Origin of the sequence: Varibaculum cambriense (assembly GCF_032557235.1) — a bacterium.
Classification (GTDB): domain Bacteria; phylum Actinomycetota; class Actinomycetes; order Actinomycetales; family Actinomycetaceae; genus Varibaculum; species Varibaculum cambriense_C.
In genome coordinates, this window is the sequence record NZ_JAWGMB010000004.1 from 1 (window position 1) to 115343 (window position 115343).

Below are 115343 nucleotides of genomic sequence, written 5' to 3' on the forward strand. Positions count from 1 at the left end.
AGGTTAACCCGCGCGCAAAGAGCAAAAAAGTTTAAAGAACCAACAAAACGCAAACGAGCACGCCATATAGCGCAATCACGCAAATAACCAAACGCACCCGAAAAACATCTTTAACCAGCGCAAAAAACCCGCCAAACGTCCCCTCAAAACATCTCCTAGGATCCGTCTCCGGGATTTGAAAACCGCCAGTGGCAAGGGCTTTTGGTTGCCCCTCCGTGCGGCCTGGGCAATTTTCCCATTTAAATTGTGATTTTCACAAATTTGCCTTCTATATTCGCTGATTCTCGTTTATGCTGGGGTATAGAACGGAGGTGTTAGAGATGGAAACCATTGGAGAGCGGATTGGAAGTGCTTGCAAGGATAGCGGTCTTAGTCAAAAGGCGTTGGCGGAGAAGCTGGATTGGGATCAGGCGAGACTTAGTCGGGTGATTAGCGGTAGCCGCAAAGTTAGTGCTGGCGAGATTGCCGAAATTGCGGCTATTTTGGATGTTTCTTTGGATTGGTTAATTACCGGCTCTGACCCTTATTGGGTATCCAAAAAAGATGTAGCTGCTCGTCATGATTGGGATGGGACAGCCAAAAAATACCACTTTAACCCGGTTGATTTGGATATTTTCCGTTCTGTTGCGCTGGTCTATAAGCAGGCATATAGATGAGTGATTTGCAAGGGAAAACTCCGGAAGAAGTCTTGGAGATGCTCGGGGAAAGAATTGAGATTGACTTTTCTTCCCAAATCGAAAATCATCTTCACATTGACGTGGTGCAGATTGGGCTAGAGGGGAACGGAACCTGTCTTATACTGGATTCTCGCCCGGTCATTGTGGTTCCCAGAACCGATAACTGGTTTAGGCAAGTATTTGCGATTGCCCACGAAATCGGGCATATAGCTAACGACACTACGATTAAGCGGGACGATGAAATATCAGAGCAGGAACGGGGCGCTAATCGTTTTGCTGCCGACTTATTGATGCCAAAAGTACAGGTTGAAAGGCTGGTAGAGGACAAAGCTGAACCGGCAAGGTTCGCCAAGTTTTTGTGGGATTGGGGGGTATCAGTTGCGGCCTTGGTGAATCGACTCAATAAGTTTGACTTACCTACCCCAGATTTTCTTTTCGAGGACGAGAAAACAATAGTTACCCAGAAATTCCTAGGTAAATATCTAAAAGAAATCGGGCTTACCTGGAGTGATGTGCAACGACGAGCCAGTTTATCGGGTGCGCAAAGATTTCCTGCGTATCTGCTTGCTAAGCTCTACGAACAAGTAAATAGTGGGAAAGCACCCGCGCAAACCTATGAGTGGGCTCTTGGGATGCAAAATAACCTGTAGCGACAATGTTTTGTTCGTAAGCTACGATGAGGATGCGGTTGTAATTGCGCAGGAACAGGAAGTGGTAAAAGGCGCTTTCGGGACGAGGATACTTCTGGAGCTGTTAGAAAAGAAAAGGCTAGTTTCTTCGCAGGAAAGAGCAGATATTCTTGCCCAGCTTAGGGAACAAGGTCGTCATGTTCTGTAATGTTCCGAGCTTTACTACTCGAATACATATACTCAATACTATTTTCTAGGGTGCAGGTGAGATGCGGTAAGGTCAAGACCGTGTCTAAGCGTAAGAACACTATTGATGATTTTTTGGTTTGGGCGGGGATTATTCTGGTCGCACTCTCGGCTATTTTGGATTTCTTTTTGATGTTTACTGCTAACTATCTGCGGAATATGCTGTTTACCCTTCCGATCTGGGTTTTAGGTTTTGCTTGTTTTGTGATAATCGGGAATCGGGAAAAGAATAAAAAGACCCGCGGCAAGAAAAATAAGCGATAATGTGTCGGTGACAGGGCTTGCCGGTCGGAGTTACATCCCGAAGATATCAGCGTGTGAGCCAGTTCGATTTAAGAACGATGTTTAGCTTCATGCAAAAACGTCTTTCATTGCTTCTTCGAAGCTGGTATAGCGTGGGTACTTTTCAGGGTGAGCCTTCATTTCTTCGTATTCCTGTAAGGCAGATAAGGTCTGGGCATTGGGAATATCACGCGATATTTGAAACGGGATTGCCTGATCTCGCACGGTTTGCCGCAAGAATATGGTGACCGCAGTGGTTAGATCCATACCCAGGTCTTTGAGTAAGAGCTGCGCGGAGCGTTTGAGATCAGCGTCCAGATTGATGTTGGTACTAACTTTAGCCATCGTTACCCCTCCTGTTCTTACATAAATACTAGAAATAATGGGGTCAAAAATCAATGGTTATATGCGTGTTATATGCGTAATGCGCACATAAATATTATTTTTCGCGGTTCACGCCCTGGATACGGAAGCTTTAGAACTGGATGAGGACGCCTCGGCTCTAAAAAACAGGGAAAGCTGCCGTCTAGGCACAGTTGCTAGTAAAATGGAAACCGTCTCGTGTGTTTTGTCCATTTTCTAAGTTGCGGGGGAGAAGTGTAATGTCTGCAAAAGTACGTATAGCGCCCCCTGTTTACGAGTGGGCTTTGGCACGTAGCGGGAAATCCGTCAATGATTTGGAGAAAAATTTTCCTAAACTACCTGAATGGATATCTGGCGTTAGTGCTCCTTCTTTCACGGATGCAAAAAAATTTGCTGTCAAAACTAATACGCCTTTCGCTTTTCTTTTTCTCGATACTCCTCCCGAGGAAGACCTGCCTATAGCTGATATGCGGACACTTAAAGATTCTGCGGTACGTCAGCCTTCCGGGGATCTGCTCGACACTATTTACAACGCGCAACGCACCCAAGATTGGTATCGAGACTACGCCCTAAGTAATGAGGCAGAAAAACTGTCTTTCGTAGGTTCCGTAGGCGTGAATAATAGCGTGATTGAAGTAGCAGCTAAAATCAGTGATCTCCTTGACTTTGGGTTCGAATCTCGAAAACGAATTGGCAATATGTCCAGTTTGTATCGCTACTTGCTCGACAAGACCGAAGAACTCGGAATCCTGGTGCTTACTAACGGAGTGGTAGGAAACAATACTCACAGAAAACTGAGAGTCGAAGAGTTCCGGGGTTTTTCTTTAAGCGATGAAATTGCGCCTCTTATTTTTGTCAACGGAGTCGACGGTCATTCTGCGAGAATCTTTACCCTATTACATGAACTAGGGCATATCTGGCTAGGTCATAGTGCATTGTCTGACGCCGATTTATCTCTCAACGATTCCAATAGCGCAAAATCTGAGGAACGCTGGTGCAACCAACTCGCGGGAGAGATCCTACTTCCCAAGGATGTTCTTGAGGGCATGCGCGGTACCAAGGTCACCGAAGAATCTGTTACTAAACTTGCGCAAGAAGCCGGCTGCAGCGTCTTGGTGGTGCTGCACAGCCTTTTTGATGCCAACTTTCTGAGCTGGAGTCAGTATCAGGAACTATATGGCCGGGAACTGAGCGCGATAGCCGAAAGAGAAAGCAAGGGGAAACAAACCGGGGGCGGAGATTTTTATAAAACTCTACCTCTGCGCAACTCTCCCACATTTACCCGCGCTGTGATTATCTCTACATTGGAGGGTAATACTCTTTATCGAGATGCCTTTCGGATGCTCGGCACCAAAAAGCCGCAAACTTTCCGTAACCTTGCCGAAAAGCTGGCGGTGGGTTAAATGTATGTGCTGGACAGTAATGTTTTTATCGAAGCTAAGAACCGGTATTACGGATTCGATATCGCTCCGGGATTTTGGGAATGGATAGAGCGTGTCTATATGACCGGGAAAATATGCAGTATTAAACCGGTTTATGATGAACTGACTACCGGAGATGACGAACTTGCAGATTGGGTAAAGCTGAAGTCGCATAAAGGGATGTTTACTGCTATCGATGGTGATCAGGCTATATATGGTTTTGTCAATCAAATTGCGACTTGGGCAGAAAGTAAGGATTATAAACCTGCAGCGACACAGAAGTTTGCGGACTGCGCAGATCCATTTTTAATAGCTTTCGCTGCAGCCCACGGATATACGGTAGTAACTAATGAGCGCCCAGAACCTGACTCTCGAAGATCAGTAAAAATTCCTGACGTCTGTAAAGCGTTTGGCGTAGAATACTGCGACACATTTACGTTGTTCCGTTCAACCGGCGCTCAGCTGGTACTTAGATAGTTTTCGCAAGGAAAACATCGCGACTTCGGAAAAGTTGCCGAACGCGTCCAGCAAATAAATCACAGCCCCCATGCATGCCCCCGTCTAGCCACCCGTTCTGGAAATGACTAATGACGCGCCTGAGTCATTTTTTTCTCTTTACTTGTAGCCCCGTTTCTACCCCAAAAGCGCTCCCGGAAAGGGGTGACAAATCGGGGGAGGCTCCCTATAATCGAACGTATGTTCGATAAGTCCGCTCAGTTGCAGCGCCTAGAAAAGGCGCGCCAGGTTTTGGCGAACCGTCCTCGCCCGGTAAAGCCACTGGCTAGCGCCTATCAACAGGTAGCGGGCGGGGCTGGGCTGCTAGAGATAGCCGCCGAAAAAATGGGGGAGAGCGGCTGGGCTGTATTCCTAGATTTTCCCGATCTAGGCTGGCAGCGCGCCTGGCAAATCGGCTTGGACTTAAAGCGGGTAATCACCATTCCCTATACCGGCGGAAGCGCCCTGGCATGCGCCCAACTTTTCGTACCTTGCGCGGCAGTCCTGGCTATCGGAATGGTAGATTACGGCCCGCAGCAACAACGGATTCTAACCGCGAAAGCACGCCGCTCTGGTTGTGTAATTCTGTCCGCACCCGCCTGGGCAGGCGCTATTTCCCTGGAAACCAGCGCCCGGCACTCGGAGAGTTCCCCTGGGGCAGCTTCAGTCATAAAGGTGAGTGCGTAATGAAATATTTGTGCTCTGTAACCCTGCTACCAGCGTTATTAGGTGCGTGCCAGTCCCTGGGACTCCTCCTAACTAGCCCTACAAAAGCCAGGAGGGCGAGGTGAACGATAGATTACTAGCCCTCTACATCCCCGCCTGGCCAGCCCAAGCCGCGAAGCTCTCCCTAGATGAAGCGGTGGCACTGTGCAGCGGCGGGCGGGTGCAGGCGGTGACTGCCCCGGCGAGAGCCGCCGGAATCAGGGAGCAGATGCGGTTAAAGCAAGCGCGCGTCCTCTGCCCCTCCCTGAAAGAAAAACCCTATTCACCGGCAGAGGCAGAACTGGCATTCCAACCGGTTTTAGAGGCCGCGGGAAAGCAACTCTATGCCCCCAAGTGCTGGTTTCCCGGGCTGATAACCGCCACTTTAAGTCGCAGTCAGCGCCGCGTAGAATCTGCCCTGGCCGCAGAACTAACCGAAGACTTAGCGCAGATAGGATACGCGGTGCAGATCGGGATTGCTAGCGGCACTTTAGCGGCGTGCCTAGCTGCCCGCGAACAGCTACTGATTGCCGACTCCCAAGTAATGCCTTTCCTTAGCGCGCAACCCCTAAGTAGCCTGGGATTTTTCTTACGTCCGGGGATAAAAATAAGCGGATTCGATTTCTCTGACCAGTACCTAACAAAAATGACGGACAGCCTAACCCATCTGGGAATCACCAGCTTGGGGCAACTTATCGCCTTGGGACGTCCGGCGCTGATTCGCCGTTTCGGCACCCTGGGGGCGCTTAGTTACGACTTAGCTAGCGGGGAAAATCTAGAGGACGCGGCCAGGGTGAAAACTGCGCCCGACTCTCCCGGTCTCTACCAATTCTTCACCCCGCCTGCCAGCTCCCTCACCCAGCTGTTACTGCCAGCCCGGGCGTTAGTAGTGGAAATGTTTGCCCGCCTGCGTGCAAGCGGACTGGTATGTAGCCAGGTGCAGTTTATTTGCCGCTGCGAAAATGGAAAAGTGCTTAGTCGCAGCTGGAACCTGGGGGTAGCTGTTAGCAGCAAAGACCTAGTAGAACGAATAAAGCATCAGTTAGAGACGGTTACGGTTGGGGGTAGAGGCAGCGAAGCTCTGGGGGCGGTCTCCCAGATTGAACTCCACCTCTTACAGGTGGTGGATGCCCGCCAGGCAATGACCCCGCTTTGGGGACGAAACGCGGATCCTCCCCAGGAAGTAGATCAGGCAGCCCGCAATGCCAGCTCTTTATTAGGTAAAAACGGGGTGCGGGTACCCCATTTAACCAGCGGATATGATCCGCGTTCAGTGATTGAACTAAAAACTTGGCAAGAGCGGGGCGATCAAAGGCGGCCGCGCCCTAGAATCGGGGCGCTCAGTGGGGTAGCGCCGGAAATAGTGTTCATGCACCCCAAACCGGCCGTAATTATCGATAGTCGTGGCCGGAAAATCCTGCCCGGACGTGACGGACAGCTAAAAGTCCCGGTCAAATGGGTGCAGGTGGCTGGACGGAAAATCGAGGTGCAAAAAACCGAGGGTACCTGGCCGATAAATGGACAGTGGTGGCGGCCGGATGCTCCCAGTCGGCTAGGGCCGCGAATCTTTCTTCGGGTTTACGGCGAGCAAGAAACCTTACTGCTGGTGTTCCGCAAATCCTCCTGGTGGTTAGATGCCTGGGAGGGGCAAAAATGAGTGGCTATATCGAGCTGCACGCTCATTCTGCCTATTCCTTCGCAGTCGGGGCGTGTTCGCCGCGCGAAATGGTGCGTGGGGCGAAAAAACTAGGGCTATCCGGCCTGGCGCTACTCGATTATGACGGAGTTTACGGGTTAATGGAGGCGCGCGCCGCCGCCCGCCAAGCCGGCCTCGCTTTCTTACCGGGGTGCGAATTTACTTTAGAGGACAAAACCCATCTGCCAATTATTTGCCGCTCTAGCCAGGGATATTCTGCTTTAACCGGGGCAATCAGTGCCCATCACCTAGCAGCCGGCAGGAGGGAAGCCGACCGGCAAAACCTAGCCGAACTAGCCCAGTGGGCAAAAGGGCAGTGGCTAGTATTAACCGGCACCCGCGCCGGACCGCTGCGTCGCGTGCTTTACCGCTTTGGAATCGCGGCGGCTACCCGCTTCCTCGAGCAACTAAAAGAGCTGTTCGGGGCAGAAAACATAGCGGTAGAGGCCGCCTTAGCCGGTTTCGATGGGGAAGAGCGCCTAGCGGCACAGCTAGATCACTTGGCGCGCAAAACCAAGTTGCCCCTGGTAGCCACCAGCGCTGCCCGCTGTGCTACCCCTGCCAGTCAACGCCTAGCAGATGTTATGACCGCTACCCGACTGGCGCGTCCTCTCGATAAAATCCAAGACGACTTGCCCGCTTGCCATGCCATGTTGCGTAGCGAAGCTGAGATGCTTCGGATTCATCGGCAATTTCCTGGAGCAGTCGATAACGCTGCCCAGATAGGTAAAGACCTGATTTTTGATTTTTCTACCCCCGCGCCGCATCTGCCTTTAGCCCGAGTGCCACCCGGTTATAGCGCCGACTCCTACCTGGAGCAGCTTTCCTGGCAGGGGGCGCGCGACCGCTACGGGGATCCGGTGCCGGAAAAAGCCGCCGACACAATTCGCCAAGAATTGAAAGTGATATTCCAAAAAGGATTCTCCGGGTATTTTCTGATCGTAAAAGAGATAGTGGATTATTGTTTTTCCTCCGGTATCTATGTGCAAGGACGCGGCTCCGCCGCCAACTCCGCAGTCTGTTACTGCCTGGGAATCACCGCGGTAGATGCGGTGCGCCACCAGATGCTATTCGACCGTTTCCTAACCCCAGACCGTAAAGATCTACCCGATATTGACCTGGATATTGAATCTAATCAACGCGAAAAAGTACTCCAACACGTCTATAGCAAATACGGACGAGAAAATGCCGCTCAAGTGGCTAATGTAATTAGTTACCGTCCGCGAGCTGCGCTAAAAGATGCCTCCCGCGCCCTCGGCTATGATACCAAGACCGCCGCGAAATGGGCACGGTTAGATCGAAAAGCTTTACCGGAAAATGTACGAAAAATAGCGGGGCAGCTACAAAAACTTCCCCGCCACCTGGGGATTCATTGCGGTGGAATGGTGCTTTCCGATAAACCGCTCACCGAAGTAGCCGCGATTAACTGGGCAAATATGCCGGGGCGAACCGTGGTGCAATGGGATAAAGATAGCTGCGCCGAAGCCGGGCTGGTGAAGATCGATTTACTGTCCCTGGGAATGATGGGGGCGCTACGTACCGCTTTTGAAACTCTGCAGGCGCGCGGCGAAAAATCGCCCTCCGGCAAGCCCTGGCGATTGCATAACCTACCCCCGGAAGACCCGCGCGTCTACCAGCTATTACAGGCTGCCGACACGGTTGGGGTTTTTCAAGTAGAGTCCCGTGCCCAAATGTCTACCTTGCCGCGGCTAAAACCAAAATGTTTCTATGACCTGGTAGTCGAAGTGGCTCTGATTCGTCCCGGCCCTATCCAAGGGCAAGCCGTAAACCCTTATCTGGCGCGCCGCTTAGGGCGCGAAAAGGTCACCTACCTGCATCCGCTGCTAAAACCTGCCTTGGAACGCACCTTGGGGGTGCCGCTTTTTCAAGAACAACTAATGCGGATAGCCAAAGATGTGGCCGGATTTAACGGTTCCCAATCCGATAACCTGCGTCGGGCGATGGGACGCAAAAACCCGGGGGAACACCTAGCTGACCTGCGCGCCGAGTTCTTCAAAGGCATGGAAAAGAACCAGATCCCGCCCCCGGTACAAGAAAAAATCTGGGCACAAATGTCTGGTTTTGCCGAATTTGGTTTCCCGGAATCTCACGCTTTTTCCTTCGCCTACCTGGTCTATGCCTCCGCCTGGCTAAAAGCCTATTATCCCGCGGTATTCTATGCCGCGATCCTAGCCAACCAGCCGATGGGGTTTTATTCCCCGCAATCATTAATCTCTGATGCCCGTCGCCACGGATTGAAAATCCTACGCCCAGACGTGAACACTTCTCAGAAAGATTCGGTTCCCGGGGAGGGACTGACCTCCCTAAACCTGGGGTTAGCGGAGATCCGCGGGATGTGCCCAGCTTGGATAGAAAAAATTCTTGCCGCTCGCAATGATAGCTGTGGGCATCGTTTTAAAACCCTAGAGGACTTCACTTCCCGTAGCCGGTTGCCCACTTCAGCCCTAGAACTTCTGGCTACCTCAGGGGCGCTGTCTTCCCTGGGAGTCACCCGCCGTGAAGGGCTCTGGCGCGCGCCCCTCTTATCCGCCCCGCAAAACCGTTTCTACCAGCCAGAACTGCCAGGACTTACCCTTACAGAAACCGCGCCACATTTCGCGCTCTTAACTACCTCAGAGCAAGTACAATGGGACAGTTTAGCCCTGGGAATCAGCCTGTGGGGATACCCCACGAAGCTGCTCCGGCCAGAACTTAAGCGGCGCGGAATCCTCCCAGCCGCTAGGCTGCGCCCGCAACTAGCCGGCAAACGCATCCGGTGCGCAGGGCTAGTTACGCACCGTCAACGCCCCCACACTGCCAAAGGCGTAGTCTTCCTATCTTTAGAGGACGAAACCGGGCTAGTAAACGTGATCTGCCAAGTTGGTTGCTGGCAGCGTTACCGCCGCCTCGCCCTCAGCCAAAATGCCCTAATCGTGCGCGGAGTGCTGCAAGCCAAAGACGGAGCCCTAGCCCTGCTAGCAGACAAACTAGAGCCGTTAAATCTGCCAGTCCCCACCAAATCCCGAGATTTTCGTTAACGGCGGCTGACCGGGTTTAGCTAAGTGCTCTAACCAGCCAGCCGCGCTAAACGAAAAACTCATTTACCAGTACGGGCATGGCGTGAACGCCGCGCCCCATCTAGTTCTTCTAGCACCAGGCGGCGCAGCGCTTTATCGGCATCCGGGTTCTCTGCCAACCAACGCTCCGTCCGCTCTACCAGGTCAAATCCTTCCCGACTTTGGAGAGCTAAGGGGTAAAGCCCGCCAACTAGAGATTCAGCCATATGCAAAGTGCGCTGATCCCAAATATCGTTAAGCGCCGCGAAATAAGGCTCGATCATATCGGCACCATCTGTTGGTTGCAGCCAGAGGGAACGCGCAATCCCGGCTGTCAAGGCATCAATCTGCCCATTGGTCAAAGAAGTGTCTTCCAGAACCCGCTGCGCCCACTGCGCCTTGTTCTCCCGACCCGGCAGGGCAGCGCGCGCCAAGAAAGCGTTTTCCCGGCCAGTAATAGTGTCGTCACTTTCTGCCATTTTGCGAATCATGTCTGCGCTGGCCTGCCCATTAGCCGCCAAAGCAAAAATCATATCCCAACGCAAATCCGTATCTACACTAACGCCTTCAAAAACTTTACCTTCCTCATACCAACGCGCAATTTCAGGTGCCTCTTTAGCTCCCGCAACCTGCAAGAATGCCCGCACCAATTGGCGTTGCCGATCCGAGGACGGCTCTGCTTCCTCTGCTAAAGCCAAAAGCGCCGGGGCTAACAGACGATGAGCACTGGCGGGGTCAGCAGCATAGTAGATTAAAGCGCCCTGGATATGCCGTAAAATTCCATTCAACACCGAAGAATTAGTTTCGTGCTTGAGCGCTCCCAAAGCCATCTCTAAGTATTTCGAAGCGCTCAGATCCCCGTCACGCACCATATCCCAGGCGGCACACATGATGACTGCTCGCGGCAAAGAATCCTCGAAATCGCCAACGCGAGTGCGCAACACTTCCCAGGAATCAGCGTCAAAACGGATCTTCGCGTACGCTAAATCCTCGTAGTTAAGTACATAGACGTCATGCCTGGTTCCCACCAAACCAGGAACCGCGGTAACCTCGCCTTTAACATCTACATCTACGCGGCGAACCAAAACCAGTTTCCCGCGAGAATCAAAATCGTAGGCGCCTATGCTAGTGGCGTGAGGACGCAAACTGGTGCCTTCTTGCGGCAAAGATTGAATAATATTAAAGCTGGTAACTTTACCGCTCGCGTCTCTTTCAATCTGCGACTCCAGCTGGGTAATCCCGGCCTCTAGCAGCCAAACCTGACTCCACTGCTTCAAGTTGCGTCCACTGGCCTTCTCTAGCTCTCCCAGGAAATCAGCCAAAGTCGCATTGGAATATTCGTGGCTAGCAAAATAGCTACGCAAAGCCTGCAAGAAATTACCTTCACCTACATAAGCCACCAATTGCCGCAGCACACAGGCGCCCTTGGAATAGGTAATACCATCGAAGTTAACTTCTACATCTGCAAGATCACTGATGGGCGCCACAATCGGGTGGGTAGTGGGCAGCTGATCACAGTTGACCCCCCATACTTTGCGCATCGTAAACCCGGTCCAAGCGTCATTGAAACGGGTCCCTTCTGCCATGCACCAATACGACATAAACTCGGCAAACGATTCGTTTAGCCACAGGTCATCCCACCATTTCATGGTGACTAAATCCCCGAACCACATATGAGCCAGCTCGTGCAAAATCGTGTTGGTGAGCTGCTCTAGCTGCGCCCCAGAAGGTTTAGTGCGGAAAATATATTCATCCCGGAAGGTAATACAACCGGCGTTTTCCATTGCCCCCGCGTTATATTCGGGAACAAAAATCTGGTCATACTTGGTGAAAGGATAGGGGCGAGCATAGTGAGACTCGTAAAAACGGAACCCCGCAATGGTTTGCTCGAAAACAAAATCCGCGTCCAGATATTCAGCTAGCGATTGTCGGCAGTAAACCCCCAAAGGAATAGTGCGCCCATCAATACTGGTAAGTACCGATTTCACGCTATGGTAGGGGCCGGCAACCAGGGCAGTAATATAGCTGGAAAGTAAAGGTGTGCGGTCGAAATGGAAAACATGTTGGTTAGTATCCCCGGCACGCTCTACCTTTAGAGATTGCGGACGCGGAGTTTCCATATTGGACAGTACCGTCCAGCTCTGCGGTACCGTCACCGAGAACTGGTAGGTAGCTTTCAGGTCGGGTTGTTCAAAACAGGCGAACACCCTGCGGGCATCGGGCACCTCGAACTGGGTATAAACATAGGTGAGGCCATCGGCCGGATCTGTGAAGCGGTGCGCTCCCTCGCCAGTATGCATATAAGCGCAGTCAGCCACCACTTCTAGGTGGTTTTCCGCCTTTAGATCGCTAAGCTCAATCCGGTTGTCGCGGTAACAAGCAGTGCCCAAATCTTGTCCATTTAGCTGGATGGAGCGCACATTAGGGGCAATTAAATCCACGAAAGTGCTTGCGCCCGCTTCAGCTTCAAAATCAATCACCGTGCGGGAGGGAAAGGTTTCCCCATTTTCCGATAGCTCCACCTGGACGGTGTAATCAACTTTTCCGATAACGTTCTTGCGTGCTTGTGCCTCAGTTTTCGTCAGATTTGTACCCGGCATTTCCTCTCCTGTTTTTAGACCTATCTTAATGATTGCTTTAGTGCGTGCTTATTCCCAAATTCTTACCCGCTCGCCTGGCTCCATCCAGAGCTTATCGGCGGGAGTGGTCTGGAAAGTATCGTGGAAAGCATCCAAGTTACGTACCACCCCGTTACAGCGGAATTCAGCGGGGGAGTGGGGATCTACCACGAGGCGCTGGCGGGCAGATTCCGGGCGGATCGCAGTGCGCCACACCCTGGCCCAAGAATAAAAGAAATCGGGAGCCAAGTCGGCCTCTTCCGGATGCGCCCTCTTCCAAGCTTTAAAAGCAATAGCTAATCCTCCCAGATCCCCAATATTTTCTCCGGTAGTGAGGGCGCCGTTGACGTGCACTTCCTCATCAGGTAGTTCACTGGGGCGGTAGCTATCGTATTGCGCAATTAAAGCCGCGGTGCGTTTGGTGAACTCTTCCCGGTCGGCCGGGGTCCACCATTCGGTGAGCCGGCCGTCGCCGTCGTAGTGGGAGCCTTGATCATCGAAACCATGCCCGATTTCGTGCCCAATCACCGCGCCGATGCCTCCAAAATTGGTAGCCCAGGAAGCCTCAAGATCAAAAAATGGGGGCTGCAGGATCGCGGCGGGGAAGACGATTTCATTTGCCAGCGGGGAATAGTAGGCGTTAACCGTTTGCGGGCTCATATGCCATTCTTCTTTATCCACTGGTTTTAAGATCCGTGCCAGCTGGAAGTCAGTTTCATAGGCACTGGAAGCGCGAATCATGTCTACCAGGGTGTCGCCCTCGCTAAAACGCAGCTCAGAGTCGTCCCTCCAAAGGCGCGGATACCCGATTTTGTAAGTAAATTTGGATAATTTTCCGAGGGCGCGCCTGCGGGTTTCTTCTCCCATCCAATCTAGCTTCTCAATCCCCTCCCGATATGCCTGTAAAAGTGCCTCCACCAGTTTCTCCATTGCGTCGCGACGCTCCGGCGGGAAATGATAGGCCACATAGGCGCGCCCGAGCGCCTGATCCAATACTGATTCCACGGTGCCTACTGCGCGTTTCCACAGCTCGGGGCGCTCAGGAGTCCCCGACAGGGTAGTGCCATAGAAGGAAAAACGTAGTTCTTGCAGCTGCGGAGCCAGGTAGGCAGCGAACGCTAAAACCACTTTTATCTGCAGGTATCGTTTTAGGGTGGGTAGATCGGTGCTCGCCCACAGCTGGGCAAATCCCTCCTGATAGGAAGGCATGTACACGTTAATCGGATCAGCTCCGGCCTTAAGTTTTAGCCCCAGTCCCTGCGCCCAAGCGGAATAGTTAAATCCCGGGTTTTTACCGATGAACTCCGCGAAAGTAGTGGGGTTATTAGTAGCTTGTGCGTCGCGGCTGCGCACTGCATCCCAGTGGTGACTGGCTAGCAGGGTTTCAAAATCAAACACTTGCTGGGCGAAATCATTCTCTGTCCCGGAGGCGGCAATCCCGCTTTCTAGGGCCATTTTTGCTAAAAATTCCCGATACTTTTCCCGGATTTCCCGGTGTTCATCCTCACGGTAATAGGATTCATCGGGCAGACCCAGCCCCGCCTGATAGAACTGTCCGATATAGCGTTCCGGATTTTCAGCATCGATACCGACCAGGAAAGCAACCGGGGAATCAATGCCTTCCCGCTCTAGCTCTCCCAGTACCTGGGCTAACTCATCCCGGCTTGGGCAGGCTCCCACTTTTTCAAGCAGGGGAACAATCGGGGCAGTTCCTTGTGCGGCCAGGGCATCTTGATCCAGGTAGGCCTGAAAGAGTTGCCCAATTCGGCTGGCATCAAAACTCCAACGCTCACTGCTGGTTTCCGCCTGCTGCGGGCGTTCCAGTTTCCCGGCCGCCGCGTTTTCACAAAGGGTGCGGCAGTGAGCCAGTGCGTCCTCTACCAGGTCGCGGAAAGCCCCATCAACCGCACGGTCAGCCGGGATTTTATAGCTAGCTAACCAGGCACCATTGATATGGCGGTAAAGGTCATCTTGAACACGCGGAGCCTGTCCGCAGGAATTTTCACTCATACTTTAAGCCTAAATATTCCCGGCGGTTTGGCAAACGTAGCGCCCTAGGCAAGAATTGCCCTATGCCAGAGGGACATTCTATTCACCGTTTAGCCATCGCTTTTACCGAACTATCGAAACTCGGTATTGCGCGGGCATCTTCTCCGCAGGGACGGTTTTCGGAGGGCGCAGCCGCCCTGGATAACGCAAAAATTACACGCCCCTGGGCGTGGGGTAAACACCTGTTCCTAGATTTTGAGGTTCCGCAACCAGCGACTTTGCACGTGCATCTGGGGCTATATGGTTCTTGGAAGTTTCAGGCAGGTGAAGGAATAACCCTCCCTGGCCATATCGGAGCCCCGCGGATGCCAGGCGAACACCCCGGCGATACCTATAAACATTTTTCGGGGCAGTTTCAGCCGAATCTTCCCGGAGAAAATGTGCGGCTGCGGTTAGAGTTTTCGCGAGCGGTAGCCGACTTGTCTGGCCCTAACCAGTGCGAACTGCTAGATAAAGAGGGGGTAGATAAAATTTTAGCCCGCCTCGGCCCCGATCCGCTGGTGGATTCTTGCACAGATGAGGATTTTATTGCCCGTGCCCGCAAAACTACTCGCCGGATAGGCGAAGTAGTAATGGATCAATCCTTTATCGCCGGGCCTGGCAATATTTACCGCGCCGAATGCCTCTTTCGTTGCGGGATCAACCCTAACCGGCAGGCGGCTAAAGTCTCGGTGAAACGCCTACACGCGCTGTGGGAAGACCTGCGTTCCCAAATGCGTCGCGGCCTTAAAGAAGGCTTGATCTGCACCACTGATGATCCCTCTCAAGGGCGTTTTTGGGTTTACCAGCGTTCGGGGGAGCCCTGTCGGCGTTGCGGAGCGATTGTTCGCGACCAGATTGTCGCCGGCAGGCGCAGCTACTGGTGTCCTAAGTGCCAAAAGTAAGCCGCTTTAGAGAGGGCGCGCTCGCAAAAACGGTCCGGGCGGATCTCCTCTAAACGCGTCCTATTCAAAAACCACAGTGCGGTTACCGTTTAGCAGGATTCGCCGCTGGGAATACCAGGTGACTGCCTGAGCCAGCACCCGGCGCTCTACATCCTGCCCCTTTTGCACCATGGAGGCAGTAGAGTCTCGGTGGGAAACCGGAATCACCTCTTGGGCAATAATCGGACCTTCGTCTAGATCGGGGGTTACGAAATGAGCAGTTGCCCCAATTAGTTTCACTCCCCGCTGATGCGCCTGGTGATAGGGACGTGCCCCCTTGAAAGAAGGCAAGAAAGAGTGGTGGATATTGATTACTTGGCCGTGTAAACGCTCGCAAACCTTATCGGAAAGGATCTGCATATAACGGGCAAGCACCACCAGTTCCACATTTTCCGAATCGATGAGGGCGAGCAGCTCTTCCTCTGCCTTTGCTTTAGTGTCTTTTGTCACCGGGATACACAGGAAGGGCGCATCATAGAACTGGGCGAGAGGCGCCAAATCCGGGTGGTTACCGATTACTGCCACCACTTCGAGCGGTAGATTCAGATTGCGGTGTCGATATAGCAGGTCAGAGAGGCAATGTCCCTCTTTGGAAACCATAATGATGGTGCGAACCTTCTTGCCGACCTCATTGACGGACCAACGCATCGAGTACTGCTGTGCCAAGGGGGTAAAAGCCTCCCTGACTTCCTGGACGCTGCAGCGGCTGTGGATCTCTACCCGCATAAAGAAACTTTTGGTTTCGGGATCATCGAACTGTTGAGAATCGACAATGTTGCCCTCTACCTTGACAATCACTTTCGTTACGTCATGGACTATTCCAGGACGGTCAGGACAGGACAAGGTTAAGACCAGATGCGATACGGGTTCGTTCATGGCGCAAACTATACCAGCCCTGACGCGACCAATAATTTTGGCACGGAAAATTTTGTTACCAATATGTGACAAACCGGTGAGTTGGAAAAAATTTTGCGCTAACATTGAAAGGCCTGTCGGGATAGGTGGGCAAGGAACTAGGAAGAGGAGGACTCCATGAGCGACAACGACTTGGCAGATCCCATAACTACCGCGGTTATCGGCGCAATTAGGGACGATGATCTGGTTGCCGGCAGTGCACTTTCTGAAGATGCTCGCAACACCATTGCGCAGCTTCCAGAGGGGTCAGCTTTGCTGGTTGTTGTACGCGGCCCGAACGTAGGAGCCCGCTTCTTACTAAACGCGGAAAAAGTCACAGTAGGGCGCAAACCCAAATGCGACATTTTCCTTGATGACGTTACCGTTTCTCGCAAGCACGCTATCTTTGTGCGCGAAGAGGACGGGTACGTGGTTCGCGATGCCGGCTCCCTTAATGGAACCTATGTAAACCGTGAGCGGGTAGATTCTATCCAGTTGAAAACGGGCGATAGTGTGCAGATCGGAAAATATCGGATGGTTTACTATTCCTCCCGGAGGGATTCTTAGACTTGACGACGGCATCAGCGAGGCGGAGCGCGCAACTTGAGACTAAAGCTATGTCCTGGCCGGCGGGAGTATCCACTAAACCGGTCTTCTCGATCGGCAAAGTAGTCGAACGTGTAAAAGGTGAATTCCCGACGATTTCGGTCTCCAAGCTGCGTTTCCTGGAAGACCAGGGGATAGTTTCTCCGGCTCGTACTGCCTCGGGATACCGCAAGTATTCGGCTGCCGATATCGAGAGGGTTCGTTTTTGTCTGTCTCGGCAACGTGATTCTTTTCTGCCCCTGCGGGTTATTCGCGAACAGCTAGCGCAACTAGACGCGGGGCAAACACTCAGTGAGGTACCCCCTCCGCAACAGGCGGCGCGGCTGATTGCCTCTGAAGGACAATTGGTTACCTCTGCGGCGCCGAATGGGACCCTTACGACCCGGGAGCTTTTGGATTTAAGCGGGGTTTCCACTGCGGAATTAAGCTCTTTTGTGCAGGCAGGGCTAGTTTCCCCGGATCTGGCAGGGCGGTTTCCTCCTCGCAGTCATCAAATAGTAAAGTTGGCCAGCCTTTTGGTGGAACAGGGGATTCCTCCGCGTCAGTTGCGGTTCTTGAAAACTGCTGCCCTGCGTTTACTAGACCTGGTGGAGCGGGCGGCTACTCCTGCGGGCTACCGTGCTAATAGCGTGGCAAAGGCGCGACATTTATCGGAGACGCAAGAACTGTCCGAAGCAGCTGCCCAAATGTTTTTGCAGATGGTGCGGGTTTCTGCGGAAAAGCTGAATTAAACCTCAAGTCAAGCTTGAGACTTTCCGTAAAAGGTTCTTGACCGACCAGGGCAAAGAAAATACCGTTAAGACAGTACTTAAAACCATCGTCAGGGAGTCAGCCCATGGATAGGCAGCCGCGCCCACAGCGTTCGCAAGGCATGTTATTTGGAGATACCTTAGCGGATCTGGATACCGAGACCGGCTACCGCGGCCCTATCGCTTGTAAAGCAGCCGGGATAACCTACCGGCAACTAGATTATTGGGCGCGAACTGGATTGGTAGAACCTACTATTCGCTCCGCGAAAGGTTCCGGTTCCCATCGCCTGTATTCTTTCCGCGATATTTTGGTACTAAAAATTGTAAAACGCCTCCTTGATACGGGAGTGTCCCTACAACAAATTCGAATAGCAGTCGACGCCCTATCTAAGCGAGGAGTGGACTCGCTATCCTCTATCACCCTAATGTCCGATGGTGCCTCCGTTTACGAATGCACCTCCACCGACGAAGTAATTGACCTGGTGCAGGGGGGACAAGGCGTATTTGGGATCGCAGTAGGACGCGTATGGCGAGAGATTGAAGGCACCCTAGCGGAACTGCCTGTAGAGTCGGCTAAGCAAGAACTGAAAGTTCCCGACGAGCTTGCTGCCGCCCGGGCACGGCGAAATGCCGGATAACGGTGGAAATCCTAGTTTTTTTAATTGGGCTGGCTGGCGGAGTTTTAGGCGGCTACGCTCTCCATAAATGGATATGGCATCTGCCTCGGCGCAGAGCGAAACTGCCCAATGATGCTACCAACACCGATATTCTGTCCCATGAAATCCGTACCCCTTTGGCGCTGATTTCTGGGGCGGCGGAACTTTTAGAATCTACTCCTTTGGATGAGCGACAAAGCCGCCTGTTGCACACGGTTACCACTAACTCTGCACACGCGATTCGCTTAGCGGAAACTTTTTTAACCGGAGCTAAGATTCGCGGCTCAGGATTGCGGCTAGACAAACAAGACGTGGATTTGCGCGAGCTAGTACGACAGGCAGCCTCGCAGGTACGCGAAATTTTAGCGGTCGATATTTTGCTAACCGATCCCGGGGCGCCGCTCTATGTATACGGGGATCGGCAATTACTCTCGCAAGTGATTTGGAACCTGATAAACAACGCGGCTCGGCACTGCCGGGAAGGTGTAAAAATCCTGGTGCGCTCGTTCCAGGACGGATCGCAAGTTATTTTAGAAGTCACCGATAATGGCGGTGGAATCTCTAAGAGCCAGCGGCGCGACTTGTTCACCTACTACGGGGGACAAACCAGCCAAGCTGCGACCGCGAACTCGGGGGCGGGACTAGGACTGGGGGTAGTTTCCCAAATCGTTCGCGGTCATGGAGGAGAGGTACTGGTTGATACTTTGGAGGGAAGAGGAACTACATTTGTAGTGAGTTTGCCCAAGGGAGGAACAAAGTGAAACCACTGGTGCTGGTAGTAGATGACGAAGCGCAAATGCGTGAAATTGTTCGCTATACCCTGGAGGAAACCGGTTGTGAAGTCCTGGAGGCCTCCGGTGCGGCCTCGGCTTGGAAATTGGTCAAGTCTTCCGATTTAGCGCTGGTGATATTGGATTTAATGCTACCTGATGGGTCGGGGGTAGAACTGGCAAAACGTATTAGGTCAACGCAAAAGCTTCCGATTCTAATGCTTACTGCCCTGGGGGATCCCCAGCAGCGCATCGAAGGGTTGCAGGCGGGTGCCGATGACTATTTGCCTAAACCCTTTTCCCCGCGGGAACTATCCTTGCGGGTAGAGGCGATTTTACGGCGTACCCATAAAATGCGGCAGGTAGAACCTCGACGGGAACTAGGTCCGCTGTCGCTGGATACTGCGCGCGGGCGTGCCTACTATCAAGCTAAAGATCTAAAACTTTCGGAAACCGAATTCAAGTTACTGCGAGTATTAGCTGAGGCCAACGGGGGAGTAGTAACTATTCGGGAACTACTAAATCAAGTTTGGGAAACCACTTCTACCTCTGGGGGGCGCGATATGGTAAAAACCACTATTTACCGCTTGCGCGCCAAACTGCGGGCTGCCGGCAGTGATGAAATGATTCATACCCTGCGCGGTGGCGGATATATTTTGGAGTATCTCGGGCGGGAAAACTAATTCTGGGTAACAGCATCGTTACCGCCTGTCACCGCTAACCCTGCTGGTTGTTACCAATCGGCAGGCAGACTAGAGTCTGTAAGTTTCCATAAGGCGGTCCCGGCCGCCACGAACACAGCGGAGTGAATTTATGGCATCCCCTAAAGGTCTTTCCTGGCTAAAGGCACCCCTGCCGGCGCCACGACTGCCCGAAAATAAAGTCAAACAGCTTTTCCCTCGTCTGCGATTGCAGGTTTTCCTGGGTATCTTCATTGGCTATGCCGGCTTTTATCTGATTAGAAACAATATCTCCTCCATCGCCCCTTTGCTGATGGATGACACTGGTATCGACAAAGTCGGAGTGGGGATTATCGCGAACGCGGTGCTTTTCGCCTACGGGCTCTCAAAGTTCTTCTCCGCGATGATCTCTGATCGTTCCAACGCCCGCTATTTCCTGGTGATCGGCCTGGCACTATCGGCATGTACCAACCTAGTAGTAGCCTTCGTGCCTTGGGTAACCGCCTCGGTAGGAATCTTTGCGACTGTCATGTTTTTGAATGGTTGGTTCCAAGGTATGGGCTGGCCTCCTTGCGGAAGGGTATTAGTACACTGGTTCTCCACTAATGAACGCGGTACCATCACCTCTATTTGGAATACTGCCCATAATGTTGGGGGCGCCCTGCTACCCACCTTGGTAGGTATTGGCCTGGCTTGGACTGCCGATGACTGGCGCTCAGCCTTTTGGTTGCCCGCGGTAATCGCCCTGATAGTAGCGTTTATTGGATTCCTATTGATCCGGGATACTCCCGAATCTCTCGGGCTTCCCCCGATCGAGGAATACCGCAATGACCCGGCCAAAGTGGAAGTAGACGAGGGCGAAAAGATGTCCGCTAAGGATTTGATTTTCAAACACGTCCTTACCAATCGCACGATCGTCATGCTGGCAGTGGCTAACGTATTCGTCTATGCCCTGCGTTACGGGGTACTGAACTGGATTACGGTCTACATGCACGAAAAGCATCACGCCGAGATTGGTTCCGGTCTGGCAGGTATCTTCGCCTATGAAATCGCAGGCATCGTCGGTACGCTGCTATGTGGCTGGATGTCAGACAAAGTCTTTAAAGGCTACCGCTCGGGGGCAGGAATCTTCTTTACTATCTGCACTGCCCTAGCCATCCTGGGGTACTGGTTGGCTCCGGTAGGAACCCCCATGTGGATACTGATTCTGCTGGTAGCCCTAATTGGGGGACTTATTTACGGCCCGGTGATGCTGATTGGTTTACAGGCTATTGACCTATCTCCGCGTAACGTGGCGGGTACTGCCGCTGGTTTTACTGGTTTGTTTGGATATCTGCTGGGAGCTACTTTGGCTTCCACTGGAGTCGGGCTGCTAGTTCATAACTTCGGCTGGAACCTCACCTTTATGGTATTTATCGTCTTTTCGGTATTGACGGTATTAATCTTTGCCATCGTAGGACGCGACGAACGGCGGATTATGAGCGCCCATAAACAAAAACTGGACGAGCGGGCATAGCGTTACGCTTCAGGGGCGCTAAAAGATCCTAATATAATCAAAATACCCAAAGCAGGCTGGCGGAAACCGAAATGTTTCCGCCAGCCTGCTATCGTTACTGACATGCGGTCCCGCCTGGTAGTTCTCTTGACTTTGCTTTTGAGCCTGGTTTTATGCGGATGCCACCCCGCAGGGAAAGAACAACTAGCTTTTATCTGTTCTAACGAAGAATCAATCTGTAAAAATTGGCGGGATGCCTATGCCGGTGCCACTGGAAAAGATGTTTCCTACCTGCGTTTGCCAACTGCCCAAGCTTTGACCCGGATTGCTTCTAGCCCCAAAACCCGCGAGTTTGATGTTTGGGTGGGAGGCCCGGCAGAAAACTATGTGCTAGCTAAGCGGCGCGGCTTGCTGTCTGCCTATCAGCCAGCGGGAATCAGCGATATTCCGGCAGCTATGCGTGATAGCGAGGGTTATTGGTTCGGGGTTTATGGCTCTTTACTGGGGTTTTGTTCTGATCAAGCAGCCTTAGCCGCCCGGGGCTTACCGGTACCTAGATCATGGTCCGAGCTGGCCAGCCCGCAATATCACGGCCTGGTGGCCGCTTCTTCCCCGCTTACTTCGGGAACCGCCTTTACCGTGGTGCGGGTACTGGATGAAATCTATGCTGACCAGGCGAGCCCTGCCATTAGGAACCTTTATGCCAATGTACCCCGCCTTACGAACTCTGGTACTGCTCCTGTGAAAATGGTATTGGCAGGAGAAGCAGCGATTGCGATCACCTTCACCCCTTATTGTGCCGGCAAAAGTGAAGCTAATAAGGCAGTTACTATTTCCTATCCTAAAGAGGGCACCTCCTATGAGATTGGTTCGGCCGCCCTGTTGAAGAATGCGCGCCACGTAGGCGAAGCAAAAATGTTTCTAGATTGGCTATCACAAAAATCCGGCCAAGAGGTAGCCGTTAAATCGCCCACCCCGCAACTGGCGATTACTCGGGCTATCCCTGGGTCATTAGCCTCGCGTTTGCAGCAAGCGGATCCTTATATTTTGCCGGCGCGTCCGCAAAAATCAGCCGCGGATCGTGATCGGTGGTTGACTTGGTTTGCCAGGCAGGAGTGGCAGAAGTGAAAAAGATATTACTGCGCTCCCTATGTTGGGCAATCATTATTGGCTTTTGTATTCTCGCAGCTATTTGGCCACTTGCCTTTGTAGTTCGCGCGGCGATCGTAAAATCCAGCCCCGGAGAAGAAGCCATTACTGCTGCCATTCGTCTGTCCCTACTAGAGGCTATCGGTTCGGCGGTTCTGGCCACTGCTTGGGGGAGTGGAGCCGCCTTAGGAACCCGTTTTCTGCCGGATCCTTTTCGTCAACTAGCAACCATGCTGTGCCTATGCCCCATCGCGATTCCCCCCTTTATTGTTGCCAGTTGTCTGCGTTCCTTCGCGGGCTCATCCGCAAGCATCCTGGTCGGGCCGCTACCGGTAATCGCGGTTTTTGCCTTCTCGCTTGCCCCCTTAGCCTATTTTTCTGCCCGCTCCACTTTGCAAACCATCCGTCCAGATCAACTAGACCAGGCGCGAATCCTGGGGCTTAATAACTGGCAGGTTTTTCGGCTAGTAATCGCCCGGCCACTATTGGTTTCGGTTCCTTTATCGCTCGGGGTTACTTTCTCTTTAGCGCTTTCCGACCCGCTGGTACCTGACCTGGTGGGAGGAAAAAATATGAACGTGGCTCACTCATTGTGGCTGCGATCCACCGGCAGTTTCGAAACCGCATTTTTAGGACGTGCCTCCCTGGCACTAATCGGTCTTTGCCTATGCGTAGCCGGGGTTTTAATCGGCCTATATTTCTCTAGCTACCGTCGGTTTTTCCCGGCTTCCTCCCTAGGAGAGCGTAGCTTTTCTTTGGGATCTGCCCGGCCGCTGCCACTTATAGCAGTCTGCCTCTATGCCGTGAGCTCAGCGTGCTTGCTCCTTTATCTGCTGTTACACGCAACCTTCTCCTTCGACAAGTTAGATTCAGTAATCAACACCTGGTTGCTATCGGCCTTAGCCGCCGGCCTGTGCCTAATGGTGCTAGCGGCAACTAGAGGCGCCGGTTCCAAGAGACGAAATCTGAGTGTAGAAGCCTTATTTATTGTGATTTTGTCCCTGCCCGGAGCCGCCATTGGTGCTGGCTGGATGCTTAGTCGCCAACAGGGTTTGCCCTGGCCTTTTTCAAGTGGAGGGTTTTTATCGCTGTGCTCCTTCCTCTTAATCGGCATGCCGGTTACCTATTTTTTGGCTGCCCGTTTTCGAGCCATCGGCCAAGCCGAATTTGAGTCGGTGAAAGTTTTAGGCGTCGGTAGGGTGGAAGCAGCCCTAAAAATACTGCTTCCCGCCGTCAGGCGCTACTTCAGTTTGACCCTCGCTACCGTAGTCGCTATTTCCACCACCTTATCGGCACCGCTGATGTGGGTAGCGGCTCCCGATACTCCGGTAGTAGTGCCGCAAATGTTTGCCATGGTTGATGAAGCGAACTATGCGCCAGCTTTCGGACTAACGCTTGCGGTATTAGTCGTCTCAATTTTGCTATTTGTCCTGGTACCTAAGGAGGAGGGAAAATGGAACCGTCCGCGCTAACCGTAAGGGATCTGCAGGTTTGGCGTTCTTCACACTGGGTGCTCGGCCCGGTGTCCTTTAGCGTTGATCCGGGAGAACTAGTGGTAATTATCGGGCCTTCCGGAGCGGGAAAAACCACATTATTGCGAGCCATTGCGGGACTGCAACCAAGTAGTGGCCAGATCTTTTGTGGGGGCGAGGACGTATCTGACTTTTCTCCCGGCGCCCGCGCCAGTGCCCTGGTAGCTGATCGGGACGGTCTGTTCCCGCATCTAACAGTTCAGGAAAATGTGGCCTTAGCCGGAGGTAACGCGGAAGACCTGCAGGTAACCCTAACTGATCTGGGTTTAAGTTCTCTCTCGCGGCAATATCCAGGCTCACTATCTACCGGGCAGCGGCAGATGGTAGCTTTAGCGCGAGCACTGCTGCGTCGACCTCGGTGGCTACTGTTTGATGAGCCGTTAGCCCATGTCGATCCCTATTCACGCTTGCGACTTCGCGGAGAAATCTTGCGGATCCATCGGCGAATTGGGGCGGCATCTTTGTATGTTACCCATGACCTGCCGGAAGCCTTCGCGATTGCCGACCGGATTATTTTGCTGCGCGAAGGAAAAATTATTCAGGATGACTACCCTCAGGATCTGGTATCCCACCCTGCGGATCTACAAACTGCCCTCTATCTGGGAGCTACTACCCAAGTTAGTACTAATGCTGTCATTAACACTGATCGATTCGGGCAAGTCAGTGCGCAATTCACTGCTTTTGGACAGCAGCTGGAGGTTCCCGCTGCCGATAGCTTAGCTGGTGCCAATGGACAGAGCCGTAAAATAGTGGCGCTCGGCTCGCCCTATTCCATAGTAATTAGTAACCTGCCTCCAGAACGTAAAAAAGATCCCATCCAGGCAGAAGTGGGGCAGATAGTGGGGTCTCTTTTCGAAGGCGATACCTATCTTTTGCAGGTGGAAACCGAGTTTGGCGTTCTGGCAAGTCGCCGACAAAGCGGTGATGAACCGTTTATTGTGGGGGATCGCGTAAAAGTGGAGGCGCTGCCTACCCATCTTTGGGCAGTGCCGGCTTAAGTTTAAAGCAGGGGCTTTATCTGCAAATTTAAGAAATATACCAATTTTTTAGCTAGCCCCTAGAGCGAGTATATTAATACCGGTTTCGGAAGTATCTTCCCCTCACTTAGTCGAAGCGAATTGCTAAGCCGCCCATCATGAAGGAGCATCCCATGCCGATTTCGGCCTCTAAAGAATCTCTCAGTGCGTTTGAACAGTGGAATGAGACTATTTCCAGCCTCCTCGATACTGCCTATAACAATTCGGTGGTGTGGCTGCTGATGATAACCCTGTTGGGGGTAGGCATCTGGCTAACAATACGTACCTCAGGTATGCAGGTGCGCATGTTTACCCACATGCTGAAAGTAATTACTCGTTCTCGTGGCGGATCCGAAGGGGGAGTTTCTTCCTTCCAAGCGTTTGCGATTGGGCTTGCTGATAGGGTAGGCACGGGCTCAATTACCGGGGTAGCGTTGGCGGTAGTTGCCGGCGGACCTGGCTCGGTTTTTTGGATGTGGGTAGTAGCGTTAGTCGGTATGGCTACCGCTTTTGTCGAAGCTACCTTGGCGCAACTATTTAAAGTCCGCAACGGAGACGGCACCTTCCGAGGCGGCCCGGCCTTTTATATTCAACGCGGCCTAGGCTCGCGTACCTGGGGGGTTGTCTTTGCGGTGCTGCTAATCTTCGCCTACGGATTTAGCTTCGAAATGATCCAGGCAAACTCGATTTCTCAGCTAGCCAACTCGGAATATTTGGGTTTCCCGGTTTGGGCAACCGCATTGATCCTCGTGCTATTAACTTTGCCGCTAGTAGTTGGCGGGGTACGTAAAATTGCTAGATTCTCGGAGTATCTGGCTCCGGCAATGGCGCTGCTGTACGTTGCCATGGGGATCTTGGTGATTATCCTCAACTACGATCGGATTCCCTTTGTATTCCGGGAAATCTTCATGGGAGCCTTCGGACAATCCAACACCTATATGCCTCCGGCAGTTGCGGGAGCTGGGGGAGCGTTCATTGCCGCGATTACTACCGGTACTAAGCGGGGTCTGTTTACTAACGAGGCCGGAATGGGATCGGCTCCTAATGCGGCTGCTATTGCCACCGTGCGTCACCCCGCAACCCAGGGAATGATTCAAGCGCTGGGAGTTTTCGTGGACACCATGCTGGTGTGTACCTCTACTGCTTTCATTATTTTGATGTCAGCTCCCTTCTGGGATAAGCAAAACCATGTCGATGGGGCAGTGCTGACTATGGATTCGATCGTTACCTCTTTGGGATCCAATAACACCACGCAAACGGTGGTGTTTGTGTTCGTGATGATAATGATGGTTTGTTTTGGTTATTCCACCATACTGGGGAACTACACCTACGCGGAAACTAATTACAAGTTTATTGTGGGCGTAGATCGCTCCGCTTTGCCTTTGAAATTGCTGGTAATCGCATCTACGGCGATAGGGGCGATTCTTCCTTTGAAATCAGTGTGGTCGATCGCTGACTGGGCGACCGCTCTAATGGCATTGGTTAATCTGGTAGCCCTGATTTTCCTGGGGAAATGGGCAGTGGGAGCCTTGCGTGACTACCGCGCGCAGATGAAGGCGGACGATCCAGCCGAACCGGTCTTTTGTTCGCAAAATAACCAGTATTTACCAGGGGAACTCCCCACCCGGGTATGGACAACCCCGGGTGGGTTTGATCCCGCTTGGGATAACTCTTCTGCTACCTCAGAAAAGGACAATAGCTAATCGCTATTAGTCGAGTTGCTCAAACTTGCGGCTCCAAGCAGACCGGATGGGGTTGGCGTCTGCCATCATGATCTCTAAACGGTCATTGGCCACTTCTACCACCTGTCCCAGGGCGACTACTCGTTCATGCCGCGGGGAGTTTTCTAGGCGATGCAGTCCGTCCTTAATGATCTCGTCTACGCTGTCCATCCGGGAAAGCAATGCCACTAGCGGCAGATTGAACTTCTCATGGTAGGAGTTTTCCAAGGTGTGTAGCTGAGCTTTTTGCTCTTCCGTGAGCTGTCCCAAGGCTAGAGAACCCACGTCTTGGGAAATTTCTTTGGCTTCGCTCTCACTGGCGGTCAGCATCGCAGTTACATCAGGATAGGCAGCAATCAGCTGGTCTTGAGCAGCTTTGTCCGCCACCATCACCGCGTCCTGGAGTGCTTCTTTAAGTTCTCCTACATCCTGGAAGGGACGCATCTGGGCGGCTGCCTGCAGCGGCCAAGTTACCCCATTAAACAAGCGGGAGAAGGTATTTACAAACTCTTCTTCACTCATTTTGTTAACTGCCCGCAAAGAACGTCGCTTGCCGGTGGCACCTAGCGCCACGTCCTCGCCCTTAGAACGCGGGCCCACGTGGAAGAACAGCAAATTGAGCAAGATGGCGGTAATCGAGCCTAGGGTTACTCCCGAAGCAAAGAAAATCTGTGCCCAGGCAGGGAAGGCGTCGGCGATCGCCGGTTTGAAGGAAACTAGCATGGCCAGAGCGATCGAAGTAGTCAGAATAATGCCGTTGCGGGTATCCGACAGGTCGACTCGGGACAGGGTTTGAATCCCCACTAAGGTTAAGTTGGCAAACAAAGCCATGGAAGCTCCGCCCAGAACCGGAGAGGGGATTGAAGCTACAATCGCGCCCGCCTTGGGAATAACTCCCAAAATAATCATAATTCCGCCGGCACAAGCTACTACCCAGCGAGAATGTACTTTAGTTAGCCGCACCAAACCAATATTTTGCGCGAAGCAGGTGTAGGGGAAAGAGTTCAAAATTCCCCCCAGCGTTGTAGAGAGGCCATCGGCGCGCAAAGCCGCGGTGATCTCTTTCTTTCCGATGCGTTTGCCCACGATTTCACCGGTGGCAAAGACGTCACCGGTAGTTTCTACCATGGTAAGTAGCATGACTACGATCATAGAGATACAGGCAGTTAAAGAGAACTGTGGCCAGCCGAAATAGAACGGGGTAGTGACCGCTATCCAGGAAGATTTGCCTACTTCACTGAAGGAAGCATCACCTAGCGCCACCGCGACTCCGGTACCAATTACTAGGCCAGCTAGCACGGCCAGAGTGCCCATGAAGCCTTTAAAGAAGCGCTGAATGAGGACGATTATAGCTAAGGTTCCCAGGCCATAGGCTAAAGAGCGCAAGGTGATGGGCATGGGCGGTACCTGCTCGTCAACGCGTCCAATCACGTCCGCAGCTGATACTCCCAGCAAAGTGGTACCCATTGTGGTTAGTACAATCCCGATAACTAACGGGGGGAAGAAACGAATCAATTTGGCGAAAACTGGAGCCGCAAAGAAAGTAAATAGTCCGGCTACAATGACTGCTCCGTAAATGGTAGGAAGCACTCCTACGCCGCCTTCTTGGTTAACCGCCAGACCAATCGCAATCATGGGAGAGATTGCCATGGTGGTTACGCCTTGGATAATCGGCAAGCGCACCCCGACGCGCCAAAATCCAATCGACTGAATCAGGGTAGCGATTCCACAAGTAAATAGGTCAGCATTAATAAGGTGCACGGTAGTAGTCGGATCGAGCTTAAGTCCGCCCGCAACTACCAGGGGAACAACTACCGCACCCGCGTAAAACGCTAAAACGTGCTGTACCGATAGCAACAGCGTCCGAGGAGCCGACGGTACTTGGTCTACCGGATGCTTATTGGTTTTTCTGTCTTTAATTTCTGCCTCTAGGCTGTCACCTAGAGCTTTCAGTGGTGGATTTAGCGGCTCGTCAGCTGCCATCGTGGATAATCTCCTTTGTGGTTTGCCGGAAATACTTCCAGAGCCAATTCAAGCGCTTGGCAACCCATAACTCAAAACGGCAGGAGAGAGGTCGTCTGGCTGAGCTGGAGCAGAGACCGTGCCCAAAACCTTTTAGTTTACATAATGTACATTATCGGATCCAGGTTCGGGGTTTAGGTCGGGATAACAACCGGTTGAGCAAATACCAGTACCCGGATCCTGACTATCCACGGCAGGAACCAGAAGCTCTGATCCCGATCTTGCCTGCGACAAATGCGCGCAGTTGCACGTATCCACCCATCAGCTGGTGATGAACATATCCATCAGCGTTTCTCCTGTAGAAATTTGGGTCTAGAAAGCATGCGCTTGCACTTATGTGACCAAAACTCTCTTTGCCACATTTTTTCCCAAGCCGACTGTTAATATCAAAAGCAGAGTAAATACCCAGTAAATCCAATGATGGAAGGGAAAATATGACCACTGAATGGAATGAACTCGATCAACGAGCAGTTAAAACAGCCAAGCTTTTAGCCGCTGATGCGGTAGAAAAAGCTGGAAGCGGACACCCGGGAACCCCAATTTCTTTAGCTGCCGCTGCCTACTTGCTTTACCAACGTCACCTGCGTTTTGATCCGCAAGATTCAGATTGGTTAGGACGTGACCGCTTCGTACTCTCCGCCGGACACGCCTCTTTGCTGCAATACATTCAGTTGTATCTGGCCGGTCAAAACATGGAGCTCGATGATTTGAAGAGTTTCCGCACCTTTGATTCTTATACTCCCGGTCACCCCGAGTACCGTCATACTAAGGGCGTGGAGGTTACTACCGGACCGCTGGGATCTGGTTTTGCCGCCGCCGTTGGTTTTGCGATGGCTTCCCGGCGGGCGCACGGCATGTTAGACCCGGACACTCCCCTAGGTGAAAGCCCCTTTGACCATAATGTCTACGTGATTGCTGGCGATGGCTGTCTACAGGAAGGAATCTCTGGTGAAGCTTCCTCGCTGGCGGGAGTACAAGATCTGGGCAACCTCATCGTGATCTGGGACGATAACCATATCTCTATTGAGGACGACACCAATGTGTCTTTCCAAGAAGATGTGTTACAGCGCTACGAATCTTATGGCTGGCACACCCAGCGGGTTAATTGGCTGGCTGAGGACGGAAAATACGAAGAAGATGTAAACGCTCTTGACCAGGCAATAAATGCTGCCAAAGCTGAAAAGCATCGGCCTTCTATCATTGCCCTGCGTACCATTATTGGTTGGCCTTCGCCTAACAAGCAGAACACCGGGGCGATCCATGGCGCGAAACTGGGCGAAGCAGAACTTAAGGAATTCAAGAAAGTTCTGGGTGCTGACCCGGAGAAAATGTTTGATATTGACGAAGAAGCCGTGAAGCACTCCCGGGAGAATGCTGCCACGCGTGCCCAGGAAGCTCATGCCGATTGGGATCCCCGCTTTGAAGCTTGGAAGAAAGCAAATCCGGATAAGAATGAGCTACTAGAGCGGATCCTAGCCGGCGTGCTCCCCGAAGGTATCGAGGACGCACTCCCGGTATTTACTTCCGGAGACTCGCTAGCTACTCGCGCGGCCTCTGGAAAAGTTATTTCCGCGATCGGTGCCGTGTTGCCAGAATTCTGGGGTGGATCTGCCGACCTGGCAGGTTCAAATAACACTACTATCGCCGATGCCGACAGCTTTATCCCTCAGTCAGCGCAAACTGATATGTGGAAGGGTAACCCCTTCGGCCGGGTGTTGCACTTTGGAGTGCGCGAACATGCTATGGGCGCCATTATGAACGGTATTGCCCTGGATGGTCTCACTCGGGTCTTTGGTGGCACCTTCTTCGTCTTTAGCGACTATATGCGGGGAGCTGTTCGTTTAGCTGCGCTCATGAATATCCCCGTAACCTATGTTTGGACTCATGACTCTATTGGAGTTGGCGAGGACGGACCTACCCACCAGCCGGTCGAACATCTGACTGCCTACCGGGCAATCCCCAATCTGTCGATTGTGCGTCCTATGGATGCCAATGAAACCGCGGCCTGCTGGCTGCAGATTCTGCGTCAAACCGGGCCGGTAGGATTGATTTTAACCCGCCAGGGACTTCCCATCGTCGAGCGGGAAGATATGGAGGACGCAAGCGACGAAGCGTTCGCTAGCGCTAAAAATGCAGATAAGGGCGCCTATGTTTTGGCCGATACCGCAGGGCAGCCGGACGTGATCTTACTAGCCTCCGGATCCGAGGTGCAATATGCTTTGCAAGCTCGCGAAACTCTAGCTAAGGAATCCATTGCTGCCCGGGTAGTATCGGTCCCCTGTATGGAATGGTTTAAAGCTCAAGGCGCTGACTACCGCGAGCAGGTACTCCCGGCAGCTGTAAAAGCCCGAGTCTCGATTGAGGCCGGTCTAGTAGATCCCTGGCGCGACCTCGTAGGAGATAACGGCGAGAGTATAGGTATTGAAGGATTTGGTATGCCCGGTGCTGCCGGTGAGCTGTTCGCCCATTACGGACTGGACAGCGACCATGTGGTTGCGGCGGCCAAGCGCTCTTTGGAGCGCGTGCGCTCATAAGTGCAGTTTTTTAGAACTGGTGGGGAGAACATCCCTAAGTGGTATAGAAAGAACTTAGGTCATCAATGCTGATGACGAGAGGAGAAAAAATAATGGGACTTCGAATAGTAATCGGAGCGGATTCCGCTGCTGTCGACTACAAAGAGATAATCAAAAAAGATTTAGAGGCAGACGAGCGAGTTGCAGAAGTAATTGATATCGGGCTAAAAGCCGGCGAGGACGTTGACTACCCACATGTGGGTATCAAAGGAGCTCGCATGGTTGCTGCCGGAGAGGCTGACCGGGCTCTACTACTGTGTGGCACCGGGATTGGTATGGCGATCACCGCCAACAAAGTTCCCGGGATTCGCGCAAGCGTGGGACATGATTCATTCAGCGTAGAGCGCTTGGTTAAATCCAATAACGCACAAGTTCTAACCATGGGTCAGCGCGTGATTGGTATTGAGCTGGCGCGGCGCCTAGTTAAAGAATGGCTAGGTTACGAGTTTGATCCCCAGTCCAATTCAGCACGGAAAGTCCAGGTAATCTGCGACTATGAAGTGCCGCAGACCGAGGGAGAAACTACTCCCGGCAGCTGCTGCTAGCAAATACTCCCCTAATTTCCCGGCGCGGATAGGCCAAGCCGGGCTACTAAAAGCTTGGCAATTTTGCCAAACCCTATCTAAATGAAGGTATTAAAACATGATCGAAACTATACAGATGGCGGCGCAAGCCAGCGACTTTGTAAACTCATTTGGAGCTTCGACCGGATTCTCGCTTTTCTGGGCAATCTGCGCCATCGGTGGCGGCATGCTCGGAGCGGGCATTGGCGGCAACTGGGCCTTTGTAATGACCGGCTTCTCCGTCTTCCTCGGCTTCGGAATAGCCGCTACTACCGGTAGCGATATTGGGCTAACTTATCTCGCATTTGGCCCGGTATTTGGCCCCCACGTCTGCTTTGCGTCGGCAGTGGCAGCTCATGCCTATGCGGGGCGGAAAGGCCTGCTGGGAGAGAAGAAAGGCAAGGATATTGATACTTCCCCGGCCGGATTCGGAGATCCCACCATGTTGTGGATCGGCGCCGCCTTCGGCCTAGGTGGATACTTGGTTGAACGTTGCATCCGAATGATTCCTTGGTTCGGGGGTAACACTGATACCGTGGCGTTGACCGTTTTCCTGTCTGCTTTCGTAACGCGGCTAATCTTCGGTAAGACCCCGATCTTTAATTGGACATCAAAGCTTACCGATAAGGAATCCTGGCTACGTTGGCAAGAAAAGCCCTCCCAGTGGATTACCATTGGGGTTATGGCCTCCCTGATGGCAGGCGGTTTGTCCTTAACCGTTGCCTATCTGCTTCCTGCGGTCAACCCGGAAACAGCAAAGGTTCTAGAACTTAACGCTCAAACCCTACCCTTCGGGATTTCCGCGATCACTATTTTGATGTTGATTCTTGGGTTCAAGATTCCAGTCACCCACCACATCACCATCACTGCTGGTCTGGCGGCCATGGTTTGGTTCCCGATTGTGGGACATAATCTGATTTTGGCTCTGGTGGCGGCAGTAGTATTTGGCGTGATGGCAGCAGGTCTGGCCGAGGTTGCACAACGGTTAATGTATGCCCGTGGCGATACTCATATTGACCCGCCGGCAGCCTCCATTTGGCTATCCCACACCATTGTTTGTGCTCTGGCGCTACTGTTCTAACCCCAGTCGCTTATCGGGGGTGGAAAGCCCGCTGGCTTTCCACCCCCGCTTTTAAGAAATACTAGTTGAGAGGAAAACCGTTGTACGCCGAAGAAAATCTTAAGTTCCCCACCGAGTTCTATGATGCCTATATTTTCGATATGGATGGCACCATTTATTTGGGAGACCACCTATTGCCCGGGGCAAAAAGACTAATTGAGGAGCTACGGCGCCGCGAAATCCCGGTACGTTTCCTCTCTAATAATCCCACTAAAGATCCCCATCTTTATGTAGACAAACTAGAGGGAATGGATATTCCCACCCCCTTAGAAGACATTGCCAACACCGTGGTCACTATGACCCGTTGGCTAAAAGACCACCACGCAGACAAAACCGTATTCCCGATTGCGGAGCAGCCGTTGATTGATGCTCTACAAGATGCGGGAATAAAAATCAGCGATGATCCGGAAAAAATCGATATTGTGATTGCGTCCTATGACCGCACCTTTGACTATCGCAAGCTGCAAATAGCATTCGATGCCATCTGGTTCCACAAGCGAGCAATATTAGTGGCCACCAACCCCGACCGCTATTGCCCCTTCCCAGGAGGCAGAGGCGAGCCGGACTGTGCCGCGATTATTGCCGCGATCGAAGCTTGCACCCAGACCAAGTGCCAGGTTATTACCGGCAAACCGGAGCCAGTAATGCTCGAGGTGGCAATTGAAGGCCTAGATGTTAACCCCCAAAACTGCATGATGGTTGGTGACCGTCTCTACACCGATATCGAGATGGCCAAAAAAACCGGAATGTTCTCAGCAATGCCGCTGACCGGAGACTCCACTATGGAAGAAGCGCTGGCTCTGCCGAAAGAACATCAACCTGACTTTTTACTAGATCGTGTTGACCGCCTGATTCCTGCTGCCGTGTGGGAAGAAAACGGTTGGACCGAAAACGATAACTAAATAGAAATACTTAGTACCACCCTAACAACTAGAAAATGCGCTACCACTGCGCACAAAGTCGCCGACAACGATGCCGGCGCAAAGTTTAAGGAGAAAACAAATGGTAGCACCGGGTTATGAAGGTCCTTACCTACTGGGAATCGACTATGGCACCGAATCTTGCCGTGCCGCGATTTTCGACTTGCGAGGCACTCCGATTGGCTTTGCCGCCACCGGGTACCCCACCTATCACCCGCATCCGGGCTGGGCAGAGCAGGATCCCTCCGATTGGTGGGAAGCCTTAGTCGCTTCAGTTCGCAAAGTGCTAGACCAAACCGGCATTCCCGCCCGTCATATCGCGGGTATTAGCTATGATGCCACCACGATGACCGTGGTTCCCATCAATAAGGAAGGCAAAGAAATCCGCCGCGCCATTATGTGGATGGATGTGCGTGCCACCAAACAGATGGAACGGGTAATGGATATGGATCACTGGGCGCGCCTATATAACGGCGGCAAGACCACTCCCCCGACCGCGGAATGGTATCCCTTCAAGGTAGCCTGGCTACAAGAAAATGAGCCGGAAATATTCAAAGAAGCCTACCGGATTGTCGACGCCCCCGACTGGCTGACCTATCGCCTCACCGGCGAATGGACGATTAACATTAACTCCGCTTCTATGCGGATGAACTATAACCGTGATTACGGCGGGTGGCCGGTAGAATACTACGAGGCAATCGGAGCCGGCGATGCTTTTGAAAAGATGCCGGAACGGGTCGAGGATCTGGGCGTTCCTCTCGGCGGGCTATTGCCTTCGGTAGCGCAAGAACTAGGACTGCTACCAGGTACACCGGTTGCTCAGGGATGCGCTGATGCCTGGGCAGGACAGATCGGCCTGGGGGCGGTAAAGCCAGGACGAGTATCTCTAACTACCGGATCCTCCCACGTTATTGCGGGACAGTCCGATAAGCCCGTTTATGGTAACGGCTTTATGGGATCCTACACTGATGGGGTTCTTCCCGGTCAATACACTTTGGAAGGATCGCTAGTATCTTCCGGTTCGGTTTTGAAATGGTTTAAGGAAGGCTTTTGTGAGCACCTGGTAAAGAGTGCAGAAACCGTAGGAGTTAACCCCTACGAGATTCTGGATCGTAAATGCGCGGAAATCGCACCGGGCTCAGACGGGCTTATTATTAACGAGTACTTCCAGGGCAACCGTACTCCCTATACCGATTCCAAAGCCCGGGGAATCATGTGGGGGCTGTCACTCTCTCACACCCCGCTGCATGTTTACCACGCAATTATGGAGGCAGTGGCCTTCGGTACCGCCTTTAACTTCAAGAAGATGGAAGATGCCGGATTTAAGTTTGACCAGGTAACCGTGTGTGGTGGGGCTACTAAGTCGCCGCTGTGGATGCAGATGCACGCCGATGTTTCCGGAAAGCCGCTGGTAAAGACAGAAGTTGGAGACGCGGTCGTGCTCGGTACCTGTATTTTAGCGGCAGTCGGATCCGGGCAATACGCCAATATCCAAGAGGCGGCCGCCAATATGGTACATGAAACCGAACGGATTGAACCCGACCCGGAAACCCACGAAGAATACCAATTCTACCTGCAAAAATACATGGAAAGCTATCCAGCGATGCAAGAACTGACCCATGAGCTAGTCGACCATGTAGCCGCCAGTGAATAATCCAAAGAATAAAGAAAGAAGTATCAATGACAAACGAATTGATCGCGAAAGCACTAGAAACTGCTAGCGACACCAAAGATATTGAGTTCGGCGTTGGGGTACTGAAGGAAACTGGCCCGCTGTTTGCCCGCCTCTTTCCCGGGAAAACCGCCCTGGTAGTCGCGGATGAAAACACCTTTGGCGCAGCCGGAAAAGGAGTAGTAGACTCCCTCAAAGCTGCAGGGGTACCGATGCACGAGCCCTACGTTTTCCCCGGTAAGCCTACTTTATATGCCGGCTACGAGAATGTAATTAAAGTTCGGGAAGTACTGCAAGATCTCGATGACACGGTGATCTGTTCAATTGCGTCCGGAACCCTAAATGACCTGTGTAAACTAGCCAGCGGAGAACTGGGACGTCCCTATATGAACGTCTGCACCGCTGCCTCGGTAGATGGCTACGCGGCTTTTGGCGCCTCCATCACCAAGGATGGCTTCAAGATTACTCGCGAGTGTCCAGCTCCTGCGGGTTTGGTGGCTGATCTAGATGTAATCGCCGCTGCCCCCCAGCGCCTGACCGCCACCGGCTATGGAGATCTGATCGAAAAGATCCCCGCCGGAGCCGACTGGCTGCTGGCCGATCGCCTCGGCGTGGAAGCCGTAGATGACTACACCTGGTCCTTGGTACAAGGACCCTTGCGGGGAGCCCTTTCTGATCCGGAAGGCGCCTGTAAGGGTGATCGGGATGCGATCGAGGGGCTAGCCGAAGGCAATATTATGTCGGGGCTGGCTATGCAGGCACTGTCTTCATCTCGTCCCGCCTCGGGAGCTGGCCACCAGTTCTCTCACACTTGGGAGATGGAAGGGCACGGCCTCGATTGGGAACCACCGCTATCGCACGGCTTTAAAGTGGGAGTCGGTACGGTAGCCTCCCTGGCGATTTGGGAAGAATTCTTGGCGATGGATATCCCCAACCTGGATATTGACGAAGTAGTAGCCAATGCCCCCAGTGAAGCAGAGGTCTTGGCCAAGGTAGAAGAACTAATCATTCCCAGCATCCAAGGCGAAGCGAAGAAACACTCCCTTAACAAGCATTTAGAGGGCGAAGAACTTCGTAAGCGCTTAGAGCTGCTGAAAGAAAAATGGAGTGAAATCAAAGAGATCTGCTCGAAGCAGCTGATCTCTCCGGAGGAAGCGCAAGAAAACTTGCGTAAAGCCGGTGCACCCTATCACCCCGAAATGATCAAGATCGATTGGGATCGTTTCCGCAAGACCCACCGCCAGGCGCAGATGATTCGTTCGCGTTACACGGTGTTGGATATCCTGATGGATCTCAACGCTCTTGACGAGGTAATCGATCATTTATTTAGCCCGGAAGGATTCTGGGGTAAACATCGTCACGCTAACTAGGTAACTAGCTAGCTAATTGAGAATCATGACTCTCCTAATTTCGCAACGCAATGGAGCCTGCAATGGAAAATAAATATGTAATCGGAATAGATTTCGGTACCTTGTCCGGTCGCGCGGTAGTGGTGCGGGTAAGTGATGGGGAAGTATTAGCTTCCGCCGTCACCGAGTACGCCCACGGAGTTATGGATACCACTCTTACTGCTGGCGATGGGCAGGTGCTACCGCCCGAGTTCGCCTTGGAAGTACCAGCGGATTATATTGCGGTGCTGGCCAGTGCGGTTCCGCTGGCAGTCAAGGAATCTGGGGTTGATCCTAAGGACGTGGTGGCTATCGGTCTAGACACCACCTCCGCTTCCCTGGTGGTCACCGACCAGGCAGGTACCCCGCTTTGCGAAAAGGAAGAGTTTAAGAACAACCCGCACGCTTATATCAAGCTGTGGAAACACCACGGCGGCCAAGACCAGGCAGACCGGATCGTGGCGCTGGCAAAAGAGCGCAACGAACCCTGGCTTGGCCGCTATGGCGGGGTGCTTTCTTCGGAACTGGCACTACCCAAGATGCTGGAGCTATACGAAAAAGCCCCGGAGGTCTACCAGGCAGCCGAAGCAATTACCGATGTAATGGATTGGCTGACCTGGAAAATGACCGGGGTGCATACCCAAACTGCTGGTGCCAGTGGCTATAAGCGGATGTACCAGGATGGCAAGTATCCCGATAAAGCATACTTAGAGGCGCTAGCTCCCGGATTCGGTGAGGTCTTTGAACAAAAAATGTCGGCACCGATCGCGCCATTGGGATCCAAAGTCGGAGAACTCACGGAAAAAGCTGCTTCCCTCATGGGGCTGAAAGCGGGGATCACGGTCTGCTCGGGCAATATTGATGCCCATGTGCATGCTGCGGGAGTGGGAGCTACCGAGAACGGGGTGTTAACCGCAATCGCTGGTACTTCCACTTGTTTCGTGGTTTCTGCCCATAACTACGCGGATGTACCGGGAACTTTCGGGGTGGTCGATGGCGGTATCGTTGATGGCGAGTGGGGCTTTGAGGCTGGTCAAACCGCAGTAGGAGATATTTTCTCTTGGTTTACCACCCAGTGTGTACCCGTCAGCTACCGCGAGGAAGCCGAGCAGCGAGGCATCAATATCCACGACCTGCTGACTGAAAAAGCCGCGGAACAAAGAATCGGGGAACACGGCCTCTTAGCCTTGGATTGGTGGAACGGAAACCGTTCCGTCCTAGCCGATGCGCGCCTGTCGGGAATGATGCTGGGAATGACCCTAACCACTACTCCCGAGGAAATGTATCGCGCCCTGCTAGAATCCACTATTTTCGGGGCGAAGGTCATTATCGACAACTTCATCGAACACGGGGTCGATATTAACGAGATCGTTGTAGCCGGAGGGCTCCTAAAGAATAAGTTGTACATGCAGATGTACGCCGATATCACCGGGCTGCCCATTTCTATCTCCGCTACAGACCAAGCGGGCGCCTTAGGCTCCGCGGTATTCGCGGCGGTTGCCGATGGACAATATCCTGACATTTTCGCGGCTTCCGCCGCTATGGGCAAGAAGGTTTCCCATGCCTATAAGCCGATCCCCGAAAATGTAGCCGCCTACCGCGAACTTTACGCCGCCTTCAAAGAAATGCACGACTTCTTCGGTCGGGGCGGCACTAAAGTAATGCGTAACTTGAAAGCGATTCGAGCGCAAGTACACCGCGGAAACTAAAGGAGTATATATGCCACATGTAAATGAACTACCTGCCGAGGTTCGCAAGCAGGTAGCAGCTACCCGGGAAGTGGTTGCGGCTTTGCACGCGGAACTACCTGCTAATGACCTGGTAGTTTGGACTGCCGGGAACGTTTCGCAGCGGGTGGAAGGCGCGGATCTATTCGTGATTAAACCTTCGGGGGTACGTTACGATGAATTATCGGCCGCTACCATGGTGGTTTGCGATCTAGATGGTAAGAAACTGGATGATGATACCTCCGGGGATTTGCAGCCTTCTTCAGATACTGCGGCTCACGCCTATGTATACCGGCATATGAGTGCGGTAGGGGGCGTGGTTCATACCCACTCCCCCTACGCGACCGCCTTCGCGGCTGTGCAACAGCCTATTCCCTGCGTGTTGACCATGATGGGTGACGAGTTCGGCGGGGAAGTGCCGATCGGTCCCTTCGCGATCATCGGGGATGATTCCATCGGACGCGGGATCGTAGAAACCTTGAAAGAATCCCGCTCCCCTGCAGTGTTGATGGCCAACCACGGGCCATTCACTATTGGCAAGGATGCTAAAGCCGCAGTTAAAGCGGCAGTCATGGTCGAGGAAGTAGCTAAGACAGTAGCGATTGCCCGCTCTTTGGGGGAGCTGTGCCCGATCGAATCGCGTCATATCGATTCATTGTATGAGCGTTACCAAAACGTCTACGGTCAGCCTACCGCCAAGTAGTTTTAGTTTCGCCGGTGGGCAAACGAGCACGCTAGCTTTCTTGCCCACCGGCGCAGATGTTAGAATAGGGCGGTATTTGCTGAGTTTTTAGGGCGGGAAGCAAGGAGAAGTTATTACTATGGCAGAGCGGGCACTACGTGGAACCAGTATCGGGTCAAAAAGCCTAGAGACAGAAGATGGTGTAGTATTCGCAGAACGCCGCGAAAGCCTCTACATTTGCCCTAATGGACACCGTTTCCACATGACTTTCGCCGCCGAGGTAGCCGCTCCCGCCGAGTGGGAATGCAAATGCGGGGAAACCGGGGAACTTCAATATGAAGAACCCGCAGAAGAGGAAGATACCAAACCGGTGCGTCCCCAGCGTACCCACTGGGATATGCTCATGGAACGGCGCAGCGAAGAAGAATTGCAACAGCTGCTAAAAGAACAGCTGGAGGTATTGCATTCTGGGGCGCTGATGGACGGAGTGCATTACCGCTAGCAGATTCCCCAGCTTAACTAATATTTGCGGGGCTTAGCCACCGCGTCCCCAGCGGGCCCTTGCGCATTAGGCATAGCAACTAGGCCTTAGTGAACCTAGCGAAGTGCAGCCGGAAACTTCAGTAGGTCAGCTATTCCCCAACGGGTAACTTTAGCCAGGGCTTCCAAAATAATAGCGCTGGACATTTTGGAGGATCCGGCAGCGCGTTCTTGAAAAGTGATCGGTACTTCCACAATAATTCCTCCCGCTTTCACTGCCCGCCGGGTCATATCTATTTGGAAGCAATATCCGCGGGAATCTAGATCCTCTAGTCCCAGGCGACTTAGAAAATCTAGACGGTAAACCCGAAAACCGGCGGTAGCATCCCCGATTCCCAGGCGCAGCAGGGCCCCAATGTAGGCATTTCCACCTCGTGAGAGCGCCTCCCGTAACTTTGACCAGCCCTGTAGGCGGCCTCCTCTGATCCAACGCGAACCAATTACCAAATCTGGCTCATTCGGCCACCGCCGGCGCGCTAATAGTTTCTTTAGGTCCCGCACCCGGTGAGACCCATCTGCATCCATCTGCACTATCCAGGTGTATCCTGCATCATGCGCCCACGAAAATGCTTCCAAATAGGCCGGGCCTAGTCCGGTTTTCTCCGCCCGGTGCACTACCTTCACTCCCCTATCTTTGCTAGCTAGTTCTTCGGCCAGCTGCCCGGTGCCATCGGGAGAATTGTCGTCAATAATCACCAAGTCCGCCTGCGGAATTTCACGGCGCAGTTTTGCCACCTGCCGGGGTAGCGTTTCGAGTTCGTTGTAGGTGGGAATCGCGATTACGATATCTTTCATTTCTTTCCTTTTCCTTTCGAGCAGTTATTTCCGCTTCCTCTGCTCTTATTCACCGTTCGTTTGCGTCCTCTTCGGATGGAAAAATCTGTTCTTTGAACGCTGCGTTTTTGTATTTTCAAGAAAACCAGGGTTGCTCCCACCAGAGCCAGCCCAATTAGGGTTCCGAAGCGGAAAACAGCGTTTATTGCGGCCCCAAAACGCGCCTGGCAGGTGAGAGTGTCGCGCAAAGGCAGCGCTGCCTTTAAAGTATCTGCCCTAAAGAGCCCGGATTGGGAAACCACCTGACCTTTAGGATTGATTAGGGCGCTTACTCCCCCCACTGCCACTTGGACAGTGGAGCGATCATATTCTAGGGCGCGAAAGCGGGCAATCTGCCGCTGTTGTCGAGACTGATAGGAGTATCCAAAAGAAGAATTATTAGTGGGGAAATATAGTAGGTTCGCGCCTGCGTTCACCGTATCGCGCACCAGCGGGTCAATCGCTACCTCAAAACAGATATTTGTCCCTATCTGCGCATTTTCCACTGGGGTAACCCCGGGGGATTTACCCGGTATCATATCGCGCGGAAGCATCTTTACCTGTTCGGGAAATATCTTAGAGATGGTAGGCCGGGCCGGTAAGAACTCCCCAAAAGGCACCGGTTCCCGCTTGGTATAGATATGCGAGAACTTACCATCCTCCAGTTTTAATACCTGGTTAGAGGTAGTTTTATCCCCATAAACCAAAGTGCCAAAAATAACGGGTATTTGCCGGTTTTCCTGCCAGTGTTGTAGTTCCTCAGCCCACTGCACCTGCGAGCTTAGATCTATATCTGCTGCCTGTTCCCCCCACAAAACTACTTCGATCCCGCGCAAATCACTGGTGCGTGCTTGTTCCATATGACCAGACAAGATGGTGCCGGGATGGGAGTAGGTAGATCCAATCGGCCAAGAGACACCCCCTTGCATAGCCGCCACCTTTATCCGGGGATAACCTTGCGAATTGGGTAGAGAAGGCAAACCCATCCCCGAAAAAATGACTAGCACCAGCGCCAGGCCGGCAACAGCCAAATTGGGCATCGAGATTTTCCAGGTCACGCTAACTAGCGCCGCCACTATACCCACCATTAAAAAGGCCATCCCGTTTTCACCCAGGAGCGGAATCCATCCCTTCATAGGGCTATCCACCTGGGAAAATCCCAGCATTCCCCAAGGCATTCCCGTCCAGGGAACACACGCTCGCCAAGCTTCAATACCGGCAAAAGAAAAAGCCGTCCAAAAAGTCCAAAGCGGGCTGGTAAGTTTGCGGGTAGCCAAAACTACCCCCGCCCACAATGTAGGAAATAATGTTTCAAAAAACGCCAGAGCAATCCAAGGAGTAGAAAACGTCAGTGAGATAGCCACCCAACGAAATAGCACCAAGAAAAAAAGCAGGGAGGCCAAAATAGAGATCACGAGGGCGTAGCTGCGACGCGCCCGTCGCAGAATTAATAGCCATAGTCCGAGAGCTAACCAAGCACCTAGCCAATGTGATCCCCAGGAAGAAGGAAAAGCCAATAATAGACCGGTAGCAATCGCGATGGCAGCAACCAGAGCCCAGAAACCATTAATTAAATATCTGACCATGCCACCACTCCGCGCAAAATTAGCTTTTGAGCTTTACGCGCTGTAGCCGAGGTTTCTACACTACCCACCATTTCTAGTTGCCGGAGCACATCGAGCAGCTGTTTCATCGCTCGCACAAAATCCCCAGCCTCGATAGGTGCAGCCTCTAAGGCCACCGACAGGGGTTTGCCCCTAGCCCAGGCATAAGTCGCTGCCACCAGTGCCGAAGATGACTGCGGAAGTTCTGGTGCTTGCAGCTCGCTTTGCACCTGGCGCAAATCTGCCGCCAAGGTTTCGATTTGAGTCACCACAGATTTCAAAGCAGCAGGCACCGGAGCTCCCGCTTCTTCCCGCCGCGCCTCATAACTAGCAGCCGAACAAGCTGCCGCTAGTTGCGCCGGGCCCAGACCCGCGAAAACATTTTCTAGGGCGCATTGCGCCAAGAGTAAATCATATTCACTATATATGCGGCACAGCACTGCCCCAGATTCAGTTACTTGTCCATTAGGATCTAAATACCCTAACTTGATTAGGACGTTAACGACCCGGTCAAAGGTATCAACTAGCGCGCCCTCCGAAATATCAACTTGGCGCCGCAAGCGGGCAGCCTGCCGTTCTAAGCGCGTCCACCGAGATGCCTTCTTAAGATGGCTATCAAGCTGGGGACAACGAGCCGCGGGATGGCAGGTCAGCAGCTCGGTAAGTTCCAGTTCGCTCAGCTGCGTAAGCTCACGGCCATTAATATCCGGTATCTGAGAGGAAGTCTCCTGGGTTGATACCCCGGGTTTTGTGGAGGTAGCCGCCTCGTCCTCACTGGTAGCGGATTTTGGAGCGCTAAAAATCCCTTCGCGCACCGCTGCCCGGAGCTTGGACGCTAGGCGTTGGCGGTCGCGCGGTTTACGTTCCGAGTAATCTTTCACCCACATCTGCCCCACCAAGGCTAAGGGGCCAGCAAACTCATTGCTGGAAAAATTACGTAGCTTGGCGTTATCGGCTAGCACCGTCAAAGTGGTTTCCCCAGTGCGGGTTCCCGATTTTTTCATCACAATCCCGTGACGGGCGCGGCGAGCATCTTTATAAGCCAATACATCACCGCGTTTTAGGGAACTAAATAGATCCCAGCGCCGCCGCGCTTGCTCGCGGGCAAGCAGCTGGGCATGGCGGGCATCGCGCGCCTCAAGCTCGCTTTTAATCCTTACATACTCGTAAATATCTCCGTAGGAGCATTCTAAAGACTTTGCCGCGACAATCTCATCAGCTGCCCTTTGCTTATCCGCTGCTTGCTGTGCTTTCCCAACTACTGCTCGGTCTGCCTGGAATTGCGCAAAAGAGCGTCGCAAAACATCTCTAGTACCTTCCAAGGATCCTCGCTCCAGCAGGTTAACCGCCATATTGTAGGTGGGACTAAAAGCTGATTTCAACGGATAGGTACGTTTTGAGGCAAGCGCCGCGACCGTAGCTGGATCCATGCCGGGACGAAACATTACGATGCCGTGCCCCAAAGTATCGATTCCGCGCCTGCCGGCTCTCCCGGTAAGCTGGGTATATTGCCCGGCCGAGAGCATCACAAACTCATGGCCATCCCATTTGCGCAGTGATTCAATAACTACCGAACGCGCCGGCATATTAATCCCCAGCGCCAAAGTTTCGGTAGCTAGCACCACTTTCAGTAGTCCGGCAGCGAACATTTTCTCTACTGCTTCTTTAAGTACCGGAAGTAGGCCAGCATGATGCACCGCGATTCCCCGCCTGAGCCCCTCGAAAAGGGTGTCCAATCCCAAGGCGAGGACGTCACCCGGAGGAATGCTTTCGCTAATTTCATCCAGCCGCGCTGAGATTTGGCGTTTCTCTGCGGGACTAGTTAGATCTATTCCCGCCGCTACTAGCTGATTTTGTCCCTGCTGACAGCGGGCACGCGAAAAAATAAAAATAATTGCTGGCAGTAGCCCTTTCGCGTTCAACTCCTCTACCGTTGCGGGCAATGACGTATGGTGACCGCGCCCGGGTTCCTCCAAGCCGCGGCGAGTTCTAGCTAGCAAGACCGGGTTAAGTTTAGTTTTGCCACCGGAAGACTTCACTTCCAGGTCGAAAAGTCGCCCTCCTACCAACATATGTTGGTAAAGCGGTACCGGACGTTTTTCCGAAACCACAATCTCGACATTCCCACGCACTTGGCGTAGCCACTGTCCAAACTCCTCGGCATTCGACACCGTGGCCGATAAGGCGATTACTTTCACCTGCGCGCCAAGATGCAAAATAACTTCTTCCCACACCGGGCCGCGATAGCGGTCAGCAAGGTAATGCACTTCATCAAGAACCACAAACCCTAAATCATCGAGGCGCCCATCATCTCGGTACAGCATATTGCGCAAAACTTCAGTGGTCATCACCACCAGAGGCGCTGAGGGGTTAACGGAGATATCCCCGGTCAGTAGTCCCACATTTTCACTGCCGTAGGTAGCAGAAAAATCCCTAAATTTTTGATTAGAAAGCGCCTTGATCGGGGTAGTATAAAAAGCTCTTACTCCCCGTTTTAACGCTAGGAACAGGGAGAACTCCCCCACCAACGTCTTACCGGAACCGGTAGGGGCAGCAACTAATACAGATTTATTGTTCTCGAGGGCGCGAAGAGCTTGATCTTGGAAATCATCAAAGGGAAAATCAAAACCAGCTGCGAAACTAGCCACCTCACCCCTAATCTGGGTGCGTTTAAAAGTGGCTAATTTTTCCGCCGCGCTAAGAGAATCCCAGTCCCCCGCACCTTGAGTAGTAGGCTTTTTTCGTTTACGCCTGCGCGGCACCTACACCAGCCCCAGTTTCTCCCAGCGCGCTTTAGCGGCTGTTAGGCGGGCGTAGCGGCGAGTACGCCGAGTAGCTGCCACTTCGGCGCGCACCTGGCGAGCCTCAGCTAACACCTGGGGATCCCCGCTGGCTCCGGCTGGGCGGAGAGCCGGAAGATCCGAGGCTTCCTGCAAGTTATCTAGCGGAGAGGTTACCTGCTGAACTTGTTCCCCAAAAACGTTTAAAGTGGCATTGGCTTTGCGGAACAACCAGATAAACATGACGATCGGACAAATTATTGCCGCGAGAATCCCCAGCGTCCACAGCGCAACTAAAAACCCATGCATACCCTAAGCCTACCTGTTTAAGCCCCTAGCGGTCACCCTGACAAAGACCGCTAGAATATAAAACATGATGTTACGGGAAGGACAGGTGGCAGCGGTTCGCAACTTTTCAGCCACCCAAGAACTCACGCTTAAGATTTCTGCTCATCCTCGCGGAGCGGAGCAGTTTTTAACCGGGGAAACCCTACGCGCCTTAAACTATCCGGCCTTAAATGGAGAGATAAAAGAGGGCGAAACGGTACGCATTGATTGTTCTCCCCTACAAAAAAACTTAGGAACCGGAGGGTTTGCGCTGGTAACCGCGCTTTGTGAACGTCTACCAGCAGACGTGCTACCGGCTAATGAGGGTCACATTATGAAGGCACGCTATACCCCCAGCCAGTACATGGTTTCCTCCGTTGAGGAACAAGAATCGCCCTATCACCAAAAGATGCGACAGGCAGAAGACCTGCAAGGAATGCCGGTAGTAGGGATTGATCTACATTCCCAGCTTCCCGCAGTGATCGCCGGGGTCAGGACAGAAAATCCCGAAGCCAAAATTGTTTATGTTTACACCGATGGCGGGGCGCTACCCGCGTTTTTCTCCCGCAATATTACCGCGTTGCGTGAAAAAGGCTGGTTAGCAGCGGTAATTACGGCCGGTCAAGCATTCGGGGGCGACTTGGAAGCCATCAATACTTTTTCGGCGCTGCTGGCAGCCCGGCACGTATTAGCCGCCGATATCGCGATTGTGGGGCAAGGCCCGGGAAATGCGGGTAGCGGCACCCCCTATGGGTACTCGGGTTTTGATCTCTCGTCGTTCCTGACCCAGGCGGCAGTGGGAGGCGGAAAAGCGATTTGTGCCCTACGGATGTCAGCAGCTGATCCTCGGCCGCGCCACCGGGGAATCTCGCATCATAATTTGCGAATTCTGTCCGACTTTACGCCAATCCCCCTTACCGTGGCACTACCGGAGTTCACCGACGAAGGCGAAGGGCAAAAACCTCTCCTAAACAGTGAATTCACTAAATTGGTGAACTCCCAACTGGCACAGATTAGTTCCCGGCACCGGGTGCAAAAATGTCCAACCGCCGGACTCTACCAGGCCTTAAGCAACTGCCCGGTGAAACTATCAACCATGCGACGGGGCCTGGAGGAAGATGCGGCTCCCTTCCTGGCTGCTGCCGCAGCCGGACGCCTCGCCGCGCAGATTTCCTAACCCGAAGTTGCAGGCAAAATCCTTCGGGATTACCTTAGAGGCGACAAAGTACCGGTTAGGAGTAAGCCTGCCCCTGGCGCAGCTCCAGCTAGATCCGAGCCGATAGCAGCTGGGTAACCAAAATTCCTTCCGCACCCAAGGCGTGGAGCTTATCAACTACCCCGTGAACCTCGGAGCGTTTACACAGTGCCCGCACCGCTAACCAGTTGCTATCTTGCAGGGAAGATATGGTGGGGGAAGAAATGCCCGGAGTGTAATTGACTGCTTTATCCAACAGATCCCGGTGAACGTTGTAGTCCACCAACACATAGTTACGGGCATTGAGCACCCCCTGGAGGCGCTGCTGAAGAACTTGCAGACCCGCGCTTCCCGCTGCCTGCGGATTAGCGATGAGTACGGCCTCTGATTGCATCAAAGGTTCGCCAAATACTTCCAACCCCGCTGCCCGCAGAGTATTGCCGGTTTCCACTACGTCCGCGATTGCGTCCGCTACCCCGAGGCGAACCGAGGACTCGACTGCCCCATCTAGGTGCACGGTATCGGCTTTTACCTTTTGTGAAGCCAAATAGTCCTGCACAATCCGGTCAAAGGAAGTGGCAATGCGTTTACCCTCCAGATCCTGAACCGAGCTCATGGTACCTTGAGGCGCCGCAAAGCGAAAAGTAGAGGAACCAAATCCCAGTGCTAGTACTTCTTCGGCTTTGACTCCCGAATCCGCCAGCAGGTCACGTCCGGTAATCCCGGCTTGGATAAAACCGGCACCTACGTATTGGGCAATATCGCGCGGACGGAGAAAAAATACTTCAACCTGGTTATTGTGATCGGTGATATGTAGCTCTCGACCCCGGCGTCGGGTACGGTATCCAGCTTCGGAAAGAAGTCTGATGGCCGGATCTGAAAGACCACCTTTATTGGGAACAGCTATTCTTAACATTTGTTTCCTTACAGTTTGCGGTAGACGTCTTCGAGGCTTACCCCTTTAGCGATCATCATCACCTGGGCGTGATAAAGCAGCTGGGAGACCTCCAAACAAAAATCATCAAGGCTTTCGTATTCGGCGGCCATCCAGGTTTCTGCCGCCTCTTCTACGATTTTCTTCCCGATAGCGTGCACCCCGGCATCTAGCTCTTTCACGGTGCCCGACCCTTCCGGACGTTCGCTGGCTTTCGCCCGCAACTCTGTAAATAACTCTTCAAAACTCTTCATAGCTTTAAGGTTAGTGGGTTTTGAAAAATCTTGCCTTCCCGCTCCAGTTAGCAGGAACCTGCAACCTGGGGCGTAGGCAGAATATTTACGAGGACGCCAGCTGTTTCCCCCTGAAACTTCGGTGCTTATTAGCAGTGGGACTGGGCGATACGCCGCAGCTCCTCCACCTCCGCGTAGGCATCCTCAGCTTTATAAACCGCCGAACCCGCAACGAATACATCTGCGCCGGCCTCGGCAGCTACGCTAATAGTTTCGCGGGTGATTCCCCCGTCGACCTGTACCGATACTTGCAGGTTAGCAGCAGAAATAGCTTCGCGGGTGCGGCGAACTTTCGCCATCATGGACTCCAGGAATGACTGACCTCCAAACCCGGGCTCTACCGTCATCACCAGCAACATATCGATTTCCGGGAGAATATCAATATAGGGAGTGATATCGGTGGCGGGGCGGAGTGCCATTCCCACTTTTGCTCCCTGCCGGTGAATCTCTCGCGCCAAACGAATCGGCGCCGCCGCTGCCTCGGCATGGAAAGTAACCGAGGCACACCCAGCCTCCGCATAGGTCGGCGCCCACCGGTCAGCATCCTCGATCATCAAATGGGCATCTACCGGCAAAACATTTTGGCGGATTACTGCTTCTACCACCGGCAGTCCCCAGGAAAGGTTGGGCACAAAATGGTTATCCATCACATCCACATGCGCGTAATCTGCGTTTTTTATCTTCTCAATTTCGTTAGCTAGATTAGCGATGTCGCAGTTAAGGATAGAAGGAGAAATGGTTACGCCCATGATTAGATTCCTTTCTGGTTCTTGCTGATTACTACCGCAAACATAGCGTCACTGGCATGAATATGCGGCCACAGTTGTAAGTATTTATCAGCGCAGCCCAGACCCCCAGGCCAGGCCTCGGCATCGATTAGCTGATCCCATACGGGAGTAAGTTCTAGCAGCTGCCCATCTTTGCGTTCTTTCAATACTCTCTCTACCAGGAAAGTAGTTTCTGCTGGGTGGGGCGAACAAGTGGCGTAAATAACTAAGCCACCGGGGCGGCAAACTTCTAAAGCCCGATTTAACAAACGCGCCTGTAAATCAGTGATATCGGGAATGGTTTCATTACGGGCACGGTAACGGGACTCGGGATGACGGCGCAATGCCCCCAATCCGGTACAAGGTGCATCCACTAATACCCGGTCGTATCCGCCCTTAATGGCTCTAAACTGGGTACCGTCTTGGCAAACTACTTGCACATTATCGAGGGCTTGCACCGAATCTTCCACCAATTTCGCCCGATGGAGGCTGACCTCATTAGCGATAAGCTGGGCGCCTCGCTCCCGGCCTAACGCCGCCATTAAAGCTGCTTTCCCGCCAGGTCCGGCACATAAGTCGAGCCAGTTCTGGTCGCTCCCCTCCAAAGGGTAGGTAGCTGCCAGTGCGGCTACCAGTTGCGATCCTTGATCTTCCACCCCTGCGCGCGCCTGGCGAACCTCTTCGAGACTTGCGGGATCTCCCCCAGACACAATCAAACCCCAAGGACTCAGCGTCGAATAGGCAACATCTTGTCCCATATCTTCTACGGCATCGGCAAGTTCTTCTCGATCAACCAAGCCGGGTCGCGCCACCAAATTGATATAGGGGGCGCGATTATTTTCTGCCAGTAATGCCGCCAGCGAATCATCGTCACCGGGAATCTGGGCTCCCAGTTTAGCGTGTTCACGTAAAGCAGCGCGATAGGCAGCAATAATCCAAGCGGGATGGGAATACTCAATGGTAAGACGGCGAGACTTGCTAAGGCTGTCCAGCCGGGATTGTAGTTCCCCGCTGTCAGCCAGGCGCACTGCTTGTCGCAAAACCCCGTTGACCAGTCCCGCGGCTCCCTCGTTGGCTTCCTGTTTCGTGAGATTCACTGATTCGCTGACTGCTGCGTGGGTGGCAACTCGCATATTTAACAGTTGATGCAAGCCCATGCGCAATATAATCAGTACTTCTTTTTCCAAGGCGGCTACCGGGCGGCTAGAGCACTCATTAATTATCCAATCGTAGTAGCCTTGGCTTCTCAGCGTCCCGTAGGTTAGCTCAGTAGCGAAACCAGCATCGCGTCCGGCGATATGGGCGCGGGTAAGCCTGGGTGGCAGTAGTAGGTTCGCATAGGCATCTTTGGTCTCTACAGCCAGGAGTACCTGGAAAACCAGGGTGCGTACCCGATCGGTTTGGGGGTACCATTCCTCCTGTTCAAGGCGGTTTCCTCCCCGCTTATTGCGTTGGTAACCCCGGGGAGACTTGCCGTTGGGATATTTTTGCGAGGAACGATCTGGTCGCACTAGTTTGACTCACTTTCTCCGGGGAGGCTAAAGAAGAATTCTTCCCCATATCGTAGTCCTCGTCCCCAGGCGTCAGCCGCCATCTCTCTTTTTCCAGCCGGGGTGACAAAGGTTAATTTCACATCGTTACTGCCGGTTCCTACGGTGACTTCATGTTTAGTAACCCGCACCTGACCGGGCTGCAGAGTATCATGTTCTTTCATCTCGATCACGGGATAGATACTGATTCGTTTACCATCAGGCAGCTTGGTCCAAGCTCCCGGCTCAGAGGTAAAGCCACAAATCATATCCGCTACCTGTTGGGCATCCTTTTCCCACGGTATTTGGGCATCAGCTTTGCTAAGCAGAGGCGCGTAACTGGCGCCTTCGCTAGCTTGCGGGTGAGCTTTAGCATTTCCGGTTTCCAGCGCGGTGAGGACGTGGGGCAGCAGCCCGATTCCGGTGTCGGTTAAGCGCTGCAGTAACAAATCTGCGGTGGTCTGCGGAGCTACTCGGATCGGATCAACCGCATAGATAGGGCCAGTATCCATCCCTTCGTCGATCTGAAAAATACTAACCCCGGTGATTTCTTCCCCAGCGATACGCGAATGTTGAACCGGAGAGGCTCCCCGCCATTTGGGTAGCAGCGAATAGTGCAGGTTAATCCAGCCGTGCGGGAAAACCTCTAATAAATCCTTCGGAATAAGTAACCCGTAGGCGACAACCACGGCCACCTCGGCATCTAAAGCTTTAAAGTCAGGGCGCTGACTGGTGTCTTTCAAAGAAGAAGGGGTAAAAACTGGCAAGCCAGCCTTCTCAGCCACCTGTGCCACCGGAGATGGCATAAGCTTACGGCCTCTACCAGATCGAGCAGGGCGGCGAGTTAGCACCCCCACCACTTCATGCTCCGAGTCGAGCAGATACTTCAGGACAGGTACCGCCGAGGCGGGAGTACCGGCAAATAAGACACGCATAGAGGAAATGTTATCAGTTAAGTACCGCTATCTCAGGAAACATTAAAGATCTTGGGGATCTACCTGTAACTGGATCTGACCCCACTTTTTTCGAGAAGCCACCGCTTGCAGGCGGCGTAGCTCTTCGCGCAAGTGCTCACCTTGATCCAAACGGGAACGTACCAACAACTGGAAGTTCCCTTCTCGCCTAACCGGACCGATAACTTGGGCATCAGGGAAAGTGGCCTCAGCTAGGAAACGGTGCAAGGCGTCCTCTTGGCCGCGAATAACCGCTAAGGTGGCAGTGGGTGGAATCCCAACTTCTGCTCGCTCTAGGAGCTCCTGGTTTGCCCAGCTACTAAAAGTTCGGTGCTTAAAAGTGTCGGCTAGGCGTTGCCCCGGATCACCGGTGAGCATCACTTGCCCGCCCGGGGCGACTTTAGCGGCAGTATTTGCCCAACGCCGCAACGCTTCTTCAGCTGCCCAAATCCTATCTAGGCTAAGGAGCATACCGGCATCCAGCAGTAGTGCCGCAGCATACCCACCCTTGGCTACCGGTTCTTGTTCCGCAGTTGCCACGATCAAGGCGGGCATAGCACCGATATGCTTCAAAGAATTATCGGCGTCACAGTTATAAACAGGGACTCGCGGAAACGCGGCCGCTAGTTCGCTTCCTATTTGTTGGTGTCCGCGTACTCTAGCGCGGGTCGCTTTAGCCCCACAACGCGGGCAAGAAAACTGAAAATGATGATGGCAACTATGGCAAATAAAGCGTGTGCGCAGCTGCTCTACGCGCCCTAGGCACTGCGGACAACGCACCGGTGCTAAGCAATTAGCGCAGCTCAGGCCGCCGCGTCCTCCTTTGTGGGGAGCCTGGATTAATACCGGACCGTTTTGTAATCCGCGCCGCAGGAACTGTAAGGCAGTAGAAGATAACCCGCTGTTCCCCAGGGAAGGGTCGTCTCGATTTTCATATTCGGGCGTCAGAATTTTAGGCAGCGGCATTTGGTGATTTTCGCCAGCCAGCTCGCTAGCCCAGGTAGACATAACTAAAGCTTGCGCCTGGGGTGAACGCGAGAAACTCCCCAAAATTAAAGAAGCTTTTTCACGCTGGCTGCGAAGCATTGCTACTTGCCGGGTGTGCCAATAAGGTGCGGATTTTTCCTGATAGCTTTCGGCTCCTTCATCCCAAATCAACAGCAGAGACAGTTTTTCCAAGGGAGCAAAAATGGCGGAACGAGTTCCTATCACCAGACGAGGATGGTTAAAACGGCACTCTAAGAAGGCGTGGTAACGGGCATTGGCTCCCAGTTCCGAGTGATACTCCAAGGCTGAGGGCGCCCCGATAGGAGCATGCTCACTCCAGTAGGCAGCAAAATCTTGCGCCAGCTTACTAGTGGGGAAAAGACAGAGCGTCGAGCCACTAGCGCTTAACGAATGGGAGATGAGCTGGGCAATCTGAGAGAAGGGAGCCGGCAGGGCGGGTTCGGGAAGCGCTTGCCACACCACACGGCTAGTTCGCCCCTGTTCTAAAGACTTTAAAATGGCGGTTCCTGCGGGATCGGAAGCAACCAGAGGATCCCTAGCATTACTGTCTCTGGCCAGTTCCCCTAGCTTGCCCTCTTTGGTCGTCGCAGAGCCAGGTACAAAAGATTCAAAGAACTTTTTTTCAATATTGGCGCGACGCGGCGGGATCGCCTGGCGTAATACCGCGGATAAATTTCCGGCATAACGCCTAGCTACCTGATCGGCCAATGAAAAGCTGTGTTCGGACACCAAAGCATGGGGGCTTAGAACCCGGCTGATTGCCCGTAAACGCTGCTGGGTGGGTTCTGCTTCGCGAATATCTCTTACCCACCCGTGTACCAACTTGCCGGCGATTTTTACGCTAACTAGGCATCCGGGATGTACTTTCGACTGTAGCCGGGCAGGAATCGTGTAATCGAGGCCGCTGGCGAGATGAAAAACCGAAAGATCGGGAATAACTCGGGCAATCGGGTCACTATTATCCCATTTGCCACGGGGTTCCTTAGGGGCGGAAAGTAGCTCTTGTTGGGTTCCTGTCAGGGATTTAGTCTGCACCCGAGATCTAAGGGTAGCTAGGGGGTCAGTGCCGCTCCACCGCGGCATCGTGTCAGTCACGGCAGCTGCTGGCGCACCAGCGTAACTATTTGGGTAGCCACCTGAGGTTTATTGCCCGAAAACTCCCCAATCTGACTACCTTCACTGTCAACTGCGCAAACTCTGGTAGCGATATCTCCGAAGCCGGTTTCGGTGCCCACTTGGTTAATAAAAATAATATCGGCTCCTTTGCGGAGAGCCTTTTCTTTACCCAGTTGCAGCACCCGTTCCCAGCTGCCAGTTTCCGCCGCGAAGCCTGCTACTAACTGATCGGGGCGTTTCTTACTGGCTAAATCCGCCAAAATATCGGTAGTGGGTCGCAGCTGTAAAGAAAACTCCTTTTGATTAGGAACTTTCTTGATCTTTTCACTTTGAAAATCTACTGGCTGGTAGTCCGCTACCGCTGCCGCCATTACCGTCACTTGCATGTGGGGGAAATAGTCTAGTGCCACCTGGTGCATCTTTGACGCGCTAGGAGTAGCAACTACTTCTACCCCTGCGGGTAAAGAGCCCAAGAGCGTTGGTTCGATATTGGCAGCCAACAAGGTTACCTGCGCTCCCTGCCAAGCAAACTGTCGGGCAATCTCTACTCCAAAGCGCCCGGAGGATCGATTCCCGAGAAAACGTACGGGATCTAAAGGCTCACGGGTTCCCCCTGCGCTTACCATTACCTTCTTGCCCTGCCATTTTCCGGTAGCAAGAACCGAGATTACCTCAGCGTAGATATCTTCTTCCGGTGCCAGCCGGCCTAGCCCTTGATCCCCGCTGGACAGATCACCCGCCACCGGGCCGATAAAACGCGCACCCCTAGCTTGCAGGGTTTGCACATTATCCTTAGTTGCCGGGTTTTCCCACATATTGGTGTGCATCGCCGGAGCCAATAATAGTGGGCAGTCAGCCGCCAAAATCACGTTAGTAAGCATATCGTTAGCAATGCCGTGTGCTATCCGTGCCAATAGATCGGCGGTGGCGGGAACCACCACAATGGCGCTGGCCTCACGAGCTAATTCAATATGCCCAACTCCGCTGAAGGGGGAATCTACCTGCGGGTAAACCGGATTACCGGAGATTGCTTGCCAGGTAACTTCCCCAATCATTTTTAGCGATGCCGGGGTAGGAACTACCCAGACATCAAAGTTGGCTTTAACTAATGCCCGCACCACACGGGTGGCTTTGTAGGCGGCGATGCCCGCCCCCACCCCGACAACAATTTGGCGGCGCTGCGACATAGCTTAGTTAGTCCTGGGAAGAATCGTCGTGCTCTTTGAGATTTAATACTCCCTGATCAATTTCGCGCAAAGCAATACCTAGAGCTTTGTCTTCAGGGTTGGAGTCAATCAGCGGCCCGGGAGTCGAAAACATTCCTTCCGCGATCTCCAGATTGTAAGTGTTAATCTGCCGTGCCCGTTTCGCCGCATAGACCACTAGGGCGTACTTGGACTCTACCTTTTCCAATAGATCATCTATTGGAGGGTTGGTGATCCCCTCCGGGCTAGCAACAGTACCCGACATATTGTCCTCTCATTTCTATTATCAGTGGCCAAACGCCACCTCTTCACGAAGAATCTTACGCTATTCCCATTAGAGCTGCTAGTTCGCTAGCAGCCTGATCAGGGTGATTATTTACCACAATATGCTCAAATTCTCCGGCAGCTGCCATCTCTATTTCGGCGGTTTGCAGACGCCGCGCTACCTCGGCTTCTCCTTCGGTGCCTCTACCCCGCAAGCGTTCTTGTAAAATCTTTTGACTGGGAGCTTGTAGGAATATAAAACAAGCATCGGGGTTGGTGCGCCGCACCTGCCTCGCGCCTGCTAAATCGATTTCTAAAATCACGTCCTCGCCGCGAGCAATGTATTTTGCGATTTCAGAGCGTAAAGTACCGTAGCGCTTTTGGCCGTGAACTATCGCCCACTCTACAAAGCCATCGCTGGCCACCAGCTCATCGAAGCGGGCTTCACTTAGGAAATGATAGTCGATGCCGTCACGTTCACCCGGACGGGGCGAACGAGTAGTAGCAGAAACCGCTACGTTTACCTGGGGATGGGCTTTTCGTAAAGCCTTAACCACAGTTCCTTTGCCTACCCCGGAAGGGCCAACCAATACATAAAGGCGAGACATGGGTAAACTTTTCACTCCGAACTTTTCCGGTAAATAACAGTATGGGACCCAAAACTTGGGTCCCATACTGCAATAAGTTGGTTAGATTACTAGCCGAAGCGACGAACCAACTCAGCGCGCTGATGCTCACCTAGACCGCGGATACGACGCGACTTAGCAATGCCGATCTCCTCCATTACCGCAGCAGCGGTGGTGGCGCCTACCCGAGGCAGAGCCTCCAGCAGAGCCTGAACCTTCATCTTGCCCAAGTAGGGATCATCCTGAGCGTTCTTGATTACTTCAGATAGAGTCAATTCCCGGTTCTTCAGCTTCGCCTTAGTTTCAGCGCGAGCCTTGCGAGCCTGAGCGGCTTTTTCCAGAGCCTGTGCGCGCTGTTCGGGAGTCAAAGAAGGAAGTGCCATTTTGTATTACCTCTTCATCTAGATTTACGGGATAACAACACGAAAAACACTAGTTGTTTTTTTCCATTTAAGCCAAACTATCGACTAAGTTTTGCCAGTTCAGTTGCGAAAAATATCACTCATTTGTTCAGTTATTCGCCCGGCGGCCGCTTGCAGAGCTGATACTTTTGGACCCGCTGAAGATATTCCTCGGGAAGTTGATGCCAGCACTCGGGAGGAGCTTTTTCCGAATATTTTTTGTATATCTGCTGGTGTAGCCCCTTGAGCGCCAATTCCAGGCGATAAAATAGATCCCGAAAATGTCGAAAAATCTATTCCTAAATCTTTCGCCGCATTACCGGTGGTGGCACCCACAACCAAACCCACATCTGCGATATGACCTTGATCACTAGCTGCTTTATTTGTGCGTTCAGCCTGCAAAATTATGTCGTCCGCCACGCTTTTACCGCTGCCGCATTGGGCATGTTGAACCTGGAATCCTTCCGGATTTGAAGTAAGGGCTAAGACGTAGATCCCTTTTCCATTGGCCTTAGCTAAGTCCAAAGCAGGTGCCAGCGAACCGTAACCCAGGTAGGGAGAAAGGGTAATCGCGTCCGCTGCTAGCGGGGAGCCAGAGCTTAAATATGCCTGCGCGTAACCGGCCATTGTGGAACCAATATCCCCACGCTTAACATCCAAAATCGTTAATAAACCCGCCTCCCGGCAAGCCGCTAGTACTTCCTCCAGCACCTTGATACCGTTTGATCCGAAACGTTCAAAAAATGCCGATTGGGGCTTTACTACCGGTACTTGCCCCGCCATCGCTTCCACCAAAGTTAAGGAGAAGGTACGCAAGCCCTCGAGATTGTCCTCCAATCCCCAAGCGGAAAGTTGTGAGGAGTGAGGGTCGATACCTACACAAACATTGCCTCTTTCCTCCATAGCCTGCGCTAAACGTAACCCGTAGCGACGCATATTTCCTCCTTAAAACTGTAACTGTCCAGCTAATACTGTGGGTTTGCCCCGATAGATAGTGTGTCGCACCTGCCCCAGCAGTTCCTTGCCCACAAAAGGAGTGTTATCGGAGCGAGATACTTGGGTCTCGCGGCGTACTTGCCAGGAAGTATCGGCAGATACAAAGCAGAGATTTGCTACCGATCCGGGAGTGATTTCGACTCCCTGCCCCGCGGCTTTGCCAATTCTTGCCGGGGTAACCGACATGACGCGTGCCAGATCACGCCAAGTCATTTTTCCGCTGTGCACCATAGTAGTAGCCACCACCGCCAGTGCAGTTTCCAGTCCGATCATCCCAAAAGCACCGCATTCGAAATCGCAGTCTTTGAGCCGACGCGGATGCGGAGCATGATCGGTACCGACCAGGTCAATGGTGCCGTCTGCTAATCCTGCCTGCACTGCCTCCACGTCTTTTTGCGAGCGTAGCGGCGGATTTACTTTAAATAGTGGATCGCGCCCTCTTACTTCTTCCTGGGTGAGGAACAGGTGATGGGGCGTGGCCTCAGCACTTATGCGTGCACCTTGAGATTTGCCCCAGCGCACGAGTTCTACCGCCCTGGCGCTTGACAGATGGCAGACGTGAACTCGCACATCCAGGTAGAGAGAAAGCAAAATATCGCGGGCAATAATCATCTCTTCCGCAACGGTCGGCCAGCCTTTGAGCCCTAGTTCTTCCGCTAAATAGGACTCGTTCATTTGCGAGTCTTCAGTCAGGCGCGGCTCTTGGGAATGCTGGGCAATCACCCCGTCAAAATCGCGGACAATCTCTAGAGCCTGCCGCATCAGCAACGGATCGAAAACGCATTTGCCATCGTCACTAAACACGTTTACCGCTGCCCGCGACTGGTGCATTCCCTTAAGATCCGAGAGCTCTTTGCCCGCCAGATTCTTAGTGACTGCGCCCACTGGATGGACATCTACTCGGTCGGCCCGACGCCCTAAATCCAGGACTTGCTCGACTACCTGGGGGCAGTCTTGGGTAGGGGTGGTATTCGCCATGGCGAAAACTGCGGTATATCCACCTTTAGCGGCCGCGGCAGTGCCAGTGTCGACAGTTTCAGCGTCGCACCCGCCGGGTTCACGCAAATGGGTATGCAAATCCACCAGTCCAGGCAGCGCTAGTAGACCCTGGGCATCAACTTCGCTAACCCCCGTGCCGGCCTCTACCGACAAATCTGCGCCGACCTGGCGGATTTCTTCGCCCTCCACCAAAATATCGGCGCGATTTTCCCCCAGGATATTTGCGCCGCGGAAAACTATTGCGCTCATAGCTGCCTCCTAAAAGTTGAGTGCAGCCATGCTGGCGAGGACGTAAGCGTCAGTTTTATGCCTCAAGGGCTACTACTCACTTGAATTATTGTCAGTGGAGCGCCCGATAGCATCTAGCACTCCGTTAATAAAGTCCGGTGATTCCGGAGTGGAAATCGCTCGCGCGGTACCTACCGCTTCGTCTACTGCAATCTTCCAGGGAACATCCTCATTGTAAAGAATCTCCCACACTGCGCAACGCAAAATCGCTAGATCCGGTTTGGGCATGCGATCCAGCGCCCATGCCCGAGAATACTGGCTGAGCGTCATGTCGATATCGAAAAGATGCTCAGCCACGCCCTCGGCAATCTCTGCCGCATAATCAGGCAAGGTGGTTTGCGCGGTAGTGAGATGTTGTCTCTGAAGTACCAGCTCCCGCAAATCCTCCGGGTCTTGATCTAGATCTTTGAGATTCGCTTCGTAAAGGGTATCAACTGCCCGTCGCCGTGCTTTAGTACGCCGAGATAGCCGATTCTTGGACACTGGCCACTATTCCTTAACCCGGGAAATATAATCACCCGAACGAGTATCTACCTTGATTTTCTCGCCCTCTTCCACAAACAGCGGAACCTGAACTTCGTAACCAGTCTCTACGGTCGCCGGTTTGGTTCCCGCCGAAGAACGGTTACCCTGCAGCCAAGGCTCTGTATGGGTAATCTGCATAATTACCGAGGCGGGCAGCTCCAGGAACAATACCTGTTCGTCATGAAAAGCGACAACGGCGCGCTGATTTTCAATTAGGAAGTTCTTGGCGTCCCCTACGATTTCCGAGGTAATCATCACTTGCTCATAGGTGTCGTCATCCATAAAGACGAAATCAGTACCATCTTGGTACAGGTAGGTCATATCCCGGCGATCAACCGTTGCGGTCTCAACTTTTACCCCGGCATTAAAGGTACGATCAACCGTTTTGCCACTCAAAACATTCTTGATCTTGGTACGCACAAAAGCCGGGCCTTTACCCGGTTTTACATGCTGAAACTCCACAACCTGCCATAACTGGTTGTCAAGCTTTAGTACCAGACCGTTTTTCAAATCATTTGTTGTCGCCAACTTAATACCCCCAAGTCAAAATCAATCGTTACTACTTTACTTTAATCGCGCGACGGTGGAAAATATTGCCCCTAACCGGTACTTTCACCTCCTAGATTCAAAGCCGCAGCCACTTTTTTCAGCGCTTGCGCTTGCGATAAATCCGAAACTTCTACCGTTAAGGGATGCAGAATCTGCCACCGCTGGCGTCGCTGCTGCCCCATCTGACGCAGCCACGCCCGCGGCATCCCTAATCCTAGGGAGCGAGGGCGATTAAGCCCGGCGCGATCGGCCATAGTTGACAGGTCAATCACCAGTTCCAGTACTTCAACACCAGGCAAGTCTTTCAGCTCGCTCAAGGTTTGCGGGTTATCTAAGGCACCCGAGCCACAATCAACGATGGTGTTTTCGCGGGGCAGATCACGCAAGAGATCACGCAAAACTTCCCGTTCGACCTCGCGATAGCGATCCTCTCCCACTGTTAGCAGCGCAGTATCTGCCGCAACCTGCAATCTGGCGGCTACCTCCCTATCGGTAGCAACCAGGTTCCACCCGAAGTTTTTTGCTAGCGCTTGCCCGATAGTAGATTTTCCGCTTCCAGGCAGCCCAATCAAGAATACAATCCTATTCATTTGACGGCACCTGGCTCGGAAAGGAGGTGGAGTCCGCCACAGTATCAGCCCGGTTTATAGCATTAAAAGTTCGCTGTAGTAGCTGGTAATCCGTAATTGGAGTGACCTGAATCTGTCCGGTACGGTCGGTGAGTACCATGCGGATAACTCCCCCGCGAACTTTCTTATCCGAAGCCATGATTTTAACCAGTTGCTCAAAGGGATATTTCGGGCAAACGGTCGGCAACCCCGCCGCGGCAATCTGGCGGCGTTGATTTTGCATTTGCGAGGGCGTGAGCAGATCCATTTCCACCGCCACCTGGGCAGCAAACACCATCCCGATGGCCACCGCTTCCCCATGTAGCACTTGGTAGCTACTTGCCTTTTCTATCGCATGAGCGAGGGTATGGCCATAGTTTAGACACTCCCGCATGCCCCCTTCCCGCAGGTCTTGGCTAACGACTTTGGACTTAACATTAATGGCGCGGCTAATTACTTCTTCCACAGTGGCAGGAAAGCCCGTGAGCTGGTCGGGAAGGTGACCATCTAGCAGCTGCAATATTTTATGATCCGCAATAAACCCGCATTTAATGACCTCTGCTAAGCCGGCACGTAACTGCCGAGGCGGTAGCGTATGCAAATAATCGAGGTCACAAATGACGGCGCTTGGCGGATAAAACGATCCCACCAGATTCTTCCCTAGGGAAGTGTTGATTCCGGTTTTGCCTCCTATGGCCGCATCTACCATAGCCAACAAAGAAGTTGGTAGGTTAATTAATTCAATTCCCCGCAGCCAGGTGGCAGCTACGAAGCCCGCCATATCGGTAGTCGCTCCGCCTCCTAGCGCCACCACCGCGTCCTCGCGAGAAAAATGGTTTTCACCCAGACAGCGCCAGGCATCTTCCACAATCCGGATATTCTTGGCTCCTTCTCCATCCGGGTGCTCGAATAGTTTTAAAACTTGTCCAGATTGGGTGAGGCTAGTAGCTAAGTTACGGGCAGCGCCAGCAAGTGGCGGCGGATAGATTAAGAATACTTTCCGAGGACGCGCTTGTAGCATCTGAGTAAGGGCGGCTCCTGCCCCCTGCCCCACAATGACCTGGTATCCTGCACCGGAAGTTACCGGAATCACCCGCGAGGTTCCCTTAAACTGCGCCGGTAGAGCAGCCAAAGTACCCAGGTTGTACCGGCGAACCGGGAGTTGCTCTTTTCTGCCTAATCCCCGCATTACCGCGGAGGAGACTTCGCTAAGAGTACCGTCAGCGGGAACGATTAAGGTAGCAGCCTCCAGGTAGCTGTCACGGCGCTGAGCTGCTAATTGTGCTAGCTTCCCACTGGTACTGTCTGCATCAGCTAAAAGGGGACGGTTAGTGCCTTTCCCCACGCGGGCAGCCGCTTGAGAAGGTGAAACATCTAGGAAAACCACATCTTTACCTGCCAGCGCTAACCGAGTTTCCTCCCGGGTGAGCGCGCCTCCTCCCAGAGCTAGAACCGCAGTGTTGCTAGCGAGTAGTTCCGCAATAGTCTTTACTTCTAGCTCTCGAAAGCCGTCCTCACCGCGGGTAGCAAAAATGTCGGGGATGGACATTCCTGTCTGCTCGCTAAGCACTTGATCAGCATCGCGGAAGGAACAAGCTAAACGCGAGGCCACGAGCCTGCCTACCGAGGTTTTACCGCTTCCAGGCAAACCAATAAAGACTATTTGTTTTTGGCTAGTCATAGCCTCGCCTCCACGCGCTTTTTGTAGGCCTGCAGGTTCTCGCGTACCTGATCTACGGAATATCCCCCCACATGCTCCAGCAAAGCGTCTGCGAGGACTAACGCCACCTGTGCTTGGGCGATAACCGCCCCGGGAACTACCGCGCAAGTATCGGAACGTTGATGAATCGCCCGGCTTTCTTCCCCGCTTGCCAGATCAATACTGCGCAAAGCCCGAGGTACGGTAGAGATCGGTTTGAAGGCGCAACTGACCCGGATTAGCTGTCCGTTCGACATGCCACCTTCGATCCCGCCCGCATGGTTGGAATCTCTGGTTATTTCGCCGTTTTCTGCCCGAACAATCTCGTCATGAGCCGCTGACCCCGGCAGGTAAGGCTGGCTGCCATCGCCTATTTTTACGGTTTTCACCGCGGGGATCGACATGAGAGCTGCCGCTAAACGAGTATCTAAGCGCCGGTCTGCCGCCACATGGGTGCCGAGACCAATCGGCACCCCATAGGCAGCTACCTCTACACTGCCCCCAATAGTGTCGCCATTTTTCTTAGCCTCATCGATCTGGGAAATCATTTGATCGCTAACGGTTTTATCCGGACAGCGCACCGGGTTTTCGGCTAGGCTGTCCTGTTGATTCAAGTTAGGTACTGGATAATTGACCGGTAGCTCGGCTTTTCCAATTTGAGTTACGTAGGAAATCAGCTCTATTCCGCCGGCTTGTTTTAAGAATTCTTGAGCGAAGGCTCCCAGTCCCACTCGCATCGCAGTTTCTCGGGCGCTGGCACGCTCTAAAACCGGGCGAGCCTCTTCCAGATCATAGGCCAGCATTCCCGCAAGATCCGCATGTCCGGGGCGAGGACGAGTCAAAGGTTTATTGCGAGCAATTTCCCGCTGGTCGCCTTGGCCGGCATCGATTTTTAGTGCCTGCGGATCTACCGGATCCGGGCTCATCACCGTTTCCCATTTTGGCCATTCGCTATTGTCTATCAGCAATGCTATGGGAGCTCCGGTAGTCTTTCCTCTGATCACCCCGCCTACCAAATGGGCTCGATCCTGCTCAAACTTTTGGCGGGCTCCGCGCCCGTAACCGGCGCGCCGACTGGCTAAATACTCGGCGACTTTTGCGGTCGTGATCTCTACCCCTGCGGGCATTCCTTCCAAGATTCCTACCAGCGTGGGGCCATGTGATTCGCCGGCGCTCATCCATTTCAACATGGCTTCATTCTTTCATGGAACCATTTTTTCCGGTTTAGCTTTCCACTTCTAGAACAGCTAAGCCACCGGCTAAAAAACCAAGTTTTCTAGCGAGGAACCACAAGCAGAGCGATATAGGTGGCTGCTAGCAGCCACGGCCCGAAAGCAAAGCGGGTAGAACCGCTGGCCTTCTTTGCTATCACCAGATAAAGTGCCCACAGGCCGCTACCTACTACGGAAAGGATCCCCATAACCAATAGGCAATGCCAAGAAGAGCAGGTAGCCAATCCCACCAGGAGGGGAACTAACCGCAAATCACCGGCACCGATACCGTGACGTACAAAAGTACCCGGGAGCAGCAGGATAAAGCTTCCGATCGCTACGATGAGAGCATAAGCCGGTTTTACCCACTGTCCGGTAATGAAACCCGCCAAAATAACGGCTGTTACCACCAGGATCAAGAAAGCTAGAGTCATCGAGCGCGGGAGCCTTTGGGTGCCCGCATCTATAACTGCAAGCACTGTCCCCAGGGTAAGTAAAGGAAACAGTAGCAGTAAATTAATTGATCCGAACCGAATAATTACTGCAGTTCCTACCGCAACCCCAGCTATTAGACCTATCACCCACGGTTTATTCCAAAATGCTCTCACCCGTCCAGAAAGGCGAAAATACTTATCTACCTTGGGTAACCCATATGCCAGGTTTCCAACTCCCGCGAATATTAGCGCGATAATTAGGACTAACAATTGCATTTTCATGCCGTTATGCCTCCTTAAGAGCCGTTCGCATAGCTTCTAGATTGGGAGTGCGGGAAGTAAATAACTTAACCTGCATTTGGGCTTGATGTAGCAGCATGGATTTGCCGGAAATGATACTGGCGCCGCCGCTGCGAGCTTGTTTTACCAGTTCACTCGGCCAAGGGTCATACACAATGTCTAATACGGTTTGAGCCGGGTTAAAGGAAATAGTTTTATAAAAGCTATCCAGAACTTCGCGGGGAACGGTGGAAATAATCAACTCCGCTGCCTGCAAGGTTTCTCGGGCTTTATCACTGGCGGCCAGGGGAATATATCCGGGATCAATTCCTAACCGGGTCGCTGCCTGAAGGGCGTTACCTGTCCCCGATACTCTGCGAGCCAGCAGATTAATCTGAGCGGCTTCAAGTTCGGCTAAAGCTGCTAGCGCCGAAGAAGCAGTAGCCCCAGATCCTACTATGACCGCTTTTTCGGGGCTGAAATCTGGGCCCTTAGCCTCTTTAATGGCTGCCACCAGCCCATAAACATCGGTGTTAAATCCGGCGGTAACTCCTCCCGGGAAGGGTACTACGGTATTTACAGCTCCCACTGCTTTTGCTAGCCCATCGACCTGGGATAGCAGGGGAATAATCACCTGTTTTAAAGGCATAGTTACCGACAGCCCCACTAGTCCCTCTGGCCAGCTGGCCAAAAATGGCTCCACCGTATCCTTGTTGACCTCTATCCGGCGATAGTCAATATTTAGCCCGAGATCCCGATAGGCGGCCAGATGGAGAACTGGAGACAGAGAATGGTGAATCGGTGATCCGATTACCGCTGCCCAGGGAGTTAGCGTTTGCATTTGCCCTGGTTTTTCTGGCACCACTGCTTAAGTTCCTCCACGTTCTTCTTCTGCTCTTCTAAAGTGAGGGCAAACTTAGTTTCCCCACTGTCCAGATTGACCGTGGTGAAGTAGAGCCATTTACCATCTGCGGGTTTCACCGCTGCTTGCAGTGCTTTTAGCCCTACGGTTCCGATTGCAGTTGGGGGCAGTCCCTTATGCTTATAAGTGTTATACGGAGTGTCTTGTTTTAGATCCTGGCTACTGGGAATTCCCCCCGAGCGGCCGAGGCCATAAACAACCGTGGAATCCATTTGTAAGAATCCGTGAGTATCCGGATTATCTTGGAGACGGTTTTCTATAACCCTAGCTACCTGGGCGTAATACTTTTCGAGGTTGACTTCTTTTTCTAAGATGGAAGCCTTAATGAGGACGCCCGCTCGCTGCTCGGGAGCCACTCCCGCCTCATCTAAGCGTTTAATCTGGGTGTCCACCATGGTTTTTACCAGATCTTTTACGCTCTGTTTGGTGGAAACGGTATAGGTATCGGGAGCTAGCCAGCCTTCGAAAGACTCTTCACTTTGCCCGGGAATACCGTATTCGGCGGGATCTACGAAGGCTTCAGCCACCTGATCAGCGTCGAAACCGGCAGTTTCTTCCAAGCGGGTCTTAATCTGCTTAACGGTAAACCCGGGGGGAATAGTTACCTTAATATCTGCTTTGGAGGTGGGATCTAGCAGCATTGCCAGGGCTTCTCGGGAAGACATCCGTTTGTGCATTCGGAATCGTCCAGCTTGCACCCCTTGTGCCAAAGAATTCTTCTTAAATATGTCGGCAAATACTCCCGCGTCCGCGATTACTCCTTCTTTTTCGAGGATTCCTCCGATAGTTTTGCCCGAGGCACCTTCCGGAATCTCGATGATTACTTCCCCGGTGCCTTTACCTTCATAGTCTTCACCCCCAGAAATTATTTTGCTAATTCCTCCGAGTTCTTTGGCAGCGATAACCGAGGCACCAGCGATTAATCCAATGACAACCAGGATTACCACTGCCGCAATAGTACGCTTTTTACGGCTAGCTTTCCGCCGGGCACTGCGTCCAGTAACGGCAGACCGAGAAGGAGCAGTCGCTTCAGACTCCCCTTCCCAATAGCTGTCGAGGTTAGCAGAATCCGGCTTTTGTGAAGGCTCCGCTACGCTGTTTTTATCGGCGCGGCGGGATGGAAAATGCCTCCTAGCCTCAGCAGTTTCTTCCTCCCGGCTCATCAGGCTCCCTCGCTTTCAGATCCGTTAGCCAGTGGCAATCCCGGGGGACGTCCGGTTCGCCGTTCTATCTCAAGCGCCTGCTCCAGGATTAGCACTGCAGCCTGTTGGTCTACGACGCTCTTATGGTCACGCCCTCCAACTCCGGCAGAGCGCAACTGCTGATGAGCACTCACCGAGGTGAGCCGTTCATCTACAAGTCTTATGTTACAAGTTGGTAACAGCTGTTCCAACTCGGCGCCCCACGCGCGCACGTCGGCGGCATTTTTGCCCTCTTTACCACTGAGTAAACGCGGCAGGCCAATGATGATTTCCTTGGCATTATACTCAGCTACCAATTCCGTGATGCGAAACAGTTCTTGCCCGCCGTCACGGTAAACAGTTTCCACCGGCAACGCCAAGATACCTGCCGCATCGGAGCGAGCCACCCCGATGCGCCTAGTACCCAGATCTATCGCCAGTCTGACGCCAGTACGCATCAGCTATTGGCAATCTCGCGTTCAATCGCTTGCAGAGCCTCAGCAAGCTTACCTGCGTCTTTACCCCCGCCTTGTGCCAAGTCGGGGCGTCCTCCTCCGCCGCCTCCCATGGTTTGGGCAGCAATCTTCACCAAATTCCCGGCTTTAAGTCCTTTTTCGCGAGCGCTAGCGGTAGTGGCAACAACTACCGAGGGGCGATCTTTAAATACGCCCCCTACTGCCACTACTGCATTAGCGTCATGTAGATGTTGGCGCAGCGCCTCGGCTAGTACCCTCAGGGCTTCCCCCGGCACGTGACCGGCATTAAAGCTGATTACTCGCTTTCCGGCAATCTCTTTGGCAGAGGCCGCTAACTCCCCTACCCGGGATAAGAGATTTTCTTGCTGCAGGCGGTTTAGTTCTTTTTGTGCATGACGCAGGCGAAGTAGTGCATCATCGATTCGGGCAGGAATCATTTCTGGTTTAGTTCCCATAATCTTGGCGATTTGGGTAATTAGTTCATGCTCTTTTGCCTGAAAATCAGCGGCTTTATCGGCTACTAGAGCCTCGATTCTCCTAACCCCTGACCCGATAGAGCTTTCAGACATCAAAACTACCTGTCCCAGGTATCCGGTGGTTGGCATGTGGGTACCGCCGCAAAGCTCGCGATCCCAGCCGTTGCCAATATCAACTACCCGAACTTCTTGCCCATATTTTTCCCCGAATAACGCGGTAGCACCCGACTTTTTGGCATCTTCTAATGACATAATCTCAGTATTAACCGGCAGATTTTCACGCAGCTGATCATTAATCCGATCAAAAATCTGCTCAGTTTGATCATCATTTAGAGATTTACCGTGGTGGAAATCAAAACGCAGACGGTTTTCGTTATTTTCACTGCCTGCCTGGGTGGCTTGGGCGCCTAAAGTTTCTTGCAACGCCTTATGTAGCATATGGGTTGCCGTATGGGAACGGGCAATCGCTTGGCGGCGAGCGGTATCAATCGCGGCCACCACTTCGTCGCCTACTGCGAGTTGTCCCGTTTCCAGAGTTCCGCGATGTACCCGCAGACCGGCGACCGGACTTTGCACATCTTCGACCTTAAACTTAGCTCCCTGGAAGGAACGGATCACTCCGTGATCAGCTAGCTGTCCGCCCATTTCCGCATAAAACGGAGTGGCATCTAAGACGATTTCGACGTTGCTACCCGCAGAAACAGCCGGTACTGCCTGGCCATCAGCTAGCAGTCCAATCACTTTGGCGTTGCAGCTGTCTTCGGTATATCCCACGAACTCGACTTCGTGACCGAGTTCAGCTTCCAGTTCATGATAAATACGCGCATCCACGTGCCCAGTCTTTTTAGCCCGAGCATCTTCGCGGGCACGGTTCTTTTGTTCCTGCATTAACTCGGTGAACTTCTCGCGATCGACCTCAATACCGTGTTCAGCGGCCATCTCAATCGTGAGATCAATTGGAAAACCATAGGTATCGTGCAGAGTAAAGGCATCTTTACCAGATAGTTCGGTAGCGCGGCGTTTCTTTATCTGCGATACCGCCTGGTCAAAAATTAAGGTTCCGGACTCTAGCGTGCGCCTAAAAGCCTCTTCTTCCTCGTAAGCCACAGTAGAAATGGTTTCCCAATCCCGGTCTAATTCGGGGTAGGAGGCTGCCATTTCACGCTTTGAAACCGGCAAAAGATCCGGAAAAACCGGTTTTTCTACCCCTAAGAGACGCATGGCGCGGACTACTCGGCGAATCAGGCGACGCAGTACATATCCGCGACCATCATTACCGGGACGCACCCCATCCCCAATGAGCATTAAAGCGCTTCGCACGTGGTCAGCTACCACTCGCATCCGGATATCATTAGGATCATTGGAAGTCTTTCCCTGCGTGTAGCGTTTCCCAGACAGCTCCTGAGCCTTTTCAATCACCGGGAAAACCTGGTCAATCTCGTACATATTGTCTTTGCCTTGCAGCAAAAACGCCAGACGCTCCAAACCTAACCCGGTATCAATACATTTCTTATCTAGCTCGCCGAGTAGCGGATAGTCTTTACCGCGTCCTTCACCACGTAAGTATTGATCAAAAACCAGGTTCCACAGTTCCAGGTAGCGGTCGCCAGCGGTATCTACTTCCGGACCGCCTTCCGGACCGTAGCCGTTTCCACGATCAAAGTGGATTTCAGCGCAAGGTCCGGCCGGACCGGGCTGCCCAGTATCCCAAAAGATTTCTTCGCGCGGCAGCTTTTGTAGATGCATCGGGTCGAGGCCGATTTGGTTCAGCCATATGTCCTCGGCTTCAGCATCGTTTTCCCAAATAGTTACCCACAATTTATCGCCATCCAGGCCGTATTTGCCTTCGTCGACAGAACCGGTGAGCAGATCCCAGGCCATGGTGGAGGCACCCTGTTTGAAATAGTCACCGAAACTAAAGTTCCCGCACATTTGGAAAAAAGTTCCATGCCTGGTAGTTTTACCAACTTCTTCAATATCGTTGGTGCGGATGCACTTTTGCACACTGGCGACCCGCGGCCAAGGTGCCGGCTCGGTTCCTACAATATAGGGAATGAACGGCACCATTCCCGCGATAGTGAACAGAATCGATTTATCTGGGGATACCAGGGGAACTGAATCTGCTAAATGATGATTTTGTTTTGCAAAATAGTCGAGCCAACGGGAACGAATTTCAGAAGTTTGCATTATGCCTCTAGATCTTAGTGAGGAGGAGCTACCTCCTATTGAACATGCGATTAACTTAAGGGGGTGGTTTGTGGCATTAACGCCGCCCGCAATTGTCTTTCTCGGACTTCAAAATCTTTCTGGAAACCGGCCCCGGCAGCTTGTATCCGCTCACGTACCGGGGGTATCGAATAGGCAATAGCACCCACAACCGCCACGGCGATTCCCAGTTTCACTAGTTTCTTCATTAGTCTTGCCCTTTCCGGTTAAACATTCTCCGAGCGGCATAAGAAAACGCAGAGAGCTTAATCAAAGGGCCGGCAAAGGTAGAAGAAACCAAGGTAGAAACTGCAGAGATATCTTGTGCAACCTGCGCTGCGGAAGTGGTTACTGCATCGACCCGCACCAACTGGGCGTTGGCATCCCGTACTGTTTGGGAAACTTCCTTAACGGTATCGCCAGTATCCGCTGCTACCTGCTTAATTGATCCTTGAAGCTGGTCAAATACTTTCCCCAGCTTCCATAGCGGTATCGCCAGCAACACTACCAGCAGCAAAAACGCTAAAGCGGCGATTAATGAAGCAACCTCACCCACGCTCATTGTTCTTCCTTCCTAAAGAATGCTTGTGTATAGCTGAATTTTACCCTACCGAGCATCAGTGTCAGAACCAAGCAAGATATGCCTGATGCCTCCCGAAAAATCGGGAGGCATCAGGCAACAAGAATAATTACTTAGCGTGAGTAGTGCTCAACTACCATCTGCAGATCGCAGACTACCGGGATTTCATCGCGCTCAGGCAAACGCAAATAGGTTGCCTGTAGCTGTTCTAAGTTCACATCCAAATAGGGGGGCACATCCGGTAGCACATCGCGGTGAGAACCGGCTGCCGCCACAATAAAGGGATCTTTAGTCTGGGACTTGGGGCAAATCTGGATAACCTGACCGGGCTTTACCCGGTAGGAGGGGCGGTCAACCTGTTTGCCATCGACCAGCACGTGACGGTGAACTACTGTCTGGCGAGCCTGTGGCATGGTGCGGGCAAAACCAGAACGTAAGACCAGGGCATCCAAACGGGACTCTAGCAGTACGATCAGGTTTTCACCGGTCATGCCCTTAATCCGCCGCGCCTCTTCGAATAGGCGGTGCATCTGAGCCTCGCGGATATTGTATTGGGCGCGCAGACGCTGTTTTTCCTTCAAACGGATCGCGTAGTCAGATTCGCTGCGACGGCGAGCCCGTCCATGCTCACCAGGCCCATAGGGGCGACGGTCGAAGTAACGCTGCGCCTTGGGGGTCAGCGCGATCCCCAGAGCGCGAGATAGCCGAACCTGCTTACGTGCACGTTTATTTGCCATTTAGTTTTCTCCTGTATGTGTTTTCAATTTTCATTCACCGGTATTGCCGGTGGGGTCACCACGCGGGCTAAGACCCCAGGGTTGTCTGTAAACAACTGTTTTAGACTAGCTTATTTTTGCTTACCATTGCCATTTGCCAAAATGCTTCGAATGGTATGCAAACGCTTAGACACCAAATCTTCGTAGCCGTTATCGGTCGGGTAATAATACTGAGTTCCAACTAAAGATGCAGGTAGATAAGTTTGATTCACGATATGGTGCGGATAATCATGCGCATATTTATATCCAGACACTCCCATTTTTTTAGCATCAGCGTAATGAGAATCACGCAGATGGCTTGGTACCGGGTCGCTTTTCCCGGCACGCACATCTTTAATGGCAGCTTCGATACCCAGATAGGAGGCATTAGATTTCGGGGCGGTAGCAACCGCGATAGCGGCCTGCGCCAAAATAATCCGTCCCTCCGGCATTCCAACCATCTGGACAGCCTGGGCAGCTGCTACCGCGACTTCCAGAGCCTTAGGATCTGCCATTCCCACGTCCTCGCTGGCACAAATCATGATTCTGCGGGCAATAAAACGCGGGTCTTCTCCCCCTTCGATCATGCGTGCCAAGTAATGCAAGGTAGCATCGACGTCGGAACCACGCATGGATTTAATGAAGGCACTGATAACGTCATAGTGGTCATCGCGATCATATTTCACTATCGCAGTATCAGCGGCGCGAGCGATGTCTTCAGTGCTGAGGGTGCTACGTCCAGCCGTTAACGCCCCCTCAGCGGCGGCCTCTAGTAAGGTCAGAGCTTTGCGTCCATCGGCTCCCCCTAGATCCGCGAGGCGATTTAAAGCGTCCTCGTCAGCAGTTACCTTGCCTTTCAGTCCGCGTTCATCGGTGAGGGCGCGCCGCAGTACTCCTTTAACATCCTGCTTGTTTAGCGGGTTTAAAGTGAGCAGCAAAGAGCGCGAAAGCAACGGTGAAACTACGGAAAAGGAAGGATTCTCGGTAGTGGCAGCTACCAAAATAACCCAAGAATTTTCCACCGCCGGCAGCAGTGCATCTTGCTGGGACTTAGAAAAACGATGTACCTCGTCAACAAAAAGCACGGTTTGTTTACCGGTAGCGCGCAGCTGCTCGCGTGCCTGCTTTATAACTGCCCGTACTTCTTTAACCCCGGCAGAAACCGCACTAACTTCCACGAAGTTACGCTGCGAGGCGGTGGCTACCAGGTAGGCAAGCGTGGTTTTCCCAGTGCCCGGCGGCCCGTAAAAAATAATAGAGCTAACCTGTCCGGCGCTGCCTTGAGGTTCTAAAAGCCGTCGCAAGGGAGAACCCGGCTCCAGCAAATGTGCTTGCCCCACTACCTCGTCAATACTGAGTGGACGCATCCGCACTGCCAAGGGAGCGGAGTCAGAGAACGCGGGGATCCCCTGTTCGTTGAGCGCGGCCTGCTGAAAAAGATCCACTAGATCATTACATCCGAAAGATCACCGGCACCCTGACGTACTACCTCGGGCACTTGGCCGCTCAGATCAATAACCGTGGTGGGGCGAGCTTCTTCTACCGGCCCTTCGATAACTGCATCTAACAGGTAACCAATCTCATCGCGGATTTCCCAGCCGTTAGCTTCTGGAACTTCCTTGTCCGGCAAAATCAAAGTAGAGGACATTAGAGGCTCCCCCAATTCTTCTACCAGAGCCAAAGTAGTTACATGATTAGGAATTCGTGCCCCCACGGTTTTTTTCTTGGGATTAACCATAATCCGCGGCACCGCCTTATCGCCCTTCATAATAAAGGTAAACGGCCCGGGGGTAAGCCGATTTATCAGCTTAAACGCTGAATTGTCAACGATTACCAACTTCCCCAGTTGCTTAAAATCATGGCAAATCAGGGTGAAGTTATGGGTTTTAGGCAGCTTGCGGATAGTTTGAATCCGTTCCAGCCCCGCTTTATTTCCAAGTTTGCAGCCGAGGGCGTAACCGGAATCTGTGGGGTAAGCGATCACGCCTCCATCTCTAATTATGTCGGCAGCTTTCGTGATTAGCCGCGCTTGGGGATTAACTGGGTGAATATCTATATAGGCAACCATGTCTTACAGTCTAGCAACCCGGGAATAATCAGTTCCTCCATTTAGCTTGGAGCAGCCATCCGCTGGCACTTTGCTTTCGATTAGCGGGCGGATTTGGGTATTATTGACCCGGATCAGTCGGCCGGGCGGCCGCGGCTAGCGATAGTCGAGGAAAGTCCGGGCTCCACAGGACAGGATGATGGCTAACAGCCACCCGGGGTGACCCGCGGGCTAGTGCCGCAGAAAACAAACCGCCACGCTTAGCGTTGGTAAGGGTGAAAAGGCGGTGTAAGAGACCACCAGTGGTCAAGGTGACTTGGCCAGCTAGGTAAACCCCATCCGGAGCAAGACCAAGCAGCAAGTTGAGTGGTCCGCTTTTAACTTGCGGGTAGGTTGCTTCAGGCGTTCGGTAACGTACGTCGTAGATAGATGGTCGCCGCTGGCTTTGCCAGTACAGAACCCGGCTTATAGGCCGGCTGATCTGCTTAAGCGGTTATGGACTGCCTAGCTTCGCCACATGCGAAAGAGAACCGGCGTTATTTCTTATCCGTCTTGGCGTAGAGATCCTCGATTTGTTCCCGATAGATAGAGCGAATTCGATTACGCTTGATTTTTAGCGACGGAGTCAGCATTCCGTTCTCGGTAGTCCAATCGGTAGTAATTATTTTGATCTTCCGGATAGATTCTGCCCGTGACACTGCCCGATTGGTACGTTGGACTGCCCGCTGTAGGGCTTCCAGTACCCGGGGATCCCGAGCCGCGCGGGTAACATCCATCTGCACCATACCGTGATTCTTTAGCCAGGTAGGTAGCATTTCTTTATCTAGAGTGACTAGGGCGGCTACGAAGGGCTTATTATCTCCTACCACCATCACCTGCGAGATTAGAGGATGACCCTTCAGGCGTTCTTCTAGAACTTCGGGGGCTACATTCTTCCCCCCGGCAGTCACAATAATTTCTTTGGCTCTTCCAGTTATTTTAACGTTTCCATCCGTATCAATCTGCGCAATATCTCCGGTTTTTAGCCATCCGTCCTCGGTAAACGCTTCCTTGGTGAGTTCTGGTTCCCCGTGATAACCTCGCATAATCGAGCCGCCCCGTGCCTGCAGCTCGCCGCCCTCGCCCAAACGCACTTCGTTGCACAGTAGCGCGTGTCCCACGTATCCAGTTTTGTTACCGATTCGGTCAGACATAGTCAACGGTCCGGTGGTTTCGGTAGCGCCATAGCCTTGCAAGACTTCGATTCCGCATCCGATAAAGAACCGGCCGAGCCGCTCGGCCATGGGTGCTCCCCCAGAGACAATCCCCTGTAAGTTCCCGCCCATAAGCTTACGAATCTTATTTAAAACTAGCCGCCGCGCAAGGCGAATCTTAACTTTTTGTCCGAAAGAAACCTCTTCCCCCGACTCTTGCAGGCGCGCCCACTGTTCGGCAGTGCGTGCTGCCATCCGGAAAATCCGCAGCTTTATCCCGGAACCAGCGGTGGCATCGGCAGCGTTATAGATTTTCTCCAGCACCCTGGGTACCACTAGCAGCGCATTCGGTTTAAACGTCTGCATATCTTGCACGATAGTCTTCGGATTTGGCAAGAACGCAGCGGTACCATGGCCTACCAGCTGCTGATACCCCAGGAAACGCGCGAGTACGTGGGTTACCGGTAAGAAGTAAATCACCCGGGCGCCGGGATCAAAAATCCATTCATTCCAACTTTTTCGCTCGATTACGGCATTTAGGGGGCGCAAAAAGTTGGCGTGAGTGATTTCCACTCCCTTGGGACGCCCGGTAGTCCCGGAAGTAAAAACGATAGTGCATAGGTCATCAAGTCTTATTTGTTCTAAACGTTCATCTAGCTTAGCTGGGGAGATTGTGCGCCCATGCTCTAACAGACGGGTAAATCCCGAATCATCTAGAGAGAAAACCACCGAGATTTGCCCAGTTAGTTCGGGTTCTTTATCCAACTGACGGATCATATTGGCTTGTACCGTAGAATCAGTAATAACCGCCTTTACCTGGGCTTTTTGGGTGATCCACTTTACTTGCTCATAAGAGTCGGTTTCATAAATTGGTACCGTTACCAGTCCCGCGGCTTGCGCGCCCAGATCCATAACCATCCACTCATAAGAGGTGGATCCCAAAATAGAGACCGCATCTCCCGGTTTGAGCCCCAAACCGATCCAACCTAACCCAGCTGCTCGGATAGCGTCTCCTAACGAAGACGCGGAGATTTTTTCCCAAGCTGCTCCCAGTGCAGAAGGACGTTCGACCGCTATTTGCCGAGGGCGTCTGCGAGCCCGATCAAGGACTGCGGCGGACACCGAAGTGAATTGCATTAGATCGATAAGGGGAGCTCCCATTGGCGAATCTCCAATTCAAAATAGGTTTCTCTTTTCCGTAGATTAGCACAGCAGAAAAGACAACAACGTGAAGTAAGAGCGCCAGTGTTACTTGTGGCTCACTCAAGTTAAGGTCACTTCAACATCTCACGCAGGTACTGCCCGGTGTAGGAAGTATTCACTTTGGCTACTTGTTCCGGGGTACCTTGGGCGACCAAAGTTCCCCCGCCGTCTCCGCCCTCCGGACCTAAATCGATTACCCAATCGGCACACTTAATTACGTCAAGATTATGCTCGATTACGATGACCGAGTTCCCCTTATCTACCAACGACTGCAGAACCAGCATTAATTTGCGAATATCTTCCAGGTGTAGCCCGGTGGTGGGTTCGTCAAGGACATAAATAGTGCGTCCATTGGAGCGGCGCTGCAGTTCACTGGCTAGTTTTACCCGCTGGGCTTCCCCACCGGAAAGGGTGGTGGCGCTTTGCCCGAGGCGTAGATACCCTAATCCCACCTCTACCAGGGTGTTCAGGTGACGAGAAATCTTGTTTATCGGCGCAAAAAACTCTGCCGCTTCGCTTATTGGCATATCGAGCACTTCGGCTACGGATTTGCCCCGGTATTTTATTTCTAATGTTTCCTGGTTATAGCGGGCGCCCTCGCATACCTCGCAAGGTACATACACATCCGGCAGGAAGTTCATTTCAATCTTAAGCGTGCCATCTCCTTTACAAGCCTCACAGCGTCCTCCTTTTACGTTGAAAGAAAAACGCCCCGGCCCGTATCCGCGTAGCTGTGCCTCGGGGGTTTGGGCAAAGAGGGAGCGCACCGCATCCCAGACCCCGGTATAGGTGGCGGGGTTAGAGCGGGGATTGCGTCCAATCGGACTTTGGTCTACGTGTACCACCTTGTCCAAATGTTCCAGGCCTTCAATTCCTTTATGGCGACCGGGAACTACTTTTTTGCGCTGCAACTTTGCCGCTAAGGCTTCATACATTATCTGGTTAATCAAAGTAGATTTTCCAGAGCCTGATACCCCGGTAACCAGCACTAACTTACCTAGAGGAATCGAAACGTCTAGATTCTTAAGGTTATTCTCCCCCGCCCCCATAATTTTTATTTGTCGTTCTTTTTCAATCTTGCGCCGTTTTTTGGGGACTGCAATCTGCTTTTTACCGGTTAAATACTGTCCGGTCAAAGAGCGCTTACAGTCAGCAATCCCCGTTATCGGCCCCGAGTAGAGGACTTCTCCCCCGTGTTCTCCGGCTTCCGGCCCGATATCGACTATCCAGTCGCTAGCGCGGATAGTGTCCTCGTCATGTTCTACTACCAACAAAGTGTTTCCGAGGTCGCGGAGCTTCTTTAGGGTTTCGATTAGTTTGTGGTTATCACGCTGGTGTAACCCAATAGAGGGCTCATCAAGCACATAAAGTACCCCTACCAGACCGGAACCAATCTGAGTGGCGAGACGAATCCGCTGGGCTTCGCCCCCTGAGAGCGTAGCTGCTCCCCGCGCCAAGGTTAAATAGCCTAGACCCACATCTTGTAAGAACTGCAGGCGTACCTGTACTTCTTTCAATATCGGCTCGGCTATTTTCTTGGCCGGTCCTGTCAGTTCTACTTCCGACAAGTATTTGCCGCTGGCAGAAATCGACAGTTTGGTTAACTCCGCGATATTTAGTTCCCCAATTTTTACTGCCAGAACTTCCGGCTTGAGACGATCCCCGTGGCAGGTAGAGCAGGGAACTTGGCGCATATATCCTTCGTACCGCGCGCGCATTATCTCGGATTCAGTTTCCTCCCGTTTGCGCATAATCCAAGGGATCGCACCCTCGAATCCGGAAGAATAGGTGCGCATTCGTCCCCAACGATTTCGGAACTTTACTTTTACCTGGTAATCGCGTCCCCGTAAAAGAGCTGTCTGCTGGGAGGCCGATAGCTTGCGGAAAGGAGTATCCAGATCGAAGCCTAGTTCCTCCCCTAGCCCCGCGACCATATGCATTAAGTATTTATTTTTAGTTGACCAGGGAGCAATAGCGCCCTCAGAAATTGAAAGCTCCGGGTTGGGAACCACCAGTTCCGGATCTACTTCCAGATGAGACCCTAAGCCCGAACAATCCGGGCAAGCCCCATAGGGGGCATTAAAAGAAAAAGTTCGCGGCTCTATTTCCTCCAGCTGTAAGGGGTGATCGTTGGGGCAGGCGCGGTTTTCAGAAAAACGCCGGGAACGCTCGGGATCAGATGCCTCTCGATCCACAAAATCCACAACTACCAGTCCGTCTGCCAGTTTCAGAGCAGTTTCTATCGAATCCGAAAGCCGGGTGCGCACGCCTTCCTTCATCACCAGGCGATCTACCCGCACAAAAATATCATGCTTAATTTTGCGCTCCAGCTTCGGAGGCTGGGTCAGGCGCACGGTTTCCCCGTCCACCACTGCCGCCGAGAACCCCTGGGTAACTAGCTCGGCGAAAAGCTCGGTGTATTCACCTTTGCGTCCGCGCACCACCGGAGCCAAAATCTGGAAACGGGTTTTTTCCGGCAGAGTTAGCAGGCGATCCACTATTTGCTGCGCGGTTTGCGCCTGGATTTTTTCACCACACACCGGGCAGTAAGCCTGCCCGGCGCGGGCATAAAGTAAACGTAGGTAGTCGTAGACCTCGGTAATAGTACCGACGGTAGAACGCGGATTCCGGGAGGTAGATTTTTGATCGATAGAAACCGCCGGGGATAGCCCCGCAATAAAATCCACATCTGGCTTATCCAGGCGCCCTAAAAACTGGCGAGCATAGGAGGAGAGGGACTCTACGTACCGGCGCTGCCCTTCAGCGAATATGGTATCGAAGGCCAGTGAGGACTTGCCCGAGCCAGAAAGTCCGGTAAACACGACCATCTTGTCACGCGGAATCTCAATCCCCACGTTGCGCAGATTGTGTTCCCGTGCCCCTTTAACTACCAGTTTTTCATCCACATTCCTATCCTACGAACAAACGTTCTATTTTGCATTTTTGCAGTGAGTTAGGCGTCCTTTTCTTTGGTGACATCCCAGCTGGGATCAGACTCGATCCCTTTTTCGACTAGCTTGGGGTCGGCCGAAAGCGGAGTGCGTGGTTTTGGATAACGTTTATCCTGTTTCCACCAAGGCATCCACCCGACGTATCCGTCTACTGGCGGCTGCTTCGATATTGGTTCAAAACCAAGCTCGGAGGGAGTTTCGGGGATGAAATCAGTCAAGAAATACTTATCCTTATCATCTGCGTAGAGTTTCACCACTTTCCTAAAGGCTCCCAACTCGAAGAACAGGCAGTTTGTCCAGGGGTTGCGATGGTGCTTCTTCATCTTGTAGAGCCAATAGACAAACAGCGCCACATTAGACAGCAACGCCAACCAGGCACACACGATATTCGCCGTCGGGTTCATAGTGGCATAGTTGGTCATTATGGAGGGGCGCACCAAGAGTTCCGGGAAGATATTATTAGCCGCAATCCAGAACATCAAAGTGAAACAACGGAACCAAATCCATTGCCCTTTCGCCCAGGTGAAAGCGGGAACCGTACAGGCTAGCAGTAAAGCTAAGGTGCAGTACCAGGTGTAGTCCGCGAGTGAGTTGTATAAGAAGGAGTGATTCCACAAGTCGTAGGCAATAATCCACGGCCAGGCCATATCTGCCCAGATGAGTCCCTGTACTTTTCCTTTCTTTGCCGAGGAAATAAAGATTTTTCCCAGTCCGGTAATGGTAATAATGTTTAGCACTCCGGCCGCTGCCGAGAGCAGATTCCAATAGCCGCCAATGGTGCGGAATCCGGTGGCGGGGTCAATTCCCACTCCGCTGGCCTTAAAGGCATCGGCAGCGGCTTGATACCAGGCTACAGATCCACTAGCAGCGGTGATATTGCGGGTTTCTGGTAAGCCCTCAATCATTGAGATTGAGCGGGAGGAATCAATGTCCATTAGGCATTGGAAGTTGGTGGCGCAGGCGCGGTAGGTGTCGGCTTCAAAATAGATGGTGAGGTCGCGAATATTGGCTTCCATGATGTTTACTGCCAATCCGATCCACAGGGCTACCCCAAACCAAATCGCGTACCGGCGAGCTTTTAGGGGGTTGCGTTTTCCCCAATGCAGCAAGAATGCAGTCATAGTCGCAGTGGCGAGCATGATAATGAATTTTCCAAAGGGGAACCAACCCACCATGGGAACCCCATGGATAATCACATAGGGAATAGCTAATACTCCCCCGATTGTCCAGAGGGCGAAAGCAGTCCAGGTCCAGCGGCGGTGCATTTCTGCCACCAGCATTTGGAGGACAAAAATCAATATCCAAAAAAGATAGACCCAAACCGGGCCTACTTCCCATAAAAATCCCATTAGAATTCCTTCTTATTAACCAGGCTACGCTGCCCGATTACTTTGACCTTACTTATTAACTTTTAAAATGACACTACCTGCGGATGCGTCATTATAAAATGCCTGTTCAAAAGACCTTACAATCCGGCGGACAGTGATAGGTTAAATGTTAACGCAGGGTTAACAACGATGTTACCTGTTTAAAAAAATACAACCTATACAACTACGGAGAATCCATATGTCTAGTAAATCTGGCCGAATGAAAAAGGTTTTGCGCCTAGGCGCTTTAGGGGGCAGCCTCGCCCTCGGCGGAATGCTCGGCTTCAGTCAGTTTTCGGGCAAAGCTACCAAAGAAGAAAATGAGTGGCACTATCCCTCCGATGACTTGATTGACCGCTGCTATTCAAATGGTCGATCCTCCACTTACGCGATTAATATTGATGCTCCCGCCTACGCGGTGTACCGGCACCTAAAACAGCTAGGCTGCGACAAGGCGGGCTCTTATTCCTCAGAGTTCCTAGAACGTACCTTTGCCCGGCTACCTTTCTTTAATTCCTACGAAATTCAAGAACAGTGGCAAGGTGAGGACGCTTTAAAGCCGGGTGATATCGCGGCGTTTGATTTCACTGGTATGTCCATGGAATGGGCGGACGTCGTTCCTGGTAAGTATCTTTCCCAATGGGTTGATACTAAACATCCACCGCGGGCACCGGGCTCTTTCGCTTTCCGCTATCCCGGTATGAAACACTATGCGGCTGCCTGGTGTTTCTATCTGATTCCGCTCAAAGATAATCGCTGCCGGTTAATCAACCACTGGCGGATCGGATTTGAACCCGACACCAAATTTGCGGCTGCGATTAACTGGATCAATATTGAACTAATCGGGGGCTGTATGGCGCACCTACAGAACCTCTATGTAAAGCGGGTTTCCGAGTTCCGCAAAAAGCCGCAGTGGCAAGGACGGATTAAGCGCGCAGTCCTGGGAGGCAAGCTCTTCGGCTACGACACTCCGGCCGGACGCTGGGATGGCACCGAACTTTACGAAGGTACCCACAACCAATGGCTGCGTTATGGTCGTCAAGACCCGGCAGTAAGTGAGGTGCGTCCTCCAGTAACCGATAATCCCGCTTGGCCTCCAACCTCTGCTAACTCCCCCTGGGCAGAAGTAGTCGACAGTGACTATTTCACTGATTGGGAAGAACCAGAGTTCTCTTGGGAGGAACAGATTCGCCAAAAGAAAGAGAAAACTTATCTTCCTAACTGGGGTAAAAGGACGGCGAAATAACTGATGAAACCGGATTATCCTACTCTGTTCTTTTTTGAACTTGGACAATGGTATGACTACTTGATGCTAGTGGTGGTGATCGCTGCCTTGGCGGTGATGGCCTGGTTGGCTATTCGCTATAAATGGGTTGCTATCGCCGTATTTATCGTGATCCCAGTGGCGCTGACAATTTTTTGGTGGCCCTACTCGCGCGCCGGTACTAACTCGGACGGTTGGTTTCCGATAGTAAAACAGTACTCAGCGCTAATCGGCTCCCTATCACTGGTAGCATTGCAATATTTTCCGAAGCTGCGTACTAAACGCTGGTATTTATGTATTCCCCCGCTGATTTTGGCAGTAAATATTATCGAGGCCGTAATCCGCGACTTCCAGTGCTATTCGATTCACGGGGTGGACCCCTCGCAAGGAATGGTTACCTGGGGTGGGCCTTGGAACATTATGAACGGAATCGCGGGAATCCTAAATTTCCTAATGATTTCGGGCTGGATGGGAATCTACGTATCCAAAGGTAAAAATAAACAAATCATCTGGGGAGATCTGACCGTCGGTTGGATTATAGCCTACGATCTGTGGAATGTTGCCTATGTGTATAACTGTTTAGCTGACCGCGCCTGGTATTCGGGGGTGGCTTTGCTAGCTTCTTGTACGATTCCCGCATTCTTAGCATTTGGGAAAGGGGCTTGGATTCAATACCGGGCATACACCTTGACTTTCTGGTCAGCGATAGTGTTAACCTTCCCGCATTTTATGCAGGATTCCATGTTTGCGCACCGCAGCGCGCACAACCCCAGTGCAATGCTATTGCTCTCGGCAGCCGCGCTAGTAGCCAATGTGGCGGTGTTCGGCTATCACATTTATAAAGTGCGCTCGACTAGACGCAATCCCCTTACTCAGGAAGTTTATTGGGACACCCCCTATAACCAGCAGATTGCTCGCGAGAACGGAGGAAAACTAAAAAAATAATTAGCACCTGGCGACGTGCAAACTAGCAGTAGAGCCTGCCCCTGATTTCCTTAGCTTTATTAAGGTTTCTAGGGGCAGGCTCTTAGCTTTACCAGGTATTACCGATATTTTCCGCCAAAGAGGACGCTCGCAATATTTTGGGGTTGGCCTGCGAAACCGAGTAGTTTAGTAGGGTATGTAAGCACCAGTTTCTGTACCCGGAGAGGTGGCAGAGCCGGTAGACAGGGAAAAGATGAAACAGGAGATGGCCGATGAATAATCCCCACGATCACCGGGATTTAGCAGATCTACACTTACCCGCCCCTAATGTTCCCCAACGAGTAAGTGTAGACGGCCTCGAAGAACGCTGGGCCAATGCCTGGGAAGAGCAGCAGGTATACGCTTTTAACCGCGAAGCACAGCGTCAAGATGTGTTCTCTATCGACACTCCCCCGCCCACGGCATCGGGATCCCTGCACGTAGGACACGTATTCTCTTATACTCACACCGATTGTCTTGCCCGCTACCAGCGAATGCAGGGTAAAGCGGTATTTTATCCTATGGGCTGGGACGATAACGGTCTACCTACCGAGCGGCGCGCCCAAAACTATTACGGAGTCCGTTGCGATCCTTCGCTAGCTTATGACCCAAATTTTGAGCCGCCCCATCATGGCGATTCCAAATCGGTAAAAGCCCGAGATCAAGTACCAGTTTCCCGCAAGAACTTTATTGAACTGTGCGAACAGCTAACTAAAGAGGACGAAAAATCCTTTGAGGCGCTCTGGCGACGCCTTGGTCTCAGTGTGGATTGGAAGCATCAGTACCAAACTATTTCTAAAGATTCCCAAAAAGTCGCGCAGGCAGCCTTCTTGCGGAACCTTAAGCGTGGGGAAGCCTATCAAGCGGCTGCTCCCGGGCTGTGGGACGTAACTTTCCAAACCGCGGTAGCACAGGCCGAATTAGAGGCTCGTGACTACCCCGGTTTTTACCATGCGTTAGCTTTCCACTTGCCTGGCGGAGAAGACGTAATCATTGAAACCACTCGTCCGGAGCTACTGGCAGCTTGCTGCTGCCTGGTCGCCCACCCCGATGACCAGCGCTACCAGCATCTATTTGGTAAAACCGTTACCAGCCCGGGCTTTAACGTAGAAGTTCCGGTATTGGCGCACCCCGCAGCCGAAATGGATAAAGGTGCCGGCATTGCCATGTGCTGTACCTTCGGTGACGTCACCGATGTGGAATGGTGGCGGGACCTAGAACTACCTACCCGAGTGATTTTGGCTAAAGATGGCCGTATCACCCATGACCCAACCGATTGGATCACCGATCCGGCTGGCAGCAAGCTGATGGATGCTATCCGCGGGAAAACCACTTTCTCGGCGCGGCAAATCGTTGTGGAGGCTTTGAAAGAAAGCGGAGAGCTAAAGGGCGAACCGCAAAAAACTATGCGGCAAACTAATTTCTTTGAAAAGGGAGATAAGCCGCTGGAAATAGTAATGTCGCGCCAATGGTATATTCGCAATGGGGGCAGCGACTACACGCTAGCCGAGCATCAAGAGAATCTTAACGCTGAATTATTAAAACGGGGAGAGGAGCTGCGCTTCCACCCCGATTTTATGAAGGTACGCTACGCCAACTGGGTGCATGGTCTCCATAATGACTGGCTGGTTTCTCGCCAACGTTTCTTCGGAGTACCGATTCCGCTGTGGTATCGCGTGGATGAGAGCGGTGAAGTCGACTACGACCAGGTGCTAATGCCCTCCGAAGAATCCCTGCCGATTGATCCGACTAGTGATGTTCCGGTGGGATTTACCGAAGATCAGCGGGGTAAAGCCGGCGGATTTACCGGAGAAGTTGATATTTTAGACACCTGGGCGACCTCTTCCCTGACCCCCCAGATTGCGGGCGGTTGGCTGCGAGATGAGGATCTGTTCCAGCGGGTTTACCCCATGGATGTACGTCCGCAAGGTCAAGACATTATCCGTACCTGGCTGTTCTCGACAGTGGTGCGGGCACACTTGGAATTCGGTGCCCTCCCCTTTAAGAATGCCGCGATTTCCGGCTGGATCCTGGATCCCGATCGCAAAAAGATGTCGAAATCTAAAGGGAATGTTGTTACCCCGATGGGGTTGCTGGAAAAACATGGCTCGGATTCGGTGCGCTATTGGGCAGCTGCGGCGCGTCTAGGCACCGACACTGCTTTTGAAGAAGCGCAAATGAAGATCGGGCGGCGCTTGGCGATGAAGCTACTCAATGCTTCTAAATTTGCTTTAGCTATGACCGAGGACGCTGACCTTTGCCTGGATCCCACAAAGGTAACTACTGCCTTAGATAAAGCAGTCATTGCCCGGCTAAATGATGTTATCTGCGGGGCTACCAGTGCTTTTGATAAATATGATCATACTCGCGCCCTCGAGATAACCGAGTCTTTCTTCTGGGATTTTTGTGATAACTATCTAGAGTTGGTTAAAAACCGCGCCCATAACTTCTCTGGAAGCTGGGAGAGCGAAGCGCAAGATTCTGCGCGCACTGCCCTTGCGCTGGTGGTTGACAACGTAACCCGCCTGCTGGCACCATTCCTGCCCTATGCAGCCGAAGAAGTTTGGTCTTGGTATCGCTCCGGATCGGTTCACACTGCTCCCTGGCCGAAAGTTACCCCTGCTCTCGAGCAAGCGGCCGGACAGGCGCAGCTGCTGGAACTTGCCGGCGACACGCTGAGCGTTCTGCGTAAAGTAAAGTCCGAAGCAAAAGTGGGACAGCGTACCCCCTTCGAACAGGTAACTATTGTCTACGCCGATGATTGGTCAGCGGAGAACCTGCCGTCGGTACGTGCTGACCTAGATTCCGCTGCCTCTCTAACTGGAACGGTAAATATCCAGGTAGATAAAGAGGCTGCCACACCGGTTTCCACTCAGAATGCGGTGTTAGGCACCCCTCCACCCAAGAAACCTCGTAACTAACTTAGGATAAACTACAGTCATGATTAAACGGTTCAAGGAGAAACCAGTGGAAGCAGAGAAGGGATTTGCTTTTCCCCCCGGAACAATTGCGGTGGCCGGGGACACTCCCGGTAAATTAAAAGAGTTTTCCATGCCGGCTACCAAGATCCGCTCGGAACACGATAATGTTGTCTCCCTGTTTCGCCGTCGCGTTACCCAAAATCCTAATCAAACAGTTATTGAACAAAAAACTATGCTGGGGGAACAATGGCGCAAAGTCTCTGCCGGTGAGTTCTGGGACGAAATTAGTTCGGTTGCTCGTGGTCTGCTGGGGATTGGCCTAAAACCAGGAGACCGCTTAGCGCTACACGGTCCTACTTCCTATGAGTGGACCCTGATCGATATGGCCGCGCTAGCAATCGGGATTGTTACGGTTCCCATTTACGAAACTGACTCCGCCGCACAAATCGAATGGATTTTACAGGACTCAAAGATTCGCTATGCGATAGCCTCCAACCAGTCCTCTCAAGAATTAATACAAGCAGTTGCCACCCGTGCGGATCACAAATGCCGGATTTTCTCTCTGGCAGCAGGAGATTTGCTAACTATTATCGAGGCGGGACGACAAATCGCTCCGGCAGTCATCGACTCCTATAATTCTCAGATTACCGGCGATACTATTGCCACCATTATTTATACTTCCGGAACCACCGGGCGTCCTAAAGGGACGCTTATTACTCAACGTAACGCCACCGCTTTGCTGCCAAATCTCTTAGACTATTTGTCAGAGATCGGAATGCAGAAAACCACGCGCTGCCTACTTTTCTTGCCGGTTGCCCATGCGCTCGCGCGTCTGGTTTCCTGGGGCGCCCTACTAGGGCCTGGAGTTCTCGGATTAGTACCGGATACTAAGAATCTATTGGCGGATCTCGCCTCCTTTAAACCCTCCTATATATTGGCAGTCCCCCGCGTCCTCGAAAAGATCTATAATGCCGCCGATGCGTCCGCTGGACATGGGATAAAGTTACGTTTATTCCGGCTGGCCGCCAAATCCGCTATTGACTATTCCAAAGCCCTAGACACCCCGCAGGGTCCTTCCCGAGCGCTAAAAATTCGTCGACAAGTTTTTTACCAACTGGTTTTATCGCGCTTGACTAATCTTTTAGGTGGCAATGCTAAATATATTATTTCCGGGGGCGGTCCCCTATCAGTACGCTTAGGGCATTTCTTCCGCGGTATTGGGGTCACGGTTTGTGAAGGCTACGGTCTGACCGAGACGCTAGGACCGGCTACCGTGAATGTACCAGCTCGCGCCAAGATCGGCTCGGTAGGACAACCGGTTCCCGGGATCGCAGTTCGGATCTCTGACGAGGGCGAAGTACTGTTTAAGGGGGACGCTATGTCTCCTGGCTACCTCAATTTAGAAAAAGAAACCGCCGAGCTTTATACCGAAGACGGATGGCTGCATAGCGAAGATAAAGGCTGGATTGATGCTGACGGTTTCGTATATATCACCGGACGGATGAAAGAAATTATAGTTACCGCTGGCGGTAAAAATGTCTCTCCAGAAATCTTGGAAGATGGTCTGCGCGGACACCCGCTGATCTCGAATGTGGTCGCGGTGGGAGATCGGCGCCCCTTCATTGCCGCCCTAGTTACCTTGGATGCGGAAATGCTTCCGGGGTGGCTGCGCAATCACAACTTACCCCCGATGGATGTTTCAGATGCGGCACGTAACCCCGCAGTGCTAAAAGCATTAGAACGGGCGGTGGCACGGACTAACCAAAAGGTTTCGCGCGCTGAATCGATCCGCAAGATCCGGGTATTAACCACTGATTTTTCTTTAGAGAATGGCACGATGACGCCCTCGCTAAAGGTAAAACGTTCGGTAGTAATAAAGCGTTTTGAAGACGAGATTAACGCTATCTATGGCGGACCGCTAGAAGATGATTAGGGGTTAGCAACTAGCTTATCCCCTGCCATAGTTCGGCCTATTGTCGGTAGGGCTAGCCGCGCTGCTGCTCCGCAATATCGATATGGTGGCGAATAACTTCTTGCACGATAAAATTTAAGAATTTTTCGGCGAAAACCGGATCTAATCCCGCCTCTTCAGCTAAGGCTCTCAGTCTTGCTACCTGTCGTTGCTCCCGTCCTTTATCCTCGGGATTAAGACCCAGGCGAGCTTTAAGATACCCCACCTTTTGGGTACATTTAAAGCGCTCCGCCAAGATATGAATTAGCGCCGCATCGATATTGTCGATAGTGGCGCGCGCCTGCGCCAATTCGGGCGGAATCTGCGAGGTGGTGGCTTCCTGCTTGCTATCCATGCCCTAAGGATAAATGAGAGATAGCCAGTACTGCCAACACTGTCCAAGTAATCCCCACTGATACTGCTTTCTGCTAACAGTAATAGCCACCCGTTAGCCGCTGCGTTAGGTGCTCTAGCGTTTACCGGAAATCTCTAACGGCTATTAGGCGCTCTTAGAACGCGGAACCGCCTCTAGCAAAGTGGGTTTCGCCCCCTGGTTAACTACCTCTTCGGTGATAGTCACCGAGCGTACATCAGGTTGGGAGGGTACCTCGAACATCGTTTCCTTTAAAACGGCCTCCATAATAGAAGAAAGTGCCCGGGCACCGGTGCCACGTTCCCTGGCCATCTGAGCTATTGCGTGAATGGCTCCATCGGTGAAATGCAGGTCAATTCCGTCCAATTCAAATAGCGAGCAATACTGGGTAACCAGGGAATTCTCCGGTTCCACCAATACCCGCACCAAATCGGATTCGGTAAGTTCCTTTACCGAAGTTAATACTGGCAAGCGCCCAATGAATTCTGGGATTAGGCCGAAACGATGCAAATCATCCGCACTGACCTGCGCATAAAGATCCCCTTGCTCTGCGGAAGATTTTAAGGACGAACCAAAACCGGTGGAATGTTGCCCTAACCGCGACTTCACAATATCGTCTATGCCGGCAAAAGCACCAGCAGCGATAAATAGGATCGAATTGGTATCAATCTCCAGATAGTCCTGGTGGGGATGTTTGCGTCCGCCCTGCGGAGGTACCGAGGCCACCGTTCCCTCAATAATTTTTAAGAGCGCCTGCTGGACGCCTTCCCCTGACACGTCGCGGGTAATCGAGGCGTTCTCGGCTTTACGGGAAATTTTATCGATCTCGTCTATGTAAATAATCCCGCGTTCGGCACGTTTAATATCGCCATCGGCGGCATTAATTAACTTAAGCAGGATGTTTTCAACGTCCTCACCTACGTATCCGGCTTCAGTTAGCGCCGTGGCATCTACAATGGCAAATGGGACGTTAAGCAGTTTAGCTAAAGAACGCGCCAAATGAGTTTTGCCGCAACCAGTAGGGCCTAGCAGCAATATATTTGACTTGGTCAAAGACATGTCGATGTTCTGGCCACGCTCTTTTGCCTGCACCCGTTTGTAATGGTTATAGACTGCTACTGAAAGTGCCCGTTTAGCTTGGTCTTGCCCAATAACATAGTGATTTAGAAAGTCGTAGATTTCTTTAGGCTTGGGCAAAGGTTTGGCTTTGGAACGCGAATGCCTCGCGGTATCTTCGTCCATGATTTCGTTGCAAAGATCAACGCATTCGTTGCAAATATAGACTGCCGGCCCGGCAATTAGTTTGCGTACTTGCCGCTGCGTCTTACCACAAAACGAGCATTTTAAGAGCTCGGCCTCTTCTTCCACCTAGGTCCCTCCTAAATCAAATCCCTACCCCCTAGCCTAGGGTCATTTCTTACACTGGGCAGCGCCAACACGCTTCCTAAGGGATGCTAGTGCTTTATGGGGCTTTTACGAGACTCTAGAACCTGATCAATCAGTCCGTACTCCTTGGCAGCCTGGGCGGTCAAAATCTTATCGCGTTCGATATCTTTACGAACTTGCTCGGAAGTCTGTCCCGAGTGCTTGGCAATCGTGTCCTCTAGCCAAGTACGCATACGATCGATTTCTTCCGCAATAATTTCGATATCAGTCGCCTGTCCTTGCGAGCCCTGCATTGAAGGCTGGTGAATTACGATTCGGGCATTGGGCAAAGCCAAACGACTACCGGCAGAGCCACCAGCTAAAAGCACGGCCGCCGCAGAAGCCGCCTGTCCCAAGCAGACTGTCTGAATCTGCGGCTTAACGTACTGCATGGTGTCATAGATTGCCGTCATAGCGGTAAAGGAGCCACCGGGCGAGTTAATGTACATAGTGATGAGAGAATCGGGATCTTGGGATTCCAACACCAGCAGCTGCGCCATAATATCGTCAGCCGAAGAATCATCAACCTGCACCCCTAGGAAAATGATGCGCTCATCAAAAAGCTTTGTATAGGGATTTTGGCGTTTGAAGCCATAGGACGTACGTTCTTCAAACTCGGGAAGCACATAGCGATCAATAGGCATGTTAGCAGCTAAACGTGGTGCGCCCGCCGGATATAGAGGTGAAAAAGCCATAGTGATTACAGTTCCTTTCCATCAGCGCCGAGGTTGCGAGCCGACTCGATAACATGGTCGATAAAGCCATATTCCAGCGCCTCTTGTGCAGTAAACCAGTGATCCCTTTCGGAGTCTTCGCGAATCTGTTCGACAGATTTACCGGTGCGCTGAGCGTTGATCTCCGCAAGCTCTTGTTTCATCTGCAGGATCAAGTTAGCGTTAATGCGAATATCCGAGGCGGTGCCACCTACTCCCCCGGAAGGTTGGTGCATCAAAATCCGGGCGTGCGGAGTGGCATAGCGTTTGCCCGGGGTACCGGCGGTAAGTAGCAGCTGTCCCATTGAGGCTGCCATCCCCAGCGCCACAGTTACTACCTCTGGCTGGATATATTGCATGGTGTCATAAATCGCCATGCCGGCAGTGACCGAACCTCCTGGCGAATTGATATATAAGAAAATCGGCTTTTCCGGGTCTTGCGCCGCTAGTAGCATCATCTGCGCACATATCTGGTTGGCGTTATCCTCGGCTACTTCCGAGCCCAACCAAATAATCCGTTCTTTTAACAGCTTATTGAAAACATGGTCACCTAAAGCTAGGGAGCTAGGCTGATCTCCCTCATTTTTTACTGCCGCAGTTTGCACAGGTTTTTCCTTATCTGTGGGACTAAAATGATTCACTATCAAAAATATCGTCTTTGGGGGCGGTTTTCTTCTTACACATGCCGTTTACGCTTTTAGCGCAGGAAATTGTGGGGCTAGGTTCAATTTTAAGGACTTATGACCAGGGGCTATTACTAACCTGCAGATACCTAATGGTGATAAATACTACTGGGGGCAGAAAGCTCCCGCTTTCTGCCCCCACCAGATACAAAAGGTTAACTTGCTGCTAAGCGAAGCTAGTTTTCTTGAGCCTCACCCTCAGCTTCATCTTCGCCAGCTGCGGCGGCCTCGGCGGCAGCTTTCGCGGCCTGCTCTGCCCGCGCCTCAGCCGGATCCTTAGTGAACTCTGAAAGATCAATCTCGGTGCCGTCCTCGTCCTTGACGGTCACTTCCCGCAAACAAGCCACCAAAGCCCGGTTACGCCGCAAATCCTGCCCCATGGCAGCCACCTGGTTTTGATCCTGCAGCATCTGCATAGGATCAACTCCATACATTTGAGCAATCTCGAAAATTGACTGATACAGTTCGTTGGGATCGATCTCCACGTCGCGGTCATTCGCGATCCGATCTCCCAAGATCTGTTGTTTGGCTTGCTTCTTCACCGACTCGGTGATCTCCTCACGATCGGCGTCTTCATTACCCTCAGCCAAACGATCAACTTCTGAGTCAATAAAGGCTTGCGGCAGCGGGAAATCAGTATTTTCTACCAAGTAATCCTGCAGCTTCTCACGAGCCTCCAGAGCCTGCTGTTGGCGACGCATCTTCTCCACATTGCCCCGGAGGTCGCTGCGGAGCTCTCCAATCGTGTCGAACTCCGAAGCCATCTGGGCGAAATCGTCGTCAGCTTCCGGTAATTCGCGTTCCTTAACCTTATGGAGAGTTAAAGTCACGTCAGCTTCTTCGCCCTCGTGGTCTCCTCCCTTTAAGGTGGACTTGAACTCGGCGGTATCTGCGGCGTTCATCCCGGTTAGAGCCTCATCCATGCCTTCTAGCATGGAGGCGGAGCCAATCTGGTATGAAACTCCAGATACGGAGTCAATTTCTTCGTCCCCAATCTTGGCGACCATGTCAATAGAGGTAAAGTCACCATCTTGGGCAGGACGTTCAACGGTCTTTAGCGAGGCAAAGCGATCCCGCAGCTGATCGAGTTCCTTTTCTACGTTCTCATCGCTAACTTCCAGTTTGGCTACTTCTAAAGAAACCCCATCTAAGGAGGGCAATTCGAACTCGGGAACAATATCAACTTCCGCAGTGAATTTTAGATCCCCGCCGGGTTTACCTTCTACTGCCGGAGTTTCTACAATGTCTACTTCCGGCTGTCCCAGAGGAGTAAGTTCTGCTTCGCCGAGGGCGCGCCCATAAAAGTCACCTAACCGCTCGTTAATGGCCTGTTCTAGTACGTAGCCACGTCCAATCCGCTGGTCAATAATCTGATTCGGGACGTGTCCAGGGCGGAAGCCAGGAATAGAAACCTGCTTCCCTAGCTGCTTGTAGACCTTATCGATTTCCGGTTTGAGATCTTCGTAAGGTACCTGAACGGTTAGTTTCGCCCTGGTTTCTTCCAGCTTTTCCACGTCTGTTTTCACAAATACGCTCCCGTGGCTCGTATGCGGGGTTCTGCCTATAGGCGGCAAATCTCCCCGGTTCGGATAAATTGCAACGCTGATAATCTTAGGGCAATCCGCGATATTCAGGAAATGATCACCCCCAGGATGTGAGCTAGCGTACCTAAATGGCACATTCTTGGCTTCACACCGAAATAACCAGTGCCCTCAAATAAGGCCGGAAAGCCTAACTGTTTAGCGGTTTGATCTGAGCAGTAGAGGCAGCACTAGGCGGAGTTTTTAGCTCTGTCGCCTGATCCTCGGTAACCTGGCGCAGATTAGCCAGATACCGAGTGGCCGTGGCTTTAGGTAAATTGGTTCCCGCGCCCTCGGGAGTTTCAAAAAGGTATCCCGGAACCACCTGTAACGTAGAACGATCCATGATCAGCGGGATCCAACCGGCCGCAGAAACATAAGGCTTACCGGTAGACGGCAAGGTAATGGTGGGGAAGGCGATTTGACCAGCTTGGGTACCGATTCCCTGGCGAGTACTCATCCCCGAAAGCAAGTTACCGACTCCGTAGTAAACCCACAGTCCTTTACCATCGACTCCGCCCGGAATCTTCCTAATCGGTTGGGGAACGTGTACGTGGTGACCCAAGTAGAGATCGACTAGCCCAGATTCAGCTAAGGTAGTGGCGATGCGGTCTTGCTCAGCAGAAGGGGCGGATTGGTATTCCACTCCCGAATGTACCGAGGCAACTACAAAGTCAGCACCCGCACTGCGCGCTTGCCGGGCAATGTCCACAATAATTTGGCCATCAGTAGTGAGATTTACTAACCAAGGATTCTGTTTATATTGCGGGATTTCTCCCTGGTTTAAGCCATAGGCAGTCGAGATATGAGCGAGTTTAAAAGACCGTCCCTCTTTGGTGATTTCGTACATTTGATAGCGCGGAGCTTCGGCGCTCTCTGCTGATCCAGTTACTCCCAGTCCCGCAGTCCGCAACGCCTGGATAGTGTGCACCACCCCATCTCTTCCTTGATCTAACGTGTGGTTTGAGGCGGTCGAGCAACCATCGTAGCCAATATCTTTGCTATCTTGAGCCCATCCTAGTGGCGCTTTGAATACCGGATATCCCTCAGAGTCTTTGTCAGATTTACCGAACGGGATTTCCTGATGACAAAGCGCAATATCGGCTCCCTCTATCCAGGGACGGAGCTTGTCTATTGCCGGGGTGTAGTGGCTTCCATTGCCGTGCTTCCAACTGTTTTGTACTACCGGGCCATGTGCCAGCACGTCCCCGGTTGCCGCCAAAGTTATCTCTACTTCTTTTAGCGCAGGCGGACTTGAGGTAGTCGGATTTTCAGTTTTAACCACAGCTTTGGTGCTATGAGTTGCTTTTGGCTGGTTAACCTTTCCCGCCTCGTACATGGAGTATCCCATGACTGCTCCCACGCCAAGCACGGTGACCAGCGACACGACCCCTAAAACCGTGAGTATAATTTTCCAAGAAGACTTACTTTCGCGCCGATGTGCGGGACGGTTTTTCGCTTCTTTGCTCATGGGGAAAGCTTTCTGTAGGGGCTTAAGCGATTATCTTATTAGTAATAAAACTATGAAAATATCCGGGGCAACAGGCCAAGGACAACCACACTGATAAACCAGACAATAGCGGTTATCACGGTAATCCGGTTGAGGTTACGCATAGCCACTCCCGAAGAGCCAGCGCTAGAGGTAAGGCCGCCCCCGAACATATCGGAGAGTCCACCCCCGGAACCTTTATGCATCAAAATAGTGAGAATCAGGAATAAGCTGGACAGCACCAACACTACTTGCGCGATAATCTCGATTACGGTTTCCACTAATTTCTTCTCCCAAAAAAACTATGAACTGTTCTTCACTATAGCGTATTGGCGGCGGGTCTCGGTTGACCCGCCGCCAATCGTTAGGAACTTCACCGCCAAGTGGCGGAAAATTTCAGTAGCTTCCTAGTTAGTCATCAAATCGAGCAATCTTCGAGAACTCTTCGGCCTTTAAGGAGGCTCCCCCCACGAGGGCGCCGTCCACATTCGGTTTCGCCATAATTTCAGCTACGTTGGCGGATTTGACCGAACCCCCATAGAGAACTCGGATGGACTGTGCCACGTCTGCCGAATAAAGTTCCGCTAGTTTTTCCCGGATAGCGCCGCAGACTTCTTCCGCGTCCTCAGGAGTGGCGGTTTCACCGGTACCAATCGCCCAGATCGGTTCGTAAGCAACTACGGTATTAACCGCATCATCTGCAGAAATACCTTTGTAGGCGCCTTCGATCTGTTTTACTACATGGGCTACATGTTGACCGGCTTTACGTACATCTAGGCCTTCACCGCAGCAAATAATGGGGGTCATACCAGCTTCTAAAGCTACCTCAGCTTTTTGACCTACCAGTTCATCGCTTTCGTTGTGGTATTCGCGTCGTTCCGAGTGACCAACTACCACCCAGGAGCATCCCAGCTTGGTAAGCATAGAAGCTGCGATTTCCCCAGTGTAAGCACCGGATTCATGCACAGAAACATCCTGGGCTCCATAGGTAATTTTTAGGTTGTCAGATTCCACTACAGTTTGTACTGAGCGAATATCAGTGAACGGGGGAATCACCACGACATCATTGTGGTAGTCGAAATTGTGATCCTGCAAGTCCAATGCCAGTTCTTGAACCAGCCGAGTTGCCTCGAGGTGGTTCATATTCATTTTCCAGTTGCCAGCTAGCAATGGGGTGCGAGTCATGTTGTTAATCCTCCAATACGGCAATCCCCGGAAGGGTCTTACCTTCTAATAGTTCCAAAGAAGCTCCGCCACCGGTGGAAATATGGCTGAACTTATTTTCATCAAATCCCAGGGTACGAACGGCGGCTGCGGAGTCTCCCCCACCAATCACGCTAAAGCATTCAGAGTCAGCCAGAGCTTGGGCTACCGCCTTAGTACCTTCACTAAAGGCAGCAAATTCAAATACCCCCATAGGGCCATTCCAAGCCACCGTTTTGGCGGCTTTGATCTTCTCGCCGAAAATCTCGGCAGTCTTGGGACCAATATCTAGCCCCATCTGACCACTGGGCATCTGGTCGCAGTCGACCAAGGTTGCCGGGGAGTCAGCCGAAAACTCCGGTGCGACTAAAGTATCAACTGGCAGCAACAGGTCTACCCCGCGTTCTTCAGCTTTTTCCATATAGCCTTTCACGGTTTCGATCTGCTCAGTTTCCAGCAAGGAAGTACCTACCTCGTAGCCTTTAGCAGCTAAGAAGGTGTATGCCATGCCGCCCCCAATAGCCAGGAAGTCGGCTTTTTCCAATAGGTTCTCAATGACGCCCAATTTGTCGGAGACTTTGGAGCCTCCCAGAATTACTCCGTAGGGACGTTCGGGGTTATCGGTTGCCCGGCGCAAGGATTCAATTTCCTTAACTACCAAGAATCCTGCTGCAGAGGGCAACAACTTAGCAATGTCGTAAACGGAAGCCTGCTTGCGGTGTACTACTCCGAAACCATCGGAGACAAAGAAATCAGCTAGCTGCGCATATTCTTTCGCCAATGCTTCCCGCTCAGCATCATCCTTGGAGTTTTCACGCCCATCGAAACGGACGTTCTCTAACAGCAAGAGCTGTCCATCTGCTAGAGAAGATGCCTGCTTCTTGGCGTCTTCACCGACCGTATCCTTAGCCAAGACTACCTCTTGTCCCAGCAGTTCTCCGAGCCGTTTTGCCACCGGCGCTAGGGAAAACTCGGGATTTACCTGTCCTTTAGGCCGACCGAGGTGCGCCATCACCACTACTTTGGCTTTGGCATCCACTAGAGCTTTAAGGGTGGGCAATGCGGCACGAATTCGGCCGTCATCTGTGATTTTGCCGTCCTTTAACGGCACGTTAAAGTCGGAGCGCACCAGGACTTTGCGCCCTGTTAAATCTCCTAAGGACTCAATATCTCTCAGAGCCATTATTTAGTTAACCTTCCTGCCCCGGTGGGCGTAAAACTTGTGACAAGTTGTGACAAGACTGTGCCCGCCTGCCTGTAACAGGCAGGCGGGCACAGCTTATGCATCACGTCGCATTAGTTTAGAGCTTTTCCCCTACTAGCTTGGTCAGATTGACCAAGGAGTTGGAGTAGCCCCACTCGTTGTCGTACCAGGAAACCACTTTCACCTGACCATCGATTACCTTGGTAAGAGCGGAATCGAAGATAGAAGTGTGCGGATCGGTCACAATATCGGTGGAAACTAGCGGCTCGTCATTGGAGTATGCAAGAACTCCCTTGAGCTCGCCCTCAGCAGCTTCCTTCATCGCCGCATTGATTTCTTCGGCAGTGCAGGGCTTGGAGGGGGTGAAGGTGAGGTCAGTAACCGAGCCGGTAGGTACCGGTACGCGCAGAGCGTAGCCGTCCAGTTTGCCCTTCAGTTCCGGCAAGACCAGAGAAACTGCCTTGGCAGCACCAGTCGTGGTAGGCACAATGTTCAGCGCAGCAGCACGGGCACGACGCAGATCCTTGTGCGGAGCATCGTGCAGACGCTGATCTCCGGTGTAGGCGTGAATCGTAGTCATCAAACCACGTTCAATACCAAAGTTATCGTTTAGTACCTTTGCCATCGGAGCTAGGCAGTTGGTGGTGCAGGAAGCATTGGAAATAATGGTGTGCTTTTCCGGATCATAATCGGTATGGTTTACGCCCATTACGAAGGTAGCATCCACATTCTTGCCGGGAGCGGAAATAATAACTTTCTTAGCACCCCCATCCAGGTGAGCCTTGGCCTTGGTGGCGTCAGTGAAAAAGCCGGTGGACTCGATAACGATATCTGCACCTACTTCGCCCCAGGGCAGGTTAGCAGGATCGCGCTCTTCGAAAGTTACGATTTTGTGGTCGCCTACAGTAATAGATTTTTCATCGTAGCTGACCTCAGCATCAAGGCGCCCGAGAATCGAATCATATTTTAGCAGGTGAGAAAGAGTTTTATTGTCGGTGAGGTCATTTACTGCCACAACCTCGATATCGGCACCCTGAGCCCGAATGGCCCGGAAGAAGTTACGGCCGATACGGCCAAAGCCGTTGATTCCAACACGGATAGTCACTATTATCCTCCTGAACTGCTGGTTTACCAGCGGAGTCTATTTATTCGGTCAAGATCCGCAGCCACCTAGTGAAACTAGTGACCCCAATCTTGGGGACGACCATCTTGAGTCGTCCTCTTAGTTGTTAGTTTACACAACATAGCGGCTTTGCGCTTAGGCCAATAGTCGTTATTTACCAAGACTTTACTCTGAGAGAATTTCCGGCTGCTAGGAAGCCAGAATTACTGGCTATCCTGCCGGTCAACAGCTTCCTGGGTGGAAGGAATCCCCCGCTCATGGGCTACTTTATCTGCCATCGCTAGCAGACGCCGGATCCTGCCCGCAACCGCATCTTTCGTTAGCGCAGGATCTGCCTTGTGACCCAGTTCCTCCAAAGAAGCTTCCTTGTATTGCAATCGTAGTTGACCTGCTTGTAACAGGTGTTCTGGAATGTCATCACCCAAGATCTCGAAGGCTCGTCTAACGCGAGCAGCCGCCGCTACCGCTGCCCGGGCACTGCGTCGCAAATTAGCATCATCGAAATTCGCTAAGCGATTAACTGAGCCCCGTACCTGATTAGTTTCGCGATTCTTCTCCCAAACCACTTGCGCTTTATCCGCCCCGATAGCCGTTAACAGTTTTGAGATTTGCTCCCCATCGCGAACTACCACCCTATCTAAACCGCGAACCTGGCGAGACTTTGCGCTCACACCGAGACGGCGCGCCGCCCCCACCAGTGCTAACGCAGCCTCTGGCCCGGGGCAAGTAATTTCTAAGGAGCCCGAACGCCCTGGCTGAGATAAAGATCCGCGAGCCATAAAAGCGCCGCTCCAGGTGGCCTTAGACACTCCCAAATCACCAGAAACTAGCCGCGGAGATAATCCCCGCACCGGACGGCCGGCTCGATCAAGCAAACCGGTCAAACGGGCTAGAGTCCCCGCATTTTCTACTACCCGCACCACATAGCGATCATCGGCACGGATCCCCTTGGCCTCTACTTTCACCACATCGGGATAAGCGTCAAAAAGATTTTGCAGACTATCAACCAAATACTTCATTACCGCTACATTGTCGACATCGGCTTCCACCACGATATTACGGTTAATCAGATGGATCCCCCCGGCAAAGCGCAAGATACTGGCAGTTTGCGCCTTAGCCTCAGACTGCCTAGCTAAGGTATTCTCCGCTAGTTCATTTTTAATATCTGAGGTCAAAGACATCTGATTTTCCCTTTCCGCCCTATATAAAAATATTGAGTTTCTTCCTAGGCTTCATTCTAGCTAGAGCTCGGAAAATCCTACTTCCGAGAGGTAACCTTCGAAAGCGTCACGCAACGCTGCTGCCAGACGCAAAGGGTCATGCTGTTCCGAGGCCGAACCTGCTCTTACCTGACGCATGATCAGCTTCGCCCCGATAGATTCGGCGGCGCTTTCTAAATCATCATCATCTTCAATAGCAGTAGGATCCACGATTACCACGTCAATATGGGTATCGGGGGCAAAATGGCGAAAAGCCTCAATATGCCCCGAAACGGTTAAATCCTCGGTTTCGTCCGTATGGGGCTGCAGATTCATCACCATTACTTTCCCCGCTGATGACTGTTGTAAAGCCTCCGCCAATTCCGGAACCAATAAATGGGGAATCACTGAGGTGTACCAAGATCCCGGCCCGAGAACGATTCCCTCGGCATCTTGGATCGCCTGGATAGTCTGCGGACATACTAGCGGATGAGCCGGACTCAGCCGCACGTCGACTACTTTCCCCGGGGCTTTAGCGGCTTTTGCCTGACCGTGTACCGTACGTTTTTCTCCCCCGCGTACCAAATCTGCTTCAATCTCCATCGGCTCGGCACACATCGGTAACACTTTACCTTCGCAGTTGAGTAACCTCGCCACCCAATCAAGACCTTCGACTACGTCTCCTAATAGATCCCACATGGTAACAATCAGGAGATTACCTAGGGCATGGTTATCAAGCGGACCATCGGAACTAAAACGGTGTTGCATGGCATCTCGCCAGGTCAGTCCCCAATCAGTGTCATCACATAAAGCTGCCAGCGCCATCCGCAGATCCCCGGGAGGCAGTACCCCCAGTTCTTTGCGTAAACGCCCCGAAGAGCCTCCGTCATCAGCTACCGTGACCACCGCAGTTAGCTGCCGGGTAATATGTCGCAGCGCCCGCAAAGTTGCAGACAAGCCATGTCCCCCACCGAGCGCGACAATATTGGGTCCTGTCCACCCACGGGTCATCCAGCCATTTGAATCTAGTAACGTCCTCATTCCAGCCCCAGATCTCGATGAACAGTGCGTACCGGCAAACCCTGCGCCCGGAATAACTCGCTCATTTTCTCCGCCAATGCGACTGATCGATGCTGTCCTCCGGTACAACCCACCGCGATAGTAACGAAGGGTTTAAGTTCCGTTAGATAGCCGTCAAAAATCGGGCTCAACATATTAACCATGTTTTGCACAAATTCCTCGGCGCCTAGCTGATCCAGCACATATTTCGCTACCGGCCTGTCCCGGCCGGTTAAATGCCGCAGCTCGCTAACCCAGTAGGGATTAGCTAAAAAGCGCACGTCACAAACCCAATCAGCGTCTAAGGGGATCCCATTTTTAAACCCAAAAGACATTACGGTAAGTTTCATCGGGCGATCCCCCTCACCAGCCACTACATCTCGCATATGCCGATTCAGGTCATGCACATTCATATTAGTGGTGTCGATTAAGGCATCGGCACGGGCACGAATTGGAGCCAGGATCCGCCGTTCGGAACGAATTCCGTCAAGTATCCGGCCTCCTCCTTGCAAGGGATGGGGACGCCGATTAGATTCATAGCGACGCACTAAAACTCGCTCGTCTGCATCCAAGAAAACGAGCTGATAACGGATATTGCGCCGCGAAAGTTCATCCAAAGCATGCTGCAGTTTAGAAAACAGTTCCCCACTGCGCACATCTACAATCGCCGCCAGGCGGTGAATACCTTCCCCTTCCGGGGTCATCATATCTGCGAAGGGTACCAACATGGCGGGCGGGAGATTATCAACTACATACCAGTCCAGGTCTTCTAATGCCTGTCCTGCTCGCGAACGCCCCGCCCCCGACATTCCGGTAATAATAATCATCTCGGGAACATTGGCCTCGCGAGGAGGCGCGGTTTCGTCAAGAATAGGTACTCCCTCGGGCACAGTTGGCGGGGAGGATACGTGTCGTTGGTGAGCTTCATCCATGTTCTAAGTATGCAACGAAGCGCGCTAACTTACCGACTATCGGCAAGAGATTGAAAAATCTGCCGTGCCATTACCTGGCCTATACCCTCAACTTGCGCGATTTCACTCTCTTCGGCGCCCCGCAGCCGCTTTAAGGAACCAAAGTGCTTTAACAAGGCCTTCTGCCGTACCGGACCTAACCCCGGAACCTTATCAAGCACCGATTTATGCATAGCTTTACCGCGTTTTTTCCGATGTAGAGTAATCGCAAAACGATGGGACTCATCCCGCAAGTATTGCAAAAGATAAAGGGCTGGGGATGTGCGAGGCAAGATTACTGGAAACTCTGATCCCGGTAACCACACTTCTTCTAGACGCTTAGCTAATCCAATTACACTCACATTAGCACCTACTGCTTCCAGTGCTTTTTGCGCCGCATTCACCTGAGGTTCTCCCCCATCCACTACGATCAAGTCCGGGGGATAAGAAAACCGGCGCAGGTTACGTTCCCCGGAGCTTTCGGTACTTACTAGCTGCTTTTGTGCTTCCGCTTCTTCCTGGCGCAGCCTGGCAAAACGCCGGGTGAGGACTTCGTTCATAGCTTTGGTATCGTCGGCAGAATCCTGAGGGGTGCTTTGGATATTAAAGCTACGATAGGCACGTTTTAAGGGAGCACCATCTTCAAATACCACCATCGAACCCACTTGGTGTGTGCCTTGAGTATGGGAAATATCGTAGCCTTCAATCCTCAAAGGAGCATCCGCTAACTCTAAATAGTCCTGTAGTTGCCGTAGGGCTTCGGAACGTTGCGTTAAATCCCCTACCCGTTTAGTTTTGTGCAACCGCAAAGCTTGGGCAGCATTTTCCGCCACAGTTTCCATGAGGGAGCGTTTCGGTCCTCGCTGCGGTACCCTAATTTCGACTTTTTTCCCGCGAATGTCACTCAGCCAGGCGCTCAAGATGGCTGTATTCGCAGGCAATACCGGCATCAAAATCTCGGCCGGGATTGCCTGGGTAGTAGTATGCTCCACGTCATCTACACTTTTAGCGGGGACTACCGCCTTATTTAACTGCCGATATTCCCCGTAGGTCTGTTCTAAGAAACTCTCTAGCATTTCTGGCAGATCTTTATCTTCCGGGGTGTCCACTACCCATCCGCGCTCGCCGCGGATCCGGCCAGCACGTACGTAGAATACTTGCACGATCATCTCTAGATCATCTTTGGCGAAGGCGTAAACGTCCGCGTCCACTCCCTCATCCAGCACTACCGTATTCTTTTCCCTAACTTTTTCGAGGGCGCGCAGCTGGTCGCGTAGTTTCGCCGCCTGTTCGAAATCCAACCGAGAAGCTGCCTGTTCCATTTCGTAGCGCAAACGAAAAGTAAAAGGCTCAGTTTTGCCATCTAGGAAAGCGCTTACCTGGTCGGCTAACTTGCGGTATTCTTCAGTGGAAATCCTGCCTACACAGGGGGCAGAGCATTTATCAATATAGCCTTCCAGACAGGGGCGTCCCAGCGCCTGAGAGCGATTAAAAACTCCCTTGGTACACGAGCGCAGCGGGAAAACTTTCCGCAGTAAATCCATAGTTTCCCGAATCGCCCACACCTGGGTGTAGGGACCAAAATAACGCGAGTTGGCTCGGCGTCGCTCCCGCGTAATGTGGATTCGGGGATACTCTTCACCCAGGTTTATTGCCAGATAAGGATAGGATTTGTCATCGCGGTACATTACGTTGAAACGCGGCGCAAACTCTTTTATCCAGGAATACTCTAGGGATAATGCCTCTAGCTCGTTCCCGACCGTAACCCATTTTACAGCTGCTCCAGTGGTTACCATTTTTCGGGTGCGCGGGTGTAGCGACTCGAGGGGTTGAAAATAGTTAGCCAGGCGGTTACGCAGGTTAACGGCTTTACCCACGTAGATAACCCGCCCATTTTTATCCAGAAAACGATAAACCCCGGGACTGGGGGGTATATCTGCCGGAGCCGGCCGGTAAGACGCAGGATCAGCCATGTCCTTAGGATACCTGCCTTGCGGAAGGTTTTTTATTGCCCATTACTCAGGTTCAGCTAGCAGAGAGCAGCAGATGGATTCAAAAAATATGCCTTAAGTCCCATTCTCACCGCCATCAATTGTGAGAAAGGCAAAAAAGTTAATGCTTTCGTCAAAATGTGGATAGCAGTGGTATCTTTTCGGCTAAGAATGAAAATCTTAAGGAGTAGCAGGCGTTGAGCTAAAGCAGCCAACGAAGCTCACCGAATAGTTTAAGGAGGCGCTTGATGGGCAGTGTTGTGGAAAAGGTTTACGATGAAGTTCTCGATCGTAATCCTAATGAACCCGAATTTCACCAGGCAGTACGGGAGATTCTAGAATCCATTGGCCCCGCAGTAGAAAAGCATCCCGAGTTCGTTGAAACTAAACTTCTAGATCGACTGGTAGAGCCGGAACGCCAGATTCTTTTCAGGGTTCCCTGGGTGGACGATAATGGCGAAGTACAGGTTAATCGGGGGTACCGCATCGAGTTCAACTCCGCGCTCGGCCCCTATAAGGGAGGCCTGCGCTTCCACCGGTCGGTGAACCGTTCGATCTTGAAATTCTTAGGCTTTGAACAAATTTTCAAAAATGCCCTGACCGGTCAGGGCATTGGTGGCGGCAAAGGCGGATCAGATTTTGATCCGCATGGACGCTCCGACACCGAAGTAATGCGCTTTTGCCAACAGTTTATGACTGAGCTTTATCGACACATTGGGGAATATACCGATATCCCCGCCGGTGACATCGGGGTTGGAGGTCGTGAAATTGGCTACCTATTCGGTATGTATAAGCGACTAACCAACCGTTTCGAAACCGGGGTGTTAACCGGTAAGTCTCTTTCTTGGGGAGGATCCCAAGCACGGACGGAAGCCACCGGTTATGGGACAGTGCTATTTGCCCAGAGAATGCTGCAGACTCGAGGACTGGATCTGGAAGACCAGAGAGTAATGATTTCCGGCGCCGGAAATGTAGCGATCTATGCGGCAGAAAAAGCGAAACAACTAGGTGCGAAAGTCGTGACTGTTTCCGACTCTTCTGGCTGGGTTCTAGACGAAGATGGGATTGATGTCCAGCTACTAAAACAGGTCAAAGAGGTAGAACGGGCGCGGCTAACTGAGTATGCCAAACGTAAACCGGGGGTTACCTATCATTCCGGATCTAAACCTTGGGCCGTTGGGGGAACCGTTGCCCTCCCCTGCGCTACCCAAAACGAACTTACTTCGCAGGACGCAAAGCGTTTACTTGATGGCGGGGTAAAGGTAGTGGCTGAGGGCGCAAACATGCCTTGCACCCCTAACGCCACCAGTTTGTTCCAGGATTCCGGGGTGCTATTTGCCCCCGGTAAAGCCGCAAATGCTGGTGGGGTTGCCACTTCGGCCTTAGAAATGAGCCAAAATGCTTCCCGCGCCTCTTGGGACTTTGAGAAGGTGGAAAAAGAACTCACCAAGATCATGCACAACATTCACGATGAATGCGCACAAACCGCGGAAGAATATGGCCACGCCGGTGACTATGTAATGGGCGCTAATATCAATAGCTTCTTGAAGGTGGCTCACGCCATGATGGAGCAAGGCATCGTTTAACACCCCAGTTGTATAACTAAATAGTTACTATTGCGGGCAGCGAATTAGCAGATAGCCTTCATCCTCGGAGGTAATAACTTCTTCTGGTTTCGCTGCCCGCAAGTGCGCGATTTCCGCTACCGAAAAAGACAGATCATATCCAACTGGTCTTCCGTCAACTACTTTCACTGCTCCTACTCCCCCGGTTTGCCCGCGTACCTGCTCGTAAAGCGACAGTAGCTGGGGGTCTAGGGGACCAGCCTTTTGTTCCCGCTCCCTTTCTAGCTGCTGCAACTGGGCAGTGATTTGCGAGTTTTCTGCTCCAACTTCATGTTTTAATCGCGAAATCTCTTGGGCGTGTTCCTGTTTGCGCTGAGTGATTTGCTGTTCGATATCCTCTAGCTGTTCCAGCTCGCCCATCACCGCGAGCATTTGGTCCTCTAAAACACCGATTCGCTGGTGCATCTGCTGGATTTCTTCTTGCAAGCTAACCAGCTCTTTAGGGGTTCCCGCACCCGCATCTAAGCGTTCCTGTTGAGTTTGCAGGCGATTTTGGATGCCTGCCAGGTCATTTTCCAGGTTAGTTATTTCCCGCTGTTTATCGGTTTTATGAGCTGACAGTTGCGTGTGTTTATCGTCCAACTTACGGTCTTTTTCACTCAGCTCCGCTAGCTGCGCCAATTGGGGCATTTTCTTGAGCCGAAACCGTAACCTGGCAATCTTAGTGTCCAGCTCTTGCAAATCTAGTAAAGTCAGTTGGTCTTTCCAAGGCGCTTCCATTGCTTTCTCCTCTATTTCTCCGATGATTTCGGCGATATCCGTGCGACCCAGGGATCAGTGCAAATCTTTGAGACCTCCACCGTCAGTTCTCCAGAAAAACTATGTTCTAGGTGACGAGCACAAGCAGGTACCCACGGCCATTCACTTGCCCAGTGAGTGGCACAAATAAGATAGGGTTTGCCCGCCTCTAAATGCTCGGAAGCCGGATGATGTCGCAGGTCAGCGCAAATATAGACATCCGCTCCAGCCTTGCGCGCCTCCTCCAAGAAAGAATCGCCACTGCCGCCGCTAACCGCGATCGTTTGTACCTGCGCCTGAAGATCTCCTCCCACCAGGATTCCTGCTGGGCACGCCGGTAAAGCCTGCCCCACCTGTTGCGCATAATCTTTAAGCGGCAAGGGTGCGGGTAAATCTCCGATGCGCCCGGTGCCGGTGTGCTCACTTAGGGGAAGCAAGGGACGGGTATTAGTCAATCCCACTGCAGCGGCTAGGCAATCTGCTACCCCGCCTTCTGCGGAATCAGCGTTGGTGTGTGCGTTAAACAGCGCAATCCCGTTTTCGATTAGCTGGTGAATCAGGCTCCCCTTCGGATCGGTAGCTGCCACAAAAGAGGTACCCCGTAAATATAGGGGGTGGTGGGTAACAATCAGCTGCGCCCCGACCTGTTTCGCTTGCTCCAGGACTGTTGTCACTGGATCCACTGCTACCAGGACTTTATCAATGTCAGAATCTGGATGCCCGGTAATTAATCCCACCCGATCCCATTCTTCAGCTAAATGGGGAGGATACAGTTCCTCTAGGCGCTCGACCAGGCGACTTAGCTTTACACTCACTATTCGATCCTAATAGACAAATGGGATAGTCGAGGCAGAGCGCGCCCCATGACCTAGGAATAGCATTTTCTCCCTAGCGGCTGACACACTTAGGAAACGGCTATTTACTGCCAGGTTTACCACCGGCGTCGCACCCACTATTATGGGTAAGGGCGCATGACCCCCGTCAAGTTGACAAACAGAAAGGGTTCCATGCGAATTGGTTTTGATTCTGAGCGGTATATTTCTTCACAATCGCAGCATATTGATGAACGTCGCCAGCAGATAGGCGGCAAGCTCTACCTGGAGATGGGGGGCAAACTTTTCGACGACTTCCACGCCTCTCGGGTGCTACCGGGATTCACCCCCGATAATAAGATCTCTATGCTGGAGCGGTTACGCGATGAAATGGAAATCGTGGTTGCTATCAACGCTAAAGATCTCAACCGTCAAAAAATTCGCGCAGATTTAGGTATCCCCTATGAACAGGACGTCCTGCGCTTGGTGGATGTATTTCGGGAACGGGGCTTCCTGGTAGAAAACATTGTTTTAACCCAGATGACAGAAGATAACCACAACGCCAAGTTATTCAAAGAACGTTTGGAGCGTTCCGGCCTTAAAGTTGCGCAGCACTATACGATTCCCGGCTACCCTTCCAACACCAATTTGATTGTTTCCGAGGAAGGATTTGGACATAACGACTATGTGGAAACTAGCCGCGATTTGGTAGTCGTGACTGCTCCCGGGCCGGGTTCCGGAAAACTGGCAACTTGCCTCTCTCAGATTTACCACGAATATCAGCGAGGTATAAAAGCTGGTTACGCCAAATTTGAAACTTTCCCAATTTGGAATCTTCCCCTCGATCATCCGGTGAATCTTGCCTACGAGGCCGCCACCGCTGACCTAGATGATGTCAATATGATCGATCCTTTCCACCTGCAGGCCTACGATAAACAAGCGGTAAACTATAACCGAGATGTGGAAGTTTTCCCCCTGCTGCGCTCCTTGCTGCAGCAACTGGCCGGCTCGTGCCCCTATCAGTCACCTACCGATATGGGCGTCAATATGGCAGGCTTTTGTATCAGCGATGATTTAGTTTGTCAGGAAGCCGCTAAACAGGAAGTGGTACGCCGTTACTATCACGCTTTGGGTAACGAGGCAGCTACTCAAGCCGATCCCATCGAGTCACACCGGATTGCCATGACAATGGCAAAACTAGGGATCACAAAAGAGTACCGTTACGTAGTCCGGCCGGCTTTGAATTTGGAGGCCGAAACTGGCGCTCCGGCGGCAGCGATGCAGCTAGGAGATGGTCGCATTGTTACCGGTAAAACTTCACCCCTGCTTGGTTGTTGCTCAGCAATGCTACTTAATGCCTTAAAGCTACTGGCCGGGATTGACCAGGAGGTGCAGCTGCTCGCGCCCTCTTCAATTAAGCCCATCCAAACCTTGAAAGTTGACCATTTGGGGGCGCGTAACCCCCGTCTCCATACCGATGAGGTTTTAATTGCCCTGTCGGTTTCAGCAGATACTGATGAGAATGCGCGTAAAGCGCTAGAAGAACTAGCTCATTTGCGAGATTGCGAAGTGCATACCACCACGATTTTAGGTTCAGTTGATACCCAGATCTTCCGGAACTTGGGATTACAGGTAACTTCCGAGCCGGTATATGCCCGCAAGACTCTGTTCAAGAAATAGAGTTGCCCAGTAGCGAAAGCGCTTTATATAGCACTGACCGGCAGGGGGATTTACCCTCCTGCCGGTCAGTTTCATAAAGCTCGGTATTTCTAGTCGTCGGGGGTGACTTTCCAGATCTTATGTTTGGTCTTGGCTTGCACCAATTCTTTCCCGACTCCCATAGTGGTCAGGAACATTGCCATACGCACCAGGACCCCATTATCGGTTTGCTTAAAAATTGACAGCCCCGGTAGATCATCCACATCTGTCGACAGGTCAAGAGCATTAGGCCGAGAATCTCGCGGCAGCGGATGGCAGATAACAATGTCGTGGGCTCCGGCTTCCTCTAGCATCGCCTTATCTAGCAGACACCCTTGCAATTCTTTCGACTTAGCCAGCTCTTCCGTCATCCGTTCGCGCTGAACCCGGGTGGCGTAAACCGTATCTGCGCCTTCCAAGGCCTCAATCTGGTTCTGACAATCGATTACCCGACCTCCCCGGCTAAGCGCATACTCGGCGATTTCATCCGGAAGTTCCAAGGAGGGCGGGGAGAATAACCGGAAAGATACGCCCTCATACAAGCTCATCAATTTCATTAAAGAATGTACGGTACGCCCATATTTCAGATCCCCCATAATCGCAATAGTGCTTCCATCTAGAGATTTACCCCGTTTGCCTAGTTCTTTGCGCATGGTGAACACATCCAGGAGGGCTTGAGAGGGGTGCTCGCCAGAGCCATCGCCCGCGTTGAGCACTGGCACCACCGAATGACGGGCGAACTCGGCTACTGAACCAGCATCGGGATGACGTACCACTAAAACATCGGTGAATCCGGAAACCACCCGGGAAGTATCCGCGATTGATTCCCCTTTGGCCATAGAAGAGAAAGTAAAACCGGTAGTAGTTTCCACTTCCCCACCCAGGCGTAAAAAGGCAGATTCAAAGGATAGCCGGGTACGAGTCGAAGGCTCGAAAAATAGGGAACACAAGACGGCACCATCTAGAACCGTACAGATTTGCTTTCGTTGAGCGACAGGACGCAAGAACTCGGCAAGATCAAAGAGTTCCCCCAGGTTTTCGCGATCAAATTGACCAACCGAAATCAGATGTTGCCCTACCCCAAAACGCGGGAAATCATAATCTTCCGACATGTTTTCGCCCTTTCCAATTGAGTGTTTTTGATAAAAAAATAACCCGCCGCAGCGGGGTGAAATTGGAAATAGAAACCTCAGGTAGTTGCCGCGACCGTCTGGTTCCCATCACGCTCCTAACGTTTTCCTGAAGGAAGAATAGCACATCGTTACCTCCCCTAATGCTTCTAATCCTGCAAGGGGCAGCTTTTGTGTCCTCTTTCTCCCTGGTTTTTCTCGCAAGGTGCTAGAGCACACATCCTCGTAAATGGCTTTACGTCAGCTAAGCCTCCTAAAATCAAATGACGATGAAAAGCAAAGGGGGATGATTTGAAGGGACTCAATCGCTATTATCTGCAGTCTCTAGCCGTTTTAGCGCTGATACTTACCACCGCTTTTTGGGGTTCTACCTTTTTTCTGATCAAAGACCTGTTGAATAGTATGACCACCCTATCTTTTCTCGGGGTTAGGTTCGTGATCGCGGGCGCGCTTTCGGCAGTGATATTTTTTCCTCGCTTAAAAAAGGCGAGCAAAATAGTTTGGCAACACGCTCTTGCTTTAGGTGCAGTCTATTCCGCGGCACAAGTCCTACAAACCAAAGGTTTAGAGAGTGCCGATGCCTCGGTGGTAGGTTTCATTACCGGACTGTATGTAGTGATTACCCCCCTGCTAGTGTGGTTGCTTTTCAAAGAAAAGATTAAGCCAGTGAACCTAGCCGCTGCCCTGGTGGCGACGGCAGGGTTAATGGTTTTGAGTCTTGATGGATTCGCCATTGGGTTCGGGGAACTATTAACTCTGGCGGGAGCAGCTCTTTTTGCTCTCCACATCGTACTCACCGCTCGCTGGGCCGCCGAAGACGACCCCATCACTTTAGCGGCAATCCAATTAATCGCCATTGGAGTCTTCTGTTTCCTAGCGGCTCTGCCCTTCGGACTGCAATTACCTCGGGACGCGGGGCAGTGGACAGTGTTGCTTTACACAGTGGTGTTCGCAGCCATTGGAGCCTTAATTATGCAGACCTGGGCGCAGAAACACCTACGTCCCACTAAGGCTGCAGTAGTAATGACTATGGAACCGGTGTTCGCTGCCGCTTTTGCGGTCCTTTTCGGGGGCGAGGACGTAACCTCGCGAATGGTCATTGGAGGCACCTTAGTAGTTGCCGCTATGCTTGCCACCGAGCTTATCCCCGCCTATCGGGCTCGTGATAAAATCCGTGCCGCCAAGTAGGCAGCGCCAGCAAAGACGGCCGGAATTGCTTATATAGCTGGGCTCTATGCAGAGTACCCATAGAATTCTAGGCAGAGAAACTCTTTTGAATCTCCGTCCTAGTTTCTAAATACTCTTGCTCGTAACTGCCCAGACCCGCCGGGTAGTGCCCGGCGAAAGAATCCATACAGAGGCCTCCGTATTTACCAGGCAGGTTCAGCCCTACGGAGTCCACCAGCCCCGGTATCGACAAGTACCCTAAGGAATCTGCTCCCAAATACTCTCGTAGCTCTTCCACATTCATATGGGCACTGATTAGCTCCGCTGAGCTGGAAACGTCAATCCCGTAGAAACTGGGGAAAATAAACTCGGGAGAAGCGATTCTCACATGTACCTCGCGAGCGCCGGCATCTTTCAGCAGCCTGACGATCCGCCTAGAAGTTGTACCGCGCACAATCGAGTCATCTACCATCACCACCGATTTGCCTTCCACGATACCTTTTACCGCAGATAGCTTCATCAGTACCCCTTTTTCTCGCAGGGACTGTTTCGGTTGAATAAAGGTACGAGTCACGTATTGGTTCTTCACTAGCCCCATTTCATAGGGCAGGTGGGCAGCTTCTGCATAGCCCGACGCTGCCGACAGGGAAGAGTTAGGAACCCCAATAACAATGTCCGCGCCGGGAGCAGGCTGCTCATGCGCTAAAGTCATCCCGCACTGTTTACGCACCGCATGGACATTTTTCCCCAAAATATTGGAGTCCGGCCGAGCGAAATAAATATACTCCATGGCGGCTACGCAGGTGTCTTCCGGCGGGCAGTAGCGTTCAATCTTTAGTCCGTCCTCATTAATAATTGCGATTTCTCCGCCCCGCAGATCCCGATAAAACTCCGCCCCGATCAAGTCCAAGGCACAGCTTTCACTGGATATTACCCAACCGTCGCGGGTCTTAGTCTTCCCGATCACCAGTGGCCGCAGACAGTGAGGATCCACTATCCCGTACATGGTGTCATCGGTCATGATCAGGTAGCTGAATCCTCCTCGCAGCCGCTGCAACGCCCCGCAGATCCGTTCATATAAACTCCCTTGTTCCCGCATTATCAAGTGCATTAGCACTTCCGAATCCGAGTTGGAGTTAAAAATTGATCCTTGCCGTTCCAGTTCTATTTTTAGATCCGGCGAGTTAACCAGGTTCCCGTTATGAGCTAGGGAAATATTGCCCGTATGGAGATGGAAAACGAAGGGCTGCAAGTTACAGCTCCAGTTATTACCGGAAGTAGAATACCGCACATGCCCGATACCGCACGAGCCACTGAGCTTAACCAGCCGTTGCGGATCATCAAATACTTCGGAAACCAGACCTTTAGCTTTCTTTACCCGAATAGTTTGACCGTCAGCAACGGCAATTCCCGCTCCTTCTTGACCGCGGTGCTGCAGCGCATGCAGGCCGTAGTAGATCAGGCTAGAGGCATCGGGAGAACCATACACTCCGAAAACCCCGCATTCTTCTCCCAGGTTAGTTACCGTTTGTGCCTGCAAGCTCGTCCTCCTAAATAATTAAAAACCCTAAGCGATAGGACTGGTGTATTAAATAGCGTCGCTACCTATATCTTTCCGATAGGTTTTACCCGCAAAATCTACTTTCTGGGCATTTTCGTAAACCACCTGGCGGGCGGCTGCTAAAGTGTCCGCGCGAGCGACTAGATTCAGCACTCGCCCCCCATTGGTATAGACTTTCCCGTTTTCATGCCGCACCCCCGCTTCCAGGTAATCCACGCCCTCTAGCCCGGTAATCTCTTTGCCTTTTTCATAGCTACCCGGGTAGCCTCCCGAAGCCAACACCAGACAAATAGCTTTTTGATCACGTATTTGAATATCGTCCTGGGTAAGCGTCCGCTGCATACAGGCAGTTAAGAGTGAATATAAATCGCTATCGAGGAGCGGCAATACTACTTGGGTTTCTGGGTCGCCAAACCGCATATTGTATTCCAAAAGGTAAGTGCCATTATCAGTGAGCATTAAACCAAAGAATATACAGCCCGCAAATTTTAGCCCCTCTGCCTGGATACCTTTCAAAGTAGGAGCCAAAATGTCACGTTCAAACTGAGCCTGCCTCTCATCGGTGTAAAACGGATTGGGGGCAAAAGTTCCCATTCCACCGGTATTGGGACCAGTTTCTCCTTCGCCAATCTTTTTATGATCCTTGGCAGAAACTAGCGGAAAGATACCTTTTTCATTAGCGAGAGTGAGAATAGAGGCTTCTTTGCCAACCAGGTATTCCTCTAAGATAACCTGTTCTCCGGCTTTGCCAAATCGTCCCTCAACCATGATTTCCGCAATCGCATCGCGAGCTTCATCTGCGGTTTCACAGATGATTACCCCTTTTCCGGCTGCAAGTCCTGAAGCTTTCACCACTACCGGGAGGTTAAAATCCACCAGTCCCGCAATCGCGGTCTCGTAGTCGCTGAAAGTTTGGTAGCTGGCGGTTTTTACGCCGTATTTTTTCATAAAGTCTTTGGCATAGGCTTTCGAGCCTTCTAGTCGGGCAGCTGCCTTGCCAGGCCCAAATAGCTTCATTCCGGCCTGGCTAAACAGATCTCCAATCCCGGCAACTAGCAGGTCTTCGCTGCCCACAATAGTTAGATCCGCGGCGAACTCCTGGGCTGTCCGCAAGATTTCTTGCATATTAGAGGACGTGGTTTGGGCAATTTCGTGGGCTCCCAGGGCGCGCTTAATAGCGTTTTCTCGTCCCCCGTTGCCTACTATCAAAATCTTCGCCATCAGTATTTTCTCTTTTCTTTCGGGCAGTATTTATCCCAGTTTTTCACTATTTCCACTAACAAATGGTGTTCTTGGATAATCACTCGCTCCTGCAGGGATTTAGGGGTATCGTCCGGAAGTACCGGAACTTTTCGTTGCGCTAAAATCTTCCCCGCGTCAACTTGGTTAGTTACCAGGTGTACGCTGCAGCCAGATTCTTTTTCCTTTGCAGCCAAAACTGCTTCATGCACGTGCATCCCGTACATTCCTTTTCCACCAAATTTGGGTAACAACGCGGGATGGGTATTAATAATGCGCTCTTCAAACGCCGCTACACACTGCGGAGAAAGGATTTTTAAGTATCCGGCTAACACTATCAATTCGCTTTGAGGATCAACGTCTGACACCGCAATCGGTTCGGTAATCAAGGTAGGAATACCGGCATCGCGCGCCCGATCCGCCGCTGGGCATTCGTGGTTACAAATCACCTGGCGAATATCGCATCCAGCGTCAATGAGTGCTTGTAGATTTGTACCTGCCCCAGAGCAAAAGACACTTATCGCAGGCATATTTTACTGCCCTGCGCATCGGGAAGCTGTGTTTGCGACTGGATTTGCCCGATTTGATAGGCCTCGGGCAGCGACGCGGTTACTTTCGGTAATTCTTCGGGGGGAATCACCAGAGTGAAGCCCACTCCCATATTGAAGGTTCCCCACATTTCACTTTCGGGTACCGCCGCGAATTCTTCACGTTTAAAGATGGCAGGAATACGAACCTTTTCTTTTTCAATCCGCGCGCACAGACCCTCAGGAATAATCCGCGGGACGTTTTCCTCGAGCCCACCCCCGGTAATATTCGCCAGCCCGTGGATCTCAATTTTTTGCTCCAGCAACGAGAGAATTTCGGGAACATAGATTTTAGTCGGAGTCAGCAACTCCGCCGGGAAAGAATCCTTAAAGAGCGCCCTTACCAGCGAGAATCCGTTGGAATGTAGCCCAGAGGAAGGAAGAGCTACCACCACATCGTCCTCTTTAATCGCCGAGCCATCGATAATATCGGCCTTCTCTACCACTCCCACGGCAAACCCGGCCATATCGTATTCGCCGCTTTGATAAAATCCGGGCATCTCCGCAGTTTCGCCCCCGATTAGCGCCGCACCCGCCTGCTTACACCCGGTGACCACTCCGGACACGAGTTGAGAAGAAACTTCGGCATCCAGCTCGGAACAAGCCAGATAATCCAGGAAAAACAGTGGCCTGGCTCCATGACAGAGTACATCGTTTACGCACATGGCCACCAGATCGATGCCTACGGTGTCGTATTTTTCGAGGGCGAAGGCAATTTTCAGTTTCGTGCCCACGCCATCGGTACCAGAAACTAGGACTGGCTCCTGGAATTTACCGAGTTCATAGAGGGCAGCAAATGATCCCAGGGAACCCAATACCTGTTTATTTTGGGTAGAGGCAACCATTTGCTTTAACCGGCGCACATGCTCGTATCCTGCTTCTTTATCAACACCGGCATCTTTATAGCTGACCATATTCTGTCTTTTCCCTTGCCCTTAGTAGCGGTCTGTCTCCTGGGGGTGGAAGTATTGCCTCCACCCCCAGGGATCTGCTCTAAAATCTATTTCTTGGTAATACGGTGCAGGATTTCTTTATAGGCTTCTTCGATCCCGCCCATATCCCGGCGGAAACGATCCTTATCCAGTTTCTTCTTGGTTTCCGCATCCCACAGGCGGCAAGTATCGGGGGTGATTTCGTCGGCTAGCATCAGGTTGCCGTCCTTGTCGCGACCGAACTCAATCTTGAAGTCCACCAGGAGGATGCCTTCTTTCTTGAAAGCATCAGACAGGATTTGGTTAATCTTGGCGGTTACCTCCAGGATTTCCGCGACTTCTTCTTCCGTGGCCGCCCCAATGGCCACCGCGTGATCGGAGTTGATCAGAGGATCGCCCAAGTCGTCATCCTTATAGGAGAACTCTTGAATCATTTTCTTCGGCATGGTGCCTTCTTCTAGCCCCAGGCGTTTAGCCATAGAACCGGCAATAATATTGCGAGTGATGACCTCTAGCGGCACGATATCTAACTTCCAGCACAGCTGCTCGCGATCATTCAGTTTCTCAATGAAGTGGGTTTTTACTCCCTGCGAGGCCAGCATTTCAAATAGGTAGCTGGTGAGCTCATTGTTGATAATGCCTTTATCCGCAATGGTGCCTTTCTTTTCGCCGTTACCGGCAGTGGCATCATCCTTGTAATAAACAACTACCTTATCGGGATCATCGGTGGCGTAGATTTTCTTGGCTTTACCCTCGTACAGGAATTCTTTTTTCTCCATGATTTGCCTTCTTTTATCTAAAAATTTTCTCTTAAAAACTAACCGGGTCGGCGGTGAACTTCTGCTTCATATTTGCGCGATACTCTTTGAGTTGCGCGGCTACCTTTTCATTACTGGTGCCAATAATCTGCACCGCGGTCATGGCGGCATTATAGGAATTGTTGATTCCCACCGTAGAAACCGGGATTCCTTTTGGCATTTGCACGATTGAGTAGAGGGCGTCTTGACCGCCTAAGGCCGCATCTAGTGGTACCCCGATTACCGGGATAGTCACTTTAGAGGCAATAACTCCGGGCAGGTGCGCCGCCAGGCCTGCCCCGGCGATGATGGCTTTCGCCCCCGAGTCCACGGCGTCTTTTAGGATTTTCTCTAAAAGTTCCGGTACCCGATGGGCCGAAGCGATATAAGCCTGATATTCCAATCCGAACTCGTCTAAGCATTTGGCTGCGCCCGCCATTTTTTCTTTATCGGAGGCGGAACCAAAAATGATTGCTACATCCATCGGAAATAATTAACCCCGTTTCTAAATAGGTTTTGTTCTATTTCAGGACAGTAGTTGAGGTATAAACCGCTACCGCTCCTTTCTGAATGACCCATCTTTCCCAGGATTTGCCCGTGATGAGCCAACAGCCCTTCGATTCCGAAGGAAGATCCATTGGGGTTCTCCCCTAAATATTTGGTAGCGATCTGACCCGAGGCCGAATATTCGCGGTACTGCTCGGGGCTCATAACTACCCGCCCTTCGCCATGAGAAATCGGCAGGTGGTGGACTTCTCCCACATCAAAGGAGCTGAGCCAGGGGGAGGCCACCGAAGACACGGCGGTATGGACGATTTTGGCGACGTGGTGTCCGCTGTCATTTGCTGCCAGGGTAGGCGAATCCGGATCCAGATCGCGGATCTGCCCATAGGGAAGCAACCCGGATTTGATCAATGCCTGGAAACCATTACAGATCCCCAGGATTAGCCCACCTTTGCGCAGTAGGGAGTGGACGGCTTCCTTAACCTGTTTTTGGCGCAGCACCGAAACAATAAACTTTGCCGATCCATCGGGTTCGTCGCCCACGGAGAAGCCCCCAGGCAGTGCCAAAATATCGGCTTGCTCGATTTGTCGGGCATAGGAGGCGGCATCTCGATAAACCTCGGTTACTACCTGTGCCCCTTCGCGAGTAAAAGCCCGCGTCATATCGTATTCGCAGTTAGTGCCGGGGAAAATCGGAATAAATACTTGCGGATTTTGTTTTCGATAGGGCGCATGACGCGGTTTAGTCAGGCAGGTTTCACTGGATCTAGAAATATCGTTAGGAAGCTGGCTGCCGGCGGTCGGGAAAATATCTGCCAGAGGTTGTTCCCAAGCTTGTTGTAAAGCTGCCAGGTCTAAACGTTGCCCGTTAATGGCGCTATCTGACCAGCTACCGGTGTATCCCAACAACGGTAAGTCCAAATGCTGATCGGTTTCGAGCAGGAAACTGCCATAGCGGGAAGCAAATAGGTCTTCTTCAGTATTGATGCTGAACCCGATCCGGTTTCCGAAAGCCATTTTTGGCAATGCCTCTGCGATCCCTCCATACCCGAGGGCGTATGCCGAGAGGGGATTGATCGTTTGCAACTTATCGAGGGCAGCTTGGAAAGACTCCAGATCTATTGCCCCCAATTCATCTGTTTGCACAGGTAACAGGTAGAGACGGTGATTACGAGCTTTGAATTCCGGGGTGCGCAGTTTATCCGCTTCCTGCATACCGATCGCGAAACTAACCAAAGTAGGTGGCACATTCATATCTTCGAAAGTGCCGGACATAGAATCTTTACCGCCGATGGAGGCGAGATGGAAGTGCCGCAGAACCCGGTTGGCTCCTAGCAGCGATTCCACCACTGTTCCCCACTTCTCAGGTTCCTGCCCAAGACGCGGGAAATATTCTTGGAAACTGAAATACAGGTCGCGGTAATCTACCCCGGATGCGGCTAGACGCGACATTGATTGCACTACTGAAACAATTGCACTGTGGTAGGGGCTGAGCTCAGCTAGCGAAGGTTCAAAACCGTAGGCCGCTACCGAGGCTACCTCGGATTGTTCGTTCTCCATTGACACCAGCTGCGCACTCACCTGCGAAGGAGTGCGCTGGAATTTACCGCCATAGGGCAAGGTTAAAGTGGTGGCGCCAATAGAGGAATCGAAGATTTCGTTGAGTCCGCGCTGGGAACAAATATTTAAATCTGCCAGGTTATTTTCCAGTTTTTCCTGCAGGTTCGCCCCGGAAATGCTGCGCCGGGTAGAAATTTCCCCGCTAGAGACGGCTTTAAACTTAGCTTGAGAACGCACCCCATTGGTATCGAGGAAATCCCGGGAAATATCCACAATAGTTTCTCCCAGGTAGTGCATCACCAGGCGCCGCTCAGCCGTCACCGTGGCCACATGAGTTACTTCTACGTCTTCACTTTCGCAAGCATCATAGAAAAACTGCAGGTCTGCGGGGTCTATGCACACTGCCATTCGTTCTTGAGATTCCGAAATAGCCAGTTCGGTACCATTTAGCCCCTGGTATTTGACCGGTACCCGGTCGAGTTCTATTTCCAAGCCGGGAGCCAGCTCT

The 115343-nt window shown here is 52.2% G+C and carries 99 protein-coding genes and 1 other RNA gene (1 of these 100 running past the window's edge); 37 read left to right on the forward strand and 63 right to left on the reverse strand.

The annotated features are described in order from the left end of the window. Nucleotides 1–320 precede the first annotated feature (320 nt). The 3 genes from E6072_RS04115 to E6072_RS04125 all read left to right on the forward strand — a co-directional run bounded on the left by E6072_RS04115 (nucleotide 321) and on the right by E6072_RS04125 (nucleotide 1816). A complete protein-coding gene (locus tag E6072_RS04115; protein WP_316693954.1) occupies nucleotides 321–656 on the forward strand; it encodes a helix-turn-helix transcriptional regulator in 336 nt (111 codons plus the stop codon). Then, the gene (locus E6072_RS04120) at nucleotides 653–1327 is read left to right on the forward strand and encodes an ImmA/IrrE family metallo-endopeptidase (RefSeq protein ID WP_316693956.1); all 675 of its coding nucleotides are present in this window, start codon (nucleotides 653–655) and stop codon (nucleotides 1325–1327) included. The genes E6072_RS04115 and E6072_RS04120 overlap by 4 nt, the downstream gene beginning before the upstream one ends. Before the next feature lie 267 nt (nucleotides 1328–1594). Then, the gene (locus E6072_RS04125) at nucleotides 1595–1816 is read left to right on the forward strand and encodes a hypothetical protein (protein WP_316693958.1); all 222 of its coding nucleotides are present in this window, start codon (nucleotides 1595–1597) and stop codon (nucleotides 1814–1816) included. An 87-nt stretch (nucleotides 1817–1903) separates the two neighbouring features. Here the strand turns inward: E6072_RS04125 and E6072_RS04130 are convergent, their stop codons facing one another. Further along, nucleotides 1904–2179, reverse strand: a complete 276-nt coding sequence (locus tag E6072_RS04130) for a type II toxin-antitoxin system RelB/DinJ family antitoxin (protein WP_270625699.1) — start codon at nucleotides 2177–2179, stop codon at nucleotides 1904–1906. 257 nt (nucleotides 2180–2436) lie between these two features. On the opposite strand from E6072_RS04130, the gene E6072_RS04135 reads away from it, so the two are divergent. The 5 genes from E6072_RS04135 (at nucleotide 2437) to E6072_RS04155 (ending at nucleotide 9552) form a co-directional block, all read left to right on the forward strand. Beyond that, nucleotides 2437–3600: an ImmA/IrrE family metallo-endopeptidase gene (locus E6072_RS04135; RefSeq protein WP_316693962.1), complete on the forward strand. Its 1164-nt coding sequence runs from the start codon at nucleotides 2437–2439 to the stop codon at nucleotides 3598–3600. Next, nucleotides 3601–4095, forward strand: coding sequence for a DUF4411 family protein (locus E6072_RS04140; protein WP_316693964.1), 495 nt, complete (start codon nucleotides 3601–3603; stop codon nucleotides 4093–4095). A 219-nt stretch (nucleotides 4096–4314) separates the two neighbouring features. Further along, nucleotides 4315–4800, forward strand: a complete 486-nt coding sequence (locus tag E6072_RS04145; protein ID WP_316693966.1) for a hypothetical protein — start codon at nucleotides 4315–4317, stop codon at nucleotides 4798–4800. A 100-nt stretch (nucleotides 4801–4900) separates the two neighbouring features. Further along, a complete protein-coding gene (locus E6072_RS04150; protein ID WP_316693968.1) occupies nucleotides 4901–6475 on the forward strand; it encodes a hypothetical protein in 1575 nt (524 codons plus the stop codon). After that, nucleotides 6472–9552: an error-prone DNA polymerase gene (locus E6072_RS04155; RefSeq protein WP_316693969.1), complete on the forward strand. Its 3081-nt coding sequence runs from the start codon at nucleotides 6472–6474 to the stop codon at nucleotides 9550–9552. Before E6072_RS04150 ends, E6072_RS04155 begins: the two co-directional genes overlap by 4 nt. Nucleotides 9553–9611: 59 nt before the next feature. Here the strand turns inward: E6072_RS04155 and pepN are convergent, their stop codons facing one another. Continuing rightward, complete coding sequence (pepN, locus tag E6072_RS04160; protein ID WP_316693970.1) at nucleotides 9612–12170, reverse strand: aminopeptidase N; 2559 nt, start codon at nucleotides 12168–12170, stop codon at nucleotides 9612–9614. Nucleotides 12171–12218: 48 nt separating this feature from the next. Beyond that, the gene (locus E6072_RS04165; RefSeq protein ID WP_316693971.1) at nucleotides 12219–14198 is read right to left on the reverse strand and encodes a M13-type metalloendopeptidase; all 1980 of its coding nucleotides are present in this window, start codon (nucleotides 14196–14198) and stop codon (nucleotides 12219–12221) included. A gap of 62 nt (nucleotides 14199–14260) precedes the next feature. Between E6072_RS04165 and E6072_RS04170 the strand changes: the two genes are divergently transcribed. Continuing rightward, nucleotides 14261–15121: a zinc finger domain-containing protein gene (locus E6072_RS04170; RefSeq protein WP_316693972.1), complete on the forward strand. Its 861-nt coding sequence runs from the start codon at nucleotides 14261–14263 to the stop codon at nucleotides 15119–15121. 60 nt (nucleotides 15122–15181) lie between these two features. Here E6072_RS04170 and purU read toward each other — a convergent pair whose 3' ends face one another. Then, nucleotides 15182–16036, reverse strand: a complete 855-nt coding sequence (purU, locus tag E6072_RS04175) for a formyltetrahydrofolate deformylase (protein ID WP_316693973.1) — start codon at nucleotides 16034–16036, stop codon at nucleotides 15182–15184. 156 nt (nucleotides 16037–16192) lie between these two features. On the opposite strand from purU, the gene E6072_RS04180 reads away from it, so the two are divergent. The 10 genes from E6072_RS04180 (at nucleotide 16193) to E6072_RS04225 (ending at nucleotide 26410) form a co-directional block, all read left to right on the forward strand. Beyond that, nucleotides 16193–16621: an FHA domain-containing protein gene (locus E6072_RS04180; protein WP_316693974.1), complete on the forward strand. Its 429-nt coding sequence runs from the start codon at nucleotides 16193–16195 to the stop codon at nucleotides 16619–16621. 50 nt (nucleotides 16622–16671) lie between these two features. Further along, nucleotides 16672–17391, forward strand: a complete 720-nt coding sequence (locus E6072_RS04185) for a MerR family transcriptional regulator (protein WP_316693975.1) — start codon at nucleotides 16672–16674, stop codon at nucleotides 17389–17391. A 104-nt stretch (nucleotides 17392–17495) separates the two neighbouring features. Beyond that, on the forward strand, nucleotides 17496–18047 hold the full coding sequence (locus tag E6072_RS04190) for a MerR family transcriptional regulator (protein ID WP_307737969.1): 552 nt from the start codon (nucleotides 17496–17498) through the stop codon (nucleotides 18045–18047). Between the two features lie 2 nt (nucleotides 18048–18049). Further along, nucleotides 18050–18826, forward strand: coding sequence for a HAMP domain-containing sensor histidine kinase (locus E6072_RS04195; RefSeq protein WP_316693976.1), 777 nt, complete (start codon nucleotides 18050–18052; stop codon nucleotides 18824–18826). Further along, complete coding sequence (locus E6072_RS04200; protein ID WP_316693977.1) at nucleotides 18823–19518, forward strand: response regulator transcription factor; 696 nt, start codon at nucleotides 18823–18825, stop codon at nucleotides 19516–19518. Before E6072_RS04195 ends, E6072_RS04200 begins: the two co-directional genes overlap by 4 nt. A 130-nt stretch (nucleotides 19519–19648) precedes the next feature. Further along, nucleotides 19649–21031 carry an MFS transporter gene (locus E6072_RS04205; RefSeq protein ID WP_316693978.1) on the forward strand — a complete coding sequence of 461 codons (1383 nt, stop codon included), beginning with the start codon at nucleotides 19649–19651 and terminating at the stop codon, nucleotides 21029–21031. Between the two features lie 102 nt (nucleotides 21032–21133). Beyond that, nucleotides 21134–22138: an extracellular solute-binding protein gene (locus tag E6072_RS04210; RefSeq protein ID WP_316693979.1), complete on the forward strand. Its 1005-nt coding sequence runs from the start codon at nucleotides 21134–21136 to the stop codon at nucleotides 22136–22138. Further along, nucleotides 22135–23631 carry an ABC transporter permease subunit gene (locus E6072_RS04215; protein WP_316693980.1) on the forward strand — a complete coding sequence of 499 codons (1497 nt, stop codon included), beginning with the start codon at nucleotides 22135–22137 and terminating at the stop codon, nucleotides 23629–23631. Before E6072_RS04210 ends, E6072_RS04215 begins: the two co-directional genes overlap by 4 nt. Then, entirely contained in the window at nucleotides 23613–24689 is a 1077-nt protein-coding gene (locus tag E6072_RS04220) for an ABC transporter ATP-binding protein (protein ID WP_316693982.1), read from the forward strand. Before E6072_RS04215 ends, E6072_RS04220 begins: the two co-directional genes overlap by 19 nt. Before the next feature lie 152 nt (nucleotides 24690–24841). Next, entirely contained in the window at nucleotides 24842–26410 is a 1569-nt protein-coding gene (locus E6072_RS04225) for an alanine/glycine:cation symporter family protein (RefSeq protein WP_316693983.1), read from the forward strand. Between the two features lie 6 nt (nucleotides 26411–26416). Here the strand turns inward: E6072_RS04225 and E6072_RS04230 are convergent, their stop codons facing one another. Further along, nucleotides 26417–28411 carry a solute carrier family 23 protein gene (locus E6072_RS04230; protein WP_316693984.1) on the reverse strand — a complete coding sequence of 665 codons (1995 nt, stop codon included), beginning with the start codon at nucleotides 28409–28411 and terminating at the stop codon, nucleotides 26417–26419. 473 nt (nucleotides 28412–28884) lie between these two features. Between E6072_RS04230 and tkt the strand changes: the two genes are divergently transcribed. From tkt to E6072_RS04275, 9 genes are all read left to right on the forward strand, one after another. Continuing rightward, nucleotides 28885–30984 (forward strand): transketolase, encoded by a 2100-nt coding sequence (gene tkt, locus E6072_RS04235; protein ID WP_316693985.1) that lies wholly within the window; start codon nucleotides 28885–28887, stop codon nucleotides 30982–30984. A 92-nt stretch (nucleotides 30985–31076) separates the two neighbouring features. After that, entirely contained in the window at nucleotides 31077–31568 is a 492-nt protein-coding gene (locus E6072_RS04240; protein ID WP_316693986.1) for a ribose-5-phosphate isomerase, read from the forward strand. Between the two features lie 97 nt (nucleotides 31569–31665). After that, on the forward strand, nucleotides 31666–32667 hold the full coding sequence (locus E6072_RS04245) for a hypothetical protein (protein WP_316693987.1): 1002 nt from the start codon (nucleotides 31666–31668) through the stop codon (nucleotides 32665–32667). Nucleotides 32668–32747: 80 nt separating this feature from the next. Continuing rightward, nucleotides 32748–33608 (forward strand): HAD-IIA family hydrolase, encoded by an 861-nt coding sequence (locus E6072_RS04250; protein ID WP_316693988.1) that lies wholly within the window; start codon nucleotides 32748–32750, stop codon nucleotides 33606–33608. A 100-nt stretch (nucleotides 33609–33708) separates the two neighbouring features. Beyond that, entirely contained in the window at nucleotides 33709–35280 is a 1572-nt protein-coding gene (locus E6072_RS04255; protein WP_316693989.1) for an FGGY family carbohydrate kinase, read from the forward strand. Between the two features lie 26 nt (nucleotides 35281–35306). Next, nucleotides 35307–36668 (forward strand): sn-glycerol-1-phosphate dehydrogenase, encoded by a 1362-nt coding sequence (locus E6072_RS04260; protein WP_316693990.1) that lies wholly within the window; start codon nucleotides 35307–35309, stop codon nucleotides 36666–36668. A gap of 62 nt (nucleotides 36669–36730) precedes the next feature. Next, entirely contained in the window at nucleotides 36731–38395 is a 1665-nt protein-coding gene (locus tag E6072_RS04265; protein WP_316693991.1) for a ribulokinase, read from the forward strand. A gap of 10 nt (nucleotides 38396–38405) precedes the next feature. Further along, nucleotides 38406–39116, forward strand: coding sequence for an L-ribulose-5-phosphate 4-epimerase (locus E6072_RS04270; RefSeq protein ID WP_316693992.1), 711 nt, complete (start codon nucleotides 38406–38408; stop codon nucleotides 39114–39116). A gap of 118 nt (nucleotides 39117–39234) precedes the next feature. Then, complete coding sequence (locus tag E6072_RS04275; RefSeq protein WP_316693993.1) at nucleotides 39235–39597, forward strand: RNA polymerase-binding protein RbpA; 363 nt, start codon at nucleotides 39235–39237, stop codon at nucleotides 39595–39597. 95 nt (nucleotides 39598–39692) lie between these two features. Here E6072_RS04275 and E6072_RS04280 read toward each other — a convergent pair whose 3' ends face one another. The 4 genes from E6072_RS04280 to E6072_RS04295 form a co-directional block, all read right to left on the reverse strand. Beyond that, nucleotides 39693–40430 (reverse strand): polyprenol monophosphomannose synthase, encoded by a 738-nt coding sequence (locus E6072_RS04280; protein ID WP_316693994.1) that lies wholly within the window; start codon nucleotides 40428–40430, stop codon nucleotides 39693–39695. Then, nucleotides 40427–42034, reverse strand: a complete 1608-nt coding sequence (lnt, locus tag E6072_RS04285) for an apolipoprotein N-acyltransferase (protein ID WP_316693995.1) — start codon at nucleotides 42032–42034, stop codon at nucleotides 40427–40429. The genes E6072_RS04280 and lnt overlap by 4 nt, the downstream gene beginning before the upstream one ends. After that, nucleotides 42019–44700, reverse strand: a complete 2682-nt coding sequence (locus E6072_RS04290) for a DEAD/DEAH box helicase (RefSeq protein WP_316693996.1) — start codon at nucleotides 44698–44700, stop codon at nucleotides 42019–42021. Before E6072_RS04290 ends, lnt begins: the two co-directional genes overlap by 16 nt. Nucleotides 44701–44814: 114 nt before the next feature. Then, nucleotides 44815–45141, reverse strand: a complete 327-nt coding sequence (locus E6072_RS04295; protein WP_316693997.1) for a hypothetical protein — start codon at nucleotides 45139–45141, stop codon at nucleotides 44815–44817. A gap of 64 nt (nucleotides 45142–45205) precedes the next feature. Here E6072_RS04295 and E6072_RS04300 point away from each other — a divergent pair, with 64 nt between their 5' ends. Then, a complete protein-coding gene (locus E6072_RS04300; RefSeq protein WP_316693998.1) occupies nucleotides 45206–46336 on the forward strand; it encodes a DUF3866 family protein in 1131 nt (376 codons plus the stop codon). Nucleotides 46337–46424: 88 nt separating this feature from the next. On the opposite strand, the gene hisG is transcribed toward E6072_RS04300, so the two are convergent. From hisG to E6072_RS04435, 27 genes are all read right to left on the reverse strand, one after another. Beyond that, nucleotides 46425–47270, reverse strand: a complete 846-nt coding sequence (hisG, locus tag E6072_RS04305; protein ID WP_316693999.1) for an ATP phosphoribosyltransferase — start codon at nucleotides 47268–47270, stop codon at nucleotides 46425–46427. Nucleotides 47271–47278: 8 nt separating this feature from the next. Then, nucleotides 47279–47542: a phosphoribosyl-ATP diphosphatase gene (locus E6072_RS04310; protein ID WP_316694000.1), complete on the reverse strand. Its 264-nt coding sequence runs from the start codon at nucleotides 47540–47542 to the stop codon at nucleotides 47279–47281. Nucleotides 47543–47670: 128 nt separating this feature from the next. Continuing rightward, the gene (gene rpe, locus E6072_RS04315; RefSeq protein WP_316694001.1) at nucleotides 47671–48330 is read right to left on the reverse strand and encodes a ribulose-phosphate 3-epimerase; all 660 of its coding nucleotides are present in this window, start codon (nucleotides 48328–48330) and stop codon (nucleotides 47671–47673) included. Nucleotides 48331–48332: 2 nt separating this feature from the next. Then, nucleotides 48333–49859, reverse strand: coding sequence for a transcription antitermination factor NusB (locus tag E6072_RS04320; protein ID WP_316694002.1), 1527 nt, complete (start codon nucleotides 49857–49859; stop codon nucleotides 48333–48335). Then, entirely contained in the window at nucleotides 49859–50812 is a 954-nt protein-coding gene (fmt, locus tag E6072_RS04325) for a methionyl-tRNA formyltransferase (RefSeq protein ID WP_316694003.1), read from the reverse strand. The genes E6072_RS04320 and fmt overlap by 1 nt, the downstream gene beginning before the upstream one ends. A 42-nt stretch (nucleotides 50813–50854) precedes the next feature. Then, nucleotides 50855–52933, reverse strand: coding sequence for a hypothetical protein (locus E6072_RS04330; RefSeq protein ID WP_316694004.1), 2079 nt, complete (start codon nucleotides 52931–52933; stop codon nucleotides 50855–50857). Continuing rightward, nucleotides 52930–54141 (reverse strand): bifunctional phosphopantothenoylcysteine decarboxylase/phosphopantothenate--cysteine ligase CoaBC, encoded by a 1212-nt coding sequence (gene coaBC / locus E6072_RS04335; RefSeq protein WP_316694005.1) that lies wholly within the window; start codon nucleotides 54139–54141, stop codon nucleotides 52930–52932. Before coaBC ends, E6072_RS04330 begins: the two co-directional genes overlap by 4 nt. Before the next feature lie 7 nt (nucleotides 54142–54148). Continuing rightward, nucleotides 54149–54424: a DNA-directed RNA polymerase subunit omega gene (gene rpoZ / locus E6072_RS04340; RefSeq protein ID WP_278605520.1), complete on the reverse strand. Its 276-nt coding sequence runs from the start codon at nucleotides 54422–54424 to the stop codon at nucleotides 54149–54151. Between the two features lie 55 nt (nucleotides 54425–54479). Further along, a complete protein-coding gene (gmk, locus tag E6072_RS04345) occupies nucleotides 54480–55031 on the reverse strand; it encodes a guanylate kinase (protein ID WP_316694007.1) in 552 nt (183 codons plus the stop codon). A gap of 89 nt (nucleotides 55032–55120) precedes the next feature. Continuing rightward, on the reverse strand, nucleotides 55121–55432 hold the full coding sequence (gene mihF / locus E6072_RS04350; RefSeq protein ID WP_022865224.1) for an integration host factor, actinobacterial type: 312 nt from the start codon (nucleotides 55430–55432) through the stop codon (nucleotides 55121–55123). Between the two features lie 99 nt (nucleotides 55433–55531). Further along, nucleotides 55532–56386: an orotidine-5'-phosphate decarboxylase gene (pyrF, locus tag E6072_RS04355; RefSeq protein ID WP_316694009.1), complete on the reverse strand. Its 855-nt coding sequence runs from the start codon at nucleotides 56384–56386 to the stop codon at nucleotides 55532–55534. A gap of 9 nt (nucleotides 56387–56395) precedes the next feature. Beyond that, nucleotides 56396–57694: a dihydroorotase gene (locus E6072_RS04360; protein ID WP_316694010.1), complete on the reverse strand. Its 1299-nt coding sequence runs from the start codon at nucleotides 57692–57694 to the stop codon at nucleotides 56396–56398. A gap of 72 nt (nucleotides 57695–57766) precedes the next feature. Beyond that, entirely contained in the window at nucleotides 57767–58216 is a 450-nt protein-coding gene (gene nusB / locus E6072_RS04365) for a transcription antitermination factor NusB (RefSeq protein WP_316694011.1), read from the reverse strand. Between the two features lie 6 nt (nucleotides 58217–58222). After that, complete coding sequence (efp, locus tag E6072_RS04370) at nucleotides 58223–58786, reverse strand: elongation factor P (RefSeq protein ID WP_278605516.1); 564 nt, start codon at nucleotides 58784–58786, stop codon at nucleotides 58223–58225. A 71-nt stretch (nucleotides 58787–58857) separates the two neighbouring features. Next, complete coding sequence (locus E6072_RS04375; RefSeq protein ID WP_316694013.1) at nucleotides 58858–59397, reverse strand: shikimate kinase; 540 nt, start codon at nucleotides 59395–59397, stop codon at nucleotides 58858–58860. After that, nucleotides 59390–61096: a 3-dehydroquinate synthase gene (aroB, locus tag E6072_RS04380; protein WP_316694015.1), complete on the reverse strand. Its 1707-nt coding sequence runs from the start codon at nucleotides 61094–61096 to the stop codon at nucleotides 59390–59392. Before aroB ends, E6072_RS04375 begins: the two co-directional genes overlap by 8 nt. Next, on the reverse strand, nucleotides 61093–62304 hold the full coding sequence (aroC, locus tag E6072_RS04385; RefSeq protein ID WP_316694017.1) for a chorismate synthase: 1212 nt from the start codon (nucleotides 62302–62304) through the stop codon (nucleotides 61093–61095). The genes aroB and aroC overlap by 4 nt, the downstream gene beginning before the upstream one ends. A gap of 86 nt (nucleotides 62305–62390) precedes the next feature. Continuing rightward, the gene (locus tag E6072_RS04390) at nucleotides 62391–63041 is read right to left on the reverse strand and encodes a prepilin peptidase (RefSeq protein WP_316694019.1); all 651 of its coding nucleotides are present in this window, start codon (nucleotides 63039–63041) and stop codon (nucleotides 62391–62393) included. Between the two features lie 4 nt (nucleotides 63042–63045). Then, nucleotides 63046–63879 carry a shikimate dehydrogenase gene (locus E6072_RS04395; protein WP_316694021.1) on the reverse strand — a complete coding sequence of 278 codons (834 nt, stop codon included), beginning with the start codon at nucleotides 63877–63879 and terminating at the stop codon, nucleotides 63046–63048. Next, nucleotides 63867–65123 (reverse strand): endolytic transglycosylase MltG, encoded by a 1257-nt coding sequence (mltG, locus tag E6072_RS04400; protein ID WP_316694022.1) that lies wholly within the window; start codon nucleotides 65121–65123, stop codon nucleotides 63867–63869. The genes E6072_RS04395 and mltG overlap by 13 nt, the downstream gene beginning before the upstream one ends. After that, nucleotides 65123–65599, reverse strand: a complete 477-nt coding sequence (ruvX, locus tag E6072_RS04405; protein ID WP_316694023.1) for a Holliday junction resolvase RuvX — start codon at nucleotides 65597–65599, stop codon at nucleotides 65123–65125. Before ruvX ends, mltG begins: the two co-directional genes overlap by 1 nt. Continuing rightward, complete coding sequence (gene alaS / locus E6072_RS04410; protein WP_316694024.1) at nucleotides 65599–68280, reverse strand: alanine--tRNA ligase; 2682 nt, start codon at nucleotides 68278–68280, stop codon at nucleotides 65599–65601. Before alaS ends, ruvX begins: the two co-directional genes overlap by 1 nt. 50 nt (nucleotides 68281–68330) lie before the next feature. After that, a complete protein-coding gene (locus tag E6072_RS04415) occupies nucleotides 68331–68507 on the reverse strand; it encodes a hypothetical protein (protein WP_316694026.1) in 177 nt (58 codons plus the stop codon). Further along, nucleotides 68507–68860 carry a DUF948 domain-containing protein gene (locus tag E6072_RS04420; protein WP_316694028.1) on the reverse strand — a complete coding sequence of 118 codons (354 nt, stop codon included), beginning with the start codon at nucleotides 68858–68860 and terminating at the stop codon, nucleotides 68507–68509. Before E6072_RS04420 ends, E6072_RS04415 begins: the two co-directional genes overlap by 1 nt. Nucleotides 68861–68991: 131 nt before the next feature. Beyond that, a complete protein-coding gene (gene rpsD / locus E6072_RS04425) occupies nucleotides 68992–69615 on the reverse strand; it encodes a 30S ribosomal protein S4 (RefSeq protein ID WP_316694030.1) in 624 nt (207 codons plus the stop codon). A 110-nt stretch (nucleotides 69616–69725) separates the two neighbouring features. Next, nucleotides 69726–71078: a replication-associated recombination protein A gene (locus tag E6072_RS04430; RefSeq protein ID WP_316694032.1), complete on the reverse strand. Its 1353-nt coding sequence runs from the start codon at nucleotides 71076–71078 to the stop codon at nucleotides 69726–69728. Further along, the gene (locus E6072_RS04435) at nucleotides 71078–71701 is read right to left on the reverse strand and encodes an L-threonylcarbamoyladenylate synthase (protein ID WP_316694033.1); all 624 of its coding nucleotides are present in this window, start codon (nucleotides 71699–71701) and stop codon (nucleotides 71078–71080) included. Before E6072_RS04435 ends, E6072_RS04430 begins: the two co-directional genes overlap by 1 nt. A 113-nt stretch (nucleotides 71702–71814) precedes the next feature. Here E6072_RS04435 and rnpB point away from each other — a divergent pair. Next, nucleotides 71815–72164, forward strand: an RNA gene (gene rnpB, locus E6072_RS04440) — RNase P RNA component class A. A 52-nt stretch (nucleotides 72165–72216) separates the two neighbouring features. Here rnpB and E6072_RS04445 read toward each other — a convergent pair. From E6072_RS04445 to E6072_RS04455, 3 genes are all read right to left on the reverse strand, one after another. Beyond that, nucleotides 72217–74034, reverse strand: coding sequence for an AMP-dependent synthetase/ligase (locus tag E6072_RS04445; protein WP_316694035.1), 1818 nt, complete (start codon nucleotides 74032–74034; stop codon nucleotides 72217–72219). A gap of 113 nt (nucleotides 74035–74147) precedes the next feature. Continuing rightward, nucleotides 74148–76982: an excinuclease ABC subunit UvrA gene (gene uvrA / locus E6072_RS04450; protein ID WP_316694037.1), complete on the reverse strand. Its 2835-nt coding sequence runs from the start codon at nucleotides 76980–76982 to the stop codon at nucleotides 74148–74150. A gap of 47 nt (nucleotides 76983–77029) precedes the next feature. Next, nucleotides 77030–78376, reverse strand: a complete 1347-nt coding sequence (locus E6072_RS04455; RefSeq protein WP_316694038.1) for a DUF5692 family protein — start codon at nucleotides 78374–78376, stop codon at nucleotides 77030–77032. A 238-nt stretch (nucleotides 78377–78614) separates the two neighbouring features. On the opposite strand from E6072_RS04455, the gene E6072_RS04460 reads away from it, so the two are divergent. The 4 genes from E6072_RS04460 (at nucleotide 78615) to E6072_RS04475 (ending at nucleotide 85475) form a co-directional block, all read left to right on the forward strand. Next, a complete protein-coding gene (locus E6072_RS04460; RefSeq protein ID WP_316694040.1) occupies nucleotides 78615–79640 on the forward strand; it encodes a hypothetical protein in 1026 nt (341 codons plus the stop codon). Between the two features lie 3 nt (nucleotides 79641–79643). Continuing rightward, the gene (locus tag E6072_RS04465; protein ID WP_316694042.1) at nucleotides 79644–80603 is read left to right on the forward strand and encodes a DUF5692 family protein; all 960 of its coding nucleotides are present in this window, start codon (nucleotides 79644–79646) and stop codon (nucleotides 80601–80603) included. 251 nt (nucleotides 80604–80854) lie between these two features. Then, nucleotides 80855–83542 (forward strand): valine--tRNA ligase, encoded by a 2688-nt coding sequence (gene valS, locus E6072_RS04470; RefSeq protein ID WP_316694043.1) that lies wholly within the window; start codon nucleotides 80855–80857, stop codon nucleotides 83540–83542. 19 nt (nucleotides 83543–83561) lie between these two features. Then, entirely contained in the window at nucleotides 83562–85475 is a 1914-nt protein-coding gene (locus tag E6072_RS04475) for an AMP-dependent synthetase/ligase (RefSeq protein WP_316694044.1), read from the forward strand. 52 nt (nucleotides 85476–85527) lie between these two features. Here E6072_RS04475 and E6072_RS04480 read toward each other — a convergent pair whose 3' ends face one another. From E6072_RS04480 to uvrC, 14 genes are all read right to left on the reverse strand, one after another. Further along, nucleotides 85528–85848 (reverse strand): chorismate mutase, encoded by a 321-nt coding sequence (locus E6072_RS04480; protein ID WP_316694046.1) that lies wholly within the window; start codon nucleotides 85846–85848, stop codon nucleotides 85528–85530. Between the two features lie 144 nt (nucleotides 85849–85992). Then, nucleotides 85993–87234: an ATP-dependent Clp protease ATP-binding subunit ClpX gene (gene clpX / locus E6072_RS04485; RefSeq protein WP_316694049.1), complete on the reverse strand. Its 1242-nt coding sequence runs from the start codon at nucleotides 87232–87234 to the stop codon at nucleotides 85993–85995. A gap of 86 nt (nucleotides 87235–87320) precedes the next feature. Beyond that, entirely contained in the window at nucleotides 87321–87986 is a 666-nt protein-coding gene (locus E6072_RS04490; RefSeq protein WP_399335259.1) for an ATP-dependent Clp protease proteolytic subunit, read from the reverse strand. Between the two features lie 5 nt (nucleotides 87987–87991). After that, nucleotides 87992–88609 carry an ATP-dependent Clp protease proteolytic subunit gene (locus E6072_RS04495; protein WP_307737342.1) on the reverse strand — a complete coding sequence of 206 codons (618 nt, stop codon included), beginning with the start codon at nucleotides 88607–88609 and terminating at the stop codon, nucleotides 87992–87994. A 254-nt stretch (nucleotides 88610–88863) separates the two neighbouring features. Next, nucleotides 88864–90213, reverse strand: coding sequence for a trigger factor (gene tig, locus E6072_RS04500; protein ID WP_316694051.1), 1350 nt, complete (start codon nucleotides 90211–90213; stop codon nucleotides 88864–88866). Nucleotides 90214–90418: 205 nt separating this feature from the next. Continuing rightward, on the reverse strand, nucleotides 90419–91738 hold the full coding sequence (locus tag E6072_RS04505) for a CapA family protein (RefSeq protein ID WP_316694054.1): 1320 nt from the start codon (nucleotides 91736–91738) through the stop codon (nucleotides 90419–90421). A 50-nt stretch (nucleotides 91739–91788) separates the two neighbouring features. Then, a complete protein-coding gene (gene secG, locus E6072_RS04510) occupies nucleotides 91789–92037 on the reverse strand; it encodes a preprotein translocase subunit SecG (RefSeq protein WP_316694055.1) in 249 nt (82 codons plus the stop codon). A gap of 130 nt (nucleotides 92038–92167) precedes the next feature. Further along, a complete protein-coding gene (gene tpiA, locus E6072_RS04515) occupies nucleotides 92168–92941 on the reverse strand; it encodes a triose-phosphate isomerase (protein ID WP_316694056.1) in 774 nt (257 codons plus the stop codon). Between the two features lie 4 nt (nucleotides 92942–92945). Continuing rightward, nucleotides 92946–94136, reverse strand: a complete 1191-nt coding sequence (locus tag E6072_RS04520) for a phosphoglycerate kinase (RefSeq protein ID WP_316694219.1) — start codon at nucleotides 94134–94136, stop codon at nucleotides 92946–92948. A 124-nt stretch (nucleotides 94137–94260) separates the two neighbouring features. After that, nucleotides 94261–95268 carry a type I glyceraldehyde-3-phosphate dehydrogenase gene (gap, locus tag E6072_RS04525; RefSeq protein WP_316694057.1) on the reverse strand — a complete coding sequence of 336 codons (1008 nt, stop codon included), beginning with the start codon at nucleotides 95266–95268 and terminating at the stop codon, nucleotides 94261–94263. 221 nt (nucleotides 95269–95489) lie between these two features. Beyond that, on the reverse strand, nucleotides 95490–96467 hold the full coding sequence (whiA, locus tag E6072_RS04530; protein WP_316694058.1) for a DNA-binding protein WhiA: 978 nt from the start codon (nucleotides 96465–96467) through the stop codon (nucleotides 95490–95492). Nucleotides 96468–96527: 60 nt separating this feature from the next. Next, complete coding sequence (gene yvcK / locus E6072_RS04535; protein WP_316694059.1) at nucleotides 96528–97526, reverse strand: uridine diphosphate-N-acetylglucosamine-binding protein YvcK; 999 nt, start codon at nucleotides 97524–97526, stop codon at nucleotides 96528–96530. Next, entirely contained in the window at nucleotides 97523–98476 is a 954-nt protein-coding gene (gene rapZ / locus E6072_RS04540) for an RNase adapter RapZ (protein WP_316694061.1), read from the reverse strand. Before rapZ ends, yvcK begins: the two co-directional genes overlap by 4 nt. A 29-nt stretch (nucleotides 98477–98505) precedes the next feature. Further along, nucleotides 98506–100467: an excinuclease ABC subunit UvrC gene (gene uvrC, locus E6072_RS04545; RefSeq protein ID WP_316694062.1), complete on the reverse strand. Its 1962-nt coding sequence runs from the start codon at nucleotides 100465–100467 to the stop codon at nucleotides 98506–98508. Between the two features lie 266 nt (nucleotides 100468–100733). Between uvrC and gdhA the strand changes: the two genes are divergently transcribed. Then, nucleotides 100734–102071: an NADP-specific glutamate dehydrogenase gene (gdhA, locus tag E6072_RS04550; RefSeq protein WP_316694063.1), complete on the forward strand. Its 1338-nt coding sequence runs from the start codon at nucleotides 100734–100736 to the stop codon at nucleotides 102069–102071. 27 nt (nucleotides 102072–102098) lie between these two features. Here gdhA and E6072_RS04555 read toward each other — a convergent pair whose 3' ends face one another. Together E6072_RS04555 and E6072_RS04560 are read right to left on the reverse strand one after the other, a co-directional pair. Then, entirely contained in the window at nucleotides 102099–102830 is a 732-nt protein-coding gene (locus E6072_RS04555; RefSeq protein ID WP_316694064.1) for a hypothetical protein, read from the reverse strand. A gap of 11 nt (nucleotides 102831–102841) precedes the next feature. After that, the gene (locus E6072_RS04560; RefSeq protein ID WP_316694065.1) at nucleotides 102842–103663 is read right to left on the reverse strand and encodes a Nif3-like dinuclear metal center hexameric protein; all 822 of its coding nucleotides are present in this window, start codon (nucleotides 103661–103663) and stop codon (nucleotides 102842–102844) included. A gap of 192 nt (nucleotides 103664–103855) precedes the next feature. On the opposite strand from E6072_RS04560, the gene E6072_RS04565 reads away from it, so the two are divergent. Further along, on the forward strand, nucleotides 103856–105340 hold the full coding sequence (locus E6072_RS04565) for a DUF1846 domain-containing protein (protein ID WP_316694066.1): 1485 nt from the start codon (nucleotides 103856–103858) through the stop codon (nucleotides 105338–105340). 89 nt (nucleotides 105341–105429) lie between these two features. Here the strand turns inward: E6072_RS04565 and pyrB are convergent, their stop codons facing one another. Next, the gene (gene pyrB / locus E6072_RS04570) at nucleotides 105430–106470 is read right to left on the reverse strand and encodes an aspartate carbamoyltransferase (RefSeq protein ID WP_316694068.1); all 1041 of its coding nucleotides are present in this window, start codon (nucleotides 106468–106470) and stop codon (nucleotides 105430–105432) included. A gap of 309 nt (nucleotides 106471–106779) precedes the next feature. Here pyrB and E6072_RS04575 point away from each other — a divergent pair, with 309 nt between their 5' ends. Then, nucleotides 106780–107676, forward strand: a complete 897-nt coding sequence (locus tag E6072_RS04575; RefSeq protein ID WP_316694069.1) for a DMT family transporter — start codon at nucleotides 106780–106782, stop codon at nucleotides 107674–107676. Nucleotides 107677–107743: 67 nt separating this feature from the next. Here E6072_RS04575 and purF read toward each other — a convergent pair whose 3' ends face one another. The 7 genes from purF to E6072_RS04610 form a co-directional block, all read right to left on the reverse strand. Then, the gene (purF, locus tag E6072_RS04580; protein ID WP_316694071.1) at nucleotides 107744–109195 is read right to left on the reverse strand and encodes an amidophosphoribosyltransferase; all 1452 of its coding nucleotides are present in this window, start codon (nucleotides 109193–109195) and stop codon (nucleotides 107744–107746) included. Nucleotides 109196–109243: 48 nt separating this feature from the next. Next, the gene (purD, locus tag E6072_RS04585) at nucleotides 109244–110437 is read right to left on the reverse strand and encodes a phosphoribosylamine--glycine ligase (RefSeq protein ID WP_316694072.1); all 1194 of its coding nucleotides are present in this window, start codon (nucleotides 110435–110437) and stop codon (nucleotides 109244–109246) included. After that, entirely contained in the window at nucleotides 110437–110985 is a 549-nt protein-coding gene (locus tag E6072_RS04590; protein ID WP_316694073.1) for a phosphoribosylglycinamide formyltransferase, read from the reverse strand. The genes purD and E6072_RS04590 overlap by 1 nt, the downstream gene beginning before the upstream one ends. After that, nucleotides 110973–111956, reverse strand: a complete 984-nt coding sequence (purM, locus tag E6072_RS04595; protein ID WP_316694074.1) for a phosphoribosylformylglycinamidine cyclo-ligase — start codon at nucleotides 111954–111956, stop codon at nucleotides 110973–110975. Before purM ends, E6072_RS04590 begins: the two co-directional genes overlap by 13 nt. Nucleotides 111957–112042: 86 nt before the next feature. After that, complete coding sequence (gene purC / locus E6072_RS04600) at nucleotides 112043–112753, reverse strand: phosphoribosylaminoimidazolesuccinocarboxamide synthase (protein WP_316694075.1); 711 nt, start codon at nucleotides 112751–112753, stop codon at nucleotides 112043–112045. A gap of 31 nt (nucleotides 112754–112784) precedes the next feature. Further along, complete coding sequence (gene purE, locus E6072_RS04605) at nucleotides 112785–113255, reverse strand: 5-(carboxyamino)imidazole ribonucleotide mutase (RefSeq protein ID WP_101929885.1); 471 nt, start codon at nucleotides 113253–113255, stop codon at nucleotides 112785–112787. After that, nucleotides 113246–115343: the 3' portion of a phosphoribosylformylglycinamidine synthase gene (locus tag E6072_RS04610; protein ID WP_316694079.1), read on the reverse strand. The gene runs 1349 nt beyond the window's last position; only the last 2098 of its 3447 coding nucleotides appear in the window; its start codon lies off the right edge, out of view; the stop codon is at nucleotides 113246–113248. The genes purE and E6072_RS04610 overlap by 10 nt, the downstream gene beginning before the upstream one ends.

Bases quoted from the DNA above. Each gene is read 5' to 3' on its own strand.
- E6072_RS04115 (WP_316693954.1), top strand. From the start codon at position 321: ATGGAAACCATTGGAGAGCGGATTGGAAGTGCTTGCAAGGATAGCGGT.
- E6072_RS04120 (WP_316693956.1), top strand. From the start codon at position 653: ATGAGTGATTTGCAAGGGAAAACTCCGGAAGAAGTCTTGGAGATGCTC.
- E6072_RS04130 (WP_270625699.1), bottom strand. From the start codon at position 2,179: ATGGCTAAAGTTAGTACCAACATCAATCTGGACGCTGATCTCAAACGC.
- E6072_RS04135 (WP_316693962.1), top strand. From the start codon at position 2,437: ATGTCTGCAAAAGTACGTATAGCGCCCCCTGTTTACGAGTGGGCTTTG.
- E6072_RS04140 (WP_316693964.1), top strand. From the start codon at position 3,601: ATGTATGTGCTGGACAGTAATGTTTTTATCGAAGCTAAGAACCGGTAT.
- E6072_RS04145 (WP_316693966.1), top strand. From the start codon at position 4,315: ATGTTCGATAAGTCCGCTCAGTTGCAGCGCCTAGAAAAGGCGCGCCAG.
- E6072_RS04155 (WP_316693969.1), top strand. From the start codon at position 6,472: ATGAGTGGCTATATCGAGCTGCACGCTCATTCTGCCTATTCCTTCGCA.
- pepN (WP_316693970.1), bottom strand. From the start codon at position 12,170: ATGCCGGGTACAAATCTGACGAAAACTGAGGCACAAGCACGCAAGAAC.
- E6072_RS04165 (WP_316693971.1), bottom strand. From the start codon at position 14,198: ATGAGTGAAAATTCCTGCGGACAGGCTCCGCGTGTTCAAGATGACCTT.
- E6072_RS04170 (WP_316693972.1), top strand. From the start codon at position 14,261: ATGCCAGAGGGACATTCTATTCACCGTTTAGCCATCGCTTTTACCGAA.
- purU (WP_316693973.1), bottom strand. From the start codon at position 16,036: ATGAACGAACCCGTATCGCATCTGGTCTTAACCTTGTCCTGTCCTGAC.
- E6072_RS04180 (WP_316693974.1), top strand. From the start codon at position 16,193: ATGAGCGACAACGACTTGGCAGATCCCATAACTACCGCGGTTATCGGC.
- E6072_RS04185 (WP_316693975.1), top strand. From the start codon at position 16,672: ATGTCCTGGCCGGCGGGAGTATCCACTAAACCGGTCTTCTCGATCGGC.
- E6072_RS04190 (WP_307737969.1), top strand. From the start codon at position 17,496: ATGGATAGGCAGCCGCGCCCACAGCGTTCGCAAGGCATGTTATTTGGA.
- E6072_RS04205 (WP_316693978.1), top strand. From the start codon at position 19,649: ATGGCATCCCCTAAAGGTCTTTCCTGGCTAAAGGCACCCCTGCCGGCG.
- E6072_RS04210 (WP_316693979.1), top strand. From the start codon at position 21,134: ATGCGGTCCCGCCTGGTAGTTCTCTTGACTTTGCTTTTGAGCCTGGTT.
- E6072_RS04220 (WP_316693982.1), top strand. From the start codon at position 23,613: ATGGAACCGTCCGCGCTAACCGTAAGGGATCTGCAGGTTTGGCGTTCT.
- E6072_RS04225 (WP_316693983.1), top strand. From the start codon at position 24,842: ATGCCGATTTCGGCCTCTAAAGAATCTCTCAGTGCGTTTGAACAGTGG.
- E6072_RS04230 (WP_316693984.1), bottom strand. From the start codon at position 28,411: ATGGCAGCTGACGAGCCGCTAAATCCACCACTGAAAGCTCTAGGTGAC.
- tkt (WP_316693985.1), top strand. From the start codon at position 28,885: ATGACCACTGAATGGAATGAACTCGATCAACGAGCAGTTAAAACAGCC.
- E6072_RS04240 (WP_316693986.1), top strand. From the start codon at position 31,077: ATGGGACTTCGAATAGTAATCGGAGCGGATTCCGCTGCTGTCGACTAC.
- E6072_RS04245 (WP_316693987.1), top strand. From the start codon at position 31,666: ATGATCGAAACTATACAGATGGCGGCGCAAGCCAGCGACTTTGTAAAC.
- E6072_RS04255 (WP_316693989.1), top strand. From the start codon at position 33,709: ATGGTAGCACCGGGTTATGAAGGTCCTTACCTACTGGGAATCGACTAT.
- E6072_RS04260 (WP_316693990.1), top strand. From the start codon at position 35,307: ATGACAAACGAATTGATCGCGAAAGCACTAGAAACTGCTAGCGACACC.
- E6072_RS04265 (WP_316693991.1), top strand. From the start codon at position 36,731: ATGGAAAATAAATATGTAATCGGAATAGATTTCGGTACCTTGTCCGGT.
- E6072_RS04270 (WP_316693992.1), top strand. From the start codon at position 38,406: ATGCCACATGTAAATGAACTACCTGCCGAGGTTCGCAAGCAGGTAGCA.
- E6072_RS04275 (WP_316693993.1), top strand. From the start codon at position 39,235: ATGGCAGAGCGGGCACTACGTGGAACCAGTATCGGGTCAAAAAGCCTA.
- E6072_RS04280 (WP_316693994.1), bottom strand. From the start codon at position 40,430: ATGAAAGATATCGTAATCGCGATTCCCACCTACAACGAACTCGAAACG.
- lnt (WP_316693995.1), bottom strand. From the start codon at position 42,034: ATGGTCAGATATTTAATTAATGGTTTCTGGGCTCTGGTTGCTGCCATC.
- E6072_RS04295 (WP_316693997.1), bottom strand. From the start codon at position 45,141: ATGCATGGGTTTTTAGTTGCGCTGTGGACGCTGGGGATTCTCGCGGCA.
- E6072_RS04300 (WP_316693998.1), top strand. From the start codon at position 45,206: ATGATGTTACGGGAAGGACAGGTGGCAGCGGTTCGCAACTTTTCAGCC.
- hisG (WP_316693999.1), bottom strand. From the start codon at position 47,270: ATGTTAAGAATAGCTGTTCCCAATAAAGGTGGTCTTTCAGATCCGGCC.
- E6072_RS04310 (WP_316694000.1), bottom strand. From the start codon at position 47,542: ATGAAGAGTTTTGAAGAGTTATTTACAGAGTTGCGGGCGAAAGCCAGC.
- rpe (WP_316694001.1), bottom strand. From the start codon at position 48,330: ATGGGCGTAACCATTTCTCCTTCTATCCTTAACTGCGACATCGCTAAT.
- fmt (WP_316694003.1), bottom strand. From the start codon at position 50,812: ATGCGTGTCTTATTTGCCGGTACTCCCGCCTCGGCGGTACCTGTCCTG.
- coaBC (WP_316694005.1), bottom strand. From the start codon at position 54,141: ATGTCGCAGCGCCGCCAAATTGTTGTCGGGGTGGGGGCGGGCATCGCC.
- rpoZ (WP_278605520.1), bottom strand. From the start codon at position 54,424: ATGTCGGGTACTGTTGCTAGCCCGGAGGGGATCACCAACCCTCCAATA.
- gmk (WP_316694007.1), bottom strand. From the start codon at position 55,031: ATGTCTCGCCTTTATGTATTGGTTGGCCCTTCCGGGGTAGGCAAAGGA.
- mihF (WP_022865224.1), bottom strand. From the start codon at position 55,432: ATGGCACTTCCTTCTTTGACTCCCGAACAGCGCGCACAGGCTCTGGAA.
- pyrF (WP_316694009.1), bottom strand. From the start codon at position 56,386: ATGCGTCGCTACGGGTTACGTTTAGCGCAGGCTATGGAGGAAAGAGGC.
- E6072_RS04360 (WP_316694010.1), bottom strand. From the start codon at position 57,694: ATGAGCGCAATAGTTTTCCGCGGCGCAAATATCCTGGGGGAAAATCGC.
- E6072_RS04375 (WP_316694013.1), bottom strand. From the start codon at position 59,397: ATGAATAGGATTGTATTCTTGATTGGGCTGCCTGGAAGCGGAAAATCT.
- aroB (WP_316694015.1), bottom strand. From the start codon at position 61,096: ATGACTAGCCAAAAACAAATAGTCTTTATTGGTTTGCCTGGAAGCGGT.
- aroC (WP_316694017.1), bottom strand. From the start codon at position 62,304: ATGTTGAAATGGATGAGCGCCGGCGAATCACATGGCCCCACGCTGGTA.
- E6072_RS04390 (WP_316694019.1), bottom strand. From the start codon at position 63,041: ATGAAAATGCAATTGTTAGTCCTAATTATCGCGCTAATATTCGCGGGA.
- E6072_RS04395 (WP_316694021.1), bottom strand. From the start codon at position 63,879: ATGCAAACGCTAACTCCCTGGGCAGCGGTAATCGGATCACCGATTCAC.
- mltG (WP_316694022.1), bottom strand. From the start codon at position 65,123: ATGAGCCGGGAGGAAGAAACTGCTGAGGCTAGGAGGCATTTTCCATCC.
- ruvX (WP_316694023.1), bottom strand. From the start codon at position 65,599: ATGCGTACTGGCGTCAGACTGGCGATAGATCTGGGTACTAGGCGCATC.
- alaS (WP_316694024.1), bottom strand. From the start codon at position 68,280: ATGCAAACTTCTGAAATTCGTTCCCGTTGGCTCGACTATTTTGCAAAA.
- E6072_RS04415 (WP_316694026.1), bottom strand. From the start codon at position 68,507: ATGAAGAAACTAGTGAAACTGGGAATCGCCGTGGCGGTTGTGGGTGCT.
- E6072_RS04420 (WP_316694028.1), bottom strand. From the start codon at position 68,860: ATGAGCGTGGGTGAGGTTGCTTCATTAATCGCCGCTTTAGCGTTTTTG.
- rpsD (WP_316694030.1), bottom strand. From the start codon at position 69,615: ATGGCAAATAAACGTGCACGTAAGCAGGTTCGGCTATCTCGCGCTCTG.
- E6072_RS04435 (WP_316694033.1), bottom strand. From the start codon at position 71,701: ATGGTTGCCTATATAGATATTCACCCAGTTAATCCCCAAGCGCGGCTA.
- E6072_RS04445 (WP_316694035.1), bottom strand. From the start codon at position 74,034: ATGGGAGCTCCCCTTATCGATCTAATGCAATTCACTTCGGTGTCCGCC.
- E6072_RS04455 (WP_316694038.1), bottom strand. From the start codon at position 78,376: ATGGGATTTTTATGGGAAGTAGGCCCGGTTTGGGTCTATCTTTTTTGG.
- E6072_RS04460 (WP_316694040.1), top strand. From the start codon at position 78,615: ATGAAAAAGGTTTTGCGCCTAGGCGCTTTAGGGGGCAGCCTCGCCCTC.
- E6072_RS04465 (WP_316694042.1), top strand. From the start codon at position 79,644: ATGAAACCGGATTATCCTACTCTGTTCTTTTTTGAACTTGGACAATGG.
- valS (WP_316694043.1), top strand. From the start codon at position 80,855: ATGAATAATCCCCACGATCACCGGGATTTAGCAGATCTACACTTACCC.
- E6072_RS04475 (WP_316694044.1), top strand. From the start codon at position 83,562: ATGATTAAACGGTTCAAGGAGAAACCAGTGGAAGCAGAGAAGGGATTT.
- E6072_RS04480 (WP_316694046.1), bottom strand. From the start codon at position 85,848: ATGGATAGCAAGCAGGAAGCCACCACCTCGCAGATTCCGCCCGAATTG.
- E6072_RS04490 (WP_399335259.1), bottom strand. From the start codon at position 87,986: ATGGCTTTTTCACCTCTATATCCGGCGGGCGCACCACGTTTAGCTGCT.
- E6072_RS04505 (WP_316694054.1), bottom strand. From the start codon at position 91,738: ATGAGCAAAGAAGCGAAAAACCGTCCCGCACATCGGCGCGAAAGTAAG.
- tpiA (WP_316694056.1), bottom strand. From the start codon at position 92,941: ATGACTCGCACCCCATTGCTAGCTGGCAACTGGAAAATGAATATGAAC.
- whiA (WP_316694058.1), bottom strand. From the start codon at position 96,467: ATGTCTTTGACCTCAGATATTAAAAATGAACTAGCGGAGAATACCTTA.
- yvcK (WP_316694059.1), bottom strand. From the start codon at position 97,526: ATGAGGACGTTACTAGATTCAAATGGCTGGATGACCCGTGGGTGGACA.
- rapZ (WP_316694061.1), bottom strand. From the start codon at position 98,476: ATGGATGAAGCTCACCAACGACACGTATCCTCCCCGCCAACTGTGCCC.
- uvrC (WP_316694062.1), bottom strand. From the start codon at position 100,467: ATGGCTGATCCTGCGTCTTACCGGCCGGCTCCGGCAGATATACCCCCC.
- gdhA (WP_316694063.1), top strand. From the start codon at position 100,734: ATGGGCAGTGTTGTGGAAAAGGTTTACGATGAAGTTCTCGATCGTAAT.
- E6072_RS04555 (WP_316694064.1), bottom strand. From the start codon at position 102,830: ATGGAAGCGCCTTGGAAAGACCAACTGACTTTACTAGATTTGCAAGAG.
- E6072_RS04565 (WP_316694066.1), top strand. From the start codon at position 103,856: ATGCGAATTGGTTTTGATTCTGAGCGGTATATTTCTTCACAATCGCAG.
- pyrB (WP_316694068.1), bottom strand. From the start codon at position 106,470: ATGTCGGAAGATTATGATTTCCCGCGTTTTGGGGTAGGGCAACATCTG.
- purD (WP_316694072.1), bottom strand. From the start codon at position 110,437: ATGGCGAAGATTTTGATAGTAGGCAACGGGGGACGAGAAAACGCTATT.
- E6072_RS04590 (WP_316694073.1), bottom strand. From the start codon at position 110,985: ATGCCTGCGATAAGTGTCTTTTGCTCTGGGGCAGGTACAAATCTACAA.
- purM (WP_316694074.1), bottom strand. From the start codon at position 111,956: ATGGTCAGCTATAAAGATGCCGGTGTTGATAAAGAAGCAGGATACGAG.
- purC (WP_316694075.1), bottom strand. From the start codon at position 112,753: ATGGAGAAAAAAGAATTCCTGTACGAGGGTAAAGCCAAGAAAATCTAC.
- purE (WP_101929885.1), bottom strand. From the start codon at position 113,255: ATGGATGTAGCAATCATTTTTGGTTCCGCCTCCGATAAAGAAAAAATG.